We start from the raw sequence: 106,845 nt of genomic DNA, 5'->3' as shown, positions 1-106,845 counted from the left end.
AGCCGAACGGCTGCGAATACGGCAGGAGAAAGCCAGACCGCTGCTTCAAATCTATGAAGCGTGGCTCAAGGCAAAGCTCGAAACGCTGTCGTCGAAGTCCGATACGGCCAAGGCGATCAACTATACGCTGAACCAGTGGAGCGCACTGACGTTGTACTGCGAAGACGGTACGCTAGAGATTGATAACAACATCGCCGAGAACGCGCTGCGTTGTGTAAGCCTGGGTCGGAAAAATTTTTTATTCGCCGGTTCAGACAGCGGCGGCGAACGGGCAGCCGCGATGTACGCATTGATTGGCACTTGCAGACTGAATAACGTCGATCCGCGTGCCTACCTCGACTACGTGCTAACCCATATCGCCGGTCATAAAATCAATCGCATCGACGAACTCCTGCCTTGGCGTGTGGCCGACAAGCTGCACACACCAGGCAGTCCGCCAGATCCCTCTACCTGATTGGCAATTCCAGTCACCATCTTGCCTTACGCGCACGCGAATGGACGAACGGCCCAGCTGAGCCGCTTACGAATCTATTCCACGGTCAGCGCCAATACTTATCGTCGCGGAGGGTTGAGTAGGCGCCGCGATCCTGATAGGCAAGATGATCGCGTTGATAAAGTGGATGCCCGCCTCTAGCGAAAACGTCTTAATTTTTTGGCGGAAGCGCCGTTATTCAGATGTTAGGGTAGCTTCTCAGCTCATTATGCAATCGTCATTGAAACGTCTTCTGTCGCCAATTGTCAATCGGACCACGTCTGAGAATGCTATAACGAATGCAGATCGCATGGCGCTATGCGCACATGTGATGGACAACATCCGTGAAACCCTGCGGCAATTCCGGGGTGATGCTTCCTACCTCGATTCGCCAATTTCCCCTCTGCAACGACCGGCCGATTTCCGTTGTGACCTAATGGATTTTGTTGACCCGGAGATGCGCCTGCGCGACTACATTAGTGCGGTCAGTCGAGTATCCGCTGAGTGGCGCGTAGAACTCGACAGGGAGCATCCGATTCGCGGCGCCTTTCCTGCAGCCATGAGGACTCACTTGTTCGCGGAGTATGACGTCGGTTGGGATGCCTATTGCGCGCATATGCGAAAGCAGCTCTCGTGGTTCTCGTAATCGAGGGGCATCCCGCCAACCGATCGCTATGACGGTTCCTGGATAGACCCCAGTTTCAAAAATCCCAATAGACGGAAGCAGTAAGTATGAGCGATTTGTTCAGCCTCAAAGGCCTGATTACCATTACTGTCAGCAGTCTGATTTCCATCAAGACACTGCGACTCAACGTGAAAGTGAGTCGCGACATCAACGTTCAAGGTTCCGGAAACATTGTCATCGTAAACAATGCGCTGGCACCGATCCAGAAAAGCTTCAAACTACTGTGGCAGATGTTGGTTCTGCTGATTGCATTTACCTATCCTATTCTTGGGCCGTTGTACAACTCCGTCCTTCAGACCTTTGCCCTGATCGGAGTGCCAATCGCGTTCATCTCACTTATCGTGACGATGCGCGCATACGGGGCTTATCGCATATGGGACGTGTTCTACGTCTTGGGCGCGGCGATCGCCTGTTGGCTGGCGTATAGTGCGAATCTGTATCTCGTCAATACTGCGGCAAACGCTTCGCAAATCTACCCGATGGCGAAGTCGCTTTTAGGATATGGCTTGCCAATAGCAGGCCAATGGTCTACGTGGCTGGGCGTGGTCCTCCCTCTTGCATACCGTATCCTCACGGTCGTGGGTTTTGCTGCCTTGTTTCTGTCGTTGCTCTATCTTGTCTTTGCGTACCTCACCGAACGCAATTTCGATGGCGCCGCACGTTTTTCCCTGCACTACTTGATAATGTCGACCGTTGGCTTCCTCGCTGCATGTGACGGACTGACGGCGTTGATGGTTCGCGACTTCGCGTACCTCGGGCGGCTGATCGGGACCGCTTGGCCGTTCTGATGAATTGCGCCTTCGATGCCGCGGCGCGTGTACTGCGGTGATACGTATAGACCTACGAGAAATTTGGGTGGCATGCGGGCTCATCAGGCTCGTCCATGCCACCGTCCTGCCATACGACTCGATCAGTCACCGTGAACTTGCTTCCCGTCGTCGGTCATGGCCTTTCCGTCGTAGACGTATTTCTTCGTCCTCTTTGCGACGCGCTTCTGTTCCGCCTCGGAGGCCGCATCGCCAACGAAGTCGGGCATCGTGACAATTAGCTTGCCCGATTGGGTCGAGACTTTCGGCAGATCGGAGCACGACCCGAACTCCGGGCCGACCGTGTAGCTGCCTTCCGACAGAATGACCCAGTGATACAACGCCGGGCACGCGGTCCCTCCATTATCCTGAACCAGTACCGCGCGGCGGTTCTTCATGGCGACCTGTGCGACGAAGCTCAGCGAGTTGTTACCCTGAATCTGCGGGCTAACGGGTTTGCCGTCGAGGAGAAGCACGTTGCTGTCGTTCGTGCTTAGCTTGCCGAATGGCGTCTCCGCGCTCTGGTCGCCGCCGGTGTCGCTCACCATGACCGTGCCTACCGCTGCACCGCTTTCATCGGCTTCCTGTGCGTCAGCGCCTGCATCGCGACTCTCGGCGCTAGAAGCGGATACAGTCGGCATTGACACCGGGGCGACGGAAGATGAAGCCACCGGAGGCTGGTTTGATGCGGCTGCGACCGGCGACGATTGCTGAACTGTTGAGGCTGGCGCGGGCTCGGCCGCATTGGTAGCGTTGGTGGCCTGCTTTGAGCACGCAGCCAAAACAAGCGGAATGGCTGCAATGATGCAGAGGCGGTCGGCGAACGCCCGACGTTTCCGCATGAAGTTCATTTTCCTTTCCATTGGGAGTGACGGACCGTGAGCCCGTCACGCAGTAGTTTTCCAGAGACGTCGAATTTGCTTACCACTTCGGCCGGGCACACGGCGTGCCGCGCCGGTAGCAGGCGTCGTAGTAGTCGGTGATTGCCTTGCCCCGCGCCGGGTTGGTTACGTCGTCTTCAAATACGTCCTGCACCATGGACGCCATGTACGCCTGCGCGAGAACTGGCATTGCGCCGACAAACGCCATCTCCTGCGGTTCCGTCATGCCCTGATTGCGACAGCGGATGAACCGCTCCGCAATCGGCATATTCTGGTCGAGCAGGGTACGGCATGCCGCTGCCGACTTCTTCGCGTCGTTGAATTGCTGTTGCGCCTGCTGCTGGTCGCGTTGCTGCGACGCCCGGTATTTTGCAATGTCCTTTGCGTCCTGATCGGCGACTATCTGCTGCGCCTGTTGCCGCCCCGCAGCTGCTTTCTGGGCCATCGCCGCACGATACGCCGCGTTGTCGTTCTGTTCCTGCTGTTGCGCCTGCTGCTGCATGGCTGCTTGCTGGCTTTGCGCCTGCGCGATCATTCGCTGATCATCCTGCATCGAATCCTGCCCGGCCTGCTGGGACTGGCTCTGGGCTGGCTGGGCCACGGCGTTCTGGACCGAGTGGATCACACCGAGAAGCTGGTTGAGCTGCGCGTTCGCTACTGCGGGCGCAAGGGCTGCAAGAACGATGGTTGAGATTTTCAGGATATTCATGATTTTTGGTTTCCTCGTGGTTTATTTACGGCTTGAGGTGAGGCTTTTCAGGACCCCAAGTCGACGGGGACGAATTGCCTGATGCAGATAGTCTATCGTTAACGCGGTTTATAAGCGTCGTTTAATGGCGGTTTATAAGACGTGGTTTTAGAGGCGTCTCATGGCCATGCTTGAACCCATGAGCGAGAAATCGAAAAGTCGGGATCGACGCAGCCCAGTTGCGACAGCAGTTGGAGCGCGGGTCAAGGCATGTCGGATCGAGGCCGACAAATCACAGGAGGAGTTGGCGTACGGGGCATCCCTGGACCGAACCCGCGTGAGTGCCATAGAGCGCGGAATTGCCAATCCGACTGTCGAAACCCTGGCGACGATCTGTTACGTGCTCGGCATTACGCTTTCGGACCTGTTCGAGCCAATTGCGTTGTCGCTCAAACCATCTGCCGCGCATCGGCGGGATTCGGCGCCGCAACCAAGGCGCCGGGCACTGAGGTAACGCTCATTTGCTACGGCGGATGTAACGGCTTGTCGACATGAATCGATAGCGCAGCATTGACGACAACCGAAAACGTTTCCCCTGCCGTCGCATATTTGCCGTACCGCCACACGCGTCGCGCTTTGCCGGGTTTGCGGTCCGCATAGTCAAGCCGGGCGTTACCCGTCGCGAACGCACCGGGTAGTGACTCAGCAGGGTCGAGGATGAGAAGCGCGTGCGGCTCGAACCTGCCGCCGTGCTCTAATCCCTCTACGCCGATCACAAGTGCCGCATGGTTATGCGACTCTCCGATCACGCGAAAACTCGCAATGACCAGTCGTTTTCGGGCCAGTTCGCGCTCGATGAAGGGGATGACTTCCCGGTGCGAACCGCGCTCGAACAGCTTTATCCTCAGCCCGCAATCGAGCCCGGCGATAAAGTCGGCAAGCTCCGTGAACGTCACGCCGGTCTGGAAAATGTCGGTTGCCTTGCGCCAGATGGCGGCTTCAATCTTTCTCTGCCGCGTCGCAATACGCGCCGGGTCCGCGATGAGGCCAAGGATTTTCAGGGCGCTGGCGAGAGCATGAAGGGCGCAAAGCGAATCCCACGCAGACTGCTGCGAAAAGACTGGAATCGCCGAACCGTCAGCGCCGAGATACAGCCCCGGCCGGATGAGCGGATGAAACCTCTGGACGGTGAAGCCCATCGCCTAATACTCGCTCGGGAGCAGCACTGTCGTGACGCTTCGATCCGCCTCGGTGATGATCCATATTTTTCCCTGGCGCGCGCCCACTTCGTATGAGCTGAGAATCCGCGTGCGTCCGTGCACGGCCCGATCATTGGCGGTGCGGTCCTGCTCATCCAGGCTGCCCCAGTCGCCCCGTTGATGACGGAGCACTAACCGCAAGGGAAAAATTCCGGCTCGGCACATGAGATCGAGCGCACCGGGCGTCATGACAATCTGGCCCAGCGTAAAAAGAGGTGTTTGGTCGTTTTTATACATAATCAGGTTTCCTAAATTATTTGGACGAGCGAGTTCCCCGGCAGGCATACCGGCATCAGGGGGAATCGACGCTGAAAGATGAAACGGGGAGGTGCTGCGGAGGGGTAATTCAGACAATCGGGGTGCAACGGACCGGATTGCAGAGGCGATTCAGGGCGCGTCCCTCAGGCGGCACACAAAATCGGCCAGGCGGTCGTCAGGCGAGAGGAAAAATGCCATTTTTCATGAAAAAATCGGCAAAAAAATTTCCGCACCAGCCGTCCGGCAGCGGAATGTAACACAAATCCACTTATCGGATAAAAAGGGCGCAATCAAAGCGTCTCGACTCTGCGATTTTCCGAAACTTTGGTTACCCGGTGAACTTTTGGGGCGTCTGGCGAACAGGAAAAGGGCCATCCGGCCCGTTTTCCGGTCCGTCAGCGGCTCTGGATCGCTCGGCCAAGGGGTTGGGGTGGGTGGCAGCGGGCAACGCCGCTACGGCCCGATTCCCTGAGATGGAAAGATTTGTAATATTTGGCGCGATGCAACAATTCGGGATTCGAGCCAGTCAGGGGCGAAAAATAGCCGCAATCTGCTTAATTTTTGAGCAATTTTGGCAAAAACAGGCCGTTTCAGGTGCTTTGCATTCCTAAACCTGGCTTTGAGCGGCTACGCGCCTTGCTCGGACGGGGAAAATCAGCAAATTTTCGCATTTCCCCCGGCTGACCGCAGGTGCTGCGCGCGAGACGGACACAAAAACCGTGTATGCCAGCTGCGATCCGTACTGGATTCGGCGGAGGCAGCACGCATGACTGCCCGCTGCCGGGGAGTCGCGCCGGAAAAGCCGTTACGCGGCGCGAAGCCTCTCAGGATGGCGAGTCGGAATCACGCAAAGCTTCATAGGCCTCGACAAGCAGTTTCCCATTGCGCCGGTTTAACGAAGCGTCCAGTTTTTCGGACGCCTGCTTCAAGGTATCGAGTTCGGACTGCGACGCTCGCCCGTCGGATTCGATCGCCTCCGCCTCCTTCCTGAGCCGTCGGCCCAGCTTCGCTGCGCAACGGCTGTCAAGCGTTCCTGCCTGTACGAATTCGGTGATCTGCGTTAAGAGAGATTCCAGCGTCGCCGTCGTTGTCTGCGTCGACCCGACATCGACGTTCTTCGAGGAAGATTTCTTACCCATCTGAGGTCTCCAGGTGGTTATGGCTGGTTGCAGGTTCACACGTCGAGTTCATGCATTGCAGATAAGGTGCCACACCCGTCGCGTCATCCAGATGAATTTCATGAAAGGAAATCACGCACACCGCACGCCGGTGTCTCAAACGCAACAAGCGATGGTTCTTCGCATTCGATAAAATCCTCCAGTGCAATTTACTCACACAGTAGAATCCCCGCGTGCTTTGTTTCGGGAATCATTTGCGTGATCGGCCGCGTGGCGACTTTGGGTTATCGTACGCGTACGGATGGCAGGGCCGTTGCCATATTAATGCCCCCAGTGGGCAAAACCAGTGAAATGTGGAGCGGTAGCGTTGTCTGTCTGTCGAAAATCCGGGGCAGTTGAACAAGGTACTTCGGTTGCAGGGGCTGACGCTGCGGAAAACCCGCTGCCGGTCTGTCTGCGATCATGGGCATGAGTTCACGAAAACGGCGGCCGGCCTTGCACAGCGTTGCGGTGTCGATTGCGATGACCACCAACCCGAAGACCATCCGCAGACCCCACCATATATCTCCGGCAAACGCTGAGCCTGCAACCCCGGGCCGGATCATGACCGGTACCAATGAACTGCGTGGATCACGCCGCACCATCTATGCTCGAAAACCTGCGCAGCTACTATGAACAGGAACTCGGCCTGCTGGGCGAGCAGCTGGACAGATTCGCCCAAAGGTATCCCCGGGCCGCCGTGCGGCTGGGCATCTCCGGCAATGATGCCGAAGACATGCATGTGCAGCGGCTCACGCAGGCGTTCGCGCTACTCGCCGCCCGCGCACGCGTGGAACTGGAGAATGGCGCACCAAAGTTCTCGGAAGCCCTGCTGGATGTGCTGCATCCGCACTACCTGCGTCCATTTCCCGCCAGTTCGATCGCATGCGTCGAATGTGTCGAGTCCCCAGCCGCGCCGTTAGTCTTCAGGCGCGGCACGCAACTGACAAGTCCGAACGGCGAACTGCGCTTTCGCACGGTGTACGACGTAACGGTTGCGCCCTTGCGTATCACCGATGCGCGCTTGTCTCCCGGTACGGTAGCACCAGGTCACACCAGTCTGCATCCGGGCACGACCCTCATTGTGTCGATCACGTTCGAACCATCAGACGCGGGAGTGGCGCTCAGAACCGCCATGCCGGACATGATCCGCGTTTATCTGGCCGGAGAGCCTCAAACCGTCGCAGCGATCGGCGACACATTCTTGTTGCGAACCCTGCAGGCTTTCGTCGAAGCCGATGACTCAGGGCGCTGGACGCCGCTGGATCGACTCCCGCTGGCAGCGGCAGGTTTCGGTCACGAAGAGACACTACTGCCCGTCGGCGGCGCTCCCGGTTCGTTCGTATGGCCATTGCTTGAATACGCGGCCTTCCCACAGAAATTCGATTTTGTCGACATCGACGCAAACGCGCTGCTGCGCGCCAGCCGCATGAGCCATGCTCGGCGCATCACGCTACACATTACAACGGGTTTGCATCCGGACAGCCGTACGGCGCAATCTCTCTCCGGTCTGTCGCGGCATCATTTCCGGCTTTTCTGCACACCGGTCGTCAACCTGTTCGAACAGGTGGATGTGACGGCCCGACGGCAGGAGCTTCCGGTCATGTATCCGGTCGTGCCGGTACCGCAAAAACCATCGATCCACGAAATCTACGCAATCAACGGCGTGCGGGAAGCAACGGGCAGTCAGGTGATTCCACCTTACAACGCACTCGCCCATGCAACGAAACCCGGCACCCGGGGGACCTACTGGCTGAAGCGCCGTGATGACTATCAGGCCCGTAACCGGCCCGGTCACGAAACGTCGCTGATTCTGCTACAGGGTAATGGAAAAACCGTGGAGCAGTGGCCCGAGCAAATCCAGATTGACGTGACATGCACCAACCGCGATCTGCCAGTGCAACTGGAAATCGGCTCCCCGACTGGGGACCTGCGCAACGAGAAGGGCGCCATCGCAAATCGGGTCACGCTGCTGTCGCGGCCCACGCATACGTTCCGTCCAGAGAACACTGAAGACGCCCGCATGCGTATTGTTGCGTTGACGACGCCGAACCCGACCCAGCTCGGTCGCGAAGGGTGGGCGCAACTCAGACGGATTCTGCGGCAATGCACGCCGCCCGATGTACAGGCGCAACACGTTGATGCGGTGTCGTTTGTGGGCAAAAGAAGGTTGCAGCAGATGTTTCCCGGCAAGCCGAATTCGTCAATCGTATCGGGGCTGGAAATCACGCTCTCACTCGACGAGCACGCGTTCGCCGAGCACAGCATGGCTGCCTTCATCGGCGTCATCGACCGATATTTCGCGCGCTATGTGCCAGCGACGAGCTTCACGCAACTCGTCGTACTGTCGAAGTCGAACGGCTCGGTAATCCGGCGTTGCGCGTTTCGTGCCGGAAAGCTGCCCCTGCTTTAAGGGGCAAATTACTTCTACGGCAGGTAAGAATTGGTCAGTAAGTGAATGCGTCCGCTTGTATACTTTGCCACACGATTTCGTTAGTGTTAGCCACGATGCTTGCTTCCAGAGCTTGCATCCGGTCCTCCTCTCGCGGAGATAGCAATTATCCGCTGAGACTCAAACCGCTGCCCTCCGCCTGGAGTGTGGCGGTCTTTTTATCCTCGTTGAGTCTGGATGGGCGATCGTCACGATGGGACGCTTGCCGTCACCGTAAGCCGAATCAGATCAGGCTCGATATCAGATGGCAGCCGCACGTCGCCCGGTGCCCGTGCCGGGCAATCGGAATACCGTTATCCATCATCGTCGGATCGCCTTCCTCAATGACGTTCGGAGACACCTCGGGATGGCGAGGGCAGGAGACCCGGTCTCCCTTGCGCGCGACATAGCGCCCCTCGAAGCGCATGCTCGTTGATCCGGTTTCGACCTTGCCACCATGGTCGGTGTCGTCACCGACGCGAATGAGATTGATCATAATAAAATATTTGAGCCATCAATCGTCAGCCTCCTGACCCGCTTCCGGATGCGCGTACTTTACTTGCATATGGTTAGGTCTTCGCACTTGATCCACTTCGAGATCGCTCCATGTTCCTTTGAAAGATATTTGACAAAATACCAAAGGCCGTTTGAGTCGTCGAATTCTATGAGTTGAACCTTGTCTCCCTTAAGCAGATACATTTTTGTCCTGGCGGAATCTTGGTGATCGGCGTATAACCATGCCTTATCAGTCGTCACCGAAGTTGTCACCGGCTGGCGCTGTGTGTAGCTCGCTTGATTGGTAACCAGTAGCGTCTCAGACAGTTTGCCATCCTTATAAATCGAGCGTGTTATCTGATCGCACCCCACGCAACCATCGCGCAGAGCGAGCTGGAAGGTCCCATCCTTAAGCTCGTAAACATCTTCATATTGCTTTGAGTCAAGTTTATATGAGCTAATCAGATGATTTCTGGCAATCTGGTAATTGCATATATCTCGATCCGAGAACTTAAGCACGGAAAATTTGAACGTTGTCGGATCGAACGAGAAAAATTTCGAGCATTCGTTAGCACCTTCGCTTGTTGCCACGATCTGCTGGTTGCCATTCTTATAAATATCTACGACAGAGACATGCTCGTAGCCGTCGTCGATGGCCTTCTTCAATTCACCTGTAGGCACAACGCTTCTGCAATTGGATTTTTCGTTGCAAAAGCGTATGGCTCCGGTTGCATCGACCAAGAGAGAAGCCTCCCCGGCTTCGGCATGAGAAACCGCGATCGCCGTCACGACAACCGCAAGGACTAGACTGCGGTTCAGTAGCCAATTCGTACCCGTTAATCTCAAGCTAACCCCCATTCTTTCTTGATTCTATCGAAGAGAGCTTGGCGCTCTTTCAAGCCGTTGTCTCCGCCATTAACAGCAAGGGTAACCATCGTAACGTTATTTTTTTCGTGATCGATGAGAACGTTGATGTCACCATTCGCGTCATATTTTTTCTGGATACCTCCTTTGTGACGCCAGAACCAGCAAGACGCATCGATTGCATTCTCCATGTTCGAAGCGACCAGATCGGGATTTGAAACGAAATCTATTCCTCTATAGTCAGAGTATGCCTTATACGTGTTTTTCCACGTCAACTGAATCAAGCCTTTGCCCTTGTACTTAGGCCCGTCACCCATGACTGTATTGCCGTTTTTAATGGCATCCTTGTGCACCCCAGGATTGTAGCCCTCCCCGGAAGCAAACTCGATGGTCGTTTCGAATCTTGCAGACTCATGAAAACACTGCGCAAGAAAATGCGCCTTTTGATAGCACGTGATGATGCCATATTTGGTCATTTTTTCATTGAGCAGCGAAACAAATCTGTATTTGTCGAATTTGTAGATGCCGGGATATTTTTCCGGAAAATGAAGTACGAAAGATGCCGTCCCGCCTTTTCCTGTGAACCAATCTCCGGATTTACCCAGTACCTTCTCCAGCAAGTCGACCGTAATTGCGCAGCAATCGGACTCCGAGAAATTCCCCACCAGCCCAACCGGATGGAAGTGCCACGGCGTCGGTTCTTTCGGGAAACCTTCAATCCCCGCGGCCTGTTCCCACCATTGCAGCTTGCCGATCCGCTCGATCTCGGCCTGCCACAACCACAGGAGCTTCTTCATCAACGGTGAGAGTGCTTCCCACTTGCCCAGACCGCCGCCCCATTCGCTCTCGTTGCGCGCCACCAGATGTGAGATCGCTTCGGCCATCCACGGCGTTTCCTGCGCGTGCTTCAGTTCCTGCGCCGTCACCTTGCCGTCGTGATTCGCGTCAATCGCCTTCTCCAGCTTCACGATCAGCTCCCCAGCGTTCACGCTCATCGCGCTGGGTTCGAATTCTGACTTGTCCTCGCCGGGGAGATACTGGTCCGTTGCGTGGATGTACCGCTTGAGCATGTCGACCGGCTTGAAGCCGCTGTTGTCGACCAGTTCAAATCCCGGCCAGTCCCATGGCCCGCACATCCGCGTGAGAGGGTGGTTATCCTCGCATACCCAGCCCTGCCGGGTTGAGCCGTCTTTTGCGCCGATCGTGATGTTCCACCAGTGATGGCCCTTGTCATCAACGGCAATGTTTTCAGCGCCGAGCCTGTCGAGGTCCACGCGCCGGAAAACATCCCGAAAATCCGCACCCGGCCCCTTCGCCCTGGAAAAGCTCACCGGGAAATTTGCCCATCCTTTCACGACCTCGGTCGTCGTCGTATTCGCGAGTCTGGCCTCCACCCATACTGGAGAGCCGACGCTTGTCAGCGTCGGACTGTGGGCATGGTGTGCGCCATGGGCGCTATGGCTACTCTGGGCCGCAGCCGTCACCGTCTTCGGCTGAACCTTGACCCAGCGCGAACCCTGCGTGTTACCAACCGGCACCAGCTTCAGGCCGCCCTGACTTTGCGGCAGCGTCTGGTCCGGATCGGGGATGTCCGTGACGAGCAGCGCACCCGGAGAAATCTCAAGGAAAGTCTTTGCGGCCGGTAGGTCTTTTGCGCGCGCCCGGCTTTTATCGATGAAGGCCTTCAGTTCCGGTCCCGCGAATACTTCGAGATGCAGCAGCGAACGCGTCGGCTTCGCCGGTAGGATTTTCGCGTCCGTGTAGCGCAGATAGTGCCCCGGCTCGCCCACCACGTCACCGGCCTTGACCGGGTAGGGGGTCTTGAGGACGACCACGGTGTCGAGTGGCCTGGGATCGACGACAGGATCAAGTTCCTTCACATACACCCAGCCCCATCTGGCGTGTTCACTGGCAGGCTTGCCCACCTCCGGCCCGACCGGCTGCCCACTTTTGAGCGCGCTGATTTTCCACCAGCCGGGATTCTTCTGGTCCGACTCCGAAACCGTCAGCTCAGAGCCCGTGGGCAAAATGCCGATGATCTTGCCGTTCGCCGTCGCACGAATGCGAATGCCCTTCACAGGCGGTGGAAGTGGTGTGTCGTCAACCGGTTGCGGCGCAGGCAGATCCTTCTTCACGATAAAACCCGCATCGATGAATTCGCCAAGCGGGTCAGAAGCCGCCGTTCCCGTCGGCAGGGCCGGTGAGGCTTTGGGCTTCGGTACGTCCTGTGGGTCCTTTGCCCTGTCGCCGACGCGGTAGTAGCGGTCGCCTTCCCAGTACGGCATCGGCTCCATGTTCAGTCTGGCCGTATCTCCTGTTGAGTTCGCCGCCTGCTTCATGGCTGCCTGATAGCTGCTCCAGTCTGTCAGATGCATGTACAGGCTGAAAAAGGTCAGCGTTTCGTCGGGGGACGGCTTGGACGATGCGTTCGTGCTCGCGGCAGCAGATGTAGACGGTGCCGGGTGCGCCGCGGGCGCGGATTGTGCGCCGGAAGCGGCATGGGAGTCCGGGGCAGGCTGGCTGGACGCAGCCGGTTTCGGCGGGACCGGCGGCAGTTGCAGCTTGTGACGGACCAGCACAAAGCCCGTCGAATAGAGGGCGTGGCGGCCATCCTGATACGCCTGTTCGGGATACTTGCTGTCCATGCGGTATGCAACCACTTCACCGTCCGCAATGGCCCGCACGCCCTCATCCTGCTTGAGCATCTGGGCGCTGTTCCCGTCGAAGTGCACCCCACCATGCCACATCCCGCTTGCGCCAAGTGGATAGAAGCCGTCTTCCGCCTGCGCCAGCGCCTTCATGTACGTCATCGGGTCGGTGGCATCCGCCTTGCTGTCCACCGGAGAGAACGGGAATGCCCATTTCAGCGGGATATAGGCCGGGGCTGAAGTCGATGATGCGGTGGGCGCTGTCGTGGCGGGTTGCTGCGAAGGATGTGCGGGATGCTGCGTGCTCATGGGGTCCAGACTCTCCTGTTGTTCCTGCTGCGCGTAATATAGGGAATCGTTCAGAAACCTGACGGCTGGCTGCCTAGCCGGAGAACAGCGAGCCGCGCCCGCCGTCCGTCGAAACCGGACTCGACTTCAGCGGATTGAGGGCCGTCCCGCTTCCGCCGCCTGGCTTCTCCCAGTCCGCGCACTTCTCCAGAATCTGCCCCGTCGTCACGTTCTCGATCAGCCCCGACTTGATGCTGATGTACGAGCCGCCCGCGCCAATCCAGACTTCCTTTGACGCCGTGATGACCACCCGGCCACCCGAGCTTTCAACCGTCACATCCTGAAGCCCCGCCATCGTCACCGGCCCGTTCTGCGCCTGGATGGCGACTGGCCCCTTTGCCGCAAATACCTTGATCCCGAGGTTCTGCGCGAACAGGCTGATCCTGTCCATCACGCTCGCCAGCAGCGATTTCCCCGCGCCGATGTTGACGGTGTCGCCCGCAACCACATTCACGTGCTTGTTCGCGGCAATGTGCGCCGACTGCTGGGTTGACGTCGCAATGCCCTCCGGGCTCGACAGCAGCATCACCGGTTTCGCGAAACCGTTCGCGTTGCCCGTGCCACCGCCTGCCGTGCGCCCGCCGTTGGCTGTTGTGCCTGCAACCGATTGCTGGGTTGCGTCGGTGAACGCCTTGAGCGCGTCGTGCCCATCCTGCAGGCTCTCGGCCTGGTTCGTTTCGCTCGCCTTCGACACGGTGTCGAGCACGGCCTCCGCGCCCGCAAGCTGCGCCGTCGCCGCGGTCACGTTCATCGGCTGCGCGCTCGCGGGCTGCGTCGAGACATACAGACCCTGTTCGGCACGCACCGCACCGTAAGCGCCGGACTTCAGATCGAAACCACGTCCGAGGAACGCGCCGCGCGTGTTGTCGGAATGGTCGATGAGATACCCCAGGTGGAGGTGGGACCCGTAACTGGTTGTATACAAATGGACTCTGTTCTGCCCGCTGGCGTCGTCCAGCACCAGCTGGTTGAAGCCGTCGCCGCCGTATTCGCGCGAGCGGAAACCGGAGAGCAGCCCGTTCGTATTCCACACCGGCATCGTCTCGCCGCCGTGCAGCCTCGATATGATTACGGGCATGTCACAATCCCCGTTCACGAATGCGATGAGGACCTGATCGCCCTTGCGCAGCGGAAAGTAGCCGCCGCGCTTCGCGCCCGCGTCCGGCATCGCGGCGCGAATCCACGCCGACGCCTTCTCGTTGCGGTCCTTGCGGCTGTATGTCATCCACACCTTCACGCGGTTTCCATCGTCGGTCGTGATTTCATCATTTTCAGCCGTACCGACGATCCCTGTCTGGACGTGCATTTCGGGCTTGAGGTGCTCGAACGGGCTGCGGAACGGCACGCGGCGGCGTTGCGCCTCGATCTCCACCTGAATGAAACCGACACTGCCGTCCGGGTGGCTTACGCCCGCGCCGCTCCCGGTGCTCTTTGCCTGCTCGACCTCCGCGCGCAGACTTTTCGGGAAGCGCGCGAGCGTATCGATGCCCGGCACGTTGTTCTGGATCAGCCAGTCGCTGGCGATGATCGAGAGTTCCCGGTCGTGCTCGGGCAGGGTGTCGAATTCGGGATGGCCGCTGAGCGTGAACCAGTATCCGGGCAATGCGTAGCGGGGACTGCCCACTGCGAAATAACGCTTTGCACGCGACGCCCATTGCTCCGTGCGGATGCGCGCCTGCTGCTCGCCCAGGTCGCGCTCGCCCCAGCTCTGCGAACCGGTGTAGAGATAGTCTTCGCCCTGCGCGGGCAGCTCGTCCGTGTTCAGCGCAGGCGTGCTGACCTGCCTGTCCAGATCGGGCCGCTTGTAGTCGGCGGTGGCCGTCGTGAGTGTGGCGCTTTGTGCCTCCTGCTGCTCGCTCAGCTGCGTCAGCCCGTCAAACTCCTCGCCGGTCCCGGCGCGACTGAATTTCAGTTCCTGCTGGGGCAACTGCGGCCCAAAGTACAGGTCGTCGAAAATGACCACCGTGTGCGACTTGCCGTCCTTCGCGAAGTCGAAGCGCGGAAATACACCGATTTCCTCCATGCTCCGCTGGACATAGTTCCAGTCCGACTCCCACTGCACACGATTCGAATACGTGCGGGTCGATGAGCGCAGATCAAACGTGTAGTGGCCGTGCGCCTGAGGATGCTTGTCAAGCACATCGGACATTGCCTGCTGGGCGGTGACTTCCTGCCAGTCGCGCCGGTCACTGCCGAGCTTGAGAAAACTCAGGAAAGACGAAAACTGGAGCTGAAAATAGGCGATGCCGCCATCGCTGCCGATTCTTCTTGCCCGCTGCACATAGCCGTGGATTGGCAGATAGTTACCATCCGTCTGTCTGATCCAGAGCGTGATGGGCTGCAGCATCAGGGCATTGAGCTTGATCTGCGTATCGCGGGTTGACGCTGCATCGACGGTCACCTCGAAATTGCGCCCGAGCCGGGCGTTGATCCTGACGTACAACGGAACCAGCCAGTCGTCACCAAGTGGCGTGTCGAGTCTGGCGAGACGGTCGGCTTGGGCGTAACCGATGCTCAACGCCTTGTCCAGTGCCTGGGAAGCCATGCGTTACCCCGTTCGAGCTTGAATCACGTGCCCGGCCGCAGCAAATACCCAATGGCTGGAACCGCGCGTTTTATTCGATGAAAAAGGAAATTTTGACCGGAAAATTTTCCAATCGGTAAAAAAGTCAAGCCAGAAAAATCCCGCCTGATAGCGCGGAAATAATATCAAAATCAATGCCGCATGACTCCAGGATGATCGTGATTTTCAACAGGCATATCATCGGCATAGCCGTTTTATGCACGCAGCATTTATTCCGGGTTCAACCGTCCTGTGCGAACCGGGATATCGACGAATCCATTTTGCGTCTTGTCGTGAGCAGCGGGCTATTTCAAGTCATGATCTCTATAGATAATCCACACGTCAGAGTGACGGCGAATTTTCGCAATCGGGTTCCGACACAATCGGCGAATCGTCGCCGTCGCTTCTTACGTATCTGAGGAATCGTTCCTGTGCAGCGTCGAGAAAATGGGACGGAACCGTCCGAAATTGCTCATCGCGCAGCAGGAGGACCTTCTGGATTGCCGCCATGCCGCCGGGCACCGTGTCAAATCTCCCTTCTGCCTTCGCTCGTGTGTAGCATTCGCCCAGTTCCCTTTCCGCTTCCCGGAACATTTCGAGTCCGTAGCGGCCTTCGGTCGCGAAGTGAACGAAATAGGTACAATAGATTGCCTCGAACAGCTGCGCAAAACCCGTTGGGCTGCCGTTTCCGCTTGCTAGTTGACGGCAGGCCATGTGATGTTCGATTGATCTGCGCCGCGCCACTGATGGCGCGATCGGCAAAAGCATCTCGCGAGTCATCGGTCGCCGGAACTTCTGTGACCGCCGCTTTGTCATGGGGAATACCGGAACGGAAAGGAGGGAGATATTGTATCCACCGTTTTTGGCTAATGTGATCAGCGGGCTCAGCGATGCGCTTACTGATAAGCCAGCCTGAGCGCCGGATATGCATGGGACACGCTCAGGAATTATATAATCTACATCGCGGGAAACAATTCTGCGCCTCCATTTTTCGATAAAATCCGTCTCTGGGAGTCGGATGAGAGCGCCGACTATTGAAGAACTCACGAGACCGCAGCTTTTCGAGGGCCGTACGTGGAGAATAACAAAGACAGACGCCAGCCAGACACCGGCACCTAAGCCATAAGTAGCCTACTTCGGAACAAGCGCCCTTTGGTACGTCACAAAGTGACTCCCCGCGGCGCATGAATGCAGGCGTATTGCGGCAGCAGATCGCCGTCTTCGACGGCATCATCTTCGCCATTCTCACCAAGGCGCTATCGCATGTTGGCTAGACAGGCCGACTAGCCGTCTCCGAGAGAGATACACTTTGCAGACTCGGTGTCGCTGCATTCGGCACGATGCATCGACCTAGATTGCACCAATACGCGTGCCAGCAAGTTTGCGTAAAGCGTGCTGGCTATCGGAGAGTGCCGCAAATCTTTCAGGCGGCAAGCAACTTCGGAGATGGCGGATGGACAGAGTTTCTCCAAGTCGGCGAAGCGAAATGATGCGACGGGTACACTCTAAAGATACAGAGGTAGAGTTACGCGTGAGAAAATTCATCTATTCGCTAGGTTTTCGCTATCGCTTACATGCGAAAGATTTGCCGGGTAGCCCAGATATTGTATTTCGGCGAAGTAAAAAGGTGATTTTTGTCCATGGTTGCTTTTGGCACGCGCACGGATGCAAGAAAGGGCAGCTGCCAAAATCTAAACTGGACTTCTGGCAGCCGAAACTACAGACCAACGTGGAGCGTGATGTGAGAGTGATTCGAGAGCTCAAACTCGCTGGCTGGCGCGTTTTAGTGATATGGCAGTGCGAGGTCGGAGATTTGTCGGCGCTTCGATCAAAGATCGAGGCATTCCTGCTGTAGGCGAAATGACGCGGCTCCGACCACTTGCGTTAGTTTTCTATGAGGTGACGCAGAATAGGGAGAATTTCATCACGTATCTGAAGAGCCTCTGACCTATTAATCGGTTGATAAGCATTATGCGCGGCACTATTGAGCATCTTCTTGTGATGTTGCATTCTTGTTAGGCTGTGCTTCAAATACTGGTCTTTGCCCGCCCCGAAGATGTCCGGATTCTTGGCTAGATAAGTGAGTGCCTCATCCAAACTCGGAAGAATACTCGAATTTCCCGTCGGTGCGTTAGTTTTTTTGTCCTTTTCGCGTTCCTTTTTAATAGTTTCACTAAAGGCGTCAAAAGCACTGTGGCGAATCAAATAGGTAACGACAGTCGTCTCAAACAATATTCTCATCAACACAAGACCGGAATAAACGAAATTTCCAAGCACTAATTGCTTGGCTTCGTGCACCAGTGCAAGATGCTTATCATTGCAGTGCTTTTCGTCGATGTCGGCGGGTAAAATTGTTGCAATTTGATGGTGATCGACTTTCTCGACCACCTTTCTCTTAATGGTGGGCTTTGGGTTACTGACCGGCAATTCTTTTTTTGCTGGTCGACCTTTCGGTGGCGACGGAGGCGGATTCAGTGAGATATGTTGCTTTTTCTTCTTTTTTGCGTCCGTCGCGTTGCTTCGCCAGTTTTCCGCAAAACGACGCATATCATCAAGGGCAGTTTGATAGGCTCGATTATTAAGGTCGACATCTTCTTTCGTTGTGGTCCATGGGAGTTTTGCTGGGTCGCCTACAAAATTAACTTCACCAACGAAACCGTAGAACTCACTGTGAAATTTTGCAAACCAGCCAGTTTTCGCAGATCGATCGTGACTCACCACCGCGCGATCATTACAAAAGATTGTCCAGCCAAATTCATCGGTAATTTGACTGTTGGTTTCCTTGTCGTAGTCTGGCTCGGCGACGAAACGATGTTTCGAATGTTGGCCTGCGTGAAGGAATATAGAAATCCCGTCCTCTGTTTTATATAATTTTCTGTCGGGGGCGTACGGGCCATTTTCACGAATCTCAATCGCGTGGGATTCGACCACCTTCCGATTGACGAGAATCCTCAGGCCTTTTTCGATGAAGCGGCTGTAGATTCGTCCGATCTCACTTCCGAATTTCTCGATCTCGTTTTTGTCAGCAAATCGTCGAGCAGTCTCTGTTGATAGCCCGCCGATCTTTATGATAGTGCTTGCTTTGCCCGTGGTCGGAGCCTCAACGGCAGGAAGTGCCCAGCCGACTGCTTGGAGATATCTTTCCGTATCCAGACTAAGTTCCGAACGTTGGGTGCCCGTGTCGGTGACGATGTTACTCGTACGACCGATCTTAAACAGCGCCCGATTCAACCCAACTCCGAAAACCCCAATGCCAAGCTGATGGGTCGAGCGTTCGCCAAACCGAAGGACTGACGTCTTGAGGTCTGCGATGGAAATCCCGCCGCAATTGTCCTGGATAGAAAATGCGTCGGCACCGAACTGTATTTTTATCTCATAGCCTTTGTACGAGATGGGAAGTTCGGGGCCCTTACTGCTATCTTTTTTTTTAGCAAAAATTGAATTTCTTGCTGCGTCTACTGCGTTGTCTATCAAATCGAATACACATGCATCAATTGATATATCTCGAGTCAGACTCTCCACAATTACTTGCTTGCTGGGCGTTGTGTCGATCTCGAACGCCGTAGATTTTTTTGTTGCCATGCTCAGCTCCCCGGATTACTGGTTTATGCGGCCCTGCGTTTCAATTGATCTCTCGTTATTTCATCGTGACCTAGATTCTTAAATATAGCCGACAAAACCCCAAAGGAGACACTCGGAGAGACGCTGTTCCCAATCATTCGAAAACTATGCCATACAGTAGGGTGAAAAATGAACCAATCCGGGAAAGCTTGCATTCGCGCTGCTTCTCGGACGGTAATAACACGCGGTTCCGACGGATGAAGCGGACGCACAGCTTGAAACGCACCCTTTTCCGAACCGGTACCAGCACGAATGGTCGGACATTGCCCATTCCAACTGAGGCGGTACGACTTGCTGATCGGGTCGCTGGTTCCGTTTGGTATTGACCGATACCGATTTTGCACAGTTGGCGTATGGCATGTTTGAAACATCCCCGACACCGTTCCCGATGACAGGTGCTCTATTGCAGATGACCAACCTAGACCGTCCGGAGGTAGCTCGCGGAGACTCCGCGCATATTCCGATGTCGCGATGGAGTTAATTTTGTAATTCGCCCAGCCGAAATCACTCTTATCCCGAGGATTGCGAGGTACCGGAGACGGAAGATCGCTAATCGCATCTCGGACGGTAGCCCTTATTTCGACCGCCACTTGGTCAAAAAGACGTTGCTCAAGTGCTAACTCGTTCGGGTCGTACCCAACTACAAGTGTTCTACGACGATTTGTTGCTGCTCCAAAATCAGCGGCATTTACTACGAATGGACCCAAAACGGTGTATCTATGCGACACGGTACCGATTGCGGCCTCTAGAACCCCGATATTGTCTTCGTCCAACAACCCCTCCACGTTCTCCATTACGAAGAATTTGGGCTGCAACAGATTGACGTGGCGGTAAAAATGATGAATAAGCGTATTTCTCGGGTCGTCTTTGCTCCGCTTGCCAATTCGGCTGAATCCTTGGCAAGGCGGACCGCCTATTATCCCGTCCGGCCGCTTATCGCCTATGAGCAGACTCCAGTCAGCTCGATTAATGTCTGAAACATCAGCCTGTACAGGCTTCGAGGAGGGGAAATTCTTTCCAAAACTGGATTGCAGCGTTGGCTCAATATCGATCGCTACGAGAGATCGAAATCCTGCCAATTCTGCCCCAAGCGAAAAGCCGCCGCAGCCGCAAAACAAATCTATAACGGAAGGCTTCGTGTTATTCATTCGTTGTCTATTAGAAAATATTCTCGCCGCATAGAGGAAGCTGCGCTCCGCCCGCCTGTAGCGGTCGCAGGCTAACAGAAAAAATACAATCTGTCGACTTCTAACGGCGACAGATACCGCACCGTTCTCGGCGCTGCATCGGTAATTTCCTATTGCGGTCAGGCATCGCAATTTGGTTTCTCAACTTCCGAGCTTGAGTATTGTTGGATGGGGAACCGATACGCCTTAGCAATAGGCGCCATCAAACGCGGGGCAAGCTGTGGATGCGCCACGCCGTCGATTATGCTTCGGCTGAACGTCTCCGGCTCATTTGGGCATACCGTATTGAGCTAGCCATCCATGGGCTGGCAGATGGCTCATCAGGATCAACCGTCAATTTGAGCTATGCTATAATTGATCTATATATTCAAATGATCCACATAAAACCATGCGCAAACTCTACTACGGGCGTATCTCGACCACGGACGGCCAGTCCGCAGCGAGCCAGTACGACGACGCCAAAGCTCACGGGGTGCTGGACAAGGACGTTTTTATTGACGAGGGCGTGAGCGGCTACCACGTCGCTCCTGACGCGCGGGAACAGTGGCGCAAAGCCGAACACGATCTGCGGCACGGCGGCGTGCTCATCGTGCGCTGGCTCGACCGCATCAGCCGCCGCTACGACGAGCTACACCGGACCATGCGTCGACTCATGGACCTCGGTGTTCGCGTCGAATGCACGCTTAACGGCATGGTGTTTGACGGAAAGGCCAAAGATCCCATCGAGAAAGCGACGCGCGATGCCGTGCTGGCGTTCATGGCGGCGCAAGGGGAAGCGGATTACCGCAACCGTGCGGAGATGCAGCGTCGCGGCGTGGCGATCGCGAAGGCGGAAGGGAAATACAGGGGGCGCGCGCGATCCCACGACTACGCAGCAATCAAGGCATGGCGGGCCGAGCATGGCGCGACCATCAGCAAAACCGCAGAAGAGTTCGGCGTCGGTACAGCGACCGTCAAGCGGGCGTGCGCCGAGTAAGTACGATCTGACCGGTAATCAATCGTGGAAATCGGAGCCACTGGTAGTCAACAAGCGCGGTCGCAGTTGTCTACCGCGTTCCCGCACGCCATCGGCGCGGTCGCGTATCGGACGTTTGATTACCATTCTTATGCGAGCGATTACTGTGTACAAGTCGATTTTGCAATAAGGGTTATCACGGTGCTTGAAATTTCCGAGTCTTGTCCTGATATCAACGAGCAGCGCGGTTTGGTGTCGCATACTTCGGTTAAAAGCCCTTCCTTGAGGGTCTGCAGCCGACTTACCGCCCTCAGCACTCTAATATTGGTTTTCTTTCTTACCTGGACAAGCGAATATGAATAATAGCTATCAAGTGCAGGGTGACCTCGCATCGGAGAAGAGCAGCGAGGCCTATCCGACCATGGTCCTTTGCGAAGACTGTGTGGCAAACCACGAGGTTCTCGTGGATGAAGGGCCGAGCAACGAAGACTGCGAAGACTGCGGCAATTCGAGCGACGAGTAACCTTAGCTACAAGGCAACCATGGGTGAAGCCGCGCGTCGTAAAGCCGAAATTCAGGCCTTGAAGAACCGTCGTGGAACTTGGCTCGATTCTTTGAACGACGAAGAACGGACCGTAGTTAAAGTTGCTGGCGACCTTTACGACAAATTCGTGAACCGATACAACTTCACGGAGGGCTGCTATCTCCTGTCTTTCTTCCTGCGAGAATATTTACGACGAGAGCACAGCATTCACGTTGACGTCGTGGTCGGTTGGGTGAACGACGGGACATGGGACGGCGCGTCGTCCCATGCTTGGGTCGAGTTCTGTGGCCGCAAGGTCGATATTTCGCTGCATAAGACGTCGCACCCCGATGTGCAGCCTCCTGGTGACCTTATTCTTCTCGATTATGTGGAAAAGAAAGGCCTGGCTAGTTACTCCTACTGGAAGGAGTTGCAGGCCCAACACGCGACAACTCTGACGGAGATGCGCAAGTCGGATTCGGAATTTGATCGGGTCGTAGCACGTAAGGACGCGGAACACCAGCGCATGTGCGATTTTGCCGCAATGACGGATGGTGCTGCAAAATATCTGAGTAGTGCTCCGCGCCAGTTGAACTACGACGCGCTGGCCAAGATGCTCGCGTAGGTACATATATCGACTTAGCGGTTGCAGCCTGCTGACGTTGCCGCCGACACTAAGAAGGACGTTCTGAATAATGGCAACGACGATCTATTTTGACGAATCGGGGTACACGGGAAACGACCTGCTTCTTGATCAACAACCGTTCTTTTCATACGCTTCCCTCGTTGCAGAGAGAGACGAAGCACGAGCCTCCGTGGAAAAAATCCGCAGCGCTTGCAAGTATCAAGGCGATGAGCTTTCCTTCGGAAAGCTCGCCAGCTTTTCAGCGGGACGCCGGGCCATCCTCGATCTGTTTAACGCTTTTGAAGGGCGGATCGCAATTACCGCGCATCATAAGAAATACGCGTTGGCATGCAAATTCTTCGAGTATATTTTTGAGCCTTGCTTATCCGAAAACAACAACCTTCTTTACGAGTTCGGATTTCATAAATTTGTCGCACAGGTTTTGTATATGGCGATGGCAGCTCAACATCGAGCGGCAGAAGAAATTGCGATCGACTTCGACAAGCTGATTCGACTTCGCTCACCAGAATTGCTGCCGACACTATTCGAATGTCAGCTTGACAGAACAGCGGTGCCAATTCGTCTCATCTCGGAATTTGCGAGGCTCAATGCGTCGACACTTCGTGAAGAACTGTCGATACTCGAAAGCGACGCTGTCGGGCAATGGGTGCTCGAGTTGTCCGGGACTAGCCTGTATAGTCTGTTGTGCCACTGGGCTCCGCATTGCGATTCGATTATCGCTGTCTGTGACGAATCACAGCCGTTACAACACTCGCAATATACGTTCGATAGCATGATCGGGCGTACCGACAAGCTGAACGTCGAATTGCAGGGTGTAACGCACAGATTCAATTTCAATCTCGCAGCTCCCATCGCGTTTGCTAAATCTCATGAGGAACCGGGTGTGCAATTGGCAGACGTGCTGGCGGGCGCTTGTAATGCCGCGCTGAAGTCCGGAAGGGCGTCGAAGGGCTTTGAGCGCAAGCTGTACGACTCAATCGCTCCGCTGATCATTGGGCAGAGTGTATTTCCGCCTCCGCCCGAACATGCCATGTCTACGGGCCAGTACCTTGCAGGAATGTCGTTGCTTGAAGAGCTGATTCGGCGCGCCCGCGAGGGAATTGACCTGTTAGCGAATTTGCCCGCGTTTGTTTCACGCATCGCTCTTCATGGTGCGGCGAGACTCGCTTGACGCGCTTTCAAGACTGTGACTAAATACGCGCTCGTCTAAGAATCGCAACCAATTCGAGGCATGCCTCGTCCCGGCCAGTCAGGTTGCTGCCGCCGTCGCACTGGAAGATGTTTAAGCGGAAAGGGCAGCAAAGTCCGGACGCGCCTACCTGACTCACCAAGGGACCGGCGCAACGTGAGGGAGACGCCCATGAAAGGCCAAACCTTGACGCCGGCACTTTTGCACCTACGCTTGAGTGCGTTCGGGATGGTTTTAACCACTCTCGCGCCGCACTTTGGCCCAATAGTTGCGTTGTTGATTGCCGTTCCGGTGTCAATTCTGCTATCTAAGGTGTAAAAGGGCTTTGCCGCGGTCCGCCAACGTGCGGACCGCACCTTTCCCATGCAGGTGGCGTCTGCCACATCCAGCCTTTAACTCAGGGGGCCAGTCGGGGGAGGGGCAACTGTATCCGTCATACTCCGATTTCTCGTTTGGTGGCGTTGAGCGGCTCAGTTCGACATTCCTCTTCGACCCGGTTGCATCTTTTCTCCTGCTATATCGTCACGAGTAGTCGTGACCGGCCAAATCACGCTGCTGCGATTGACATGAATCCCCTTAGGGGCATCATCCACAGGCGCGCATAAATCGTCGTCGCCGGTGTCCACTTTTGATTCGGAGGTCGAGGCCATCTCCGACAGATTCGTCTGAGTCTCCGCCGACCTTGAACGCGTCGTACGCCGCAGGTTGAGCGACCGAAAATGCCAGCCCCATCATGAATGGTTTTGCCGATTCGCTAAAGATGTTTCTGTACAAGTTAGAGCGTGCCAGTTTCGCTGGAGTTCGGCTAAGAGCGCTGATGTCCGGTTTCGTTCGAGTAATTTTCCGGTAACTCGGCGGTAACGGGTCCGCCTATCGGGCAGCCGAAAAAGAAAAGGACTTACGACGCGATATCGTAAGTCCTTGTTCCTGCTGCTTTTTTCGTGGTCGGAGCGATAGGATTCGAACCTACGACCCTCTGATCCCAAATCAGATGCGCTACCAGGCTGCGCTACGCTCCGAGGAGCCGCGGATTGTAGCGTCTTCCTACCCGCGGCGTCAAATCCGTTTGCTCGCTGTTTTTGCTGGCGATGCTTTTGCGACGATCCCGGCACGCCATCCGCCCCTCAAAATTCCGCGTCGCGTCTTGGCCTGGCCACCCCGGGCCACCCCTTGGCCACCCAAAACTCCCTTCCAGGAACGCGCAGAAATACTGTATAAATATACAGGACTACGGCGCCACCCGATGCGCCCGCCCAACTCCCTTCGCCATGCCCCTTCATTGCCGGGCAGGGCGAACTATTCCCGATCGACAGGGCAACCCGGCAACGGAGCGCACGCATGGCCGCCGCGATTCAGCTCACCGCGCATCTGCCGTCGCGGCTGCAAAGCCGCGTCTGGCAGGGCGATCAGCTCGCGTACGCGAGCGAGCGCACGGTGTCGAGCGGTCACGCAGCGCTCGACGCCCTGTTGCCCGGCGCCGGCTGGCCCGCGGGCAGCCTGACCGAGCTGCTGGTCGAGCAGGGCGGCATCGGCGAGATGCGGCTCGTCGCGCCCGCGCTGCGCGCGCTGACGGCGCAGGCGGGCCGTCATGTGCTGCTGGTCGCACCGCCGTGGCAGCCGTACGCCTGCGCGCTCAAGGCGTGGGGCATCGCGCTCGACCGCGTGATCTGGGTGCGCGCGAGCGAGCACGAGGCGCCCTGGGCCGCCGAGCAGGCGCTCAAGCAGGACGGCATCGGCGCCGTGATGCTCTGGCAGCCGAAGGCGCGCGCCGACACCCTGCGGCGTCTGCAGGTCGCCGCGCAGGATTCGCAGGCGCTCGCGTTTCTCATGCGGCCGCCTGCGGCGCGCAACCAGTCGTCGCCGGCGCCGCTGCGCATGGTCTGCACGCCGGTGCCGCCGCCCGAGGCGGACGCGAGTCTGAACCGGCGCGCCTGGATGCAGCTCGCCGCCGTGTCCGTCGATATCTTCAAACGCCGCGGGCCGCCGCCCGCCCAGCCACTCGTCATTACTTTGCCGTTGCAGGCGTCGCTGTTGCCCCAGCCGGGCGAGGCGTCGGCGCTGCCGTGGCCCGGGGCCAATCATCATGCTGTGGATCGCCGTCACCTTGCCGTTGTTGCCGCTGGAGGCCGTCAAACCGATCCTGCCGCCCGCGCCGCCGCCGCCGCCGCCGCCGCCGCCGCCGCCGCCACCGTCGTCACTGTCGTCACTGCCGCCGCAGGACAGGCGGGCTGAGCACGCCGATCCCGCCCATCCGCACGATGAAGCCGCCGCGCCGCCCGAGCGCTGCCATGCGCTCGCCGATCACGCGCGCATCCTGATCGCCGATCTCGACGCGTTCCGTCTCGGCGTGCAGCCCGGCGCCACGCGCGCGCATGCGCTGGCGCTCGCGCCGGGCCTCGTGCTGCTCGAAGCCGACGCGGCGCGCGAGCAGCGCGCGTTCGAGGCGCTCGCGCTCGCGTTGCTCGCCTACACGCCGAAGGTGTCGTTCGCGCAGTCGCATACCTTGTTGCTCGAAGTCGGCTCGGGGCTGCGGCTGTTCGGCGGCGTGCGCGCGCTGCTCGCGAAGGTGTCGGCCACGGTCGCGAGCTGCGGGCACGCCGCGCGCATCGCCTGCGCGCCCACGGCGTGGGGTGCGTGGACGCTGGCGCAGGCGCGCGCCACGCGGGTCTCGTCGCGGCGCTGGCACGTACTCAAGGAAACGACGCTCGCGCGCGCGCTCGACGCGCTGCCGGTCGGTCTCGCGCCGTTCGCCGCGCAGCACGAACAGGCGCTCACGCAGATCGGCTGCGCGACGCTCGGCGATCTGCGGCGGCTGCCGCGCGACGGCATCGTGCGGCGTTTCGGCGACGGCGTGCTCGCGTGGCTCGCGCAGGCGCGCGGCGAGGCGCCCGATCCGCGTGTCTGGTTCGCCGCGCCGCCGTCGTTTCATGCGTCGCTCGAATTGCAGGCGCGCGTGGAAAGCGCCGAGGCGCTGCTGTTCGCCGCGCGCCGTCTCGTGATGCAGCTGGCGGGCTGGCTCGCCGCGCAGCACGGCGCGTTGAGCGGCTTCGAATTGCGCCTCGAACACGAGCTCGCGTCGCGCCACGCGCCGCGCACGTCGAGCCTCGCGCTTGCGTGGGCCGCGCCGTCGCGCGATCCCGAGCATCTGCTCTGGCTGCTGCGCGAGAAGCTCAACCAGACCGAGCTGATCGCGCCGGTCATCGGGCTCGCGCTGGTTGCCGACCAGGTCAGCGAATATGCCGCGCCCACCGACACGCTGTTCCCGATGCCCGAGGCGTCGGAGGCGTCGATCACGCAACTGTTCGAGCGCATCGGCGCGCGCGTGGGCGAGCAGAACGTGCTGCAACTTTTCGTCGAGGACGATCACCGGCCCGAGCACGCCATGTCGGCGCGCACGTGGCGGGCGAGCGCGCGCCGCGCGGCGCCGCGCAAGCCGCGCGAGGGCCGCAAGGGCGCGCGCGCGCCGAGCGGCGAGCCGCCGGAAAGCACGCCGGCGCAGAGTGCGTTCGATCTGCCCGAGGTGCCGCTGCCGTCGCAGCCGCGTCCGGCGTGGCTGCTCGAAAAACCGCTCAAGCTCGCGATGCGCGGCGACCGGCCGGTGTATCGGCGTCCGCTCAAGACGCTCACGCGCACCGAGCGCATCGAGGCCGGCTGGTGGGACGGCGAGGGCGTCGAGCGCGACTACTACGTCGCCGCCGACGATCAGGGCCGCATGTTCTGGCTGTATCGCGAGCGCATCGGCGGCCAGTGGTATCTGCAAGGCCTGTTCGGCTAGCGGTTTTTATCGAGCATCATGTCGATCAGCGGAGCGGGCGATTCGTTGCCCGCGCAACCATCATCGTCGTCTTCGTCGCTGCCCGCGCAGTTGCCGGCGCAGTTGCCTGAGTACGCGGAGCTGCACTGCCTGACCAACTTCTCGTTCCTGCGCGGCGCGTCGCGTCCGAGCGAGCTGGTCGAGCAGGCGATCCGTCACGGCTATCGCGCGCTCGCCATCACCGACGAGTGCTCGTTCGCGGGCATCGTGCGCGCCTGGAGCGCGCTCAACGACTACGACGAGGCGCGCCGCAAGGCGCACGCCGAGGCGCGCACGCCCGGCCCGTTCGTGCCGTCGCTGCACTTGCTGACGGGCAGCGAACTGAATCTCGTCGATGAAGACGGCGCGCCGTTCTGCACGCTCGTGGCGATCGCGATGAACCGCGAGGGCTACGGCAATCTCTGCGAGCTGATCACGCTCGCGCGTTCGCGGGCGCCGAAGGGCCAGTACCGCGTGACGCCGTCCGACTTCACTGATCCGCAAACCCATGCCGGCGATCCCGCCCAGGATTTCACGCACCTGAAGCATCTGCGCGACTGCGTGCTGCTGCTCGTGCCGCAGCGCACGGCCACGCTCGCGCAGACCTTGCGCGCCGCGCACTGGCTCGCGGGTTTCGCGGCCGAGCGCGCGTGGCTCGCGCTCGAACTCTGGCAAACCGGCAGCGATGACGCGCAGATCGAAGTCCTGCGCCACGTCTCGCAGGAAAGCGGTCTGCCGCTCGTGGCGACGGGCGGCGTGCTGATGCACGCGCGCTCGCGCAAGCCCTTGCAGGACACGCTGAGCGCGATCCGCATCGGCAAGCCGTTGACGGCGTGCGGCCGCGCGCTGGAAGTCAACGCGGAGCGCCATCTGCGTTCGCGCGTGCGGCTCGGCGCGATCTATCCGCGCGAGGCGCTCGACGCGACGCTCGACGTCGCGCGCCGCTGCACTTTCAGTCTCGGCGAGCTGGCCTACGAGTATCCCGAGGAACTCGTGCCGCCGGGCGAAACGCCGGGCTCGTGGCTGCGCAAGCTCGTCATGAAGGGCGTGGCCGAGCGTTGGCCCGACGGCCTGAACAAGAAGCGCAGCGACCAGATCGAGCAGGAACTCGCGCTCATCACCGAGCTGCAGTACGAGAAATATTTCCTCACTGTGCACGACATCGTGCGCTTCGCGCGCGAGCAGAAGATCCTGTGTCAGGGCCGCGGCTCGGCGGCGAATTCGGTGGTCTGCTACTGCCTCATGATCACGGAGATCGACCCCGTGCGCATGAACATGCTGGTCGCGCGCTTTCTGTCCCGCGCGCGCAACGAGCCGCCCGACATCGACGTCGATTTCGAGCACCAGCGCCGCGAGGAAGTCATCCAGTACATCTATCGCAAATACGGCACGCGCCGCGCCGCGCTGGCCGCGACGCTGATCACCTATCGCTCGCGCAGCGCCTTGCGCGACGTGGGCAAGGCGCTCGGGCTCGACACCATGCTGGTCGAAAAACTCTCGGGCGCGCATCAGTGGTGGGACGGTCCCGATTCGATCGCGCATCATCTCGAGGAAGCGGGCTTCTCGCCCGATTCGCACGTCACGCAGCAGCTCATTCGCCTCACGCGCGAGCTGCGCGGTTTTCCGCGGCATCTCTCGCAGCACGTGGGCGGTTTCGTGATCGCGCGCGACAAGCTCTCGCGGCTCGTGCCGATCGAAAACGCGGCCATGAAGGACCGCTACGTGATCGAGTGGGACAAGGACGACATCGACGCGTTGCGCCTGTTGAAAGTCGATGTGCTCGCGCTCGGCATGCTTTCGGCGATCCGGCGTTCGCTCGAATGCGTCGCGCTGCGGCGCGGCTTGCCGCAGTTCCGCGTGCAGGACATCGGCGTCGAAGATCGCGCCGTGTACGAGATGTGCACGCACGCCGATACGGTCGGCGTCTTCCAGATCGAATCGCGCGCCCAGCAGAGCATGTTGCCGCGTCTGCGGCCGCAGACGTATTACGACCTCGTGATTCAGGTGGCGATCGTGCGGCCGGGGCCGATTCAGGGCGACATGGTGCATCCGTATCTGAAGCGCCGGCACGGCGAGGAGGCGGTGGAATACGCGAAGGAGGAACTGCGTCCGGTGCTCGAACGCACGCTCGGCGTGCCGATTTTCCAGGAGCAGGTCATGCACCTCGCGATGGTCGCTGCCGACTACACCGGCGAAGAGGCCGACAAGCTGCGCCGCGCGATGGCGGCGTGGCGGCGCGATGGCGATCTGCGACCGTATCAGGCCGATCTGACGCAGCGCATGCTGCGCAAGGGCTACTCGCCGGAGTTCGCGGAACGCATCTGCAAGCAGATCGAGGGTTTCGGCGATTACGGCTTTCCGGAGAGTCACGCGGCGAGCTTTGCGCTGCTCGTCTACACGAGTTCATGGCTCAAGCGTTACGAGCCCGCGGCGTTTCTCGCGGGCTTGCTGAACAGTCAGCCGCTCGGATTTTATTCGCCGTCGCAACTCGTGCAGGACGCGAAGCGGCATGGCGTGAAGGTGCGCTCGCCCGATATCGGCTTGAGCGACTGGGAGTCGGTGCTGGAAGTGCGCGGCGCGCCGGGCGTGCGTCTTGCCGCCGATGCCGATGGCGAGGCCGCGCGTTGTGCCGACGTCGCGCGTTATCGCGCGTTGTTGCGCGCCGCGACGTTCAACGATGAGGTGCATGGAAACGCGGCGAGCTTTGTCGCGCAGAAAAAAACGCGTCGCCGGCCACTCATGCGCGGCTATCGCGGCGTCGTGCGCGCGCGCGTCCTGCTCGCGCCGCGTCATTACGGCCGCCACGGCCCGGCGGTGCGGCTCGGCTTCAGTCTCATCAAGGGCTTCTCCGAGGACGCCGCGCGCCGCGTGATGGCCGCCCGCGCCGAGGCGCCGTTCACCGATGTCGACGACCTCGCGCGCCGCGCCGGGCTTACGCGCCGCGAGCTGGAAGCGCTGGCGGCGTCCAATGCGCTCGCGAGCATCGCCGGGCATCGGCGCGAGGCGTGGTGGGCCGTGACCGCACAGCATGCGGTGCCGGCCTTGCTGCGCGACGCGCCCGTGGCCGAGGCGCGGCTCGACTTGCCGCGCGCCTCGGAAGGCGCGGAGATCGTCGCCGATTACGCCAGCCTGCGTCTCACGCTCAATCGCCATCCGCTCGAACTGCTGCGCGAAGGGCTCGCGAAACAGCGTTTTCGCAGCGCGGCGCAACTCGCGCGTTGCCGCCACGGCATGCTCGCGCGCGTGTGCGGCATCGTCACGGTGCGGCAGCGGCCGGGCACGGCGAACGGCACGATCTTCGTGTCGCTGGAGGACGAAACCGGCTCGGTCAACGTGATCGTGCACGCCGCGCTCGTGGAGTCGCAGCGCAAGGAATTGCTGGGGGCGTCGCTACTGGCGGTGGCGGGCGTCGTGCAGCGCGAGGGCGAGGTGGTGCACCTGGTCGCGCATCGGCTCGAAGATCACAGCCGTCTGCTCGGGCGGCTCGCGACGGAAAGCCGCGATTTCCACTGAGCGTTGTTTGCCGACAGGAGAAAAAAGGAGAGGGCGATGCGCGCTTCGCAGCCTGGCTGTGCTGCGCGTATCGCCGCTGTGGTCAGTTTTTGTCCGCGTGCTCGCGCTCGAACGCATCGAGCACTGCACCGATGCCCGCGTCGAACGGCGTGCGCCGCCCGATGCCGAGCGCTTCGAGGCGGCCCGAATCGAGATGACAGTCACGCGGACGCGGCGTCGCGTCCGTGGGTTGCGTCTGCGCGATCAACTGCGCCTCGATCCCGAGCGCGCGCGCGATGCGTTGCGCGATGTCGTACTTGGTCATCGGCTCGTCGCCGGACCATTGCGCGATGCCGCGCACGGCCTCGCCATCCGCACAGCGCGTGAGCAGTTCGCGGATCACGACGGCCACGTCGGGCGTGAAGGTCGGATAGCGCGTGGCCCACGCGTCCATCGGCGCCGGTTTGGCCGCGGCGTGCGCAGTCGCTGCCGCCGCGCGGATCGCCGGTACGAGGCTCGTGACCGCCGACTCGTTCCAGTCGACGATCGGCCCGTACAGCAGCGGCAGACGCAGCACGAGCGCATCGTCGCTCGCGTCGAGCAGCGCGCGCTCGCCTTCGAGCTTGCTGTGGCCGTAGGCGTTGAGCGGATTCGGCGCGGCATCCGGCAAATAAGGCGGCTGCGTGCCGTCGAACACGTAATCGGTGGAGATCGACAGCACCCACGCGCCGCGCGCTTTCGCCGCCGTGGCGATGCTGCGCACCGCGTCGACGTTGAGCGCGCGCGCAGCGGCGGGATCGTGCTCGCAGACATCGGGGCGTCGCTCGGCGGCGGCGATCACGATGGCATCGGGCGCTTCACGCGCGACGAAGGCCGCGACGGCTTGCGCATCGCGCACGTCGAGCGCGACCTGGCGCGGCCCCACGCGGCTGTGCGCGGTCTGCACGACCTGCCAGCCGGTTTCGGCGTCGAGTTCGCGCACGAGCGCGCGTCCGAGCAGGCCGGACGCGCCGATGACGGCGACCTTGAACATGGCGCGCCCGGCCTCAGGCGGCCGTGCCCTTGACCGTGTAGCCGGCTTCGTCGATGGCGGCCTTGAGCACGTCGGCGCTCTGGGTCGATTCGACGCTCACGCGGCCCGCGGCCAGGTCGATCTGGACCTGGGCGGCGGCGTCCTGCTCGTGGATCGCGCGCGTGACGGCGCCGACGCAGTGCTGGCAGCTCATGCCTTCGACGTTGAACTGGATCATGATGTTTTCCTTTGCTGAGTGAACGGAACGGAGGAGACGAAAGACATATGCGGCCTGTGCCGGATTATGCCAGTGGGGGCCAGGCGCTCATCGGCGGGACTGCCGGCGAGCGCTGGACCTTCCCATCGTGGGAAGGTGTAGCATCGATACATCGATGACAATTCGGCAGGAGAGCAGCATGAACATTGGCGAAGCGGCGCGCGCCTCGGGCGTCACCGCGAAAATGATCCGCTACTACGAGAGCGTGGACCTGCTCGCGCCCAAGGCGCGCACGGAATCGGGCTACCGCGTGTACGGCATGGAGGAGGTGCACGCGTTGCGCTTCATCCGGCAGGCGCGGCGTCTGGGTTTTCTCGTCGACGATATCCGCCGCCTGCTGGCGCTCTGGCACGACCGCTCGCGCGCGAGCGCCGAGGTCAAGGCCATCGCAATGGAGCACGTGGCCGAACTCGACCAGCGCATCGCCGAACTCACGCAGATGCGCGACACGCTGCGCCATCTGGCCGCGCACTGCCACGGCGACGATCGGCCCGACTGCCCGATCATCGAGCGCCTCGCCGATCCTGAGCCGGTGGAGCAGACTGGCGCGGCTTGAGCGCCGCAACCGAGGGTGCAACCCTCGCAGACAAATTGTCGCAACCGACTCGCCCGGGGAGCTTTTTGCACCATATCGGTGCTAAAAGTGCCGTCCGACTCCGCCCTGAGCCGATCCATGCAAGAAATGTGTCGATAAATCATTAAGTTGCCAAATGCGCGCGGCGCATCATTCCAGATTGGAATGCACCGCATTCGAGCAATTCACTGGTAAAGTCAGGTGCAACCGCTATAATACGGGTTATCCCTTACGAGGGTAATCCCTGATGCAAATCCACCGGGGATACGACCGATCCTTGGAGAACACCATCATGTTTGCGTACCTTCTTGAAAAGCTGAGCACCTGGTTTGAAACTGCCGAACGTCGTCGCCGCGAAGCGTATCTCGCTTCCTCGTCGGACATCGTGCAACTCGAACAGCGTATCCGCTCGCTCGAATCGAACGGCTACTCGCTGTAAGCAGCCGCAGGCAATCTGCGCTGTCGCAAGCCCCGCCTTGGCGGGGCTTTGTCATTTCTGCGGTCCGGCGTTCTGGTGCTCCGGCGCTCCGTGTCTGAAACGCTTCGATGAAGGCAGTCTCAGCCTTCCCACCGCGGTAAGGTAAAGTCTTTTTTGCGACAAGCCGACAACACAGTGGAGTCGCTTTCTTCTACCGGGGGACGTTCATGGCGCCAGTCAACTTTTTTCACCATTCCGTGTGTGCGCTTGCGCTCGTGACGCTTGGCGCATTGACCAGCGCCGGCGCGCAGGCGGGACAGCCGCTGATCCTCGATACGCAGCATGGGATCAGTGACGGCCAGAAGGGCATCGTGTTGCAGAATGCGCCGCTCGGCCAGTCGCAGATGGTGCCGATGCAGCAGCTACCGTCGCCGGATGCCAATAATCAGCAGCCGATCATCGTCGCGCCGTATGTGGAAGTGCCGGGTGGCGGGGGCGGGCGGCCGCCGCGTCCGCGGCCCGCGCAGCAGCAGTACGCGCCTGCGCAATAAAGCGCAACAGGGCGCAACAAGGTGCGGTAAGTAGCGGGATGAATCGAGTGGGCATGCCGCGAACGGGCATGCCGCGTGAAATCGTCTGGCGTTAGTCGCCAGGCATCAATCGCCGCGCGATTCGAGCTTGAATTGCGCGCCGTCGTCCTCGCCGAGCGTCTTGACGAGCCAGGGCATTGTTTCCTTGAGCGCGGCGACCAGCGTGTACGGCGGGTTGACGATGAACATGCCGCTGCCGAACAGACCAAAACCATCGTGCGGCGGACGCTTCACCGACAGCGAGACGTGCAGCCAGTTCTTGTCCTGCAGACGCTTGAGCTGCTCGGGAAAGCGCTGCGATTCGGGACGCGTGACCTGCGGATACCAGACCGCGTAGGTGCCGGTCGCGAAGCGCTGCAGTCCATCCTCGACGCACTTGATCGTGCGCGAATAATCGCGCTTGTCCTCGTACGACGGATCGATCAGCACCAGCGCGCGGCGCGGCGGCGGCGGCAGAAGTGGCTTGATGCCGTCGAAACCGTCGCCCGCGTAGATCATCACGCGGCGGCCGGCGTCGTGAAAACGATGGCGCAGCACGTCGATTTCCGTGCTGTGCAGCTCGAACAGACGCATGCGGTCCTGCTCGCGCATCAGACGCCACGCGAGATAGGGCGAACCCGGATAGAAGCGCAGATTGCCGTCGGGATTGAGCGCCGCGACTTCGTCGACGTAATCCGAAAGCATCGGCGGCAGGTCGCTGCGACCCCAGAGTTTGCCGATACCCGTGTCGAATTCGGCATTCTTGGTGGCGTAGCCCTCGCGCAGCGCATAGGCGCCCGCGCCCGCGTGGGTGTCGATGTACCAGTAGGCCTTGTCCTTCTTGCCGAGGTACTGCAGCAGTTGCACGACGATGGCGTGCTTGAGGACGTCGGCGTGATTGCCGGCGTGGAAGGCGTGGCGGTAGCTCAGCATGTTGGGGCGGACGCGAGGAAGGTGGCGACCGGCGCGCGCACTTGCGCGCCAATGGCGGTGAAACGATAAACGGCGGCGCTCAGGTTCTTTCGAGAGCTTCTTTCGAGCAAGCTCTTTCGGGACGCGCCGCTGGCGATGCGCGCCGGCGGCGTTTCACGTGCTTCGGGAACGAGGCATGCCGGCGAGGCCGCGTATTGTACAGCGTCGTGCAGCGCGGCCTGGCCCAAAGGCTGAGTTGCCGCCTTACTCGTAATGCTCGCCGACGATCGCCTCGATCTTCGCCTTCACTTCGGGCGTGATCTTTTCGGCCACATCGCGCGCCTTCATATTCTCGCCGATCTGCTCGACGCGCGACGCGCCCGTGATGACCGTGCTCACGTGCGGGTTCTTCAGGATCCACGCGAGTGCGAGCTGGCCGACCGTGCAATCGAGTTCCTTCGCGAAGTCGGCGAGCTTGCCGACGATGGCGTTCTTGTCCGCGTCGGTGACTTCCTTGCGCAGCCAGTCGTAGCCTTGCAGTTGCGCCCGGCTGTCCGACGGCACGCCGCTGCGATACTTGCCGGTCAGCAGCCCCGAGGCGAGCGGGCTCCACGTGGTGAGGCCAAGGCCGATGTCTTCGTACAGGCGGCGATATTCGTCTTCCACGCGGCGGCGATGGAACAGGTTGTACTGCGGCTGTTCCATGACCGGCTTGTGAAGATGATGCCGTTCGGCAATTTCCCACGCGGCGCGGATTTCCTCCGCGCTCCATTCCGACGTGCCCCAGTACAAGGCCTTGCCGCGCGTGATCATGTCGCTCATCGCCCAGACGGTTTCTTCAACCGGCGTGTTCGGGTCGGGGCGGTGGCAGAACACGAGGTCGACGTAATCGAGCTGCAGCCGCTTGAGCGATTCGTCGATGGCATTCAGCAGATATTTGCGATTGAGCGTGTGGTACTGATTGGGCGCTTCGTTCAAGCCCCAGAAGAACTTGGTGGAGACCACGTAGCTGACGCGCGGCCAGGCGAGTTCCTTGAGCGCCTGGCCCATGATTTCCTCGGACTTGCCGCCTGCGTAGACCTCGGCGTTGTCGAAGAAGTTGACGCCCGCATCGCGCGCCGCGGCGAGCGACTCGCGCGCGAGATTGCGATCGACCTGATTGCCGTACGTGACCCACGAGCCGATAGACAGTTCGCTAACCTGCAGGCCCGAGCGGCCCAGTCGCCGATAGTTCATGAACGCCTCCTTGTTGAGCTCGCCAAATTAGCACGATCGCGCGGGCCGCGCTGCGCGCGCGCGGCGTTGTGCAAGCGGTTGAACAGCCGGACCGCATGGATGGCCGAACCGCCGCCGTGCCTGCGCGCGACGATGCGCTGCGGCAAGCCTGCGCCGCCTTGTCCAGATCGACGCTTGCGACACGCGGCTTCATGCACAATAGCGCGGTTGGCCGCGGCGCAACATCCGGCCGGATGGCGTAGGACAAATGCAGGAAAACGCTTAAGCCATTCGACAGGTTTGACGGTATGCGCGCGTCGAGGTCTCATCTCTTCTACGTCGTTGTCCCATTCCTGGAGGTGCTCGATGTCGTCTCTCACTCTGAATTCGAAGCTCGATGGCAAGGTCGCGGTCGTTACCGGCGCGGCCAGCGGTATTGGCAAGCAGATCGCACTCACGCTCGCCCAGGCGGGCGCGGCCGTCGCCATCGCCGACCTTAACCAGAGCGGCGCCGACGCCGTCGCCGAAGAGATCAAGGGCGCGGGCGGCAAGGCGATCGGCGTGGCCATGGACGTCACCAACGAAGACGCCGTCAATCAGGGCATCGACCGCGTGGCCGCCGAATTCGGCTCGATCGACATTCTCGTTTCGAACGCCGGCATTCAGATCGTCAATCCCATCGAGAATTACGCGTTCTCCGACTGGAAGAAGATGCAGGCGATTCACGTCGACGGCGCGTTCCTCACGACCAAAGCCGCGCTCCAGCATATGTACAAGGACGACCGCGGCGGCGTGGTGATCTACATGGGCTCGGTGCACTCGCACGAAGCGTCGCCGCTCAAGTCGGCCTACGTGGCGGCCAAGCATGCGCTGCTCGGTCTCGCGCGCGTGCTCGCGAAGGAAGGCGGCAAGCACAACGTGCGCTCGCATGTGGTCTGTCCGGGCTTCGTGCGCACGCCGCTGGTCGAAAAGCAGATTCCCGAGCAGGCCAGGGAACTCGGCATTTCGGAAGAGGAAGTGGTCAAGCGCGTCATGCTTGGCGGCACCGTCGACGGCATCTTCACGACCGTCGAGGACGTCGCACAAACGGTGCTGTTCCTCTCGGCATTCCCCACGGCGGCCTTCACGGGTCAGTCGTTCGTGGTGAGCCACGGCTGGTTCATGCAGTAACGCGGAGGGCCGGTCATGGCGCAACGCAAGAAAGGGCAGGCGCAGTCGAGCGCCGTCGACGACGCGACCGGCGTACGCGCCGCCACGGGCGCACAGGTTGGCGAACCGGCAGGCGTACAGGCGGGCGCTGAAACCGCTCCCCGTCCCGGCGCGCACCCGCGCGTCTCGCGCTGCGCGAGCGACTCCGATCAATGGGAGACGGTCGCGCTCACGCTGCAAGGCGGCGGTGCGCTCGGCGCGTATCAGGCGGGCGTGTACGAAGGGCTGTTCGAGGCGGGCATCGCGCCCAACTGGATCGCGGGCATTTCCATCGGCGCGCTCAATACGGCGCTGATCGCAGGCAATGCGCCCGAGCATCGCGTGGCGCGTCTGCGCGAGTTCTGGGAGACGATCTGCCAGCCCGCGTGGAGTCCGCCGCTGCCGGCCTTCATCGAGCACGCGCTGTTCAATTCCGGTGACGCCGTGCGCAAGAGCTTCACGGCCTTGCAGGCGGCGGGCGCGGTGATCGAAGGGCAGAAGGGCTTCTTCACGCCGCGCTTTCCGCCGCCGCTGCCCACCGCGGCGGGCGAGCCGGGCAAGGCGAGCTATTACGACACCACGCCGCTCAAGGCCACGCTCGAACGGCTCTGCGATTTCGACCGCATCAATTCGCGCGAGATACGCGTCTCGGTGGGCGCGGTGAACGTGGGCACGGGCAACTTCGTCTACTTCGACAATTCGACCACCACGCTGCGCCCCGAGCATTTCATCGCGTCGGGCGCGTTGCCGCCGGGTTTCGCGGCGGTGGAAATCGACGGCGAGTATTACTGGGACGGCGGTCTGATGTCGAACACGCCGCTCTACGAGGTGATTCAGACCACGCCGCGGCGCGACACGCTCGCGTTTCAGGTCGATTTATGGAGCGCGCGCGGTCCGGTGCCCGACAACATCACCGACGTGCAGGGCCGCATGAAGGACATCCAGTATTCGAGCCGCACGCGGATGGTCACCGACATGCTGCAACGCTCGCAGCGTTTCCGGCACGTGCTGCGCGAGGTGCTGGAGCGCGTCGCGCCCGAGCATCGGCAGGACAGGTGGATCGAGCTGGCGGACGAACTCTCGTGCTCGAAGAAGTACAACGTGATCCACCTGATCTACCGGCACAAGGAGTACGAAGGCCACTTCAAGGACTTCCAGTTCGGCATTTCGACGATGCGCGAGCACTGGACGAGCGGCTTGCAGGACATCCGCGCGTCGCTCGGGCAACCGGGGTGGCTCGACAAACCCGATAACGATTCGGGCTTCGTCACGCACGATATCCATCGCGATATGCACGGGCACGGTTGAACGCGCGATTTGCGCTCAGGCAGGCGCAGTAGTCTGCGCCCAAACAAAAGGCGTCCGTTCTTGCGAACGGACGCCTTTTTCGTCTCACTTCGACGCGCCGTCCGAAAACGGCGCATCGAGGCGAATCGCTTATTTCGGCACGCTTACTTCAGCACGGCGGCGACGGCGGTCGCGACGGCGTCGAGGTTGCGCGTGTTCAGCGCGGCCACGCAGATGCGGCCGGTGCTCACGGCGTAGATGCCGAACTCTTCGCGCAGGCGGTCGACTTGCGCCGCCGTCAGGCCCGAGTACGAGAACATGCCGCGCTGCACGTTGATGAAGTTGAAGTCGCGGTCGACGCCGGCCGCCGTCAGGCGTTCGACGAGGCCCGTGCGCATCGCGCGGATGCGGTTGCGCATTTCGCCGAGTTCGGCTTCCCACATGGCGCGCAGGTCGGCCGAGCCGAGCACGGCGGCGACCACCGAACCGCCGTGCGTCGGCGGGTTCGAGTAGTTCGTGCGGATCACGCGCTTGAGTTGCGACAGCACGCGCGTCGATTCTTCCTTGCTGCTCGTGATGATCGACAGCGCGCCGACGCGCTCGCCGTACAGCGAGAACGACTTCGAGAACGACGACGACACGAACACGTTCAGTTCCGAAGCGGCGAACAGGCGCACGACTTCGCCGTCTTCGGCGATGCCGTCACCGAAACCCTGGTAGGCGATGTCGAGGAAGGGCACGAGCTCGCGCGCCTTCACGACTTCGATCACCTGCTTCCACTGGTCGATCGTGAGGTCGACGCCGGTCGGGTTGTGGCAGCACGCGTGCAGCACGACGACCGTGCCCGCGGCGTAGCCGTTGAGCGCGCTCAGCATGCCTTCGAAGTTCACGCCGTTGGTCTGCGCGTCGTAGTACGGGTAGGCGATGACTTCGAAGCCGGCGCTTTCGAACAGCGCGCGGTGGTTTTCCCAGCTCGGGTCGCTGATCGCAACCTTGGCGTTCGGGTTCACGCGCTTCAGGAAGTCGGCGCCGATCTTCAGCGCGCCCGTGCCGCCCAGCGCCTGCGCCGTGACGACGCGGCCCGCGGCCAGCAGCGGCGAGTCGTCGCCGAGCAGCAGCTTCTGCACGGCCGCGTCATAGGCGGCGATACCTTCGATCGGCAGATAGCCGCGCGGCAGGCCGGCTTCCACGCGGGCCATTTCCGCATCGCGCACCGCGCGCAGCAGCGGAATCTTGCCGTCCTCGTTGGTGTACACGCCCACACCGAGGTTCACCTTGGTCGCGCGCGTATCGGCGTTATAGGCTTCGTTCAGACCCAGGATCGGGTCGCGGGGGGCGAGTTCGACAGCGGAAAAGAGGGACATGATGGTTCGGCAAAAGTGAAGGGAGAAGCTCGGTGGACCACACGCTGCCGATATTCGCCGGTACTTCGGCAGATTCGGGACTTCTTTGGCGCGCTCCTCGCGAGCGACGAGCGCCGGGCAGCCGGCCACGCAACTCGCTATTGTAACGAATCCGCCGGCCGTATTTCCGCCGACTGCGACGCCAGCGGGGCCATTTGGTCTGCACCTGATGTCGCAGCCGCCGCGCCCGCGCGTGAATTTCCGCCGCAGCGTGCGGCGCGGCCCTTGCAGCGGCGCCTGCGACGCCCCATCTGTTCCTTCTGTCAGCTCTCCGCTTGCCTTTTGCCGACGGCGAAAACGGTTCCGGAACGCACGCCGCAGCCGCGCCGTCGCGCCCCGCAAGACCCGGCAGGCGCCCCCAAGGCTCGCCCCCCGGCAAGATCGGGCGAGACGCTAGAATAGTTGTTTGCTCCGCGCACAGGATGTCACCCATGTCCGACCATTCCGTGGCCGACGCGCCCGCGCTCGACGAGTCGAAATTCGTCCAGTACGAAGGCTCGCCGTTCCAGCTTTATCAGCCCTACCTGCCGGCCGGCGACCAGCCGACGGCCATCGAGACGCTCTGCGAAGGCGTGGGCGACGGCCTCTCGTTCCAGACGCTGCTCGGCGTGACGGGCTCGGGCAAGACCTACACGATGGCGAACACCATCGCGCGCCTCGGCCGTCCGGCCATCGTGTTCGCGCCGAACAAGACGCTCGCCGCGCAGCTCTACGCCGAGTTCCGCGAGTTCTTTCCGCGCAACGCCGTCGAGTACTTCGTCTCGTACTACGACTACTACCAGCCGGAAGCCTATGTGCCGCAGCGCGATCTCTTCATCGAGAAGGATTCGTCGATCAACGAGCACATCGAGCAGATGCGGCTGTCGGCGACCAAGAGCCTGATGGAGCGCCGCGACGTGGTGATCGTCGCGACCGTGTCGGCGATCTACGGTATCGGCAATCCGTCCGAGTATCACCAGATGATTCTCACGCTGCGCCAGGGCGACAAGCTCGGCCAGCGCGACGTCATCGCGCGCCTGATCGCCATGCAGTACAGCCGCAACGAGCAGGATTTCCAGCGCGGCACCTTCCGCGTGCGCGGCGACACCATCGACATCTTCCCCGCCGAGCACGCCGAAATGGCCGTGCGCGTCGAGCTTTTCGACGACGAAGTGGAAACGCTGCAACTGTTCGATCCGCTCACGGGCCGCGTGCGCCAGAAGATTCCGCGCTTCACGGTGTATCCGTCGTCGCACTATGTGACGCCGCGCGAGACTGTGCTGCGCGCCGTCGAGACCATCAAGACCGAGTTGCGCGACCGGCTGGAGTTCTTCCACACCGAAGGCAAGCTCGTGGAGGCGCAGCGCCTCGAACAGCGCACGCGCTTCGACCTCGAAATGCTTCAGGAACTGGGCTTTTGCAAGGGCATCGAGAACTATTCGCGGCACTTTTCGGGCGCGATGCCCGGCGAGCCGCCGCCGACGCTGGTCGACTATCTGCCGCCCGACGCGATGATGTTCCTCGACGAATCGCACGTGCTGATCGGCCAGCTCAACGGCATGTACAACGGCGACCGCGCGCGCAAGGAAAATCTCGTCGATTACGGTTTCCGTCTGCCCTCGGCGCTCGATAACCGGCCGCTCAAGTTCAACGAGTTCGAGCGCAAGATGCGCCAGGTGATCTTCGTGTCGGCAACGCCCGCCGACTACGAGAAGCGCGTCACGGGCCAGATCGCCGAGCAGGTGGTGCGGCCCACGGGCCTCGTCGATCCGGTGATCGAGGTGCGGCCGGCGTCCACCCAGGTCGACGACGTGCTCGGCGAGATCAACGAGCGCGTGGCGGTGGGCGAGCGCGTGCTGGTCACCACGCTGACCAAGCGCATGGCCGAGCAGCTCACGGAGTTCCTCGCCGATCACGGCGTGAAGGTGCGCTATCTGCATAGCGACATCGACACGGTCGAGCGCGTGGAAATCATCCGCGATCTGCGTCTGGGGACGTTCGACGTGCTGGTCGGCATCAACCTGCTGCGCGAGGGCCTCGATATTCCCGAGGTCTCGCTGGTGGCGATTCTCGATTCGGACAAGGAAGGTTTCCTGCGCGCCGAACGCTCGCTGATCCAGACGATCGGGCGCGCGGCGCGTAACGTGAACGGCAAGGCGATTCTCTACGGCGACCGCATCACCGACTCGATGCGCAAGGCGATCGACGAAACCGAACGCCGCCGCGCGAAGCAGATGGCCTTCAACGAGGAGCACGGCATCGTGCCGCGCGGCGTGGTCAAGCGCATCAAGGACATCATCGACGGCGTCTACAACGTGGACGAAGCGCGCGCCGAGCTGCGCGAGGAGCAGGAGCGCGCGAAGTTCGAGGATATGTCCGAGAAGCAGCTCGCCAAGGAAATCAAGAAGCTCGAAAAGCAGATGATGGACTACGCGAAGAACCTCGAATTCGAAAAGGCGGCGCAGACGCGCGATCAACTGGCCGTGCTGCGCCAGCGCGTGTTCGGCGCGAATGTGGGCGACCATCCGGCCTGATCGTGGCGCCTGGCGACGGGCGCGAGGGAAAACCGGCGAACGCGCGCGGGGTTTTTGATCGCGCGCTTTCTTTTTGGCTTGCGCCGGTTTCAGTGTTTTCCTCGCTTAATCCTGCAATTGGCTTTCGGATCGCCGTATCGCGAAAATAGATTCGGATCCAGTCGTAAGGCGCCGTTAAGCTTACGTGTGTAACGGTGCTAAAACCCTGTTGCGATGGGGCTTTCTGGCTTCCACAAATTGTTCCGCACTGGCTTCGGTGTTAAACTCCGCCATTATTGAGAATTGTTCGCATTAACATTTTCAGGTTGATGCGCGTTGTCGGTTCGGTGGTATCACTCATAAAAAAATCAGGAGTTTCGATGCGGATCCAATCTTTCGTGCGCGGCACCGTCGTCATGGCGGCCGCAGCGGCGGCGTTCTCGGCCCAGGCGGCCGAATACCCGATCGGCAAGCAGGCCATCCAGGGCGGCATGGAAATCGGCGCGGTCTATCTGCAGCCGATCACCATGGAACCGGAAGGCATGATGCGCAAGGCGTCGGACTCGGACATCCACCTCGAGTCGGACATCCACGCGGTCAAGAACAACCCGACCGGTTTTGCCGAAGGCGACTGGATGCCGTATCTGCAGGTCCATTACGAACTCTCGAAGCCGGGTTCGAGCTACGTGCAAAAGGGCGACCTGATGCCGATGGTCGCCAACGACGGCCCGCATTACGGCGACAACGTGAAGCTCGCCGGTCCCGGCAAGTACCACCTGAAGCTGATCGTCGAAGCGCCGATGCAGACGGGCCACATGGCGTTCGGCCGTCACGTCGACAAGGAAACCGGCGTGGGCCCGTGGTTCAAGCCCATCACGATCGAATACGATTTCCCGTTCGCGGGCATCGGCAAGAAGGGCGGTTACTAAATCCGCATGCGGCCCGCGCGCGCCAGTCGCCGCGCGGGCCGCGTCGCGAAGCATTCAGCAGGACCCCGAGTCGCGCGCAGTCGCTGCGCGCAGGACACGAAGGAGCAGGTAAGACTCATGACCGGAATTCGCAAGTTTGCGGCGCTCGCGCTCAGCGCGTCTTTTGCAGCGTCGCTGGCGGGCGTGGCCACGGTGGCGCACGCCGAGGATCTGCCGACGTTCAAGCTCGAAATGACCGACGGCAAGCTGAACCCCGCGCGCATCGAAGTGCCGGCGGGCAAGCGCATCAAGATCGAGGTGCGTAACACGGGCAAGGGCGCGGCCGAATTCGAGAGCGTTCAGTTGCGCAAGGAAAAAGTGCTGGCGCCGGGCGCGGATTCGTTCGTCGTGATCGCGCCGCTCGATCCGGGCGAGTACAAGTTTTTCGACGATTTCCATCAGCAGGCGCAGGGTGTGATCGTCGCGAAGTGATGCGATTCGATCGGCCAGAAGCCGTCATCGTCATGAAGTGAAGAACGCGGCCGGCGCGTGTGCCGGCGGCAGGAGCCAAGGAATGGGTCAGGTATTGTTCATCGTCTGGCGCGAGAGCGTGGAAGCGCTGCTCGTGGTCGGCATTCTGTATGCGTGGCTGAAGAACGGCGACGCCGACGCGCGCCGTGGTCTGCCGTATCTCTGGGCCGGCGTGGGTCTGGGCATTCTCGCGGCGATCGCGCTGGGCGCGGCGCTCGTGGGCTTCACCGAAGTGCTCTCGGGCGACGCCCAGGACTACTTCCAGACCGGCATGGTGCTGGTCGCCTGCGTGCTGATCGTGCAGATGGTGCTGTGGATGAAGCAGCACGGCCGCACGCTCAAGCGCGAGATGGAAGAGTCGCTCGAGAAGAGCACGCGCGATGCGAACTGGTGGGGCATCACGGTGCTGGTCGCGCTGGCCATCGCGCGCGAAGGCAGCGAGACGGTGATCTTCCTCTACGGTCTCGGTTTCGGTCAGTCGGGCCACGTCGACGCGAGCCAGTACGTCGCCGTGCTGCTCGGCCTCGGCCTTGCGTTCCTCACGTTCTATATTCTGCAGCTGGGCGGCAAGTACTTCTCGTGGCGCTATTTCTTCCGCGTCACCGAGATCATGCTGCTGTTCCTCGGTGCGGGCCTGTTTCAGACGGGCGTCGACAAGCTGATCGACAAGGAAATCCTGCCGACCATCGTCGACCAGGTGTGGAATTCGTCGGCGATCCTCGACGATTCGAGCACTTTCGGTTCGCTCGTCGCGACGCTCACGGGTTATCGTGCGCATCCGGCGCTGATGAACCTGATCGCTTACGCGGTGTACTGGCTGGTGGTAGGGTTCCTCGCGCGCCGCGCGAGCGGACGTCACGCCGCCATGACCAAAAGGACAGCAGCATGAGGGAAGCAGTATGAGTTGTGCATCGGCCCCGCCGCTGCAAAAGCGGGGCAAGCTGGCCCAGGCGGGCCAATGGATGCAACGGCACGGTGCGGCTATCCGCGCCGTGCAGTGGGTCGTCGTTGCGGTCTATGCGTTCCTGATTCTCGTGCCCGCGGTCATGCCGCTGCCCGACGATACGGCGCACCTGTGGAACAACCTCACGCTCGCGGCGCAGTTCGTGTTCTGGGGCATCTGGTGGCCGTTCGTGCTGCTCTCGATGGTGATGCTCGGGCGCGTCTGGTGCGGCGTGCTCTGCCCCGAAGGCGCGCTCACCGAGTTCGCCAGCAAGTTCGGGCGCGGCTGGGCGATTCCGCGCTGGATGCGCTGGGGCGGCTGGCCGTTCGTGGCCTTCGGCCTGACCACCATCTACGGACAGATGGTGAGCGTCTACCAGTACCCGAAGGCGGTGTTGCTGGTGCTGGGCGGATCGACGCTCGGCGCGATGATCATCGGATTCCTGTACGGACGCGAGAAACGCGTCTGGTGCAAATACCTCTGCCCCGTGAACGGGGTTTTTGCGCTTCTGGCGCGCCTCGCGCCGTTCCGCTTCAAGGTCGACGAAGACGCGTGGCGCAACTCGTACACGCACGGCGAGCACGGCGGACATCGCGTGATTCCCGTGAACTGCGCGCCGCTCGTGCCCCTGCGCAACATGAAGGGCGCCGCGCAGTGCCACATGTGCGGACGCTGCAGCGGCCACCGCGACGCCATCGCGCTGACGTGGCGCTCGCCGGCGGAAGAAGTGGTCGAACTCGGCGACAGCCAGGCCAGCGGCTGGGACACGGCGCTGATTCTGTACGGCCTGCTCGGCATCGCGATCGGCGCGTTCCACTGGACCGGTTCGCCGTGGTTCATCGACATCAAGCAGTGGCTCGCGGGCTGGCTGATCGACCGCGACATCACCTGGCCGCTCGACACCAACGCGCCGTGGTTCCTGCTCACGCACTATCCGGCGCAGAACGACGTGTTCTCGTGGCTCGACGGCACCATGATCGTCGGCTACATCATGACGACGGGGCTGATCTACGGCACGGTCCTGTTCGCGATTCTCGCGGCGTCGAGCGCGGTGCTCGGCCGCTTCGAGATGCGCCGTCTGCATCACCTCGCGCAGTCGCTGATTCCGCTCGCGGGCGCGGGCGTGTTCCTCGGCCTCTCGGCCACGACGCTTTCGCTGCTGCGCGCCGAGCACGTGCCGCTCGACTGGGCGACCGAGGTGCGCATCGGCATTCTCGTCATCACGAATCTGTGGAGCGCGTGGCTCGCGTGGCGCGTGACGGGCCGTTACAGCGCGCGTTTCTGGCAGCGCGGACTCGCTTTCGTGGGCTTCGCGCTCGCGCTGGCGGTGGTCGACAGCGCGTGGTGGCTGATGTTCTGGGGCTGGACGCGTTGATCGTGGCGCGCGTTCACTAAGCGCTTCATCGCGCGCGGCCGCTATATGCGGGATCAGCGTGTCGCCGCGCGCCGTCGGATGTTAATCTCGAAAACCGGGTTGGCCTTTGCCACCCGGTTTTTGACTTTTCGGAGAGACGTATGCGAACGCGAGCAGTTCTGACCGAAGAAGATGTGACGAAGGTAGCCGACGCGGCTGCCGCGCACGCCCGTGCGAACGAGTGGAACGTGACGATCGCGATCGTCGACGATGGCGGGCATTTGCTGTTCTTGCGCCGCCTCGACGGCGCGCCGCCGATCAGCGCCGAGATGGCGCCCGGCAAGGCGCGCACGGCGGCGCTCGGACGCCGCGAAAGCCGGCTCTACGAAGAGGCGATCCGCCAGGGCCGCACCGCGTTCCTGAGCGCGCCGCTCACGGCGATGCTGGAGGGCGGGGTGCCGATCGTCGTGAATGGCGACGTGATCGGCGCGGTGGGCGTGTCGGGCGTGAAGTCCGATCAGGACGCGGAGATCGCGCGCGCCGGCATTGCGGCGCTCGGGATCGAGTGAGATTGCCGGGTCTTGCCCGGATTCGCTTAGGGCTGCCGATCGATGTTTCCGGCAGTCGTCTCGACGATTGCCCTGAGTAACCGAGCAAACCGCCAGGGTTTACGCGCGGCGAAGCGGAGCTGTGGTTATAATCGCGGCTCACGCATCGCCGCTGTACCGAGCAACACAGTCGAACAAGCAGGCGAGCGCTGGCTCGCCATCCCCAGGCGGCATAAAAAAATACCCCATAGAAATGACAAACGCCGCGGACCATGCCGCGGCGCTCGCCTCGGGCGGGCACGCTTTGCGCGCCGCTCCGTCATCACAGGTGAGAACAAAAAAATGGCTTGGCTTGCTGTGACGGCTGGCTTGAAGGATGTCTGCACGAAGGGGTCTAGATCTCGCGTGCAAGCCGTCGTTGCTGGCTACTGCCCAACGCCTCTCGATGGAGGCGGTCCCCACAATACTCGGTACTACAACAAATCTGCCTGCCTCACTTGGTGAGAATCAGCTTGCCCAAACGCGTGGCGCGCAGCTGATACGTCTCGCCGTTGTGCAGGATGCTCACATGGCTTCGGCCTTGCAGCAGGGCCGTGCTGTCGAGCGTTCGCTCGCTGCTGGCCGGTGCTGCCGTGCTGGCGGTGTCGGCACTCTTGCGCGCGGCAGCGGCGGTGACGGGTTTCGCGGGTCGCGAGCCGGTCAGCGCGGAACCGTTACGGCGCAGGCTGAGTGTCGATGAGCGATTGAATTCAGTCATGAACGTGACGTCTTGTGTGTGTCTCGATTCGATGGATGAATTCTAAATGATAATCGTTCCCATTTTCAACTGCGATAAATTCATCGGATTCGTGTGCCGATAGTTTTATGCGTGGCGCGTGAAATAAGGCTTGAAAAACAAGGTCGACGCGCGCCCGGCAACCTCCGCGCGCGCGTCGTGCATCGGCAAAATTCTCAATGCAGCGGCGCGTCCTGCTCGCCGGGCATCCCCTGCACGTACTGTCGGATCAGCCGCACGGTGTCGATATCCGACTCGCGATACGCCGACTTCACGATCTCCGAGGTCTGGCGATCGTCCTCGTTTTCGGCGGCCGGCAGGGTGGTGCGGTACTCGAAGCGCAGGAACAGCTGCGCCTCCTCCGGTTCCTCGATCGTCATCGTGAGCGAGCCGCCGACGTGTTCGGCGGTCGGCAGGATGTCGTAGCGCACGCTCTCGTTGAGCGTGAACGTCACGCGGTCGCGCACCGTGGCCTGGCCGTAATGCAGCTCGCGCTCCATCGTGTTGGCTTCCTGCGCGAGGATCGTGCAGCCGTCGAGGCCGATCACGAACAGCTGCGGCTGCTCGGCGCGCAGCACGAGGCCTTCCCAGAGCTGGTCGCGTGTCATCGGCAGGACGAGCGGGTTCTGCGGGTCGTTGATCTGGATAAGGTGTTCGAAATTCAAGGCAACGTCCTGTGTGTCTATGTCCGTGCGCCGGGCGCGCCGCCTTCAGGCGACGACGAGCCCCGAGCGGATCGTGATCGTATTCGTGAGCACTTTATGCACCGGGCACGCGTTCGCGATCTGCAGGAGGCGCTCGCGCTGCTCCTCCGTGAGATGGCCTTCGAGCGCGATCTGGCGGTCGATCATGGTGCCCGCGCTGCCGGTTTCCATCGACAGTTTCACGCGCACGCCTTCGAGCGGCCATTCCTTGCGCTGCGCGTACATCTTCAGCGTGATCGACGTGCAGGCGCCCAGGCTCGACAGCAGCAGCGAAAAGGGCGAGGGCCCGCGGTCGCCGCCGCCGAGCGAGGCCGGTTCGTCGGCGATCCAGGTGTGGGTGCCGTCGTCGAACTGGACTTGATAGTTGGTCGAGCCGATGTGTGCGGTGACTACGGAATCGGTCATGCGCTTCTCGCTAACGGAACGGTTGAACGGAGAACGGCCGCGGCGCCCGCGATACGGCGGGCGACGGGCGGCCAGTGAAACCTCATTGTGACAAAAAGCGCGTGAGCCTGCGGGTTAGCGTCGGTGGCCGGGGTCGGCGACCGACGTAACCGGCAACCGGCTGGCCGGCCTCAGTGCGAGATGCGTCCCATGCGGCCGGCCTGGTAGTCGAGCACGGCCTGGCGGATCTCGTCTTCGGTGTTCATCACGAACGGGCCGTAGCGCACCACCGGCTCGTTGAGCGGCAGTCCGCCGATCAGCAGCACTTCGACCGGCTCCGTGGCGTCGGCGGGCGCGGCGATCGTCACGGTCTCGCCGTCGCCGGCGAAGGCCACCATATGCTGCGCGTCGATCGGCTCAGCGTGGTCGCCGTACAGCGCCTTGCCCGCGAGACCGTAGGCGAACACGTTCCAGGCGTGCGGCACCGGCTGCTCGACGCGCGCGCCGGGCGCGAGCGTGAAGTGCAGATAGAGGATCGGCGTGCGCGTTTCGATCGCGGCTTGCGCGCCGAGCGATTCACCCGCGATCACCTTGACCGTGGCCTTGCCGTCCGCCGAGCGCCCTTGCGGAATGCTCGCGTGCGGCATTTCCTGATAGCGCGGCGCGATCATCTTGTCGCGCGCAGGCAGGTTCACCCACAGCTGCAGGCCGTGCATGCGGCCGCCCGTGCGCGTGAACTCGGGGTCGGGCATCTCGCTGTGGATCACGCCCGCACCGGCCGTCATCCACTGGACGTCGCCCGGATTCAGCGTGCCCGACTGCCCCGACGAATCCTTGTGGCCGAAGCGGCCCGCGAGCATGTACGTGACCGTCTCGAAGCCGCGATGCGGATGGTCGGGCGCGCCTTTGGCGGCGCCGGGCGCGTAGTCGGTGGGCCCCATTTCGTCGAGCAGCAGAAACGGGTCGAAATCCATCAACTGACGGGTGGGGAACGGGCGGTGGACGATGAATCCCCCGCCCTCGGTGGTGCGAACCGCGGGAAAGACGCGTTCGATCGAGCGGATGGCCGGCATGGATATCACCTCGGAAAAATGGGAATTGCGCGATATGCGAAACAAACCGCTATTATAGGTAGCCGATTTGGCCTGTTTGACCGCCTGATCGCAATGGATTGTCCCATCGCTGGAACGACGACATGAAAATCGATTCGCACAACCTGAACGACCTGATGTATTTCTCGCAGGTGGTGGAGCACGGCGGATTCTCGGCGGCCGAACGGGTGCTCGGCATATCGAAGTCGCGCCTGTCGCGGCGCGTGAGCGAGCTGGAGTCGTCGCTCGGCGTGCGTCTGTTGCAGCGCTCCACGCGCAAGCTCGCGCTGACGGAGGCGGGCGAACTGTTCTATCAGCACTGCCGCGCCATGCTCGCCGAAGCGCAGGCCGCCGTGAACGTGGTGCAGTCGCTGCGTTCCTCGCCGCGCGGCACGGTGCGCGTGAGCGTGCCGGTCACGCTGTCGCAGACCATCTTTTCGCAGATCATTCCCGAATTCATGCATCGCTACCCGGAGGTGCGGGTGGTGATGCGCGTGACGAATCGCGTGATCGATCTGTTCGAGGATTCGGTCGATATCGCCTTGCGCGTGCGCTCGGAACCGCCGCAGAACGCCAACATCGTGGTGCGTCCGCTGTGGCGCACGGAGCAGATGCTGGTGGGCGCACCGAGCCTGCTCGCGCAGAACGCGCCGCCGCTCACGCCCGACGATCTGTCCCGCTTCGAGACGCTCGACACGCCCACCAGCGACGGCCGTCACGTGTTTCATCTGATCGCGCCGGACGGCACGCGCCACGCGCACGAACACGAGCCGCGCCTCATCAGCGCCGACCTCACGACGATCCGCGAAGCCGCGTTGCAGGGCCTCGGCATCGCTGCGATGCCGGAGATGATGTACGGCGCCGCGCTGCGCTCGGGCAAGCTCTCGCCGGTGATGCCGGGCTGGACGCTGCCGGTGCCGCAGCTTTATGCGGTGTTTCTCTCGCGTCAGGGCATGGTGCCCGCAGTGCGCGCGTTCGTCGATTACCTCGTCGAAGTGCTCGACGCCGACAAGAGTCTTCAGCAGGAATGTCCGCTTCGCAGCGAGATCGCCGCGCTCGCCGCGCAGAATCAGGCGGGGCAGGCCATTCAGGGACCCAGCAGTTCGCTCTCGACCGGCGGCCTGCCGCGCACGAAGTCGCCGAGCAATATCGAAACGGCTTGAGGCGCGCGACGCCTTAAGGCGATCGAAGCTTTGCGAACTTCCGCGCCCGTGTCACGTCTTTGCCTTTTGGCATTTAAGCGCGGCCGGCAATCGTTACTTTCAATGGGCGAAGTCTTGAAGGCGTGCGGCGAGAGGCATATATTGAAGCCGTCTCGCCAAGCACCGGTCTTGAGCGGGATTCGATGGCCGCTATCATAGTGGGCCTTCAGGGCTGAACGCGCAGTCCGTGTCGACCACGGCAGTCGCATGTGCCGATGTGAACCGATCGAATGTCGGGGAGTGTCGCCACCGCCCGAATGCGCCGCGTGCGCACGAAAAAAGGCCTTCATCTGACGATGAAGGCCTTTTACTTTTGAGCCCTGAAAACAAGGCCCGAAAACAAAAACGCGCGGCTAACTGCGCCGCGCGTTCCGGGTTTCGTTCCGTCTTGCGACGATGCGAAGATCAACGCATCAGTGATGCGCCGGATCGGTCACGAAACCGAGCTTCGTCAGACCGCCGCTCTGCGCGGCCGACATCACCTGCGCAACCTTTTCGTATTGCACCTTGCGATCGGCGTTCAGATGCAGTTCGGGCTGCGGTTGCTGCTGCGCGGCGGCCGCAATCTTCGCCGTGAGCTGGTCGTCGCTCACGACGTTGCCGTCCCACAGCACCGTGCCGTCCGCTTCGATCGATACGTTGATCTGCGTGGGCTTCGTGTCTTCCTTCACGCTGCTCGCGTGCGGGAGGTCGATCTTCACGGCGTGACGGATCACGGGGATCGTCACCATGAAAACGATCAGGAGAACCAGCATGACGTCGACGAGCGGCGTCATGTTGATCTCGTTCATCAGGCCATCGTCGTCGTCGCTGGCAAAGGGGCTCATCGCCATGTTTGCTGCCTCCGCGAATTAGTGGCTGCGTGCGGCGACGCGCAGGTTGCCGTTCTTCGCCGTGGTCGACGACAGGCGCGCGCCCGTCACGAAGAAAGCGTGCAGGCCGTGAGCGAAGCGGTTGAGCTTCGTGACGATCGTCTTGTTGGCGCGCGTGAGCGCGTTGTAGCCGAGCACCGCCGGAATCGCCACGAACAGGCCGAACGCCGTCATGATCAGCGCTTCGCCGACCGGACCCGCGACCGCGTCGATCGAGGTCTGGCCCGTCGCGCCGATCGTCAGCAGGGCGTGATAGATGCCCCACACCGTACCGAACAGGCCGACGAACGGCGCCGTGCTGCCGATCGAGGCGAGGATCGCGAGGCCGCTTTGCATCTTCGCGACCGACTCGTCCATCGTGTCCTTCAGGCAGCGCGTGACCCAGTCCGACACGTCCATGCGGTCATGCAGATGCGGTTGCGTCTGGTGATGGTGATCGGCGGCTTCCTGGCCCGAGAGCGCCAGCGCGAGGAACGGGTTGTCCTCCGGCGTGCCGGTGCCGAGCTTCTTCACGCCGTCGGCGAGGTCGTCCGAGTGCCAGAACTGCTGCTCGGCGTTCTTCGTGAGGCGCTTGAGGCGCGCGACGTTCCAGCCCTTGATGACGATCACGCACCACGACAGCACCGACATGATCAACAGCGCGAGCGCGATGCCGCGTGTGACGAAATCCCCTTGCGCCCAAACGTGGGCGATACCGTAGCTCTGCATGCTTTTTTCCTTGATTCGATGCGTTAAACGTTGTGATTCTCATTCAGACGGATGGCGCGGCCGATACACCGGGCGCCGTCAATCGTCGAGGGTGAAACCGAAAGGCTGCGTGTAGGCGGCGCGCACGGGCTGGCCGTCCTCCAGGTACGGCTTGCACGAGCTGTCGCGCATGGCGCCCATCGCGGCGTCGTCGAGACGGCTGTAGCCGCTGCTCTTCTTCAGTTCGATATTCTCGATCTTTCCGGTCAAGCCCACCACGAAGTGGACATAGGCCGTGCCGGTTTCGCCCCGGCGGCGCGAGAGCGTCGGGTAGTCGGGCTTGACGATGTTGCACTCCAGGTGCGACACGTTCTTCGGCGCCGTCAGGGCCATGGTCGGCTTGCCGACCGCGGGCGCGGCCTGAGCGGCCGGAGCCGGCGGCGTCGGCGCGGGTGGCGCAGGCTGCGACGGAGCGGGCGTTTCCACGACGTGCTGCGAGGGCGCGTCGGCGACCGGCAGCGGCGGAGTGGGCGTGGGCTTCGGCTTGGGCTGGACCTTGGGCTTTTCGCGCTTGACCGGCACCGGTTTGGGCGGCGGCGGGGTGGGCGTGGACTGGATCGCGGCGGGTGCGGCAACCGGTTCGGGCTTGATCAGCTCGGCGGTGATCGTTTGCGATTCGAGCGCGACCGGCGTGACGGCGTCGCGTTTCATGAGCACGACGGCGATGAGCGCGGCGTGAAGCGCGATGACGATCGCGCTCGCGGTCACGACCCGGCGGTTCGTGCGGACGGCGGGATACGAAAGCGCGCTGGCGGTGGTTTGGGTAGCCTGCATATTAGCGTTGCCGCCCGGATGACGACGGCGCGCAGGCTGGGCAACGCGTCGCTACAGGCAGCTTTATGGGCGAAAAATCAACAGCGAGATGCACACGGTGGTCACGAATCCGATCAGCAATTCCATAGCGGGCATCCTCCGGGAAAAAGGAAACAGGCGCTAGCTGGCTGGTCAAGAAACTGGCTTGCTGTCGGCGGTAAGCGCTCGATGATCGAGCGATGAAGCAAGGCGCGCGCGAGCTGCGGGCGCGCGCCCGTCAAGCTGTTCAGGCTGCCTTGCGCTCGTAGAACGTCATCGGCACCACGTGCGGAACGACGGCCACCTGCGGGCGGGTCACGCCGCAGCGGCTTGCACAGACGCCGCTTTGCGCCATCACGTCGCGCACGGATTCTTCGCACTTGCCGCAGCAGGTCGCGACGCCAAGCTCGAATTGCAGCTCGTCGAAAGAGTCCATGCCTTCGGCAATCGAGGCACGAATCGTCCGGTCGGAGACGGACTTGCACACGCAAACAATCATGATGGAGCGCAATAGAAAGAGTTAATGCGAATTATTATCATTATGTTTGGATCGTTTGGCAAGCATGCGCAGGGAATTTTTGTAACGAAACTCAGGGCTTAGCAGAGAAATGGCTGCTCAGGATCAAGGGTGCGATCTGCCCGGCGGCCGGCGAATCGGGGTGCGATGCGTGTCAAGCGACAGACGGATGGCGGGAAAGCCGTGCCTGGTGGGCGTCGCGGCGCGAGGGGTTAAAGCGTCGCGATGAGGGACCCATCAGCGCGAGCGATGATTGTTCGTCCGGAAAAGGGGCGCGATCTGCGCGAAAATTTTTTGGACGGACGCAGCGCGGGCGGCGAAATGCCGGCATCGACCCTGTCGTTGATAGGGAGATTGAGGTTGGCCGAGGCGGCCAAGGCGATTCAGGCCGCGTCGGGTTCCAGTTCGCGCGTGCGGCGCGACGGAATGCTCACGCATTCCACCTGCGACTCGATGCCGAGCAGCGCGGCCGCGAGCTTGCGCAGGTGCGTGCCGTCGTTCGTCGAGCAAAACCGTGCGGTGGGACTCGCGGACTCGTTCGCGTGCGCGTCGGCGCGCAGACCGTGCTGGTCGAGCACGCGGTCGAGCTGGCGCGCGATGGCCACGCTCGTATCGACGAGCGTCATGCGTTCGCCGACGATCGAGCGAATAGCCGCGTCGAGAAAGGGGTAGTGCGTGCAGCCGAGCACGAGCGTGTCCGCGCCCGCGTCGAGCATGGGCTCGACGTAGCCGCGCAACAGTTGCAGCAGTTCGGGCGAGTCGACGTCGCAGCACTCGACCGCTTCCACCAGGCCATAGCCCGGCTGGCTCAGCACGCGCAGGTCGGCGGCATGGCGCTCGACCAGCGCCTGGAAGCGCGCGCTGCGCAAGGTGACCGGCGTGGCCAGCACGCCGGCGACGCGCGAACGCGACAACTGCGCGGCAGGCTTGATGCCCGGCTCCACGCCCACGAGCGGAATCGGCAGGCGCGCGCGCACGAATTCGATGGACTGCGCCGTGGCGGTGTTGCAGGCCACCACGAGCGCCTTGGCTCCCTGCGCGACCAGCCATTCGCCGATCGCGAGCGTGCGGTCGGCGATGAAGTCGTCGTCGCGCTGGCCGTAGGGCGCATAGCGCGAATCGGCCACGTAGACGAGCCGTTCGGCGGGCAGCAGCGCGCGCACGGCGCGCAGCACCGAGAGGCCGCCCAGACCGGAATCGAAGATGCCGATGGGCGCGGCGCGAGTGGAAGCCGGAAGGTTCAAGTGCGTCGGGAAACCGGAAAAGAAACAGGGCTCGCGGACGGCGTGACTGGACAACGTAGCCGCGCCGCGCTCGGGGGCCGCACCCGCAATCGCTGCGGATGCGCCGCGTGAGCCCAAGCGATCAGGATTCTACCGAACCCATCATCGTTTGCTGGTAGTTCTGCAGGCCGACCTTGTCGATCAGGTCGATTTGCGTTTCGAGCCAGTCGATGTGCTCTTCGGTGTCGTCGAGAATCTTCGTGAAGATTTCACGCGAAATGAAATCGCGAACCGATTCGCAATAAGCAATCGCTTCCTTACACGTCGACTGCGAAATCTGTTCGAGTTTCAGATCGCATTCGAGGATTTCCTTGGTCTCTTCGCCGATCAGCAGCTTGTGCAGATCCTGGAGATTGGGCAGGCCGTCGAGCATGAAAATGCGCTCGATAAGCCAGTCGGCGTGCTTCATTTCGCCGATCGATTCGTCGTATTCATGCTTGCCGAGTTTTTCGAGACCCCAGTGCTTGTACATGCGCGCATGCAGAAAATACTGGTTGATCGCGGTGAGCTCATTCTTGAGTTGCGCGTTCAAATACTCGATGACTTTTTTATCGCCTTGCATGATCTTTCCTTCCTTGTGGGGCGTGGGTTTTCAAACACTGGTTCGAACAATAAACGCTCAATACGCAAATGCCAAGGCCGAATCCCGGCTGAAATCAAACACTTGCTTGTGCTGAGAATTAATCTCGTTACGTTTTGCGTCGTCCAAAACAAAAACCGGGGCGTAAGCCCCGGTTTTCAGTTTTCGGTGTGAAACCGAATCATACACATCATGCGGTCGCGACGGGGATTTTCCCGATCTTCGCCTGCCATTCCGCCGGGCCGGTCTTATGCACCGAGGTACCCGACGAATCGACGGCGACCGTCACCGGCATGTCGAGCACGTCGAATTCATAAATAGCTTCCATGCCGAGGTCCTCGAACGCAACGACCTTCGAGCCGCGGATCGCCTTCGACACGAGGTAGGCGGCGCCGCCCACGGCCATCAGGTACGCGGCCTTGTGCTTCTGGATCGCCTCGATCGCGACCGGACCGCGCTCGGCCTTGCCCACCATCGAGATGAGGCCCGTCTGCGAGAGCATCAGTTCGGTGAACTTGTCCATGCGCGTGGCCGTCGTGGGACCTGCCGGGCCGACGACTTCGTCGCGCACCGGATCGACCGGGCCGACGTAGTAGATCACGCGGTTCTTGAAATCGACCGGCAGCTTTTCGCCCTTGGCGAGCATGTCGGCGATGCGCTTGTGCGCCGCGTCGCGGCCCGTGAGCATCTTGCCCGACAGCAGCAGCGTCTGGCCCGGCTTCCACGACGCGACTTCTTCCGGCGTAAGCGTGTTCAGGTCGACGCGCTTGCTGGTTTCCGTGTTCGGCTCCCAGTTGACCTTCGGCCAGGCGTCGAGCGAGGGCGCTTCCAGCTTGGCCGGACCCGAGCCGTCGAGCACGAAGTGCGCGTGGCGCGTGGCCGCGCAGTTCGGGATCATCGCGACCGGCTTCGAGGCCGCGTGCGTCGGCGCGGCGTGAATCTTCACGTCGAGCACGGTGGCGAGACCGCCCAGACCCTGCGCGCCGATGCCGAGCGCGTTGACCTTCTCGTGCAGTTCGACGCGCAGTTCTTCGATCCAGTCCTTCGGACCGCGCTTGATGATGTCCTGAATGTCGATGGACTCCATCAGCGATTCCTTCGCCATCAGCATCGCCTTTTCAGCGGTGCCGCCGATGCCGATGCCGAGCATGCCCGGCGGGCACCAGCCCGCGCCCATCGTCGGCACGGTCTTGAGCACCCAGTCGACGATCGAGTCGGACGGGTTGAGCATGACGAACTTCGACTTGTTTTCCGAGCCGCCGCCCTTGGCCGCGACCTGCACGTCGACCTTGTCGCCCGGCACGATCTCGTAGTGGATCACGGCCGGCGTGTTGTCCTTCGTGTTCTTGCGGCCGCCTTCGGGCGGCGACACGATCGATGCGCGCAGGACGTTGTCCGGGTTCAGGTAACCGCGGCGCACGCCTTCGTTGATCATGTCGGTGACGCCCATCGTCGCGCCATCCCAGCGCACGTCCATGCCGACCTTCACGAAGATCGTGACGATGCCGGTGTCCTGGCAGATCGGACGGCGGCCTTCGGCGCACATGCGGCTGTTGGTGAGGATCTGCGCGATCGCGTCCTTCGCTGCCGGGCTCTCTTCGAGCTCGTAGGCGCGGCCGAGCGCTTCGATGTAATCCTGCGGATGGTAGTAGCTGATGTACTGGAGCGAATCCGCGATGCTCTGGATCAGGTCTTCCTGCTTGATGACGGTCATGGCTAGCTTCTGTGGGGACAGGGGTGTTTCGAATTGTGGCCTGGCGCGCCGGTATTACTCCGGCGTCGCCGTGTCGCGCACGACACGCTCCGGCACCGGATGGCGCGCGGCGAGGTCGTGGTAATGCTCGGGATGCGTGTGCGTCGTGATGCGGTCGATCCACGCCATCACGAGCGCCGAGAGCAGGAAGGCGATGTGGATCGCCACCTGCCAGATCACGGTGCGCTCGGAAACGGCGTCGGGATTGATGAAGGTTTTCAGCAGATGAATCGACGAAATGCTGATGAGCGCCATCGCGAGCTTCACCTTGAGCACGCCGGCGTTCACATGATCGAGCCATTCGGGTTCGTCGGGGTGGCCTTCGAGGCCCATGCGCGAGACGAAGGTCTCGTAGCCGCCGACAATCACCATGATGAGCAGATTCGAGATCATCACCACGTCGATCAGGCCCAGCACGGCGAGCATGATGCTGGTTTCGTCGAGCGACATCGCGTGCGTGACGAGATGCCAGACTTCCTTGATGAACAGCACGCAATAGACCGTCTGCCCGACGATCAGGCCGAGGTACAGCGGCACCTGCAGCCAGCGGCTCATGAAGATGATGCTGGGCAGCAAACGCATGCGGCGGCGGGACGGCGGCTGGGGACGAGCGGCGGACATGTGCGTTGTGGGTCGCGATGATCGTGGGAACCGGACGAATCACCCGCAGCAGGCCGCAGCGGGCGATTCTGACGATTCGGGCAGGGCCGCGACGGCGTGCGCCGCGCGCGCTGGCACGTTTTTCACGTTTGCGCGCTGCGCCGCAATGCCGCAGGGGCCGGGCGGGCGCTATTGTAACGCGTCGGCGGCGCGCATCGCCGGGATGCGGGCAGACAAACTTTCAGAATTCTTACGTCAGAACAGGGCCGCAGCGCGCTGAAGCCCGTCGGGCGCGGCCCGCACGAGACTTCACGCGCCTTCACGACGCCACGGGCGGCAGCCGTTTCGTCTTGACGCTCGCGAGCGCGATGCCCGCGACCACGCAGGCGAGCGCGACGCCGTGCGCGGGCGTCGGCCGCTCGCCGAGGAAGACCATGCCGTAGACGGCGGCGGCCACCGGCAGCACGGCCGTGAACACGCCCGCGATGCTGCCCGGCACGTGACGGATGCCCATCATCCAGAGCACGAATGAGAACACGCTCGCCGACAGCCCGTACCAGACCACGAGGCCCCAGACGCCCGCGGGCACGCTCGCGTAGTCGAACGAGAACGCGCCGGCCAGCCCCACGGGCAGCATCAGCAGAAAGCCGAACAGATGCGTGTACGCGCAGATTTCGAGCGGCGCGAGCGTTTGCGTGAGACGGCGCGAGAGGATCACGTAGAGCGATTCGCAGCACACCGCGCCGAGCACCATCAGATTGCCCGCGAGCGAGCCGGGATTGTGCGAGCCGGCGTCCGTGTGCGCGAGATTGACCACGGCGATGCCCGCGATCGCGAGCGCGATGGACGCGAAGGCGCGCGCGTCGGGACGCTCGCGCAGGAACAGCCAGGCGAACAGCGCGACCACGGCCGGGATCGTGCTCGTGATGACGCCCGCGGCCACCGCGCTGGTGCGATGCACGCCGCCGAGCATCAGCAGCGTAAACCCGAATGTACCGAAGAGGGCCTGAAGGAACAGATTGATCCATTCGTCGCGCTTCACGCGGCGCATGCGCGAGAGACGCAGCAGGGGCCAGAGCACCGCGAGCGCGATCACGAAGCGCAGCAGCGCGAACAGCGGGACCGGCAAAAATGCGACGATCGACTTGCCGATGCCGACGTTGCTGCCCACCAGCAGCATGGCGGCGACGAGGAAAAATGAATAGCGGTTCAAGCTGGAATCCGGGCGCTGAGATCAGTTAGCATTCTAAATGCCCGCTTAATGCCTCGCCAGGGTGACCGGCGAAGGCGCTCGAGCGCCGCGGGGCGTGCCGCCTTGGGGCAAACCCCTGCGCCGCACGCGAGCGCACGTAAGTAGCGGGTAAGTTGTCGCGCTTAACCTTTGAGCGCATGGGTCTTGCCGCACGGGTTTTGCCGCATGGGTCTTGCGCGCGGACCCGTGCAGACCGCCAGGCGCCAGGCACATGTGCTTCGCACCATCGAGCGGCAAAGTAAACAACGCGCCGTCGCGCGCCCGCGCAAATCCGGGCGGCAGCGCGGCGGCACACGGAGACGGCGCGCGCGGGCATCCACGATGCCGCGCGCGTCCACGAGTTTGACGTTTCATCTTCACCAAGGGGTTGTCGATGTCTGCGATTGAATCGGTTCTTCAGGAACATCGTGTGTTTGCGCCGACCGCGCAAACGGTGGCGGACGCTACGGTGTCCGGCATGGAAGCCTACAAGGCGCTGTGCGCCGAGGCCGACCGCGATTACGAGGGTTTCTGGGCGCGCCTCGCGCGCGAAACGCTGACCTGGCAAAAGCCCTTCACGAAGGTGCTCGACGAGTCGAAGGCGCCGTTCTACACCTGGTTCGAGGACGGCGAGCTCAACGCCTCGTACAACAGCCTCGACCGTCACGTGGAAGCGGGCAACGGCGAGCGCGTCGCCATCGTCTTCGAAGCCGACGACGGCACCGTCACCAACATCACGTATCAAGATCTGCTCTCGCGCGTCTCGCGCTTCGCGAACGCGCTCAAAAAGCGCGGCGTGAAGAAGGGCGACCGCGTGGTCATCTACATGCCGATGTCGGTCGAAGGCGTGGTGGCCATGCAGGCCTGCGCGCGCATCGGTGCGACGCACTCGGTGGTGTTCGGCGGCTTCTCGTCGAAGTCGCTCAACGAACGCATGGTCGACGTGGGCGCGGTCGCGCTCATCACCGCCGACGAGCAGATGCGCGGCGGCAAGGCGCTGCCGCTGAAGAATATCGCCGACGAAGCCATCGCGATGGGCGGCTGCGAAGCGGTGCAGACCGTGATCGTCTACCAGCGCACGGGCGGCAAGGTCGCGTGGCACGAAGGCCGCGACCTCTGGATGCACGAAGTCTCCGCGGCCGAGAGCGACGTCTGCGCGCCGGAACCCGTCGGCGCGGAACACCCGCTTTTCATCCTCTATACGTCGGGCTCGACGGGCAAGCCCAAGGGCGTGCAGCACAGCACCGGCGGCTATCTGCTGTGGGCCGCGCAGTCGATGAAGTGGACCTTCGACTGGAAGCCGAGCGACGTGTTCTGGTGTACCGCCGACATCGGCTGGATCACGGGCCACAGCTATATCGCCTACGGCCCGCTCACGATCGGCGCGACCCAGGTCGTGTTCGAAGGCGTGCCCACCTACCCGAACGCGGGCCGCTTCTGGGACATGATCGCGCGCCACAAGGTCAGCGTGTTCTACACGGCGCCCACGGCCATCCGCTCGCTGATCAAGGCCGCGGAAGCCGACGCCAGGGTGCATCCGAAGAGCTATGACCTGTCGTCGCTGCGCATCCTCGGCACGGTCGGCGAGCCGATCAATCCGGAAGCGTGGATGTGGTACTACGAGAACGTGGGCGGCAAGCGCTGCCCGATCGTCGACACCTGGTGGCAGACCGAAACCGGCGGCCACATGATCACGCCGCTGCCGGGCGCCACGCCGCTCGTGCCGGGTTCGTGCACGCTGCCGCTGCCGGGCATCATGGCCGCGATCGTCGACGAAACCGGCCAGGACGTGCCGAACGGGCAGGGCGGCATTCTGGTCGTCAAGCGCCCCTGGCCGTCGATGATCCGCAACGTCTGGGGCCAGCCCGAGCGCTACAAGTCGGGCTATTTCCCGGAGGAACTGGGCGGCCGCCTGTACCTCGCCGGCGACGGCAGCGTGCGCGACAAGGAAACCGGCTACTTCACGATCATGGGCCGCATCGACGACGTGCTGAACGTTTCGGGCCACCGTCTGGGCACGATGGAAATCGAGTCGGCGCTGGTGGCGAATCCGCTCGTGGCCGAAGCCGCCGTGGTGGGCCGCCCGGACGACACGACCGGCGAAGCCGTGGTGGCGTTCGTGGTGCTCAAGGCCGACCGTCCGCAAGGCGACGCCGCCGTGAAGCTCGCGAACGAGCTGCGCGCGTGGGTGGGCAAGGAGATCGGGCCGATCGCCAAGCCCAAGGACATCCGCTTCGGCGAAAACCTGCCGAAGACGCGCTCGGGCAAGATCATGCGCCGCCTGCTGCGCTCGCTCGCGAAGGGCGAGGCGATCACGCAGGACGTGTCCACGCTGGAGAATCCCGCGATTCTCGACCAGCTCGGCGAGTCGTTGTAATCCCGGCCGGAGCGCGCGGCGGCCTGCGTCACAGGGCCGCCGCGCGCCTCCCGAGGTTGCCCCCAATTGCCGGTCATGCGCCTTTTTGCTACACAGGCGCATGGCCGCGCCACACACCACCCCTCCGAACCCCGTCAATCCCTTGCCTGAACCGCCCGCGGTGAGCGAGGCGATGGCGCACGCGCATCGGCGCTACTGGCGCTTCAATCTCGCGCTGATCGCCGTGCTCATGACGATCGGCTTCGCGGTCTCGTTCGTCGCGCCGCTGTTCGCGCACGCGCTCGACGGCCTGCGCTTCGCCGGCTTCAGCCTGCCGTTCTACCTCGGCGCGCAAGGGGCGATATTGATCTACGTGGCGCTCGTGGTCGTGTATATCGTGCTGATGCAGCGCGCCGACCGCGTGCTTCAAGCCGCGCGCGAAGCCGACATGGCGATCCGTCAGGCCAGCCAGGCGCCGCAACGATGAAGCTCGCGCATCGGCTCATCCGCTCCTACGCGCTCTATACGCTCGGCTTTCTCGCCTTCGTCTTCGTGATGGGGCGCATCGAGCGCGCGACGGGCCCGGGCATGTGGATCGGCTACGTGTTCCTGTTCGTGCCGATCGCCGTCTACGCCGTGATCGGGCTGCTGTCGCGCACCTCGGATCTGGTCGAATACTACGTCGCGGGACGACGCGTGCCCTCGGTCTTCAACGGCATGGCGACGGCGGCCGACTGGCTCTCGGCGGCGTCGTTCATCGGCCTCGCGGGCTCGCTCTACGCGACCGGCTACGACGGCCTCGCGTACCTGATGGGCTGGACCGGCGGCTACTGCCTCGTCGCCTTCCTGCTCGCGCCGTACGTGCGCAAGCTCGCGCGCTACACCATCGCCGATTTCCTCGGCACGCGTTTTTCGAGCAACCTGGTGCGCGCACTCGCCGTGCTCGCGACGATCCTGTGCTCGTTCGTCTATCTCGTCGCGCAGATCCAGGGCGTGGGCCTGATCGCGGTGCGCTTCATCGGCGTGGACTTCGCCATCGGCATCTTCTGCGGACTCGCGGGCATCCTCGTGTGCTCGTTTCTCGGCGGCATGCGCGCGGTTACCTGGACGCAGGTCGCGCAATACATCATCCTGATCGCGGCGATCCTGATTCCCGTCTCGCTGATCGCGCATCGCGACGGTCTCGGCTGGGTGCCGCAACTCGACTATGGCAACGTGATGCAGCGCGTGGAAGCGCTCGAACGCGATGTGCGCGCGTCGAGCGCCGAGGCCAACGTGCGCGACGAATACGAGCGGCGCGCGGCGCTGTGGCAGTCGCGGCTCGATGCGCTGCCGGGTTCGTACGTCGAGGAGAAAACGCGTCTCGTCGCGGCGCTGGTCGATCTGCGCCGCCATAACGGCCCGCTGCGCGACATCGATTCGCTCGAACGCGAAGTCGCCCGTTTCCCGCGCGACGTCGAGGCGGCGCGCGCGGCGTGGACGCGCGAGCGCGACGATCTGCTTGCACTCGCGACGCCGCCCGTGCCGATGCACGAAGCGTTTCCCGCGGAAAGCGACGAGGCGCGGCGCGTGCATCAGCGCAATTTTCTTTCGCTGCTGCTGTGTCTTTCGCTGGGGACCGCGAGCTTGCCGCACATTCTCACGCGCTATAACACGACGACTTCGGTGGCGTCGGCGCGGCGCTCGGTGGGCTGGACGCTGTTCTTCGTCGCGCTGTTTTATCTGACCGTGCCGGTGCTGGCGGTGCTGATGAAGTACGAGATTCTTTCGCATCTCGTGGGGCAACATTTTTCGGATCTGCCGCATTGGGTGATGCAGTGGCGGCGCGTGGAGCCGTCGATGATCAGCGTGAGCGACGTGAACGGCGACGGCATCGTGCATTGGGGCGACATTCGAATGCAGGCCGATATGGTCGTGCTCGCGGCGCCGGAGATCGCGGGGCTGCCGTATGTGATGTCGGGGCTGATAGCGTCGGGCGCGCTCGCGGCGGCGCTGTCGACCGCGGATGGTTTGCTGCTCACGATTTCCAACGTGCTCTCGCACGATGTGTATTACCACATGGTCGATCCGAATGCGTCGAGTCAACGACGCGTGACGATGTCGAAGATTCTGCTGCTGGGCGTCGCGTTGTTTGCTTCGTGGGTCGCTTCGTTGAATGCGGGGAATATTCTGTTTCTCGTGGGCGCGGCGTTTTCGCTGGCGGCGTCGAGTCTGTTTCCGGTGCTCGTGCTCGGCGTGTTCTGGAAGCGCACGACGCGCCTCGGCGCCGTGGCGGGGATGATCGCGGGGCTTGTCGTGTGCGTATATTACATCGTGTCGACGTATCCGTTTTTCACGCAACTTACCGGGTTCGAAGGGGCGCGTTGGTTTGGTATCGATGCGATTTCTTCTGGTGTGTTTGGGGTGCCGGCGGGGTTTCTGGTGGCGATCGTTGTGAGTCTTTTCGATCGGAAACCGGATGAGTATATGGTCGCGTTGGTGGATTATATTCGGCATCCTTAATAATGAGTGCGCGCCGAAAGGGTGGCGCAGCGTTTCAGCTTCAGGTCGTGCCGGCTTGCATGGGATGCAGGTCGCCGCAAAGCGTTTCAAGCGCGCGTCGCTTGCCCGCCACCTCCGCTTCATGCAGCAGCAGACCGACGAACTGCGAGCACACTAACCCGAAGCGCTCGGAGACCAGCCGCCGCGGTCCAAAGAGCGAATGCAGCCGGTAGCGCACCTTGTAATCGTAGGTCGCTTGCGCGAGCAAGGTTTCCACCGCATCGGGATTGCCAGCGAGCGCCGGATGTCGGGCGACGATCGAGCGTTCAAGACTGTAGGCGTCGCGAACGTCTGCCCATTGGCGAAATGTCACCCCTTTCCTGGGCATTGCGTCCGCGATGAGCCCGCCACTCAGCACGACGGCGACATGCGTGAATCGCGGTCGGGCGAATCGCGCGACGGATTGAATGGCAAGATTCGCGACGCTGCCGCAAGTCAGGCTGCGTGGGCGCAGTAGCAGGACGTCGCCGGGCTTGACGGGTGTGAGGCGCACGCTGGTGTGGTGGGTCATCGAGGGATTCCGGCTTTTTCATTCTCGTGCGTGGATGCACCGTCGATCCGCCGTGGATCCGCCGTGGATCCGCCGTGGATCGATTCAAGGCCCCGAAAAACAAAAACCCCGCAAGTCCTTGAACTTACGGGGTTTTGAGAATCTGTCCTGGCGGAGAGAGGGGGATTCGAACCCCCGATAGGCTATTAACCTATACACGCTTTCCAGGCGTGCGACTTAAACCGCTCATCCATCTCTCCGGCGGGACGCGAATTATAGCAGAGTCTGGGCGCCGGGGGGAGGGCGTTGCTGGAGCGTCGAAATTTGGCCTTTGCCAAACCCTCGCCAAACCCCATAAACAATCGCCGCCTTCCGGCCGCCGCCCACTACAAAGCAACGAAGAATTGCATCGCTCCGCGCCCTGCCTTCATTCCGTATCGCTTTTTTGCTCCGATTGCACGCTCCACCTCAGCCAGCCACCGCAAAACGAAGCACCAAAACGGCGGAGCCCGCATCATGATTCAGATCGTGCGCGCGGGCGTCGGCTGCAACTACACGTCGCTGACGCTCGCCGTCGTCGGCATCCGTCACAAGTTCTAAAGCTGAGCCCACACACGCGCGGAAGAGGCGCTCTGCAGACACCCAGCGCTTCGTCGATAATGCATCGTCGATTCTTTGAGGAGTCCGCGCGTGAAGGTCAGTGAAGCCGTCAACAGTCGCAAGTCGGTGCGTCAGTTCTTGCCCGATCCCGTCGATCCCCAACTGATGCGCACGGTGCTCGCCACCGCGTCGCGCGCGCCGTCGGGCGGCAATCTGCAACCGTGGCACATCCACGTGGTGGGCGGCGAGCGGCTCGCGGCGTTCAAGTCGATCATGGCCGCGCGCATCGCCGAGGCGCCCGAGGGCGAGCGCGGCGAATACGATGTGTATCCGCGCGAACTCACGCCGCCGTATCGCGACCGGCGCTATCAGGTCGGCGAGGATCTGTATCGCAGCATCGGCATTGCGCGCGACGACCGGCCGGGCAGGCTGCGCCAGTTCGCGCGCAATTTCGCGTTCTTCGACGCGCCGCTCGCGCTCTTTTGCAGCGTCGACCGGCAGATGGGACCGCCGCAATGGTCCGATCTCGGCATGTTCCTGCAAACGGTCATGCTGCTGTTGCGCGAAGCCGGCTTGCATAGCTGCCCGCAAGAATGCTGGGCGCGCTATGCACAGACGGTCGGCGAATTTCTGGTGCTGCCGGACGAGCGCATGCTGTTCAGCGGCATGGCGATCGGCTATGAGGATGTCGCGGCGCCGATCAATCAGTGGCGTTCGGCGCGCGTGCCACTCGAAGCGTTTGCGCAATTCGACGGCATCTGACGATCTCGCCGCCGCGAACCGCGTTTTAAGCTATTTGAAAGCTGGTTGCGTCACATCGTGACGCATTGCTTCACAGCGCCGCGCGAATGCGCGCGGCGACGGCTTCCAGTTCTGCCTTGTCGGCCATGTCGCGCGCGTGCATGCGCAGTTCCTCGCCGTTGCGGCGCGGAATCAGATGGAAATGCACATGCGGCACGGTCTGGCCGGCAGCCGCGCCGTTGAACTGCGCGATCATCAGGCCGTCGGGCGTGAGTGCCTTGCGCAGCGCCGCGGCCAGCGTGTGCACCATCGCCATCGCCGCGCTCAGCGCTTCGGGCGACAGTTCGTAAATCTCTTCCGCGCCTTCCTTCGGCAACACCAGCACGTGGCCTTCCGACTGCGGCATCACGTCCATGATCGCGACGGCGGCGTCGTTTTCGGCCAGCTTGATGGAAGGAATTTCGCCGCGCAGCAGCTTCGCGAAGATGTTGTTGGTGTCGTATGCCATGGGTTGTCCTCGGGTTATTGCCTGGGTTTTCCTGCGTGATTGCTGGAGGCTTTCAGGCGGCTGTCGCAGCCGCAGCGGTCGATTATCGCCTGGCCGGGTGACGAAAGCGGTGTGTCGGTGTCCCTGCACTTTTTTTGAAGCGGGTGCATCATAGGGGTTCTCGCAGCGAGCGCGACGACGAAGTCTTGATAGCAACCTCTTGCATGTGGCCGGAGCGAGGCGCAGGGCGCCAGTGCCGGTCTTGACGGAGCACGTATGGCAACGACCGATCTCGAAGCAGCCCAACCCGCCCGCGAGGCCACCGGTTCGGGGGCCTGGCGATTTGCATCCCAACTCCTCGCGCGCGCCGACGTCAAGATGAACGGCACGCGCCCCTGGGACATGCGCATCCACGACAACCAGGTGCCCGAGCGGGTGCTGGCGCTCGGCAATCTGGGCCTCGGCGAAGCCTATATGGATGGCCAGTGGGATTGCGAACAACTCGACGAGTTCTTCGCACATGTGTTGCGGGCGCATCTGGATGATCAGATCGATCCCGCGCGCCTCGTCTTCCACGCGCTCCGGGCGCGCCTCATGAACCGCCAGACCGTGCGTCGCGTATGGAAGGTCGGTCAGCAGCACTACGATATCGGCAATGCGTTTTACGAGGCCATGCTCGACAAGCGCATGACCTACACCTGCGGTTACTGGTCGGGCGGCGCGAAAACGCTCGAAGAAGCGCAGGAAGCGAAGCTCGACATGATTTGCCGCAAGCTTGGCTTGCAGCCGGGCATGCGTCTGCTCGACATCGGCTGCGGCTGGGGCAGTCTCATGAAGTTCGCCGCCGAGCACTACGGCGTTGCATGCGTGGGCGTGACCATTTCGAAGGAGCAGGCCGCGCTGGGCGCCGCGCGCTGCGAAGGGCTGCCGGTCGAGTTTCGCCTGCAGGACTATCGTCTGCTCGACGAGAAGTTCGATCGCATCGCCAGCGTGGGCATGTTCGAGCACGTCGGGCCGAAAAACTACCGCACGTATATGGAAGTCGCGCATCGTTGTCTCGACAGCGAAGGCCTCTTCCTGCTGCACACGATCGGCAAGAACCGGCGCGACACCACGCCCGATCCGTGGATCGACAAATACATTTTCCCGAACGGCGAATTGCCGACCATCGGCCAGGTCGCCGATGCATCGGGCGGTTTGTTCGTCACCGAAGATCTGCATAATTTCGGCGCCGATTACGACCGCACGCTAATGGCATGGCACGCGAATTTCGAAGCCGCGTGGCCGCGTTTCGAAGCCGAAATGGGCCAGCGTTTCTATCGCATGTGGCGTTACTACCTGCTGTCGTGCGCGGGTGCGTTCCGTGCGCGCGATATTCAGCTCTGGCAATTCGTGCTGTCGAAAAATGGTCGGGTGGGCGGTTACGTGCGGCCTGAAATGCCGTCGGCGGAATAATCGAATGAAAAAAGGCCTTGAAACAAGGCCTTTTTTAATGCCGTCGCCTGATAAGTCATAACCGCGTGCGCGTTCATGGAATGCGCGACGCGGTTTTTTATTGCTCGCGCGTTTAGCGCATGACGGCCGCGACCGTTGCGATGCCGAGTATCGTCATCAGCACGGAAGCGCAGACGTGAATGACGATCTCGCCCGCCGCCCAGCCAAAGCGGCCGTTTTGCAGATGCGAAACCACTTCGGCGGAGAAGGTCGAAAAGGTCGAGAGGCCGCCCATGCAGCCGGTGATGACGAACAGACGCCATTGCGGCGAGACCTCGGGCAAACGCATGAACGCGGCGACCGCCACGCCAATGACGTAACCGGCGATCACATTGGACGCCAGCGTGCCGAGCGGCAACGAAGGAAACAGCGCGTTCAGCCGCAGGCCGAGCACCCAGCGCAGCAGCGAACCGAGCGCGCCGCCAATACCGACGGCGAGTATGGACAGATACATGTCAGGGGTCGTGGTGAGCGCAATGAAAGGCGCACACGGCTGGCGGCGAACGGTCTGTGCCGGCTGCCGGCGCGCTCCGGCCTGGACCCCGAAAGTGTAGCATCGCGCCGCAGGGCAGCAGGCGCTGCGCGGCGCGATGTGCGACTTGATGCGATGCTGCGCTTACACCATCACGCGAGTCCGCCGTTGGCGCGCAGCGTCTGGCCGTCGACCCAACCGCTGTCCGGCCCGGCGAGGAACGACACGACCGAGGCGATGTCCTCCGGCTGGCCGAGGCGTTCGAGCGGCGGCAGGCTCGCGAAATGGCGGATCTGCTCCTCGGTCTTGCCTTCAAGGAAGAGGGCGGTGGCAACCGGTCCCGGCGCGACGGCGTTGACCGTGATGCCGCGCCCGCGCAATTCCTTCGCGAACACGCGCGTGAGCGCTTCGACCGCATTCTTGGTGGCGTTGTAAATGCCGTATCCCGGCAGATTCAGCGCGAGCGCCGTCGTCGAAAAGTTGATGATGCGCCCGCCGTTCGCGAGTTTCGTGGCGGCTTCGCGCATCGTGTTCAGCGTGCCGCGCACGTTGATGTCGAACATCTCGTCGTAGAGCGCGTCGGTCGAATCGGCGAGCGTGACCACCTTCATCACGCCCGCATTGTTGACGAGCACCGTGGGTTGGCCGAGTTGCGCGATGGTCGTGTCGAACAGCGCGCGCACTTCGTCGGCCTTCGCGATATTGGCTTTCACGGCGATGGCGCGACCGCCCGCCGCCGTGATGGTGGCGACCAGCGCTTCGGCCTCGCGCGCGCTCGACGCATAGTTGACGACGACCGCGTGGCCGTCGCGCGCCAGCCGCTCGGCCACGGCGGCGCCGATGCCGCGCGACGCGCCGGTCACGATCGCCACGCCGCGCGTGCCGCTGTTTGAGGTCGTGGTTGCGTTGCTCATGCTCGATCTCCTTTCGATGGATGTCCGCCGCAGCGGGAATGGAGTCGATCATGCGGGAATTCGCGCCGCCGGTCATTGCGCGGCGGCGGGTTTCATCATTCCATTTCGATTAACAATCGATCGAGGGCGGACGCAGGTTAGCGAACGTATTTCATATCGTCACGTGCGCCTGCGAAGACGCTCAATACGCGATGCAGACCGATTTCGTCTCGGTGTACGCATCGATGATCGCGCGGCCATGTTCGCGTCCGATCCCCGACGACTTGAACCCGCCGAACGGCAGCGCGGGATCGACCATGTTGTGCGTATTCACCCAAAAGGTGCCCGCCTGCACGGCATCGACCACGCGCATCGCGCGATCGAGCTGATTGGTCCACACGCTCGCGCCCAACCCGTATTCCGAGGCGTTGGCGGCGTCGATCGCTTCTTCCACGTCGTCGTAGGGCATCGCCACGAGCACCGGGCCGAAGACCTCTTCGCGCACGACGGTCAGCGCACGATTGCCGGCGTTCGCGATCACGGTCGGTTCGACGAAAAAGCCCGCGCGCTGAGCGTCGCCGCCGCCTGCGAGAATCTCGCCGCCTTCCGCGCGGCCCTGCGCGATCATGGCCGCCACCTTGTCGCGATGACGCGCCGAAACCATCGGCCCCATCTGCGTGGCCGCCTCGAAGCCGGAGCCGAGCACCGTGTTGCGCGCGACGTCCGCAATGCCGCCGACGATCTCGTCGAAGCGCGCGCGGCACGTAGAGCCGCGAGCCCGCCGTGCAGACCTGGCCGTGATTGAAGAAGATCGCGCCCGCCGCGCCTTCGATCGCGCGCTGCGTATCGCAGTCGTCGAGCACGATCACGGGGCTCTTGCCGCCGAGTTCGAGCGAAACGCGCTTCAGATCGCTCGCGCATTGCTTGCCGATGATGCGGCCCACTTCGGTCGAGCCGGTGAACGTGACCTTGTCGACGTGCGGATGGCGCACGAGTGCTGCGCCCGCCGTCTCGCCCTGGCCGGTGACGACGTTGAACACGCCCGGCGGAAAGCCCGCTTCGTGCGCGAGTTCGGCGAGACGGATCGCGGTGAGCGGCGTTTCCTCCGCGGGTTTGAGCACGACGGTGCAGCCGCACGCGAGCGCGGGCGCGATCTTCCACACGGCCATCAGCAGCGGAAAATTCCACGGCACGATGGCGGCGACCACGCCCGCGGGCACGCGACGCGTGGAGGCGTTGTAGCGCACGCCCGGCGGAAACGCGAGCGAGAGATCGACCGTGCTGCCTTCGATCTTGGTCGCCCAGCCCGCCATGTAACGCAGCCATTGCACGCTGCCGCCCACTTCCAGCATTTTCGAAAAGCCCAGCAATTTGCCTTGATTGAGCGTTTCGAGCGCGGCGAGTTCGTCGCCGTTCTGCTCGATGAGATCGGCGAGCTTGAGCAACAGACGCTCGCGTGCGGCGGGCGGCAGGCGTCGCCACGTATCGGCTTCGAAGGCGCGGCGCGCGGCGCTCACGGCTGCGTCGATGTCGGCGTCGCCGGCGTCGGGAACCTGCGCGATTTCATGGCCGGTGGCCGGATTGAACACGGCGAAATGGCGGCCGTTGCCGCTCTCGACAAAGCGTCCGTCGACGAACATCTGCGTGCGGATCGTGTGTGTGAAATCCTGGCGGTCCATCTTGTCTCCTTGATTCGATGATGGGTTCAGCGAAGTTCGATTGCGCCGCGCGTGGCGAGCGCGGACGACGCGACGTATTGCGTCCCGGCGACGCGGCGATGGGCGAGTGCATACGCACAGGCGAGATTGAGCGCGCCGCCGAGCAAGTAAAGCGCGTAGAAGCCCTGGCCGAAGCCCCAGGACGTCGTGGCGAGCGCTGCGCCCGCGAGCATGCCGCCGTGATGAACCACGCCCGGACAACCCGCGTGCGCGGCGCGCTGCATGCGTGACGCGCGGATGAGCGCGGGCAGCGTGAGCGCATCGAGCAGCGCGAAGGCGGGCGCGGCGAAAACGGTCCAGGCGGAAAACGCCGCGAGCGTGAGCGCGGCGAGTAACGCGCCGCGCACGACAAAGAGTGCGAGCAGCGTGTGCCGATGATCGGCGCGATCCGCGATCAAACCGAGCGTCGCGACGAGGCAGAGCGAAATAGCGGCGTGCGAAAGCGAGAACGGTCCGGAGCCGCAGATCGAAAAGAATTGAAAGCGGGCGAGCACGCCGCTCGACAAACCGGCAAGCAACGCGGCGGCCAGCATGGCTGCGTTGCTGCGCAACGCGCTATTCACCTCGCTGCGTCTAATTTTATGATTGGGAATCCTTGGTAAATTTTTAAATTGCGAGAAATTCACCATCGGAGTAAGCAGTGAAACGCCAAACAAAATCAATATCGCCGCTTGACCGATCGATATGGAATTCGCCTGCGCCGAAGCCGCGCTTATCGCGAGCATCGTTGTCGCGAGCGCGGTGGCGATGGGCGTAATGGACGTAATGGACGTAATGGGCCGCGTTGCGAATCGCCGCGCCAGCATAGCGGGCAAGCACGCCATCGCCGCAAGCGCAAGCCCGCTGGCGGCGAGCGCGCCGGTTTGCGTGCCCGCGCGCATCGCCGTCGCCATCACGCCCGCCGCCAACGCGGCCGCGCCGCCCGTCACGGCGCACCACGCGCGCGCAGCGGCGAGCGTGTCGCGAACGTTCATGCCCGGGAGGCGGCGCGCGCGTGGCTGCATGGTCCGCTTACTTCTTGCTGCCGCAGCAGGTGGGGGCGCTGTCCGGCGCGCCGTCCTGCACGCTATGCGGATCGCGTCCGCCTGGCAGATCCATCGCCGGATTACCGTCGAAGAAGTTATTCGGCTTGAGCATGAATCCCGCGTATTCCACCGGCATCACCGGGAAATCCTCGGGCTTGCAAACGTGCGTATGACCGAAGCTGTGCCACAGCACGATGTCCTCGTTTTCGACGTTGCGATTCGCCTCGATATAACGCGGCAGACCGTCGCCGCCCGCATGCTGATTCGGATAGTCGCCGCTCGCATAGCGTTGCGTGGTGTCGTACGGCGTGACCCATACGTGACGCGTCGCGAAGCCGCCGCGCTGGCGTACCTTCGAGTTCGGATCGGCGAGCATTAGCGGCGAGTCGTTGACGATCAGCTTGTAGCCAGGATTCGCACCCACGCGGTTTTTCACGTTCGGATTCACGACTTTCCAGAAGCGGCCGGTCTGACCGCTCGCATTGCGCGCCGCTTCCTGCTCGGTTTTCAGCACGCGCTTCGTGGTGTCGAATACATTGCCGTACGGATTGCCTTCGCCCATCGGACGCGGCACGAATTCATGCTCGGTCACGGCGTTCTTTTCGCCGTCGACCATCATGTGCAGGCGCGCGTTGAAGAAGTGCTGATGCGTCGGGCCGCCGAGATTTTCGGTGACCATGCCGCCCCACGGATACGAGCCGCCGTCGGCAACTGCCGAGGTCTGGATAATGCCCGTGAGTTTGCATTCGAGCTGAATCGTGCCGTCCTGATAGAAGTACCAGTAAAAACCGTAATCGTAATTGCCGACCGTTGCGAAGAACGAAATCACGAGGCGGCGCGAGCGGCGCATTTCGAATACGCCGGTGCGGAATTCATAATGCTTCCAGAGCGTGCCGTAATCTTCTTCGTGCAGACAGACAGCGTTTTTCATCGTGAAGCTATTGCCGAAATCGTCGGCGGACGGAATGTCGAAATAGCGGATCGTGCCCAGACAATCGCAACCGAGTTCGAGCTGATTCGCGAGTTTGCCGAGGCCGTATTCGCCCGCGTCGAACGCGCTTTTCCAGTAGTGATTCGTGGTGGGATCGGAGTAGGGCACGCACATCTCCGTCACGCTCGCGCGATAGATGATGGGGCGCGGCGCATGCTTGCCGTCGTCCCATGTGATCTGATTCAGCACGAGACCTTCGCGCGGCGTGAAGCCCACGCGGAAGCTCCAGTTTTGCCATTTCACCTGCCAGCCGTCGATGGTGAAACTCGGACCTTCGGGCTGGCTGATCGACAGCGGTTTGACCGTGTCGCGCGGCTCGCCGAGACTCGGCGTGTCGTAGTTATGCTTTGCGCGCGGAATTGGAATGATGCGGCCGTCGTCGACGAGTTCGATGACTTTCTGTTCGAGCAGATCGACTACCGCGACCACGCCTTCGATCGGATGCGCATAGCCGTTGTCGCTCACGTGCTCGCGGTAGTAACTCACGCAGCGCACGAGGCGACGGCCGCCTTCGTTGGGGCGATCGAACGCGCCTGCCGAAAACGGGTCCACCTGCACGCGTTCGAGATCGTCTTCGGTGAGGCCGCGCTTGAGCACGGCTGCGCGCCACGCCGGATCTTCCTTAACGATGCGCTCGGCATTGATGAAGTCTTCGATCATCACGGGCGGCTGACCGAACGGCGCGCTTTGCAGTGCGAGCGGCGTGCGCGATTCCACTTTCTTCTCACGCAGATCGACGACGAATTCGATCGTTTGCGCGCGTGTGCGATCGATGGCGATCACAAACGCGCGGCGCGGAAAATAATCGCCTTGCTGCCAGGCCAGCACTTCCGCTTTGGGCGGATCGCGCAATTCGGTCACGGGAAAGCGGCCAAATTCGTCGAGCTGTTCGGCGGCTTTCACGATGTCACAGGCGAGCTGCATTTCGGCGAGGCTCAGCGGGTCGAGCGGATGCGAATTCGAGGTCGTGTTCATAAGCATTTCGTAAGGATGTCGTTGAGCCGGAACAGCGCCGCCTGCATCGCGAGAAACCCTGTATGAAGTGCTGAATGCAGGGTGATTCGAGTGGCGATGCCGTGAGCGATGTCGTGCATCCATCGTAGAAACGCCGTATTTTTTTCGCGCTTGCAGAACGCGCCAAAGGGGCGATAGAGTGCGCCATACGCAGAGCGAACGAAGCTGTCAGGCGAACGGAGCGAGACATGAAAAGAGTGCCGGTGAACAGCGGTTATCCGATGATTCGCGGCGCCGTGATGGGTCCCATCGTGCGCGCGCTCGACGCCGCGGGCGCCAATTGCGACGCGCTGCTCGACGAGTTCGGCTTGAGCCGCCGACAGTTGTCGGACCCTTATGAAATCCTGCCGCTGGGGCGTTATGTCGAGGTGTTCGAACGCGCCGCGCAGGTGCTCGACGAGCCGTGGCTCGGGCTGCGTCTGGGCAACGAATTGCAGCTCACGGAACTCGGTCCGGCCGGGCTCGTGTTCATGTCGTCGCCGACGCTCGGCTCCGCAATCCGTAGATTCACCGATGCGTTGGCCTCATGGCAAAGCGCCACGCTCGTCGACCTCGTGAGCGACAATGAATGGCCGATGTGGAGCTATCGCATCGCGCATGCGAACATCTGGCCACGTCGTCAGGATGCCGAATACAGCGTGAGCGCGATGTGCCACATGATTCGCCTCGTGCGCGGCGCGCAATGGACGCCGGTCGAGATCCATTTCGAGCACGCCGCGCCCGCCGATATCAAACCCTATATGCGGATTTTCCGCGTGCCGGTGCGTTTTCAGCAGCCTGCGAGCGGTGTGGTCCTGCATCCGCACGATCTCGACGCGCCGCTCAAAAGCGCCGACACCCAGCTTGCGCGCCTGATGGAGCGTCACGCCACCGACCTCATTTCGCGCGATACCGTGCCCCATAATCTCGTCGATCAGGTTCGCGATCTCGTCACGCGGCGACTCGCGCGCGAGAAACTCGTGGTGGCCGATATCGCACGCGACCTCGGACTTTCGAACCGCTCCTTGCAGCGCCATCTCGCGGAGGCGGGCACCTCCGTGCGCGAGATCATTCGCGACGAGCGCCAACGCAGCGTGGCCGTGCTGCGCGATCAGGAAGGCATGACGAACGCAGCGGTCGCGCGCGCCGTTGGTTATGCCGACGCCACCGTGCTCTGGCGCGCCACGCGCAACTGGGCGCGGCCGGAAAAATAGCGACCGTCCGCGAATCGCCGCGCGCTTACAAATAGAAAGCTATGCCGGCGCGAGCGGCGTTCGACCGCTCCGTTCATTGATTCGTCATCCGAATCAAATTCGGAATTTTTGCCTCGTTAAGTAAAAACCCGCAGGGGTGTTGGCGCACTTTATCGAAAATTTGGCGCGGAAAGCCAGGTCGCCGGATTTTTTAGCTGCCTACCATGCGCTCCAATCGATTCACGAAATGGCATCGCGAATGCCGTCCGCGAGATTCGATTCCCCGAGCGCCAGGGCACGCGGTTCCCATCGTGTCGAATGGCGAATGACAGTCCAGACACCAGCAGAGGCAACGATGAACGAACCGTTTTCAACCGCCGGCCTCGTCGGCGATGACGCCGCAGACGCCTCGGCGCCGCAGCGCAGCCGCCTCGGCCTGTGGCAGATCGTGTTTCTCGTGATTTCGGCGGCCGCGCCACTGACCGGCATGCTCGGCGCGGTGCCACCGGCCATCAGCCTCGGCAATGGCGCGGGCATTCCGGGCGCGTTCGTGATCGCGGGCGTGGTGCTGCTCGTGTTCAGCGTGGGCTTCGCCTCGATGAGCCGCCACATCGTGCGCGCCGGTGCGTTTTACGCCTACATCACGGCGGGTTTCGGGCGACCGCTCGGCATGGCGGGCGCGCTCGTCGCGCTGCTGTCGTACACCTGCATCCAGATCGCGCTCTACGGCCTGTTTGGATTTTTCTGCACGGTGGTACTCGGCCCGATGCTGCATAGCGCGCTGCCGTGGTACGCGTATTCGCTCGCTTGTCTTGCCATCGTGCAGATCACGGGATTGCGCGGCATCGATCTCAACAGCCGCCTGCTCGGCGTGCTGATGTGCCTCGAAATGGGCATTCTGCTCGTGCTCTCGCTCGCCATCGTGACGCATCACGGCGGCCCCGATGGACTCACGCTCGAACCGTTCGCGCCGAAGCACGTTTTCAGCGGTCATATGGGCATTGCGGTGATGTTCGCGCTCGCGTCGTTCATCGGTTTCGAGGCGACGGCCATCTACGGCAAGGAGTGTCGCGATCCGAAAATCACGGTGCCGCGCGCGACCTATGTGTCGGTGTCGTTGATTCTGGTGTTCTTCGCGTTCGTTACGTGGGCCATCGTGTGCGCATACGGCTTGAAAGACGTGGCCGATGTCGCGACGAAACAGCCTGGCGATTTTTGGTTCATGCAGTCGGCGAAATATCTCGGCGGCACGATGACGACCGCGATGAGCCTGTTGCTGCTCTCCAGTATTTTCGCGAGCCTGCTGTCGTTTCATAACACGATCGTGCGCTACATTCACGCGCTGTCGGTCGAAGGTCTGCTGCCCGCGAAACTCGATCGCCTGCATCCGAAGTACGGTTCGCCGTATCTCGCGAGCTATCTGCAAACGCTCTCGGTACTGGCGCCGATCGGCATCTTCGTGATGGTGGGCGCGGACCCGTTCAATATCGTCTTTAGCTGCACGTCGGCGTTGGGCACGATCGGCATCGTGATGTTGCAGGCGGTGACGAGTTTCGCGGTGGTCGCGTATTTTCGCGCGACGAAAAAGGACACGCGCTTCTGGCACGCACTCGCGGCGCCGGTGCTGGGCGGCATCGGGCTGTTGTGGATCGGCTTCGTGCTGATCGGCAATCTGGACGCGCTCTCGGGCTCCGATAGCGCCATCGTGCGCGCGTTTCCGTGGATCGTGCTCACGGTCGCCGTGCTCGGCATCGTGCTGGGCTTCGCGCTCAAGCGCGCGCGGCCCGACATCTACGCGCGCTTCGGGCAGTAGCAGGCAGGGCGAGGGCGCGTTCCCCGCGCCTCGCTGAAGGCTTCATTCAGCACTACCTCCAGCAGTCAACTCTGGCAGCAGCTACGCGGGCGGCGCGTGCGAACGACGCGCGCCGTGGCCCGGTCGCGTCCGGCGCATGACGGCCCGCGCGATCTCTCACTTCAAAAAGACAACGACATGGCAGATCTTTTCGTCAAGCGCGCGGCGCTGGCGCTGGCTTCGTGCACCCTCGCGATCGGCGCACACGCGCAATCTTCCGTCACGCTGTACGGCACCGTGGATGCGGGCATCGTCTATTCGACGAACCAGCAAACCACGCACGCCGATGGCAGCACCGACGGCCACTCGAACTGGCAACTGGGCGGCGGCAATCTCGTGCCGTCGCGCTGGGGTCTCACAGGCAGTGAAGACATCGGCGGCGGCACGACGGTGAATTTCACGCTGGAAAACAGCCTGCTTACGCAGAACGGCGCAATGCTGCAAAGCGGCACGCTGTTCAACCGCAATGCGTGGGTGGGCGTCGCGAACGCGAACTACGGCACGCTCACGCTGGGGCGTCAGTACGATCCGTTCTCCGATTACCTGGGTGCGTATGCATCGAGCAATAACTGGGCAACGCTTTACGGTTCGCATTTCGGCGATGTCGATAACCTCAACGAAGCGTTCAATTTCAATAACTCGATCAAATATCTGAGCCCGAGTTTCGGCGGCCTGACCGTGGACGGCTTGTTCAGTCTCGGCGGCATCGCCGGTGACTTCTCGCGCAATCGCGGCTGGTCGCTCGCGGCCAATTACACGCACGGTCCGCTGTCGCTGTCGGCGGGCTATCTGCAATTGCACAATCCCTTGCAGGCGGCATTGGGCGGGGAGAGCGGCTATATCGGCGATTTCAGTTGCGCGAATGCCGACGCCTCGTATTGCGAATTGCAGAATGCGCAGAAGATCGATATCTGGGGCGCGGGCGGTTCGTACGTCGTCGGTCCGGTGACGGTGGCGCTGAGCTATACGCACACGCGGCTGTCGCAAAGTCAGTACTTCGCCAGCGCCGCGCAACCGCAAGGCGCGAATATCTCATTCGATATCGCGGAGTTGAATACGATGTGGCAATACTCGCCTGCGCTGCAATTCGGCTTTGCGTATATTTTCAACGACGCCCATCCGGGCGACAGTTCGTCGACGCGCGTGCATCAGATCAATCTCGGCGCAGTCTACAACCTCTCCAAGCGGACCGCGCTCTATGCGGTGGCGATCGGCCAGAAGTCGTCGGGGGCGGGCATCGGGATCGACGCATCGACTGGCGCATCGCGCAATCTCGCGCAGATTCCGAACCTCGTGAATTCGGACACCGACAAGCAACTCGCAGTGATCGCCGGGATTCGCCACAACTTCTGAGCGAGGGCGCGCACGGGCGCGTTGCGTTGCACCGCGCAAAAAAAGCGCGGGGCAGGCCGGACAAGCGGGGCAAGCGGGGCGGCGCCTGGCCGCTTCGCGCGCCCGGCGGGCGGATCGGCGCTAAAATGAACCGGTCCGCTTTCCGCGTGAGCCCTCGCATGAAAGTTGCCCTGTTCATCCCGTGTTTCATCGACGCGTTCTACCCCGAGGTGGGGATCGCCACGCTCGAATTGCTGGAGCGGTTCGGCTGCGAGGTCGACTATCCGCTGGAGCAGACCTGCTGCGGCCAGCCGATGGCCAACAGCGGCGCTCAGGCCGACGCCGCGGGCGCGGAACGCGTGTTCGTGCGCGCCTTCGCGGGCTACGATCATATCGTCGGGCCGTCGGCGAGCTGCGTGAACCACGTGCGCGACCATCTCACCGCCATCGAGCAGACCGACGAAGTGCGCCGCGTGCGCGCCAACACTTACGAGCTGGTCGAATTCTTGCACGACGTGCTCGGCGCACGCGATTTTCCGTGGGCCGAATTCCCCTGGCGTGTGGGCTTGCACAATAGCTGCAGCGCGCTGCGTCATCTGCACGAAGCGTCGATGTCCGAAATCGCCGGCGCGCCGTTTTCGAAACCGCTCGCACTGCTGCAACACATCAAGGGCATCGAGTTCGTGCAGCCTAAACGCCCCGACGAATGCTGCGGTTTTGGCGGCACGTTCGCGGTGACCGAAGAAGCGGTCTCGGTACGCATGGGCCAGGACAAGATCGTCGATCACGTGAGCGCGGGCGCACAGTACATCGTCTCGGGCGACATGTCGTGCCTCATGCACCAGCAGGGCTGCGCGGAGCGTATGAAGGCCGACGTGCGTTTCATCCACATCGCCCAGGTGCTCAACGGAGCGCGCGCATGAGTGCCGGTTCCCCCACGAGGACGAATCCGAATCCGAGCGTGAGCCCGCTCGAACCGCCGCGTCAAGCCAACGCGAACTCTGGAAAGCGCGTCGAGCACGCGAAACTCGCGGGCTCGTTTCTCGCGCATCCCGAACATGTCGACTTTCACGACAAACGACTCTGGGATCTGCGCACGAAACGCGACGCCCAGGCGCACGCAATTCCCGAATGGGAAACGTTGCGCACGCTCGCTTCGCAGATCAAGGCGCACACGCTTTCGCACCTGGCCGATTATCTCGACCAGTTCACGCGCGTGGCCGAAGCGAATGGCGTAAAAGTCCATTTCGCCGATACGGCGGGCGAGCATAACGAAACGGTCTTCCGCATTCTCAGCGAACGCGGCATTACGGCGCTCGTGAAAAGCAAGTCGATGCTCACCGACGAATGCGAGATGCGCCCTTATCTGGAGCAGCGCGGCATTGCGGTGATGGAAACCGATCTCGGCGAGCGTATCCAGCAACTCGATCAACAGCCGCCGAGCCATATCGTCGTGCCGGCCGTGCACAAATTGCGCGACGACGTGGCCCAGGTCTTCGGCCGTACGATCGGCACCGATCCGCACAACAACGATATTCATTATCTGGCCGAAAGTCAGCGCATGAATACGCGTCCGTGGTTCGTGCGCGATCGCACGGCGGGCATGACGGGCTGCAATTTCGCGGTGGCGGAAACCGGCACGGTGGTGGTGTGCACGAATGAAGGCAACGCCGATCTCTCGGCCAATGTGCCGCCCATTCATATTGTGTCGATGGGCATCGAGAAACTGATTCCGCGTCTGTCCGATCTCGGTGTGTTTATCCGCATGCTTTCGCGCAGCGCGCTCGGCTCGCCGATCACGCAATACACCTCGCATTTCCGTGCGCCGCGCGAAGGCGCCGAACTGCATTTCGTGCTTGTCGATAATGGCCGCAGCGCGCGGCTCGCGATGCCCGACTTCTGGTATTCGCTCAAATGCATTCGCTGTGGCGCGTGTATGAATACGTGTCCGGTTTATCGGCGCAGCGGTGGGCTGTCTTATGGCAGCACCTACGCGGGACCGATCGGCGCGATCATCAATCCCACCTTCGATCTGAAGCGATTCAGCGCGCTGCCGTTCGCGTCCACACTCAACGGCAGTTGCACCAATGTGTGCCCGGTGAAAATCAATATTCACGAACAGATTTATCAATGGCGCGAAGTGATCGCCGCTCAACATGCGGTGCCGTTCGTGAAGCAGGAAGTGCTCAAAATGGCGGGCAAACTACTCGCGAGCCCGAAGCTCTATCGCACGGCCGTGAGTTCGCTCGATGGCGCGCTGCGACGCCTGCCGAATTTCGTGCTGTATAACCCGCTGAATATCTGGGGACGTCAACGCACGCTGCCGCAGGCGCCATCCACGACGTTTCATGCGTGGTATCGCAAACACCGTGGCAAGGGAGGCGGCGATGGCCAGTCGTGAGACCTTTCTGGCGCGCGTGCGCGCGGCGCAACCGGCCGCCGAACCGCTGCCCGAAGTGCCGGGCTTCGATGCGCCGCCGGGCGATGTGCGCGAGCGTTTCGTCGCAAGTCTGGCGCTGATGGGCGGAAAGACCGCACAAGTTGCATCGGGCGGCGAGGTGCTCGCGCAGATTCAGGCGCGCTTCGGCGCGAACGTGTCCATCGTGTCCAGCGCGCCGGAAGTGCCCGGCACGCGCGCGATCGATGCACATACGCCGCCTGCCTCGCTCGAAGACGTGCAGGTGGGCGTGGTGCGGGCGCGCTTCGGCGTGGCGGAAACGGGTTCGGTGTGGCTGAGCGAGCGCGAATACGGCGTGAACGCGCTCGGCTATCTCGTGCAGCATCTTTATGTGCTGCTCGATCCCGCTGCGGTCGTGGCGGGTTTGCAGGGCGCGTATTGGCGCGACGACTTCCGTCACGCGCGTTACGCGGTGCTGGTCACGGGCCCGTCCGCGACCGCCGATATCGAGGGCGTGCTCATTCAGGGCGCGCAAGGGGTGAGATCGCTGACCGTCGTGTGGTTGCCCGCGCCGTGACGGTGCCGCGCGCGCTCGACACGCACGACATCGAGGCGATCTCGCAAGCCGGGCAGTCACGCGAGCGACGATGGTCATCCACATTCTTCTACTGAGCGGTTTTCTGCTGGCGAGTATCGCGCTGGTGCAAGCCGTGAGTCTGCGATTCGCGCTGTCCGAATCCGTGCTGCTCGCGGCGTGGGGTTTCGCGCTGGGCGGCATCTATATGGCGAGCGGCGATCTGTGGCCGCAACTCGCGTCGAGCTTCGTCACGCCCGCGCTCGAGCCGCGCCTGCCGCCCGAAGCCTATCTCTGGATCTTCCTGCCGCTGCTGCTGTTCCAGGCCGCGCTCAGCGTGAACGTGCGCGAGATGCTCGGCGACGCCGCGCCCATCCTGCTGCTCGCGGTCGTCGCCGTGTTCGTGGCGACGGCGATGGTCGGCGGCGGCATCGGCCTCACGGGACTCGGGCCGGTCACCGACGGCCTGTTGCTCGGCGCGATGGTCGCCACCACCGATCCCTCGGCGGTGCTCGCCGTGTTCCGCGAAGTGGGCGCGCCCGCGCGCCTCGTGCGCCTCGTGGAAGGCGAGAGCCTGCTCAACGACGCGGCCGCGATCGCCATCGCGAGCGTGCTGATTGCCGCCATCACCGGTGACGCCGCCGCGGCAACGGCGAGCGCCGCGCTGCGCACGCTCGCCGTCGAACTCGTTGGCGGCCTCGCGGTGGGCGCGCTGGCCGGACGCGCCGTCGCGTATCTGCTGCCGAATCTGGGCGGCGAGGGCAAGGCCGAAATCTCGCTGAGCTTCGCACTGCCGTATCCGCTCTATCTGCTCGCCGATCAGGTGCTGCACGTGTCGGGGGTGGTGGCGGTGGTGGCGGCCGGCCTCGTTATCAGCGGGCTGGGGCGCACGCGTCTGTCGCCGCGTAACTGGGAGCATCTGCAACTGATCTGGGAACAGGTCGCGGCGATGGCGGGCGCGGCGATCTTTTTGCTCGCGGCCATGCAGATTCCCGCCACCTTGAGCGCGGCGCACTGGGGCGATCTGCTCGCGCTCGTGGTGGTTGTGATCGCGGCGCTGCTCGCGCGCCTCGTGGTGGCGTTCGGCATGCTGCCGCTGTTGAGCAAGCTGAAACTCACCGAGCCCGTGAGCGCTGCCTACAAACTCGTGATCGCATGGGGCGGATTGCGCGGCGCGGTCACGCTCGTGCTCGCGCTCGGTCTCGCACAGAATGAAGCGCTGCCCGAGAGCACGCGCCGCTTCGTGGCGATCCTCGCGACCGGTTTCGTGCTGGTGAGCCTGATCGTCAACGGCTCGTCGCTGAAACTGCTGATCAAGCGGCTCAAACTCGATCTGCTCTCGCCGCAAGAGACCGCATTGCAGCAGCAAGCGGTGCAGCTTTCGTCGATCCGCGTCTCCGAGGAAGTGCATGCGGCGGCCCGCACGTTCCGCATTTCCGATGTGATCGCCGACGAAGCGTGCAGCACGTTCCGCCGCAGCATCGACCTCTGCACGACGGCTTTCGATATCGAAGTGGCGCTGTCCGAGCGCGAGCGTCTGGCGATCGGGCTCGTCACGCTGGCGTCGAAAGAGCGCGATCTGATTCCGCGCTATGGCAGCGGCATCATCACGGTCCGCAATCTGGATGCGATGATGCAGAACACCGACGCCATGATCGAGGAGTCGCGCGTGTCGGGCCGCATCGGCTATCAGCGCGCGGCAGCACGCATTCTCGAAGATACGCCGGGCCTGCGTCTCGCGCGTTTCGTCGCGCGCTGGGTGCATATCACGCAGCCCTATTCGGATGCGCTCGCGGACCGTTTCGAACTCTTGATGTGCCGGCGCGTCGTGCTGCACGAGTTGTACGCGTTCTCGGAAACGAGCCTGACGCCGCTGCTCGGCGCGCGGCTCGCGAAGCTGCTGGGCACCATCCTGAAGGGGCGCATCGAAGCGGTGGAGCGTGGGCTCGATGAAGTGCGCGCCTGCTTTGGACATGGCGCCGACGTGCTGGAGCGCCGCATGATGTTGCTGTACGCGCTGCGCGAAGGCCGCGCGCGCGTGGTGGCGATGTACGAGGACCGCTCGATCTCGAAGGAGATCTACGATTCGATTCGCCGCGAGCTGGACGTGGCGTGGAAGCTCGCGGTGCCGCGCGCGCATCCGGGCGTGCTGCTGCCTTCGGAGGCGGCGCTCGCGCACGAGGACGCCACGCCGATTTCGATCGACGAAGCCGGTGCGTCGCGCGACGCGGCGGCGGCACGCAGCGAGTCCGTCGAGCAGGCGCCGCGCGAGGAAAGCGCGCATGAAGGCACGAATGAAAGCGCGCATGAAAGCGCCCCCGAACAGCGAGCCGCGCCATGACCGAACTCGGCTACGCGGCGCTCGTCTTCGTGCTGCTGCTTGGCGGCACCGGCCTGGGGGTGTTGCTCAAGCCTCTGCTGCCCGAGGAACATCGCAAGCACGAGACCGTGCAGCTCGTGCAACTCGTTGTCGGCATGCTCGTGACGTTTGCGGCGCTGGTGCTGAGTCTGCTCACCGCATCGGCGAAAACGAGCTACGACACCGCCACCGACGACATGCGCGCCTACGCGGCGGACCTGATCCAGCTCGACTCGCGTCTGCGCGATTATGGCGACGGCGCGGACGCCGCGCGCAACGCGCTGCGTGTCTACACCGCGGCGGCGATCGCGTCGACGTGGCCGCAGGAGAGCGCGCCGCCGGGCGATTATTATCCGCGCGTGCCAGGCGCGCGCGACGGCGAGCTGGAGAGCACGCAACTCGGCGCGATGCTCAACACGGTCGGTCATCAGATCGCGCTGTTCGATCCGCATGACCGCTATCAGGCGGCGCTCGCGACGCGCCTCGTCGATCTGTTCGGACGCGTGCGCGACACGCGCTGGCGACTGATCGAGGAGGCGCACGGCACGATCTCACGGCCGTTCTTCGCCATGCTCACGCTTTGGCTCATGCTGATCTTTCTGAGCTTCGGACTGGTCGCGCCACATAACTCGCTGGCCGCCGTGATGATCGTGCTGGGTGCGGTGTCGATCTCGTCGTCGGTGTATGTGATCGTCGATCTCGATACGCCGTTCACGGGGCAGATCATTATCGCCAGCGATGCCATGCGCGACGCGCTCCGGCACATGAACGTGCCGCGCGATCCCGGCGTGCTGCTGCCGCGTGCGCAGTAACGTCCCTGGTAACGCGCGCAGCGACGTGCGGCATTGCGCTAGACTCGCGCATCGCATCGGATCGATGTGATCGGGAAACCGGCAAACAGGAACAGGAGTTCACCGATGCTGCGCAAGACACTCAACGCATCGCGATTGCAGGACGAGGTGAAGCGCCGCCTTCAGCGCTTGCAGGAAGTGGTGGAGGACGGCGTGAAGATCGTCGTGCCGCGTCCGCAAATTCAGGCCGTCGACCGCACGGGCTGCAACTGGACGATGAAGCACTTCGGCAATGCGGCGGGCTTTGAAGCGAGCATCGCGGGCGTGCTCGCGCAGGTGCAGAAAGCGTACAACCTCGCGGAAGGCGACGAAGCAGCGGACGCCACCGAAGGGGAGGAAACGCCGCGCCGTGCAGCGGCCGATCCATTCGGCGGCGCGGGCACATCGAATGCACCCCTCAATCCGTTCGGCGACACGACGCGCGCCGCGAAGGCGAATCCGTTCGGCGATGCCACGCCCGCGAAGTCGGGCGGCGATCCGTTCGGCGCGCCGCCGGCTCCCGATGACGAAGCGAACGAGCCGCCGCGCAAGCGCCCGGCGAACCCGTTCGGCGACTGAGGCCGCCTAGCTTTCCGGCGTGGCCGTCTTGCGCGGACGGCGCGGGCGCGCCGGGGTCTTCTTCGGCGCCTTCTTGCTGGGCGCGGCGGCTTGCGCAGACGCGGATTCGGCCGGCTCGGCCGCTGATTCCGGCGCGCCGTCGTGCGTAACGTCGTGCACGGCCTCGGCGGTTTCTACAGCCTCAACAGCCTCAACAGCAGGCTTCGCGGCCTTCTTGCGCGCCGTGCTCTTGCGCGAAGCGGTCTTGCGGGCGCGACGGGGCGCTTCGGGCTCGGCTTCGGCCTGAGCTTGCGGCGCGTCAGCCGTATCGACGTCGAAAGGCGGCACTTCGAACAGCGGCATCGCCGCGTCGTGACGGCGCGTGTCGGCGAACAGGTCGCCGTGCTGCGTGTCGGCTTCGAACACCTGCACGTCTTCGCGCTCGCTCGCTTCGAATGCCACCGCGGCGTCGTTCGATTCATTCGCATGATTCGACTCGCGCGCCTCGTCGCCCTGAGCCTGCGCGTTGCGGCCATTGCGGCGACCCTTGCGGCGCGAGCGCGATTCGTCGTTGCGCGGTGCGGGCGTTTCCTCGGCAGCGGGCGTCGTAGCGGCCGTGGTGGCGCTCGTGAACGCCGCAGGCGTGCCCGCCACCGCCGGCGGGCTCGTGCGCGTCACGTAAGTGCCGGACTTCTCGTCGCGGCCCACTTCGAGCAGGCCGCGCGCCTGCGCTTCCTCCAGCAGATTGCCGAACGCGCGAAAGCCGTAGCGCGCCTCGTTGAAGTCCGGACGGCGGCGCTTGATCGCGCTCTTGAGCACCGAGGCCCAGATCTTGCCGCTGTCGCCGCGCTCGTAACCGAGCGCATCGAGCGTTTCCACGGTGAGCGCGATGGCCTTGGCCTTGCGCTCCTCGCCGCGCTCCTCGGCGCTCTCCGGCTTTGCCTGACGCTCGTCGCCGCCCTGGCGCTTCGCGTTCGCGCCGCCGTCGCGGCCCTTGCCGCGCGACTGCTGTTCGCGCACGAGTTCGCGCACCAGATCGTCGTAAAAAATGAATTCGTCGCAATTGGCGACCAGCAGGTCGGACGTGGAGTGCCGCACGCCCACGCCAATCACTTTCTTCGCGTTCTCCCGCAGCTTCGAGACGAGCGGCGAGAAGTCGGAGTCGCCGCTCACGATCACGAACGTGTCGACGTGCGATTTCGTATAGCAGAGATCGAGCGCGTCCACGACGAGGCGGATATCGGCGGAATTCTTGCCCGACTGGCGCACGTGCGGGATTTCGATCAGCTCGAAACTCGCTTCGTGCATCGAGGCCTTGAAGCCCTTGTAGCGTTCCCAGTCGCAATAGGCCTTCTTCACGACGATGCTGCCCTTGAGCAGCAGGCGCTCGAGCACCGGCTTGATATCGAAGCGGTCGATCTTCGCGTCGCGCACGCCGAGCGCGACGTTCTCGAAGTCGCAGAACACCGCCATGCTGACGTTTTCCTGAGGGGAGGCCATGTGATTCGTTTGTTCCATCTACGGTACGAACGTACATGATAGCCCCTCGCGGCCAGGCGGGCTGAAAACCGGCAACCGGCCACCCGCGATCAAGACGATTTCGATCTCGATCGCCCGCCGATCCGCGCTCGACGAAACCCCTCGCAGTTCATATGTGAAACGCCGCGCGCGCGATGGAGTCCGTTGCGCGCGCAAGCATGCTGCGTTTCTGTGGTTTTTGCACGAACGTGCCTGAAAGGCCGGTTTTTTCATGGTTTGGTCACACACGCTACCTAAGCTTGCGCGGCCCATTCACTCAGCGTCGGATGGGTACCAAAAAAATCGATAACGACTCGACACAACAGAGGACTCCCATGGCTGTTTGCTTCAAGGGCAAATTCGGCGCGTTTTGCGCGACCGTCTTCGCCGCGCTATTCGTTGCGCTTTTCGTGAGCGCGTGTGGCTCGTCGGTGAATTCCACCGTCGCGGGCACGACCCAGCAGATTCGTCACGTGTTCGTGATCACGCTCGAAAACGAGAACTACACGACGACGTTCAGCTCGACCACCAAGGCGCCGTATCTGGCGAATACGCTGACTTCGCAGGGCGCGCTCGTGCAGCAGTATTACGGTACGGGCCACGTCAGCCTCGACAACTATATTTCGATGATCAGCGGTCAGTCGCCGACGCTGCAGACCGATAACGACTGCACGACCTACGAGGACTTCAGCCTCACGGGCATGACCTCGGACGGTCAGGCTATCGGCACGGGCTGCGTGTATCCGGCCAGCGTGAAGACCATCGCCGACCAGCTCACGGCCGCGAACCTCACGTGGAAAGGCTACGAAGGCGACATGGGCAACGACCCGGCGCGCGAGGCGGCGACCTGCGGCCACCCGACGCTGAACACCACCGACCTGACGAACACCCAGGAAGCCCCGAACGCCACCACGCCGCTGGGCGACTCGTACGCCACGCGTCACAACCCGTTCATGTATTTCCACTCGATCATCGACTCGCCGGACTGCGAGAAGAACGTGGTGAATCTGAACAACCTGACGACCGACCTCAAGACGGTCGCGACCACGGCGAACTTCAACCTGATCACGCCGAGCACCTGTGACGACGGCCACGACTCGCCGTGCGCGAACGGCGCGACGGGCGGTCTCGTGTCCGCCGATGCGTTCCTGCAAAAGTGGGTGCCCATCATCATGGCGTCGCCGGCGTATCAGCAGGACGGTCTGCTGATCATCAACTTCGACGAAAGCAGCTATGCCTCGGTGAGCATGCCGAGTTCGAGCGAGGTGGACTTCACCTTCGCGGGCGACACCTGCTGCAGCCAGCAGGAAGGCCCGAATCTCGGCACCTTCCCGCAGTCGGCGACGATGGGCACGGTGCCCGCCGCGTACCTGACGAAGCTCGGCATGACCGTGCCGTCCGGCGTGACCGGCAACATCAATCTCGTGCTCACGAAGACGAGCTACGGCGGCGACCGCACGGGCGCCGTCATGCTCTCGAAGTTCATCAAGCCGGGTACGGTGTCGACGGTGCAGTACAACCATTATTCGATGCTCAAGAGCATCGAGGACATCTTCGGTCTGACCCACCTCGGTTATGCGGGGCAGTCGGGGCTGGTCGGTTTCGGCAAGGACATCTTCACGAGCCTCTAAGCCGATGACCGTTTTCCACGCACGTCAGGCGGCGCGTCGCGCCGTCGCGACTGCGCTGGCCGCCGGCGCAACCGCGCTGGCGGCTTTGGCCGCATCGGGTATCGGTGCGGCGCATGCGCAGTCTTCGTCACCCGGTTCGCCCGCGCAATCCCAGCCCGCGCTCAGCGACGTTGCCTCGCTCGGCAAGCTCATCTTCAACGACCCGTCGCTGTCCGCGTCGGGCCGCATGTCGTGCGCGAGCTGCCACAGTCCCGCGCATGCCTACGGTCCGCCCAACGGCCTCGCCGCGCAACCCGGCGGCGCCGATCTGCATGCGCAGGGCACGCGCGCGGTGCCCACGCTCGGCTACGTGCTCAACCGCACGCCGGTGTGGACGCACGTGCAGGCCGCGAGCGTCTTCGAGCGTCTGACCGATGCCGACAGCCCGCCCGCCGGCGGCTTCGCGTGGGACGGCCGCTACAACACGCTGCACGATCAGGCGCTGTTCCCGCTGTTCAATCCGAACGAGATGGCCAATCGCGATAGCGCGCAAGTGGCCGCGAAGCTGGAGCGCGCGCCGTACGCCGCGCGGTTCAAGCAACTGTTCGGCGAGACGATTTTCGTCTCGAAGGATGCGGCCGTGCATCAGGCGATGCAGGCGGTCGAGCGCTTCGAACTCGAAGAGCCGGGCTTCCATTCGTACACCAGCAAGTTCGATGCGGTGCTCGAGCGCAAAGCCGAATTCACCGCGAGCGAAATGCGCGGCAAGAAGCTGTTCGACGATCCGAACGGCGGCAATTGCGCGTCGTGCCATATCGATCAGGTCGGCGCGAACGGCGCGCATCCGCTCTTTACCGATTACCAGTTCGAGGCGCTTGGCGTGCCGCGTAATCCGGAACTGCGCGCGAACCGCGATCCGAAGTATTTCGACAAAGGTTTGTGCGGTCCGGTGCGCACCGACGTGTCGAGCAACAAGAATTACTGCGGTCTGTTTAAAACGCCCACGCTGCGCAACGTGGCTACGCGCGAAGTGTTTTTCCATAACGGGCGTTTTCATACGCTGCGCGACGCACTGCGTTTCTACGTGGAACGCGATACGAATCCGGAGAAGTGGTATCCGAAGGATCGCCACGGCCATGTCGTGAAGTTCGACGATCTGCCCGCAGCGGAGCGCGTGAATGTCGATACTGTCGATGAGCCGTTGACGCGCAAGCCGGGCGGCAAGCCCGCCTGGAATGCGCGCGATATCGACGATGTGATTGCGTTCCTCAAAACGCTCGACGACGGTTACCTGCCGACCAATCCGCCTACGGCGGGCGCGAGATTCGTGAAGATCAGCACGACGAGCGCGCCAATCAAGCGCCAATCAAACGGCAATGAAGCGGCAATGAAGCGGCAATGAAGCGGCAATGAAGCGGCAATGAATCGTCAATAAAATTCGCGGCGCGCGTAATTAAAAGAGCGCGCCGCGATTTAATCAAACAACGGTTTTAAACTGCGGGCGCACTATACCCGAGCAACGCGCTCGCGGCGGCCGCTTCGTCGCGCAGCGCGCGTCCGATCGGACCATCGGGCGTGGCGTCGAAGCCGCCCGTCGCGCCGAGCGCCGTGAGCACCGCGCAGAGCTTGCCGGTGTGATCGAACAGCGGTGCCGATACCGCGCTGATCCCCTTGAGATTCGTATCCTTCACGCTCGCGCAGCGCGCGCGTTGCACGGCGCTGCGCAACGCGCCGATCGGATCGCGCGCGTCGAATTGCGCGAGCTGGCCGAGCAGATCGGCGTCGGCGTGCGCGAGTTCTTCCTGCGCCTGTGCGAGCACGCGCGTATCGTCGAGCAGGCCCAGAAACACGCGTCCCGTCGACGACCAGAGCAGCGACATCACCGAGCCCACACGCACGTTCACCGTGACGGGCAGGCCCGGTTCCTCGAAGCGGATGATCGTCGGCCCCTTGTTGCCCATCACCGCGACGAACGACGTCACTTCGAGCGATTCGCGCAGCCGCACGAGTGCAGGCTCGGCGATGCGCACGGGATCGGCCTGACGCATCGCGGCCACGCCGATCATCATCGCCTCGGGACCGAGCTGATATTGCTGCGTGGCGCTGTCCTGCGCGACCAGTCCTTCTTCGATCAGACTCACCAGATAGCGATGCACCTTCGCGGGACTTTCGCTCACGAAGGCGGCGAGTCCCGAGAGACTCGCGCGGCCGCCGAGGCGCGCGAGACCCTTGAGCACGGCCATGCCGGTCTGCGCGGACTGCACGCGCTGGCGGCGCTCGCGAGTCACCGGCGTGACGGGCGCGTCGGCGTTTTCAGGGGCGGATGAGGCGGGCGCGGCGCGTGACGATTTGCGTCGTGCGGCGGCGGGCGCGGCATGCCTGGCGTTCGTGGCGGTCGTGGCGGAAGCCGCGGGCGTGGACGTTGCGGTTTTTTTCATACGGCGATTCTAGTGTCAGGGCCGCTCCGCGCGGATGACGGCGTGGGCCGAGGTTAACCCCTATCTCGCAATTACGCAATGCGTACTAGAGTTACGCAAAACGAAATCGACGTAACGTCGACGCACCCAGCAGGAGGCAGGACGATGAGCGAGACACCTTCACAAACGTCCGGGCGATGCCCGTTTCCCCACGCGGCGCAGGCGGCTCCGAATACGCAGGACGCCGCGCGCTGTCCGATGCATGCGAATCATGCGGTGAGCACCCACGCCGCCGCATTCGACCCTTTCAGCGACGGCTATCAGCAGGACCCGCCCGAATACGTGCGCTGGGCGCGCGAGCAGGAGCCGGTGTTCTACAGCCCGCAACTCGGCTATTGGGTCGTCACGCGCTACGACGACATCAAGGCGATCTTCCGCGACAACCTCACGTTCTCGCCGTCCATCGCGCTCGAAAAGATCACGCCCACAGGGCCGGAAGCGAATGCAGTGCTGGCGTCGTATGGCTACGCGATGAACCGCACGCTCGTGAACGAGGACGAACCGGCGCACATGCCGCGTCGCCGCGCGCTGATGGAGCCGTTCACGCCCGAGCATCTGAAGCATCACGAGCCGATGGTGCGCCGTCTCACGCGCGAGTACGTCGATCGTTTCATCGACTCGGGCCGCGCCGATCTCGTCGATCAGATGCTCTGGGAAGTGCCGCTCACGGTGGCGCTGCATTTTCTCGGCGTGCCCGAGGAGGACATGGATCTGCTGCGCCAGTATTCGATCGCGCATACGGTCAATACGTGGGGACGTCCGCGTCCCGAGGAGCAGGTCGCGGTCGCGCACGCGGTGGGCAACTTCTGGCAGTTCGCGGGCAAGGTGCTCGACAAGATGCGCCAGCAGCCCGACGGTCCTGGCTGGATGCAATACGGCATTCGCAAACAGCAGGAACAGCCGGACGTCGTCACCGACTCGTATCTGCATTCGATGATGATGGCGGGTATCGTGGCCGCCCACGAAACCACCGCGAACGCCACGGCCAATGCGATGAAGCTGCTGTTGCAGCATCCGCGCGCGTGGCGCGAGATCTGCGAGGACCCGAGCCTGATTCCGAACGCGGTGGAGGAGTGTTTGCGCCACAACGGTTCGGTGGCTGCGTGGCGTCGGCTCGTCACGAAAGACGTGCGGATTGGCGGCATCGAGATTGCGGCGGGCGCGAAGTTGTTGATCGTGACGTCGTCGGCGAATCACGACGAACGTCATTTCGCCGACGCCGATCTGTTCGATATTCGCCGCGACAACGCCAGCGATCACGTGACCTTCGGCTATGGCTCGCATCAGTGCATGGGCAAGAATCTCGCGCGCATGGAGATGCAGATTTTCCTCGAGGAGTTCACGCGCCGCCTGCCGCATATGCGGCTCGCCGAGCAGCAATTCTCTTATGTGCCGAACACGTCGTTCCGGGGTCCGGAGCATGTCTGGGTCGAGTGGGACCCGAAGCAGAATCCCGAACGCGCGAACCGCGCGCTGCTGGATGCCGAGGTGCCGGTGCGTATCGGCGAGCCGTCGGCGCATGCGTTGAGCCGCCCGGTGGTGGTCGAGCGCGTGGAGCGCGTGGCGCAGGACATCGTGCGCCTGCGTCTGGTCGCGCCCGATGGCGGCGTGCTGCCGCGCTGGGCGCCGGGCGCGCATATCGACGTCGAATGCGGCGAGAGCGGCGTCTCGCGTCAGTACTCGCTGTGCGGCGATCCGGCCGACACGCACGCGTTCGAGATCGCGGTGCTGCGCGAAACTGAAAGTCGCGGCGGTTCCGTGTGGGTGCACGACACGCTGCGCGAAGGCATGCGTCTGAAGATTCGCGGCCCGCGCAATCATTTCCGGCTCGATGAAGAAGGACGCCGCGCGATTTTCATCGCGGGCGGCATCGGCATCACGCCGGTCAGTGCGATGGCGCGCCGCGCGCGCGAACTCGGCATCGACTACGAACTGCATTACAGCGGCCGTGCGCGCGCAAATATGGCGCTGATCGACGAACTCACGCAGTTGCATGGCGAGCGGCTTTGCGTGCATGTGTCGGAGGAAGGCACGCGCAACGACTTCGGCGCGCTGCGCGTGGATGCGCTGACGCGCGTCTATGCGTGCGGTCCGGCGCGCATGCTGGAAGCGCTCGAAGCCGCGAGCGCGGCGTGGCCCGAAGACGCGTTGCGCGTGGAGCATTTCGCGGCGAGCGTGGGCAAGCTCGATCCGGCTGACGAACATGCCTTCGAGGTCGAACTCAAGGATTCGGGACTCGTGCTGCCGGTTGCCGCCGATCAGACCGTGCTGGACGCACTGCGCCGCGCGAATATCGACGTGCAGAGCGACTGCGAAGAAGGCCTGTGCGGATCGTGCGAAGTGCGCGTGCTGGCGGGCGAGATCGATCATCGCGATGTCGTGCTTACGCGCGCCGAACGCGACACGCAGACGCGCATGATGGCTTGCTGTTCGCGTGCGAAAGGACAGCGCATCGTGCTCGAACTCTAGCGTCGCCGAAGACTGCCGCGCGAGCGAGACCGCATCAAGACACCATCAAGACTAAAAAGATATCGTTTGGAGACACAAGGATGAGCAAGACCGTGGAGGTGACGGGCGTCGTCGACGCGAGCCGGTTCGGCCCGTATCAATTGCTGGTGGTGGCGCTGTGCGCGCTGTGCCTCGTGATGGACGGCTTCGACGTCCAGGCAATGGGCTACGTTGCGCCGGTCGTGATCCGCGAATGGGGCATTGCGAGGGAAACGCTTGCGCCGGTGTTCGGTGCGGGGTTGTTCGGCATGCTCATCGGTTCGCTCACGTTCAGTGCGCTCGCCGACAAGATCGGCCGCCGTCCCGTGCTGATCGGCGCGACGCTGTTTTTCTCGGCGTGCATGATCGCCACCGGTTTTGCGCAGACGATCGAGCAACTGATCGTCTGGCGTTTTCTCGCCGGTCTCGGTCTCGGCTGCATCATGCCGAACGCGATGGCGCTCGCGGGCGAATACAGCCCGCGCCGGATCCGCGTCACGCTGATGATGATCGTGTCCTGCGGTTTCACGCTCGGCGGCGTGGTGGGCGGCCTCATCACCGCTGTGCTGATTCCGGCGTTTGGCTGGCGCGCGGTGTTCTTCGTCGGCGGCGCCATTCCGCTTGCGATGGGCGTGCTGATGTGGCTCGCGTTGCCGGAATCGATCCAGTTCCTGCTGTTTCGCCAGCAGGGCAGCGCACGCGGCGCGGCGCGCGTGCGCCGGCAACTTGCGCGTATCGCGCCCACGCTCGCGTTGCCTGATGACGTCGTGCTCACGAGTGCCGAAACGCGCTCGCGCGGCCTGCCGTTCGTCGAGCTGTTCAAGGAAGGCCGCGCACGCGTGACGGTGCTGCTGTGGATCGTGAACTTCGCGAATCTGCTCGATATGTATTTCCTCTCGAACTGGCTGCCGACCGTGATCCGCGACGCCGGCTATTCGACCCAGACCGCCGTGCTCGCGGGCACCGCGCTGTGGGGTGGCGGCGTGATCGGCACGCTGCTGCTCGGGCGCATCATCGACATGGCTGGGTTTACGCGCGTGCTGGCCAGCACGTTCCTGATCGCCATCGTGTCGACGGCGGCCATCGGCAATCCGGCGGTGATGGTTTCGGTGGTCGCGATGTTCGTGGCGATTTTCCTCACGGGTTTCTCGATCATCGGCGGGCAGCCCGCGCTCAACGCGCTCGCCGCGACCTACTATCCGACGTCGCTGCGCTCGACAGGCATCGGCTGGAGCCTCGGCGTGGGACGCATCGGGTCCGTGGTCGGCCCGGTGCTCGGCGGCGCGCTGCTGCATCTGAACTGGTCGTCGTCGGCGCTGTTCGTGGCGGCGGCCGTGCCGGCGTGCATCTCGCTCCTCGGCATCATGGCGATCCATCGCGCGAACGCCGCACAAACGCGCACCGAAATACGGGTTTCTCCGTAGCCACTCCGGGCGAATGCCGACTTCCGGCCTGACGAATGCCGGCTTCTTCGAAAACGAATTGTTGGTCGTGCGCTGCTCCACCAAACTGGTGCCTGTCGCGACGCGGTGCGAGATAACGCCGCGCGCAGAAAACAAGGCATAGAGAGGAGGTGACGGTGGAGAGGCGAGCGGCGCGCAAGATCAGCGACATCGCGCGGCACTGGGCGCAAACAACGCCCGATGCCACGGCGATACGCGAAGAGGGCCGGGAAACCGGCTTCGGCCAGCTCTGGCAGAACGTGGAGGCGGCGCAACGCTTCCTGCGCGAACAGGGGGTGGGCACGGGCGACCGCGTGATGGTGGTCGCCGAAAACTGTTCCGCCGTGATCGCGCTGCTGTTCGCGCTCTCGGAGATCGGTGCGTGGCCGGCCATCGTCAACGCGCGGCTGTCCGAGCGCGAAATCGAAACCATCCGCGCGCACTGCGGGCCGCGTCTCGTGCTGTTCACGCACGCCGCGTCGCCCGACGCGCTGCGTCATGGCGTGCGTCATCGCGCGAAGGAAATTGCGCCCGAAGGCCTCGGCCCGCTCATGATGGCCGACGCCGATCCCGCAGCCACGCGCGAGCCCGAGGCGCTCGCGCATGAAGTCGCGCTGCTGATCTACACCTCGGGCACGACGGGCCAGCCCAAGGGCGTGATGGCCACGCATCGCGGGCTGCTGCATTTCGCGCGCGTGTCCGCGACCTCGCGTGAGATGAGTCCCGCCGACTGTGCCTATGCGGTCATGCCGATGTCGCACATCTTCGGCCTCGCCACGCTGCTGCTCGCCACCTTCGAGGCGGGCGCGAGCCTGCATCTGGCCGCGCGCTTTTCTGCGGAAGAAGTCGTGCGTGCGCTCACGGCCGCCGAAATCTCCATCCTTCAAGGCGTGCCGACGATGTTCACGCGCATCGTCGCTTACGTGCGCGAACACGGCGGCGCCGTGAACGCGCCGCGTCTGCGCTATCTTTACACGGGCGGCGGACCGCTCGACCCCACGCTGAAACAGCAGGTCGAAACGCTGTTCGGCATGCCGCTGCATCACGGCTACGGCATGACGGAATATGCGGGCTCGCTGTTCATCACACGCATGGACCGGCCGCGCAAGGACGTGTCGTCGGGGCAGATCGTCGAGGGCGCGGAACTGCGCGTGGTGGGCCCCGATGGCCACGAAGTCGCGCGCGGCGAAGCGGGTGAACTGTGGGTGCGCGGACCGGGCGTGATGCGCGGCTACTATCGCGAACCGCGTTTGACCGAAGAAGCGATCGACGCCGACGGCTGGCTCAAGACCGGCGACCTCGGCCGACTCGAAGCCGACGGCGCGCTCTTTATCGTCGGCAGATCGAAGGATCTCATCATCCGCTCGGGCTTCAACGTGTATCCGATCGAAGTCGAATCGGTGATCAACACCTATGACGCGGTGCGTTTGTGCGCGGTCGTGGGCCGCACCGACGCCGAGGGCAACGAAGAGGTCGTGGCCTTCGTCGAGCCGAAAGAGGGCGCGACGCTCGATATCGACGCGCTGCAACGCTATATCGGCGAGCGGCTTTCGCCATACAAGCGGCCCGCGCAGATCGTGCCCATCGACATGATTCCCACCACGGCGAGCGGCAAGCTGCAGAAGCAGCCCTTGCGCGAGCTTGCGGCGCGGCGTCGCTGAACGCGCGCCTGTTCTGTCCAATCCATTCAAGTACGCCCACTCAGGACCGACAATAATGATTCGCGACCAGGAAACGATGAACGTTCTGCTCGATAACGTCGCGCGCTTCGTGCGCGAGCGTCTCGTGCCGAACGAGGAACGCGTGGCGGAAACCGATGAAATTCCCGCCGATATCGTCAACGACATGAAAACGATGGGCCTGTTCGGCCTGACGATTCCGGAAGTCTACGGCGGCCTCGACCTGACGATGGAAGAGGAAGTGCTGGTGATGTTCGAGCTCGGCAAGACCTCGCCCGCGTTCCGCTCGATCATCGGTACGACGGTGGGTATCGGCTCGCAGGGTATCGTGATCGACGGCACCGAGGAGCAGAAGGCCACGTGGCTGCCGAAGCTCGCCACCGGCGAAGTGATCGCGAGTTTCGCGCTCACCGAACCGGGCTCGGGTTCGGATGCGGCGTCGCTCAAGACGCGCGCCGAACGCCGCGGCGATTATTACGTGGTGAACGGCACCAAGCGTTTCATCACGAACGCGCCGCAAGCGGGCATGTTCACGCTGATGGCGCGCACCAATCCCGACGAACCGCGCGCGGGCGGCATTACGGCGTTTATCGTCGATGCAAAAACGCCGGGCATCAGCTTCGGCCGCCGCGATCGCAAGATGGGCCAGAAGGGTGCACATACTTGCGACGTGATTTTCGAAGACGTGAAAGTGCCCGCGCAAAACATCATCGGCGGCAAGGAAGGCGTGGGCTTCAAGACGGCGATGAAAGTGCTCGACAAGGGCCGCATTCATATTGCCGCGATCTGCGTGGCGGTGGCGCAGCGCATGCTCGACGACGCGCTGCGCTATGCGATGGAGCGCGAGCAGTTCGGTCAGGCGATCGGCGAATTCCAGCTTGTGCAGGCCATGCTGGCCGATAGCCAGGCCGAGCTTTACGCCGCGCGCTGCATGGTGCTCGACGCCGCGCGCCGTCGCGACGAAGGCAAGAACGTGAGTACCGAGGCGGCCTGCGCGAAACTCTTCGCGTCGGAAATGTGTGGGCGCGTGGCCGATCGCGCGGTGCAGATTTTTGGCGGTGCGGGTTATATGGCGGAATACGGCATCGAGCGTTTCTATCGCGACGTGCGCCTGTTCCGTATTTATGAAGGCACGAGCCAGATTCAGCAGATCGTCATCGCGCGCAATATGATGCGCGAGGCGGGTGCGCGTTAATAGATTGAATCGCTTTGATTTGAATGAAAAGAAACGGCGGCGCAATTTCAATGCGCCGCCGTTCTTTTTTTTAAAGCGTGAATTATTCGAGCCGGCCGATGCCATCGGCCACGAGCAGATCGACGAGTTTGCGTGCGAACAGCGGCAACGCATCGCGATCGTTCACACAGATTTGCAGTTTGCGCACGGCCCATTCGTCGGTGAGGGGCACGATCTTGAGCGCCATGGTTTGCGCATGGCGGCGCGCGCTGCCTTCGGGCAAGACGCCAATGCCGATATTCGCTTCGATCATGCGGCAAGCGGCTTCGAAATTGCCCACTTGAATGCGCCAGCGAATGGTGCGCTGCAAATCCGACGAGGCGCGCTTCAAAAACGCGAAGATCGCGCTTTCGTCGGGCGGACCCACGAAATCGTAATCGAGCGTGCTCGCAAATGCCGTTTCGCTGGCCTGCGCGAGCGGATGCGAAAGCGCGGTCACGAGCACGAGCCGATCGCGCCGATACGGCATCGCCTGCAATCCCTCGGTGCGGATTTCGCCCGCCACGATGCCGATATCGATGGTGCCGTCCTGCACCGCGCGCACGATATCCGGGCTCAAACGTTCGTGAATATCCACGTAGACATCGGGATGATTGATCAGGTAAGTGCGCAGCACCGCGGGCAGAAACTCGCTCATTGCCGTGGTGTTGGCGAAAACGCGCACGTGGCCTTTCACGCCCTGCGAATACTCCTGCAGATCGCCGCTCAATTGTTCGAGTTGCTTGAGCACGCGCCGCGCATGCGCGAGCAGCGTTTCGCCGGGCGCGGTGAGCGTCACGCCCTGACTCGTGCGCGACAGCAGCTTGACGCCGACCTGTTCTTCGAGATTCTTGATGCGCGTGCTGGCCGCCGGCAGCGACAGATGCGCGCGTTCTGCGCCGCGCGTGAGGCTGCTGGCTTCCGCGACGTGCGTAAAGAGCTTCAGGTCGACTAGATCGAAATGCATTGCTCCGCCTGGGTGGTGACTGTGCGTGCGCCGTTCGGTCTACGGTATGCCAATGCGTGAAGCATGGGCGCGCATCGACGCACATTGGCGATTATTGCGCCGCATTGCAACATGCGCCATTAGCGAAATCACGGGTTAATCGTGGACGAAACGGGCGTTCGGCATATCCAAATTGTGCGTGCGTGCGCCTTGCGTCAAGCTGGCAAGCAGACGGTGAATCAGACTGTGACACGGTGTGCGGCCAGTGACGCCGGGCCCGCGCCGGCTACGGCAATCAGTCGAATAACGCGCCGCGCAAGGCGGCCTGGAGGAAGACGAAAGATGACGACGCAACGGATGCTGGACGGCAAAGTGGTGGTGGTGACGGGCTCGGGCGGCGGCATCGGCCGCGATATCGCGCTGGCCATGGCGCGTCAAGGCGCGAAAGTCGTGGTCAACGACGTGGGCGCGTCGCTCGCGGGCGAGGGCCATAACGACGGTCCCGCGCAGGCCGTGGTCAACGAGATCGCCGCGTTCGACGGACAGGCGACGGCGAACACCGATAGCGTCGCCGACCCGCAAGGCGCCGCGCACATCGTGCAAAACGCGCTCGACGTGTTTGGCCGCATCGACTGCGTGGTGAACAACGCGGGCATCCTGCGCGACCGCTTCTTCCACAAGATGAGCGAAGAAGAATTCGACGCCGTCGTGAAGGTGCATCTGTACGGCTCGTACTATGTGTCGCGCGCGGCCGCCGATCACTTCAAGGAACAGCGCAGCGGCGCGTTCGTGCATATGACGTCGACGTCGGGCCTGATCGGCAATCTCGCGCAGGCCAATTACAGTGCGGCGAAACTCGGGATTGCGGGGCTGTCGAAATCGATCGCGCTCGATTTGCAGAAGTTCGGCGTGCGCTCGAACTGCATCGCGCCGTTTGCGTGGAGCCGCATGATCAATTCGATCAAGATCGATTCGGCCGAGCAGGAAGCGCGCGTCGAAAAGATCAAGCAGATGACGCCCGCCAAGATCGCGCCGCTCGCCGTGTTTCTCGCGAGCGAAGAGGCCGCCGATGTCACGGGGCAGATCTTCGCGGTGCGCAACAACGAAATCTTCCTGATGAGCCAGCCGCGTCCGGTGCGCTCGGTGCATCGCGGCGAAGGCTGGACGCCGCAGAGCATCGCCGAGCACGCCATGCCCGCGCTGCGCAAATCGTTCCATACGCTCGACGTTTCCGCCGACGTGTTCAGCTGGGATCCGATCTGATGACGCGCGCCGCGCGCGTGATCGACGCGGACCAGCTCGATCTCGCGCAGTACGTGCGCCCCGGCGATACGGTGGCGTGGGGCCAATGCGGCGCGGAGCCGCTGGCCCTCACGACGCGCTTGATGGCGCAGCGTCACGCGATTGCGCGTCAGGCGAAGTCGGGCGGACGTTTTCGCGTCTTCGTGGGCGCGACGTGGTCCGACGCACTCGATCCCGCCTGCGCCGATGTCGTCGATTTTGCGGGCTATGGCGGCGCGGGCGCGAATCGCGCGCTCGAACGCGCGGGGCTGCTCGACATTCTGCCGTGCCACTACTCGCAGTTTCGCGAGACGCTCACGCGCGGTCCGAACCGCGTCGACGTGCTGCTGTTGCAGGTCGCGCCCGCCGACGAAGCGGGGCGTTACAGCCTCTCGGTTGCGCACGAATATCTGGTGCCGCTGATCGACAGCGCGCGCGTGGTGATCGCGGAAGTCAATGCGGCCGCGCCGTGGACGCATGGCGAGCGCGTGTTGGTCTCGCACGACTTCGACGCGCTGATCCACACCGAACGCATGCCGCTCGAAGCGCCGCTCACGCTTGCGGGCGACGTCGAAGCGCGCATCGCCACGCACGTTGCGGGGCTGATCGAAGATGGTTCGACGCTGCAATTGGGGCTCGGCGCGCTGCCCGAAACGATCGCTGCGCGTCTGCATGATCGCCGCGATCTGGGCGTGCATACCGGCGCATTCGGCGACGCGCTTGCCGATCTCACGGAAGCGGGCGTCGTGACGAACGCACGCAAGACGCGCGACGCGGGCGTGAGTGTCGCGGGCACGCTGATGGGCACACGCCGCGCGTATCGCTTCGCGCATCGCAATACGCAGGTGCAGTTTCGTTCGACCGCCTATACGCACGACATCGACGTGCTCGGCAGTCTCGACCGTTTCGTCGCGATCAATTCGGCGCTCGAAGTCGACCTGACCGGGCAGGTGAATGCCGAAGTCGCGGCGGGGCGCTACGTGGGCGCGGTCGGTGGCGCGCTCGATTTCATGCGCGGCGCGGCGCGTTCGCGTGGCGGCATGGCGATCGTCGCGCTCGCGTCGAGCACGCGGCACGGCAGCCGGATCGTTGCGCGGCTCAATGGTCCCGTGAGCACGCCGCGTAGCGACGCTGCGATCATCGTGACCGAACATGGCGTGGCCGATCTGCGCGGACTCACGCTCGCGCAGCGTGTCGCGCGCATGCTGGAGATTGCGCCGCCCGAACAGCGCGAGGCGCTGGCCGCCGCGCATCACGCGCAGCGCGAGACCGTCGCGGCCTGATACGCGAATTCACGCAACACGAAGTCGGCAACCGAATCGAATAAAAAGGAATCCGAAATGAGACGAGCAGCAATCGTAGCGCCGGTCCGTACTCCCGTCGGCACCTTCGGCGGCAGTCTGCGCCCCATGAGCGTGGAGGCGCTGGCCGCCACGGTGCTGCGCGAGACCATCGCGCGTAGCGGCATCGACGCCGCGCGTATCGAAGACGTCGTGTTCGCGCAGTCCTATGCGAACAGCGAGACGCCGTGCATCGGCCGCTGGGCCGCGCTCGAAGCGGGACTGCCGGTGGAAGTGCCCGGCATGCAGCTCGACCGTCGTTGCGGCGGAGGCCTGCAGGCGGTCGTCACGGCCGCGATGATGGTGCAGAGCGGCGCCGCCGATGTGGTCGTGGCGGGCGGAGTCGAGAGCATGAGCAACATCGAGTACTACACCACCGATATGCGCTGGGGCGCGCGCGCCGGTTCAGTGCGCATGCACGACCGGCTCGAACGCGGCCGCGAGCGCTCGCAGCCCGAGGCGCGCTTCGGCTACATCTCGGGAATGATCGAGACGGCGGAAAACCTCGCGAAGGAATACGGCATCACGCGCGAAGAAGCCGACGCGTACGCGGTGCGCAGTCATCAGCGCGCGGCGGCGGCCTGGGAATCCGGGCGCTTCGCCGATGAAGTCGTCACGGTTTCGGTGCCGCAACGCAAGGGCGATGCCGTGCAGTTCGCGCGCGACGAAGGCATCCGCGCCGACGCGAGCGAGGCGTCGCTTTCGAAGCTCAAGCCGCTCATCAAGGGCGGCACCGTCACGGCGGGCAACGCGAGTCAGCAGAACGACGCGGCCGCCGCGTGCCTGATCGTCGCCGAAGATCAACTCGACAAACTCGGGCTCACGCCGCTCGGTTATCTGACCGGCTGGGCCGCGTCGGGCTGCGAGCCCGCGACGATGGGCATCGGCCCGGTGCCTGCCGTGAAAAAACTGCTGCAAAAGACGGGGCTCACGTTCGATCAGCTCGATCTCGTCGAATTGAACGAAGCGTTTGCGTGCCAGGTGCTCGCGGTGCTCAAGGGCTGGGGCTGGCACGACGAATCGCGTCTGAACGTGAACGGTTCGGGTATTTCGCTCGGTCATCCGATCGGCGCGACTGGCGTGCGCATGCTCACCACGCTGCTCTACGAATTGCAGCGCCGTAAAGGCCGTTACGGACTCGAAACGATGTGCGTGGGCGGCGGGCAGGGCATCGCAGCGATCTTCGAACGCGCGGTCTGACGCAGACGGGCGCGGCACGATCAACAGGAGGAGACAACCATGCTGCATCGGCTCAATGCGCAGCTTGAGCGCCTGCACACGCATCCGTTCTATGCGGGGCGTTTGCCGCGCGAAGTGACGAGCACGGCGGAATTCGCGCAACGCGTGCCGCTGATGTCGCGCGCGCAACTCGTCGCCGAAATGGCGAAGCCTGGCTACGGCGCGTTCGCGCCCGCGCCCTCCGCGCCGCCCGTGCGCGTGCATCTCACGCCGATGGGCGCGTCGCTCGTGCCCATTCTGCACAGCACCGCCGATCTGCGCACCATCGAAGCGGCCTGCGGGCAGCATCTCGACGCGTGCGGCATCGGTCCCGGCGACGTCTGCATGGTCACGTTCGGCTATCACCTGTTTGTCGCGGGCCTGTTCTATCAAAGCCAGATGGAGGCGCGCGGCGTGGCGTGCATTCCGCACGGCCCCGGCGAAACGGAGCGCGCCGCACAGGTCGCGCGTCAATGCGGCGTGACGGTGCTTGCGGGCAATCCTTCGCATGCGCTGAAGCTGATCGAAGCGGGCTGCCCGATTCCGCGCGTGTTCTTCGCGGGCGGCGAGGCGTTCAGCGGCAACGCGGAACTGTATGCGCGCGTGCGGGCCGCGATGCCCCATACGCTGCTGATCGACAGTTATTCGTTGTCCGAATGTTTGCCGGTCGCGCGGACTTTTCCCGGTAGCGAATCGCCGGGCGTCCACGTATTCGACGAACTGCTTTACGCCGAAGTGATCGATCCCGATAGCGGCGAAGTGCTGCCCGACGGCGAGCGCGGCGAACTCGTGCTCACGCATCTGAAGAAGGAATTGCAGCCGCTCGTGCGCTATCGCACCGGCGATCTGACCGTGCTCGAACGCACGCCGCCCGTGCACGGACGCACGGTGGCGCTGCCGCGCGTGGTGTTCGGTCGAGTCGATTCGATGGTGAAGGTCAAGGGCGTGAAGGTCTATCCGTCCGAACTGAAAACGGTGCTGCTCGGCGTGCCGGGCGCAACGGGCGCGTATCGGCTCGTGCTCAGTCGCAAGGCGCACGGCGGCGATCATCTCACGCTGCTCGTGGAAGGCGCACCCACCGATCTGCACACCGTCGCCGAGCGCTTCAAGCGCCAGACGCTCATTCATGCCGACGCGATCGAGACTGTCGAGAAGCTCGACGGCGCCGCGCTGGTCGAAGACAACAGGAGAGAGACAGCATGAACGCAAAGACAGCAGCGTCGCCGTGGCGCTACGTGGTGGGCGGCCATAGTTACGCCGACTTTTCGACGTCGGTCTCGCCCGCCGTCGAGCGCGCGGTGGCCGAGCGTCGCGCACCGCCCACGGTGCTTCTGAACGTGTTCAACAGCGACAGCATCACGGTCGGTGTGAACGAGGATCCGAACCAGGTGCTCGACCTGCCGTTCTGCCGCGAGAACAACGTGCTGGTGCGTCGTCGTGTGAGCAGCGGCGGAGCGATTTATGCGGGTAGCGGCTCGGCGTTTCTCGCGCTGTATCTGCCGGTCGATCTGCCCGGCGTGCCGTCGACGGCCGCGCAGGCGTTTCCCACGGTGCTCGGTCACGTGGCCGAGGCGTTGCGCGAAGTGTTCGGCCTCGCGGCCGCTTATCGTCCGCTCAACGACGTCGAAATCGACGGCCGCAAGCTCGTCGCCACGTCGCTGAAAATCGAAAGCGGCGTGCTCACGTTCCGCATCCTGCTCAACGTGAAGGCCATCGATACGGCTATCGCGGCGCGTGCGATGCCGATGGCGCCCGAGAAAGTGAAGGACAAAAAGCACAAGGATCTTGGCTCGCGCTACACGTATCTGGAGCAGGAGTTGGGCCGTGCGGTGAGCGAAGCCGAATTGCGTGCGTGGGTCGAGGCGTGCGTGCGGCGCATCTTCGGCGACATCGCGCTCGAAGCGGGCGAACTCAATGCCGATGAACGCGCGTTCGCGCAGCAATACGAAAGCGAACTGATCGACGACGGCTGGTTCCATCAAAAGAGCGAAGCCACGCGCTACGGCCCGCACGCGCGCGAAGGCGACCGCGTGGTGCGCGGCCGCGAGAAAGCGCCGGCAGGACTGATCTGGTTGAGCCTGCTCGTGCGCGGCGGCGTGGTGCAGCGTGCGATCGTGAACGGCGACTGGCATCCGCGGCCGCTGCGATCGGTGGACTGGCTCGAAGACGGATTCGCGGGTCTCGCCGCCACGCGTGACGCCTGCGGCCAGCATATCGAAGCCTTTCTCGCGCGCGAGGATGTGGAGTTCGCGGGCGTCGAACCCGTGCATCTGCTGACGGCGCTCGACAAGGCGCTGGCCGAACTGGCGGGATCGGCCGCTTCGTCCGGCGACCGCGTGCGCGAAGATTCGGCGGGAGCGACCGCATGAACGCGCCTGAAGACAACAACACGCTGCTGATCACGCAACACGATGGCGTGGTCACGCTTTCTTTTAATCGCCCCGAAGCGAAGAACGCGCTGAACACGGAAATGCGCACGGCGTTGCACGACGCCGTGGTGCGCATTCGCGCTGACCGTTCGATACGCGCCGTGGTGCTGCGCGGCGAGGGCGGCGACTTCTGTTCGGGCGGCGACGTGCGCGGCATGAACGTGACGAGCGCGCAAGCGGGCCGCGAGCGCATCGACGACCTGCATGGCTGGATCAGCATGCTGATCGATCTCGATCGTCCGGTGATCGCCGCCGTCGACGGTGTCTGCTACGGCGCGGGCTTCAGTCTCGCGCTGGCCGCCGACTTCGTGATCGCCAGCGAGCGCGCGCGTTTTTGCATGCCGTTCATGAAAGTGGGCCTCGTGCCCGATTGCGGCGCGTTCTACACGCTGCCGCGCGTGGTCGGTCTCGCGCGCGCCAAAGACCTCGTATTTACCGCGCGCGAGATGCGCGCGCCGGAGGCGAAGGAAGCGGGCGCGGTGCTCGAGATCGTCGAGGCGGCGCAGTTGCACGCGCGCGCCGCGCAGATCGCGGCTTGTCTCGCCAACGCCTCGCCGGTCGCGTTTGGACTGGCGAAGCGCGCGCTCAATCAATCGCTCGGCAGCGACTTGCGCGCGATGCTCGACATCGAAGCCGCCGCGCAGGGCATTGCGTTTACCACGGAGTTTCATCGCGAGGCCGTGCGTCGTTTTCGCGAGAAAGAAGCGCCGCTGTTTCAGTGGCCCGTAAGTCAATAAGCTGGTCTGAAAACGTGAGCGAACGCTCGCTTTCCAAAATCTCGCCATTCACTTTCATCGCACCGTTATGACGATCGACTATCACACGCTGCGCAACTGGCCGTTTCAGGACGTCGAACAGACTTATACCGCGCGCGACGCGATGTTCTACAGCCTCGCGGTGGGCTACGGCGCGAATCCCGTCGATGTCGACGATCTTGCTTTCGTCTACGAAAAAGAATTGCGCGTGCCGCCGACGTTCGCCGTCGTGCTCGGCTTTCCGGGCTTCTGGGCGCGCGACCCCAAAAGCGGCATCGACTGGGTGCGCCTGCTGCACGGCGAACAGGGCATCGAGATTCACAAGCCGCTGCCGCGCGAAGCCACGGTGATTGGCCGCTCGCGTATCACGCGCGTGGTCGATAAAGGCGAAGGCAAAGGCGCGCTGCTCGAAATCGAACGCAGCCTCACGGACAAGGCCACGGGCGAGCGCTACGCGACGCTGCGTCAGCTCACGTTCTGCCGTGGCGATGGCGGGTTTAGCGCCAACGGCGGTCCGAGCGACGAGGCGCCGTCGGCGCCGCCCGCGGTGCCCGATCGCGAGGCCGATTATGTCTGCGAATTGCCGACGCGTCCCGAAACCGCGCTGCTCTATCGTTTGTGCGGCGACGACAACGCCTTGCACGCCGACCCGCAAATCGCGCACGCAGCGGGTTTCGAGCGGCCAATCCTGCACGGACTCGCCACGTGGGCCGTGGCGGCGCACGCGCTGCTCAAGACGCTGTGTGCGAGCGATCCCGCGCGTCTCGTGCGCTTTCACGCGCGCTTCACCGCGCCGGTTTATCCGGGTGAAACGATCCGCACCGAAATCTGGCGCGACGGCAATGCCGTGAGCTTTCGCGCGCGCGTGGTCGAGCGCAATATCATCGTGTTGAACAACGGCACCGCGTCGCTGCGCTGAGGTTCGGCACTACGCGTCGTTCGGCGCACATTCACTGTCAATCGAATTCGAAGGAATCGCAGTCATGGCCCGTCAACCCAAACCGCTGGTGCGTTCCGATATTGCATACAGCACGCCCGATCGTATCGTCGTGCGCGGCAAGAGCCTGCCCGACGACGTGCTCGGCCATATGAATCTCGGCGATTTCGCCTTTCTGCAACTCACCGGCCAGGCGGCGACGCCGCAGCAATCGGCGATGTTCAACGCCATCGTCATCACGCTGGTCGAGCACGGCATGACGCCGAGCGCGATCGCCGCGCGCATGACCTATGCGGGCGCGCCCGAGTCGTTGCAGGCCGCTGTGGCGGCCGGTTTGTGCGGGCTCGGTTCGGTGTTCGTCGGCAGCATGGAGGGCGCGTGCCGGATGTTGTCCGAAATCTTGCCCTATGGGACGCAATGCGACGACCTCGAAAAACTCGCCGTCGATACCGTGGCCGCCTGGCGCGCGCGCGGCACGCCGATTCCGGGCCTC

General features: G+C 62.9%; 93 protein-coding genes, 2 tRNA genes and 2 pseudogenes (1 of these 97 running past the window's edge). 53 read left to right on the top strand and 44 right to left on the bottom strand.

What is annotated here, in order from left to right; genetic code table 11:
- From BMY06_RS27525 to BMY06_RS27515, 3 genes are all read left to right on the top strand, one after another.
- A partial coding sequence (locus tag BMY06_RS27525) for an IS66 family transposase (RefSeq protein WP_143064439.1) occupies window positions 1–454 on the top strand: 454 nt, incomplete at its 5' end.
- 349 nt (window positions 455–803) lie between these two features.
- Complete coding sequence (locus BMY06_RS27520) at window positions 804–1,118, top strand: hypothetical protein (protein WP_074986471.1); 315 nt, start codon at window positions 804–806, stop codon at window positions 1,116–1,118.
- Window positions 1,119–1,204: 86 nt separating this feature from the next.
- The gene (locus BMY06_RS27515) at window positions 1,205–1,945 is read left to right on the top strand and encodes a hypothetical protein (protein ID WP_074986469.1); all 741 of its coding nucleotides are present in this window, start codon (window positions 1,205–1,207) and stop codon (window positions 1,943–1,945) included.
- Between the two features lie 122 nt (window positions 1,946–2,067).
- Here the strand turns inward: BMY06_RS27515 and BMY06_RS38995 are convergent, their stop codons facing one another.
- Complete coding sequence (locus tag BMY06_RS38995) at window positions 2,068–2,814, bottom strand: hypothetical protein (protein ID WP_124263060.1); 747 nt, start codon at window positions 2,812–2,814, stop codon at window positions 2,068–2,070.
- A gap of 70 nt (window positions 2,815–2,884) precedes the next feature.
- Complete coding sequence (locus BMY06_RS27505; protein WP_074986466.1) at window positions 2,885–3,553, bottom strand: hypothetical protein; 669 nt, start codon at window positions 3,551–3,553, stop codon at window positions 2,885–2,887.
- Window positions 3,554–3,713: 160 nt separating this feature from the next.
- Between BMY06_RS27505 and BMY06_RS27500 the strand changes: the two genes are divergently transcribed.
- Window positions 3,714–4,046 (top strand): helix-turn-helix transcriptional regulator, encoded by a 333-nt coding sequence (locus tag BMY06_RS27500; protein WP_313903778.1) that lies wholly within the window; start codon window positions 3,714–3,716, stop codon window positions 4,044–4,046.
- A 10-nt stretch (window positions 4,047–4,056) separates the two neighbouring features.
- On the opposite strand, the gene BMY06_RS27495 is transcribed toward BMY06_RS27500, so the two are convergent.
- The 3 genes from BMY06_RS27495 to BMY06_RS27485 form a co-directional block, all read right to left on the bottom strand.
- Window positions 4,057–4,731 carry a hypothetical protein gene (locus BMY06_RS27495; RefSeq protein WP_074986464.1) on the bottom strand — a complete coding sequence of 225 codons (675 nt, stop codon included), beginning with the start codon at window positions 4,729–4,731 and terminating at the stop codon, window positions 4,057–4,059.
- Window positions 4,732–4,734: 3 nt separating this feature from the next.
- Entirely contained in the window at window positions 4,735–5,028 is a 294-nt protein-coding gene (locus tag BMY06_RS27490; RefSeq protein WP_074986463.1) for a hypothetical protein, read from the bottom strand.
- An 845-nt stretch (window positions 5,029–5,873) separates the two neighbouring features.
- On the bottom strand, window positions 5,874–6,188 hold the full coding sequence (locus BMY06_RS27485) for a hypothetical protein (RefSeq protein WP_074986461.1): 315 nt from the start codon (window positions 6,186–6,188) through the stop codon (window positions 5,874–5,876).
- 625 nt (window positions 6,189–6,813) lie between these two features.
- Here BMY06_RS27485 and tssF point away from each other — a divergent pair.
- The gene (gene tssF / locus BMY06_RS27480; protein ID WP_074986460.1) at window positions 6,814–8,619 is read left to right on the top strand and encodes a type VI secretion system baseplate subunit TssF; all 1,806 of its coding nucleotides are present in this window, start codon (window positions 6,814–6,816) and stop codon (window positions 8,617–8,619) included.
- A 262-nt stretch (window positions 8,620–8,881) separates the two neighbouring features.
- Here the strand turns inward: tssF and BMY06_RS27475 are convergent, their stop codons facing one another.
- The 5 genes from BMY06_RS27475 to BMY06_RS27455 all read right to left on the bottom strand — a co-directional run bounded on the left by BMY06_RS27475 (window position 8,882) and on the right by BMY06_RS27455 (window position 16,335).
- A complete protein-coding gene (locus BMY06_RS27475) occupies window positions 8,882–9,133 on the bottom strand; it encodes a PAAR domain-containing protein (RefSeq protein WP_074986458.1) in 252 nt (83 codons plus the stop codon).
- A 59-nt stretch (window positions 9,134–9,192) separates the two neighbouring features.
- Window positions 9,193–9,921 carry a hypothetical protein gene (locus BMY06_RS27470; protein WP_124263059.1) on the bottom strand — a complete coding sequence of 243 codons (729 nt, stop codon included), beginning with the start codon at window positions 9,919–9,921 and terminating at the stop codon, window positions 9,193–9,195.
- 53 nt (window positions 9,922–9,974) lie between these two features.
- Entirely contained in the window at window positions 9,975–12,953 is a 2,979-nt protein-coding gene (locus BMY06_RS27465) for a glycoside hydrolase family 19 protein (protein WP_080180564.1), read from the bottom strand.
- A 73-nt stretch (window positions 12,954–13,026) separates the two neighbouring features.
- On the bottom strand, window positions 13,027–15,537 hold the full coding sequence (locus BMY06_RS27460; protein WP_074986453.1) for a type VI secretion system Vgr family protein: 2,511 nt from the start codon (window positions 15,535–15,537) through the stop codon (window positions 13,027–13,029).
- Window positions 15,538–15,897: 360 nt separating this feature from the next.
- Window positions 15,898–16,335, bottom strand: coding sequence for a hypothetical protein (locus tag BMY06_RS27455; RefSeq protein ID WP_124263058.1), 438 nt, complete (start codon window positions 16,333–16,335; stop codon window positions 15,898–15,900).
- Window positions 16,336–17,008: 673 nt separating this feature from the next.
- On the opposite strand from BMY06_RS27455, the gene BMY06_RS27450 reads away from it, so the two are divergent.
- Complete coding sequence (locus tag BMY06_RS27450; RefSeq protein ID WP_074986449.1) at window positions 17,009–17,410, top strand: very short patch repair endonuclease; 402 nt, start codon at window positions 17,009–17,011, stop codon at window positions 17,408–17,410.
- Window positions 17,411–17,439: 29 nt separating this feature from the next.
- Here the strand turns inward: BMY06_RS27450 and BMY06_RS27445 are convergent, their stop codons facing one another.
- Together BMY06_RS27445 and BMY06_RS27440 are read right to left on the bottom strand one after the other, a co-directional pair.
- Entirely contained in the window at window positions 17,440–19,137 is a 1,698-nt protein-coding gene (locus tag BMY06_RS27445) for an ATP-binding protein (RefSeq protein WP_074986446.1), read from the bottom strand.
- A 23-nt stretch (window positions 19,138–19,160) separates the two neighbouring features.
- A complete protein-coding gene (locus BMY06_RS27440; RefSeq protein ID WP_074986444.1) occupies window positions 19,161–20,324 on the bottom strand; it encodes a DNA cytosine methyltransferase in 1,164 nt (387 codons plus the stop codon).
- A 427-nt stretch (window positions 20,325–20,751) separates the two neighbouring features.
- On the opposite strand from BMY06_RS27440, the gene BMY06_RS27435 reads away from it, so the two are divergent.
- From BMY06_RS27435 to BMY06_RS27425, 3 genes are all read left to right on the top strand, one after another.
- A complete protein-coding gene (locus BMY06_RS27435) occupies window positions 20,752–21,339 on the top strand; it encodes a recombinase family protein (protein ID WP_074986442.1) in 588 nt (195 codons plus the stop codon).
- Between the two features lie 521 nt (window positions 21,340–21,860).
- On the top strand, window positions 21,861–22,466 hold the full coding sequence (locus tag BMY06_RS27430; protein WP_074986440.1) for a Rho GTPase-activating protein: 606 nt from the start codon (window positions 21,861–21,863) through the stop codon (window positions 22,464–22,466).
- 70 nt (window positions 22,467–22,536) lie between these two features.
- Entirely contained in the window at window positions 22,537–23,658 is a 1,122-nt protein-coding gene (locus tag BMY06_RS27425) for a DUF3800 domain-containing protein (RefSeq protein WP_074986439.1), read from the top strand.
- 960 nt (window positions 23,659–24,618) lie between these two features.
- Here BMY06_RS27425 and BMY06_RS27420 read toward each other — a convergent pair.
- Window positions 24,619–24,695 (bottom strand) — tRNA-Pro (locus BMY06_RS27420).
- Between the two features lie 319 nt (window positions 24,696–25,014).
- Between BMY06_RS27420 and imuA the strand changes: the two genes are divergently transcribed.
- Genes imuA through BMY06_RS27410 form a run of 3 tightly spaced genes read left to right on the top strand, consistent with a single transcriptional unit; the run spans window position 25,015 to window position 30,982 of the window.
- Complete coding sequence (imuA, locus tag BMY06_RS38205; protein WP_124263057.1) at window positions 25,015–25,908, top strand: translesion DNA synthesis-associated protein ImuA; 894 nt, start codon at window positions 25,015–25,017, stop codon at window positions 25,906–25,908.
- Complete coding sequence (locus tag BMY06_RS27415) at window positions 25,790–27,451, top strand: Y-family DNA polymerase (protein ID WP_341809592.1); 1,662 nt, start codon at window positions 25,790–25,792, stop codon at window positions 27,449–27,451. The genes imuA and BMY06_RS27415 overlap by 119 nt, the downstream gene beginning before the upstream one ends.
- An 18-nt stretch (window positions 27,452–27,469) precedes the next feature.
- Window positions 27,470–30,982, top strand: a complete 3,513-nt coding sequence (locus BMY06_RS27410) for an error-prone DNA polymerase (RefSeq protein WP_074986435.1) — start codon at window positions 27,470–27,472, stop codon at window positions 30,980–30,982.
- 82 nt (window positions 30,983–31,064) lie between these two features.
- Here BMY06_RS27410 and BMY06_RS27405 read toward each other — a convergent pair whose 3' ends face one another.
- The gene (locus BMY06_RS27405) at window positions 31,065–31,994 is read right to left on the bottom strand and encodes a dTDP-4-dehydrorhamnose reductase family protein (protein WP_074986433.1); all 930 of its coding nucleotides are present in this window, start codon (window positions 31,992–31,994) and stop codon (window positions 31,065–31,067) included.
- A 13-nt stretch (window positions 31,995–32,007) separates the two neighbouring features.
- Window positions 32,008–32,214, bottom strand: a complete 207-nt coding sequence (locus BMY06_RS27400) for a heavy-metal-associated domain-containing protein (protein ID WP_065061361.1) — start codon at window positions 32,212–32,214, stop codon at window positions 32,008–32,010.
- Window positions 32,215–32,389: 175 nt separating this feature from the next.
- Here BMY06_RS27400 and cueR point away from each other — a divergent pair, with 175 nt between their 5' ends.
- The 3 genes from cueR (at window position 32,390) to BMY06_RS27385 (ending at window position 33,793) form a co-directional block, all read left to right on the top strand.
- Window positions 32,390–32,806 carry a Cu(I)-responsive transcriptional regulator gene (gene cueR, locus BMY06_RS27395; RefSeq protein WP_065061362.1) on the top strand — a complete coding sequence of 139 codons (417 nt, stop codon included), beginning with the start codon at window positions 32,390–32,392 and terminating at the stop codon, window positions 32,804–32,806.
- A gap of 310 nt (window positions 32,807–33,116) precedes the next feature.
- On the top strand, window positions 33,117–33,263 hold the full coding sequence (locus tag BMY06_RS27390) for a DUF3563 family protein (RefSeq protein WP_074986432.1): 147 nt from the start codon (window positions 33,117–33,119) through the stop codon (window positions 33,261–33,263).
- A 206-nt stretch (window positions 33,264–33,469) separates the two neighbouring features.
- Entirely contained in the window at window positions 33,470–33,793 is a 324-nt protein-coding gene (locus tag BMY06_RS27385; protein WP_074986430.1) for a hypothetical protein, read from the top strand.
- A gap of 105 nt (window positions 33,794–33,898) precedes the next feature.
- Here the strand turns inward: BMY06_RS27385 and BMY06_RS27380 are convergent, their stop codons facing one another.
- From BMY06_RS27380 to BMY06_RS38990, 3 genes are all read right to left on the bottom strand, one after another.
- On the bottom strand, window positions 33,899–34,744 hold the full coding sequence (locus BMY06_RS27380) for a 23S rRNA (adenine(2030)-N(6))-methyltransferase RlmJ (protein WP_074986428.1): 846 nt from the start codon (window positions 34,742–34,744) through the stop codon (window positions 33,899–33,901).
- A 243-nt stretch (window positions 34,745–34,987) separates the two neighbouring features.
- Window positions 34,988–35,959, bottom strand: coding sequence for a potassium channel beta subunit family protein (locus BMY06_RS27375; protein ID WP_074986426.1), 972 nt, complete (start codon window positions 35,957–35,959; stop codon window positions 34,988–34,990).
- Window positions 35,956–36,318, bottom strand: a complete 363-nt coding sequence (locus tag BMY06_RS38990) for a hypothetical protein (RefSeq protein WP_124263056.1) — start codon at window positions 36,316–36,318, stop codon at window positions 35,956–35,958. The genes BMY06_RS27375 and BMY06_RS38990 overlap by 4 nt, the downstream gene beginning before the upstream one ends.
- Between BMY06_RS38990 and BMY06_RS27370 the strand changes: the two genes are divergently transcribed.
- Together BMY06_RS27370 and BMY06_RS27365 are read left to right on the top strand one after the other, a co-directional pair.
- Window positions 36,305–37,108 (top strand): 3-hydroxybutyrate dehydrogenase, encoded by an 804-nt coding sequence (locus BMY06_RS27370; protein ID WP_065061366.1) that lies wholly within the window; start codon window positions 36,305–36,307, stop codon window positions 37,106–37,108. The two genes, BMY06_RS38990 and BMY06_RS27370, sit on opposite strands and share 14 nt — an antisense overlap.
- A 15-nt stretch (window positions 37,109–37,123) precedes the next feature.
- Window positions 37,124–38,434 (top strand): DUF3734 domain-containing protein, encoded by a 1,311-nt coding sequence (locus BMY06_RS27365; protein ID WP_074986423.1) that lies wholly within the window; start codon window positions 37,124–37,126, stop codon window positions 38,432–38,434.
- 143 nt (window positions 38,435–38,577) lie between these two features.
- Here BMY06_RS27365 and BMY06_RS27360 read toward each other — a convergent pair whose 3' ends face one another.
- Complete coding sequence (locus BMY06_RS27360) at window positions 38,578–39,777, bottom strand: amino acid aminotransferase (RefSeq protein ID WP_065061368.1); 1,200 nt, start codon at window positions 39,775–39,777, stop codon at window positions 38,578–38,580.
- A gap of 470 nt (window positions 39,778–40,247) precedes the next feature.
- Here BMY06_RS27360 and uvrB point away from each other — a divergent pair, with 470 nt between their 5' ends.
- The 6 genes from uvrB to BMY06_RS27330 all read left to right on the top strand — a co-directional run bounded on the left by uvrB (window position 40,248) and on the right by BMY06_RS27330 (window position 46,613).
- Window positions 40,248–42,329, top strand: coding sequence for an excinuclease ABC subunit UvrB (gene uvrB / locus BMY06_RS27355; RefSeq protein ID WP_074986421.1), 2,082 nt, complete (start codon window positions 40,248–40,250; stop codon window positions 42,327–42,329).
- Window positions 42,330–42,688: 359 nt separating this feature from the next.
- On the top strand, window positions 42,689–43,237 hold the full coding sequence (locus BMY06_RS27350) for an iron transporter (protein WP_065061370.1): 549 nt from the start codon (window positions 42,689–42,691) through the stop codon (window positions 43,235–43,237).
- Between the two features lie 117 nt (window positions 43,238–43,354).
- A complete protein-coding gene (locus BMY06_RS27345) occupies window positions 43,355–43,708 on the top strand; it encodes a cupredoxin domain-containing protein (protein ID WP_065061371.1) in 354 nt (117 codons plus the stop codon).
- A gap of 82 nt (window positions 43,709–43,790) precedes the next feature.
- Window positions 43,791–44,636 (top strand): FTR1 family iron permease, encoded by an 846-nt coding sequence (locus BMY06_RS27340; RefSeq protein WP_065061414.1) that lies wholly within the window; start codon window positions 43,791–43,793, stop codon window positions 44,634–44,636.
- Window positions 44,637–44,646: 10 nt separating this feature from the next.
- The gene (locus BMY06_RS27335) at window positions 44,647–46,065 is read left to right on the top strand and encodes a 4Fe-4S binding protein (protein WP_074986419.1); all 1,419 of its coding nucleotides are present in this window, start codon (window positions 44,647–44,649) and stop codon (window positions 46,063–46,065) included.
- 140 nt (window positions 46,066–46,205) lie between these two features.
- Window positions 46,206–46,613: a GlcG/HbpS family heme-binding protein gene (locus BMY06_RS27330; protein WP_074986417.1), complete on the top strand. Its 408-nt coding sequence runs from the start codon at window positions 46,206–46,208 to the stop codon at window positions 46,611–46,613.
- Between the two features lie 472 nt (window positions 46,614–47,085).
- Here BMY06_RS27330 and hemP read toward each other — a convergent pair whose 3' ends face one another.
- From hemP to BMY06_RS27310, 4 genes are all read right to left on the bottom strand, one after another.
- Complete coding sequence (gene hemP / locus BMY06_RS27325; protein ID WP_074986415.1) at window positions 47,086–47,349, bottom strand: hemin uptake protein HemP; 264 nt, start codon at window positions 47,347–47,349, stop codon at window positions 47,086–47,088.
- Between the two features lie 194 nt (window positions 47,350–47,543).
- On the bottom strand, window positions 47,544–48,032 hold the full coding sequence (locus BMY06_RS27320) for an SRPBCC family protein (RefSeq protein WP_065061375.1): 489 nt from the start codon (window positions 48,030–48,032) through the stop codon (window positions 47,544–47,546).
- A gap of 45 nt (window positions 48,033–48,077) precedes the next feature.
- A complete protein-coding gene (locus BMY06_RS27315; protein WP_074986413.1) occupies window positions 48,078–48,476 on the bottom strand; it encodes an OsmC family protein in 399 nt (132 codons plus the stop codon).
- Between the two features lie 170 nt (window positions 48,477–48,646).
- Window positions 48,647–49,528 (bottom strand): pirin family protein, encoded by an 882-nt coding sequence (locus tag BMY06_RS27310; protein ID WP_065061377.1) that lies wholly within the window; start codon window positions 49,526–49,528, stop codon window positions 48,647–48,649.
- 122 nt (window positions 49,529–49,650) lie between these two features.
- Between BMY06_RS27310 and BMY06_RS27305 the strand changes: the two genes are divergently transcribed.
- Window positions 49,651–50,709 (top strand): LysR family transcriptional regulator, encoded by a 1,059-nt coding sequence (locus BMY06_RS27305; protein ID WP_065061378.1) that lies wholly within the window; start codon window positions 49,651–49,653, stop codon window positions 50,707–50,709.
- 452 nt (window positions 50,710–51,161) lie between these two features.
- Here BMY06_RS27305 and BMY06_RS27300 read toward each other — a convergent pair whose 3' ends face one another.
- The 9 genes from BMY06_RS27300 to BMY06_RS27260 all read right to left on the bottom strand — a co-directional run bounded on the left by BMY06_RS27300 (window position 51,162) and on the right by BMY06_RS27260 (window position 59,105).
- Window positions 51,162–51,581, bottom strand: a complete 420-nt coding sequence (locus BMY06_RS27300; RefSeq protein WP_074986411.1) for an ExbD/TolR family protein — start codon at window positions 51,579–51,581, stop codon at window positions 51,162–51,164.
- An 18-nt stretch (window positions 51,582–51,599) separates the two neighbouring features.
- Window positions 51,600–52,328, bottom strand: a complete 729-nt coding sequence (locus tag BMY06_RS27295; RefSeq protein ID WP_074986410.1) for a MotA/TolQ/ExbB proton channel family protein — start codon at window positions 52,326–52,328, stop codon at window positions 51,600–51,602.
- Between the two features lie 78 nt (window positions 52,329–52,406).
- Window positions 52,407–53,141, bottom strand: coding sequence for an energy transducer TonB (locus BMY06_RS27290; protein ID WP_065061381.1), 735 nt, complete (start codon window positions 53,139–53,141; stop codon window positions 52,407–52,409).
- A 265-nt stretch (window positions 53,142–53,406) separates the two neighbouring features.
- The gene (locus tag BMY06_RS27285) at window positions 53,407–53,658 is read right to left on the bottom strand and encodes a (2Fe-2S)-binding protein (protein ID WP_065061382.1); all 252 of its coding nucleotides are present in this window, start codon (window positions 53,656–53,658) and stop codon (window positions 53,407–53,409) included.
- 401 nt (window positions 53,659–54,059) lie between these two features.
- Window positions 54,060–54,920: a glutamate racemase gene (murI, locus tag BMY06_RS27280; protein WP_074986408.1), complete on the bottom strand. Its 861-nt coding sequence runs from the start codon at window positions 54,918–54,920 to the stop codon at window positions 54,060–54,062.
- 121 nt (window positions 54,921–55,041) lie between these two features.
- A complete protein-coding gene (gene bfr / locus BMY06_RS27275; protein ID WP_074986406.1) occupies window positions 55,042–55,521 on the bottom strand; it encodes a bacterioferritin in 480 nt (159 codons plus the stop codon).
- 208 nt (window positions 55,522–55,729) lie between these two features.
- The gene (locus BMY06_RS27270; RefSeq protein WP_065061385.1) at window positions 55,730–57,253 is read right to left on the bottom strand and encodes a fumarate hydratase; all 1,524 of its coding nucleotides are present in this window, start codon (window positions 57,251–57,253) and stop codon (window positions 55,730–55,732) included.
- Between the two features lie 54 nt (window positions 57,254–57,307).
- Entirely contained in the window at window positions 57,308–57,913 is a 606-nt protein-coding gene (locus BMY06_RS27265; RefSeq protein ID WP_074986405.1) for a TIGR00645 family protein, read from the bottom strand.
- Between the two features lie 298 nt (window positions 57,914–58,211).
- Window positions 58,212–59,105 carry a DMT family transporter gene (locus BMY06_RS27260; RefSeq protein WP_074986403.1) on the bottom strand — a complete coding sequence of 298 codons (894 nt, stop codon included), beginning with the start codon at window positions 59,103–59,105 and terminating at the stop codon, window positions 58,212–58,214.
- A 412-nt stretch (window positions 59,106–59,517) separates the two neighbouring features.
- Here BMY06_RS27260 and acs point away from each other — a divergent pair, with 412 nt between their 5' ends.
- The 3 genes from acs (at window position 59,518) to BMY06_RS27245 (ending at window position 63,981) form a co-directional block, all read left to right on the top strand.
- A complete protein-coding gene (acs, locus tag BMY06_RS27255) occupies window positions 59,518–61,500 on the top strand; it encodes an acetate--CoA ligase (protein WP_074986402.1) in 1,983 nt (660 codons plus the stop codon).
- Between the two features lie 100 nt (window positions 61,501–61,600).
- A complete protein-coding gene (locus BMY06_RS27250) occupies window positions 61,601–61,966 on the top strand; it encodes a DUF4212 domain-containing protein (protein ID WP_065061389.1) in 366 nt (121 codons plus the stop codon).
- On the top strand, window positions 61,963–63,981 hold the full coding sequence (locus tag BMY06_RS27245) for a sodium:solute symporter family protein (RefSeq protein WP_065061390.1): 2,019 nt from the start codon (window positions 61,963–61,965) through the stop codon (window positions 63,979–63,981). Before BMY06_RS27250 ends, BMY06_RS27245 begins: the two co-directional genes overlap by 4 nt.
- Window positions 63,982–64,021: 40 nt before the next feature.
- Here the strand turns inward: BMY06_RS27245 and BMY06_RS38985 are convergent, their stop codons facing one another.
- Entirely contained in the window at window positions 64,022–64,531 is a 510-nt protein-coding gene (locus BMY06_RS38985) for a hypothetical protein (protein ID WP_124260856.1), read from the bottom strand.
- A gap of 148 nt (window positions 64,532–64,679) precedes the next feature.
- A tRNA-Ser gene (locus BMY06_RS27235) sits at window positions 64,680–64,770 on the bottom strand.
- Between the two features lie 64 nt (window positions 64,771–64,834).
- Between BMY06_RS27235 and BMY06_RS38980 the strand changes: the two genes are divergently transcribed.
- Window positions 64,835–65,110: a hypothetical protein gene (locus BMY06_RS38980; RefSeq protein ID WP_124260842.1), complete on the top strand. Its 276-nt coding sequence runs from the start codon at window positions 64,835–64,837 to the stop codon at window positions 65,108–65,110.
- A gap of 90 nt (window positions 65,111–65,200) precedes the next feature.
- Window positions 65,201–65,872 carry a nitroreductase gene (locus BMY06_RS27230; protein ID WP_074986400.1) on the top strand — a complete coding sequence of 224 codons (672 nt, stop codon included), beginning with the start codon at window positions 65,201–65,203 and terminating at the stop codon, window positions 65,870–65,872.
- Window positions 65,873–65,942: 70 nt separating this feature from the next.
- On the opposite strand, the gene BMY06_RS27225 is transcribed toward BMY06_RS27230, so the two are convergent.
- Entirely contained in the window at window positions 65,943–66,359 is a 417-nt protein-coding gene (locus BMY06_RS27225) for an HIT family protein (protein WP_065061134.1), read from the bottom strand.
- 255 nt (window positions 66,360–66,614) lie between these two features.
- Here BMY06_RS27225 and cfa point away from each other — a divergent pair, with 255 nt between their 5' ends.
- Window positions 66,615–67,793 carry a cyclopropane fatty acyl phospholipid synthase gene (cfa, locus tag BMY06_RS27220; RefSeq protein ID WP_074986399.1) on the top strand — a complete coding sequence of 393 codons (1,179 nt, stop codon included), beginning with the start codon at window positions 66,615–66,617 and terminating at the stop codon, window positions 67,791–67,793.
- A gap of 112 nt (window positions 67,794–67,905) precedes the next feature.
- On the opposite strand, the gene crcB is transcribed toward cfa, so the two are convergent.
- The 6 genes and pseudogenes from crcB to BMY06_RS27195 form a co-directional block, all read right to left on the bottom strand.
- Window positions 67,906–68,286, bottom strand: coding sequence for a fluoride efflux transporter CrcB (gene crcB / locus BMY06_RS27215; RefSeq protein ID WP_065061136.1), 381 nt, complete (start codon window positions 68,284–68,286; stop codon window positions 67,906–67,908).
- A 170-nt stretch (window positions 68,287–68,456) separates the two neighbouring features.
- Window positions 68,457–69,218: an SDR family oxidoreductase gene (locus tag BMY06_RS27210; RefSeq protein ID WP_065061137.1), complete on the bottom strand. Its 762-nt coding sequence runs from the start codon at window positions 69,216–69,218 to the stop codon at window positions 68,457–68,459.
- Between the two features lie 181 nt (window positions 69,219–69,399).
- Window positions 69,400–70,837 (bottom strand): annotated as a pseudogene (gene styD / locus BMY06_RS27205) (phenylacetaldehyde dehydrogenase StyD).
- Window positions 70,838–70,902: 65 nt separating this feature from the next.
- On the bottom strand, window positions 70,903–71,478 hold the full coding sequence (locus BMY06_RS38975; RefSeq protein WP_124263055.1) for a hypothetical protein: 576 nt from the start codon (window positions 71,476–71,478) through the stop codon (window positions 70,903–70,905).
- 43 nt (window positions 71,479–71,521) lie between these two features.
- The gene (locus BMY06_RS38970; protein ID WP_124263054.1) at window positions 71,522–71,734 is read right to left on the bottom strand and encodes a hypothetical protein; all 213 of its coding nucleotides are present in this window, start codon (window positions 71,732–71,734) and stop codon (window positions 71,522–71,524) included.
- A gap of 192 nt (window positions 71,735–71,926) precedes the next feature.
- Window positions 71,927–73,906, bottom strand: a complete 1,980-nt coding sequence (locus BMY06_RS27195) for a primary-amine oxidase (protein WP_074986395.1) — start codon at window positions 73,904–73,906, stop codon at window positions 71,927–71,929.
- 227 nt (window positions 73,907–74,133) lie between these two features.
- On the opposite strand from BMY06_RS27195, the gene BMY06_RS27190 reads away from it, so the two are divergent.
- The 9 genes and pseudogenes from BMY06_RS27190 to BMY06_RS38200 all read left to right on the top strand — a co-directional run.
- Window positions 74,134–75,138, top strand: a complete 1,005-nt coding sequence (locus BMY06_RS27190) for an AraC family transcriptional regulator (RefSeq protein ID WP_065061141.1) — start codon at window positions 74,134–74,136, stop codon at window positions 75,136–75,138.
- A gap of 334 nt (window positions 75,139–75,472) precedes the next feature.
- Window positions 75,473–76,930 (top strand): APC family permease, encoded by a 1,458-nt coding sequence (locus BMY06_RS27185; RefSeq protein ID WP_074986393.1) that lies wholly within the window; start codon window positions 75,473–75,475, stop codon window positions 76,928–76,930.
- Window positions 76,931–77,107: 177 nt separating this feature from the next.
- Window positions 77,108–78,322 (top strand): porin, encoded by a 1,215-nt coding sequence (locus BMY06_RS27180; protein WP_080180563.1) that lies wholly within the window; start codon window positions 77,108–77,110, stop codon window positions 78,320–78,322.
- A 158-nt stretch (window positions 78,323–78,480) separates the two neighbouring features.
- Window positions 78,481–79,224 carry a (Fe-S)-binding protein gene (locus tag BMY06_RS27175; protein WP_074986392.1) on the top strand — a complete coding sequence of 248 codons (744 nt, stop codon included), beginning with the start codon at window positions 78,481–78,483 and terminating at the stop codon, window positions 79,222–79,224.
- Window positions 79,221–80,702, top strand: a complete 1,482-nt coding sequence (locus BMY06_RS27170) for a lactate utilization protein B (protein ID WP_080180562.1) — start codon at window positions 79,221–79,223, stop codon at window positions 80,700–80,702. The genes BMY06_RS27175 and BMY06_RS27170 overlap by 4 nt, the downstream gene beginning before the upstream one ends.
- Window positions 80,689–81,276, top strand: a complete 588-nt coding sequence (locus tag BMY06_RS27165; RefSeq protein ID WP_074986389.1) for a LutC/YkgG family protein — start codon at window positions 80,689–80,691, stop codon at window positions 81,274–81,276. Before BMY06_RS27170 ends, BMY06_RS27165 begins: the two co-directional genes overlap by 14 nt.
- A 70-nt stretch (window positions 81,277–81,346) precedes the next feature.
- Window positions 81,347–83,614: a cation:proton antiporter gene (locus tag BMY06_RS27160; protein WP_074986387.1), complete on the top strand. Its 2,268-nt coding sequence runs from the start codon at window positions 81,347–81,349 to the stop codon at window positions 83,612–83,614.
- The gene (locus BMY06_RS27155) at window positions 83,611–84,444 is read left to right on the top strand and encodes a bestrophin-like domain (protein WP_074986386.1); all 834 of its coding nucleotides are present in this window, start codon (window positions 83,611–83,613) and stop codon (window positions 84,442–84,444) included. Before BMY06_RS27160 ends, BMY06_RS27155 begins: the two co-directional genes overlap by 4 nt.
- 105 nt (window positions 84,445–84,549) lie before the next feature.
- A pseudogene (locus BMY06_RS38200) lies at window positions 84,550–84,783 on the top strand (hypothetical protein); the annotation flags it as partial.
- A gap of 264 nt (window positions 84,784–85,047) precedes the next feature.
- Here the strand turns inward: BMY06_RS38200 and BMY06_RS27145 are convergent.
- Complete coding sequence (locus BMY06_RS27145) at window positions 85,048–86,520, bottom strand: NYN domain-containing protein (protein ID WP_074986382.1); 1,473 nt, start codon at window positions 86,518–86,520, stop codon at window positions 85,048–85,050.
- Between the two features lie 353 nt (window positions 86,521–86,873).
- Between BMY06_RS27145 and BMY06_RS27140 the strand changes: the two genes are divergently transcribed.
- Together BMY06_RS27140 and BMY06_RS27135 are read left to right on the top strand one after the other, a co-directional pair.
- The gene (locus BMY06_RS27140; protein ID WP_074986381.1) at window positions 86,874–88,169 is read left to right on the top strand and encodes an alkaline phosphatase family protein; all 1,296 of its coding nucleotides are present in this window, start codon (window positions 86,874–86,876) and stop codon (window positions 88,167–88,169) included.
- 4 nt (window positions 88,170–88,173) lie between these two features.
- Entirely contained in the window at window positions 88,174–89,550 is a 1,377-nt protein-coding gene (locus tag BMY06_RS27135; RefSeq protein ID WP_080180561.1) for a cytochrome-c peroxidase, read from the top strand.
- Between the two features lie 88 nt (window positions 89,551–89,638).
- Here BMY06_RS27135 and BMY06_RS27130 read toward each other — a convergent pair whose 3' ends face one another.
- Window positions 89,639–90,586 carry an IclR family transcriptional regulator gene (locus BMY06_RS27130; RefSeq protein ID WP_080180560.1) on the bottom strand — a complete coding sequence of 316 codons (948 nt, stop codon included), beginning with the start codon at window positions 90,584–90,586 and terminating at the stop codon, window positions 89,639–89,641.
- Window positions 90,587–90,730: 144 nt separating this feature from the next.
- Between BMY06_RS27130 and BMY06_RS27125 the strand changes: the two genes are divergently transcribed.
- The 4 genes from BMY06_RS27125 (at window position 90,731) to BMY06_RS27110 (ending at window position 97,428) form a co-directional block, all read left to right on the top strand.
- On the top strand, window positions 90,731–93,094 hold the full coding sequence (locus BMY06_RS27125; protein WP_074986379.1) for a cytochrome P450/oxidoreductase: 2,364 nt from the start codon (window positions 90,731–90,733) through the stop codon (window positions 93,092–93,094).
- Between the two features lie 80 nt (window positions 93,095–93,174).
- Complete coding sequence (locus tag BMY06_RS27120; protein ID WP_065061149.1) at window positions 93,175–94,536, top strand: MFS transporter; 1,362 nt, start codon at window positions 93,175–93,177, stop codon at window positions 94,534–94,536.
- A gap of 149 nt (window positions 94,537–94,685) precedes the next feature.
- Window positions 94,686–96,215, top strand: a complete 1,530-nt coding sequence (locus BMY06_RS27115) for a class I adenylate-forming enzyme family protein (RefSeq protein WP_080180559.1) — start codon at window positions 94,686–94,688, stop codon at window positions 96,213–96,215.
- Window positions 96,216–96,270: 55 nt separating this feature from the next.
- Complete coding sequence (locus BMY06_RS27110; protein ID WP_065061150.1) at window positions 96,271–97,428, top strand: acyl-CoA dehydrogenase family protein; 1,158 nt, start codon at window positions 96,271–96,273, stop codon at window positions 97,426–97,428.
- An 82-nt stretch (window positions 97,429–97,510) separates the two neighbouring features.
- Here BMY06_RS27110 and BMY06_RS27105 read toward each other — a convergent pair whose 3' ends face one another.
- The gene (locus BMY06_RS27105; protein WP_065061151.1) at window positions 97,511–98,413 is read right to left on the bottom strand and encodes a LysR substrate-binding domain-containing protein; all 903 of its coding nucleotides are present in this window, start codon (window positions 98,411–98,413) and stop codon (window positions 97,511–97,513) included.
- A gap of 336 nt (window positions 98,414–98,749) precedes the next feature.
- On the opposite strand from BMY06_RS27105, the gene BMY06_RS27100 reads away from it, so the two are divergent.
- The 8 genes from BMY06_RS27100 to BMY06_RS27065 form a co-directional block, all read left to right on the top strand.
- Window positions 98,750–99,655: an SDR family NAD(P)-dependent oxidoreductase gene (locus BMY06_RS27100; protein WP_065061237.1), complete on the top strand. Its 906-nt coding sequence runs from the start codon at window positions 98,750–98,752 to the stop codon at window positions 99,653–99,655.
- Window positions 99,655–100,956, top strand: a complete 1,302-nt coding sequence (locus BMY06_RS27095) for an acetyl-CoA hydrolase/transferase family protein (RefSeq protein ID WP_074986377.1) — start codon at window positions 99,655–99,657, stop codon at window positions 100,954–100,956. The genes BMY06_RS27100 and BMY06_RS27095 overlap by 1 nt, the downstream gene beginning before the upstream one ends.
- A gap of 57 nt (window positions 100,957–101,013) precedes the next feature.
- Window positions 101,014–102,213, top strand: coding sequence for an acetyl-CoA C-acetyltransferase (locus BMY06_RS27090; RefSeq protein ID WP_065061153.1), 1,200 nt, complete (start codon window positions 101,014–101,016; stop codon window positions 102,211–102,213).
- Between the two features lie 39 nt (window positions 102,214–102,252).
- Window positions 102,253–103,434, top strand: coding sequence for a phenylacetate--CoA ligase family protein (locus tag BMY06_RS27085; RefSeq protein ID WP_074986375.1), 1,182 nt, complete (start codon window positions 102,253–102,255; stop codon window positions 103,432–103,434).
- On the top strand, window positions 103,431–104,600 hold the full coding sequence (locus BMY06_RS27080) for a lipoate--protein ligase family protein (RefSeq protein ID WP_065061155.1): 1,170 nt from the start codon (window positions 103,431–103,433) through the stop codon (window positions 104,598–104,600). The genes BMY06_RS27085 and BMY06_RS27080 overlap by 4 nt, the downstream gene beginning before the upstream one ends.
- Window positions 104,597–105,397 (top strand): enoyl-CoA hydratase/isomerase family protein, encoded by an 801-nt coding sequence (locus BMY06_RS27075; protein ID WP_074986373.1) that lies wholly within the window; start codon window positions 104,597–104,599, stop codon window positions 105,395–105,397. The genes BMY06_RS27080 and BMY06_RS27075 overlap by 4 nt, the downstream gene beginning before the upstream one ends.
- Before the next feature lie 67 nt (window positions 105,398–105,464).
- Window positions 105,465–106,334 carry a MaoC/PaaZ C-terminal domain-containing protein gene (locus BMY06_RS27070; RefSeq protein WP_065061157.1) on the top strand — a complete coding sequence of 290 codons (870 nt, stop codon included), beginning with the start codon at window positions 105,465–105,467 and terminating at the stop codon, window positions 106,332–106,334.
- Window positions 106,335–106,398: 64 nt separating this feature from the next.
- Window positions 106,399–106,845, top strand: partial view of a citryl-CoA lyase gene (locus BMY06_RS27065; protein ID WP_065061158.1) — the 5' portion only. It continues 342 nt past the right edge of the window; the window shows 447 of its 789 coding nt (coding positions 1–447); it begins with the start codon at window positions 106,399–106,401; its stop codon lies beyond the right edge, outside the window.

The organism is Paraburkholderia tropica, assembly GCF_900109265.1.
GTDB lineage: Bacteria > Pseudomonadota > Gammaproteobacteria > Burkholderiales > Burkholderiaceae > Paraburkholderia > Paraburkholderia tropica.
This window is presented reverse-complemented; position numbering and strand designations above follow the sequence as displayed.

Coding starts and splice junctions, on each gene's coding strand:
- BMY06_RS27520 (WP_074986471.1), top strand. CDS start 804: ATGGACAACATCCGTGAAACCCTGCGGCAATTCCGGGGTGATGCTTCC.
- BMY06_RS27515 (WP_074986469.1), top strand. CDS start 1,205: ATGAGCGATTTGTTCAGCCTCAAAGGCCTGATTACCATTACTGTCAGC.
- BMY06_RS38995 (WP_124263060.1), bottom strand. CDS start 2,814: ATGAACTTCATGCGGAAACGTCGGGCGTTCGCCGACCGCCTCTGCATC.
- BMY06_RS27505 (WP_074986466.1), bottom strand. CDS start 3,553: ATGAATATCCTGAAAATCTCAACCATCGTTCTTGCAGCCCTTGCGCCC.
- BMY06_RS27500 (WP_313903778.1), top strand. CDS start 3,714: ATGGCCATGCTTGAACCCATGAGCGAGAAATCGAAAAGTCGGGATCGA.
- BMY06_RS27495 (WP_074986464.1), bottom strand. CDS start 4,731: ATGGGCTTCACCGTCCAGAGGTTTCATCCGCTCATCCGGCCGGGGCTG.
- BMY06_RS27490 (WP_074986463.1), bottom strand. CDS start 5,028: ATGTATAAAAACGACCAAACACCTCTTTTTACGCTGGGCCAGATTGTC.
- BMY06_RS27485 (WP_074986461.1), bottom strand. CDS start 6,188: ATGGGTAAGAAATCTTCCTCGAAGAACGTCGATGTCGGGTCGACGCAG.
- tssF (WP_074986460.1), top strand. CDS start 6,814: ATGCTCGAAAACCTGCGCAGCTACTATGAACAGGAACTCGGCCTGCTG.
- BMY06_RS27475 (WP_074986458.1), bottom strand. CDS start 9,133: ATGATCAATCTCATTCGCGTCGGTGACGACACCGACCATGGTGGCAAG.
- BMY06_RS27465 (WP_080180564.1), bottom strand. CDS start 12,953: ATGAGCACGCAGCATCCCGCACATCCTTCGCAGCAACCCGCCACGACA.
- BMY06_RS27460 (WP_074986453.1), bottom strand. CDS start 15,537: ATGGCTTCCCAGGCACTGGACAAGGCGTTGAGCATCGGTTACGCCCAA.
- BMY06_RS27455 (WP_124263058.1), bottom strand. CDS start 16,335: ATGACTCGCGAGATGCTTTTGCCGATCGCGCCATCAGTGGCGCGGCGC.
- BMY06_RS27450 (WP_074986449.1), top strand. CDS start 17,009: ATGGACAGAGTTTCTCCAAGTCGGCGAAGCGAAATGATGCGACGGGTA.
- BMY06_RS27445 (WP_074986446.1), bottom strand. CDS start 19,137: ATGGCAACAAAAAAATCTACGGCGTTCGAGATCGACACAACGCCCAGC.
- BMY06_RS27440 (WP_074986444.1), bottom strand. CDS start 20,324: ATGAATAACACGAAGCCTTCCGTTATAGATTTGTTTTGCGGCTGCGGC.
- BMY06_RS27435 (WP_074986442.1), top strand. CDS start 20,752: ATGCGCAAACTCTACTACGGGCGTATCTCGACCACGGACGGCCAGTCC.
- BMY06_RS27430 (WP_074986440.1), top strand. CDS start 21,861: ATGGGTGAAGCCGCGCGTCGTAAAGCCGAAATTCAGGCCTTGAAGAAC.
- BMY06_RS27425 (WP_074986439.1), top strand. CDS start 22,537: ATGGCAACGACGATCTATTTTGACGAATCGGGGTACACGGGAAACGAC.
- imuA (WP_124263057.1), top strand. CDS start 25,015: ATGGCCGCCGCGATTCAGCTCACCGCGCATCTGCCGTCGCGGCTGCAA.
- BMY06_RS27410 (WP_074986435.1), top strand. CDS start 27,470: ATGTCGATCAGCGGAGCGGGCGATTCGTTGCCCGCGCAACCATCATCG.
- BMY06_RS27405 (WP_074986433.1), bottom strand. CDS start 31,994: ATGTTCAAGGTCGCCGTCATCGGCGCGTCCGGCCTGCTCGGACGCGCG.
- cueR (WP_065061362.1), top strand. CDS start 32,390: ATGAACATTGGCGAAGCGGCGCGCGCCTCGGGCGTCACCGCGAAAATG.
- BMY06_RS27390 (WP_074986432.1), top strand. CDS start 33,117: ATGTTTGCGTACCTTCTTGAAAAGCTGAGCACCTGGTTTGAAACTGCC.
- BMY06_RS27385 (WP_074986430.1), top strand. CDS start 33,470: ATGGCGCCAGTCAACTTTTTTCACCATTCCGTGTGTGCGCTTGCGCTC.
- BMY06_RS27380 (WP_074986428.1), bottom strand. CDS start 34,744: ATGCTGAGCTACCGCCACGCCTTCCACGCCGGCAATCACGCCGACGTC.
- BMY06_RS27375 (WP_074986426.1), bottom strand. CDS start 35,959: ATGAACTATCGGCGACTGGGCCGCTCGGGCCTGCAGGTTAGCGAACTG.
- BMY06_RS27370 (WP_065061366.1), top strand. CDS start 36,305: ATGTCGTCTCTCACTCTGAATTCGAAGCTCGATGGCAAGGTCGCGGTC.
- BMY06_RS27365 (WP_074986423.1), top strand. CDS start 37,124: ATGGCGCAACGCAAGAAAGGGCAGGCGCAGTCGAGCGCCGTCGACGAC.
- BMY06_RS27360 (WP_065061368.1), bottom strand. CDS start 39,777: ATGTCCCTCTTTTCCGCTGTCGAACTCGCCCCCCGCGACCCGATCCTG.
- uvrB (WP_074986421.1), top strand. CDS start 40,248: ATGTCCGACCATTCCGTGGCCGACGCGCCCGCGCTCGACGAGTCGAAA.
- BMY06_RS27350 (WP_065061370.1), top strand. CDS start 42,689: ATGCGGATCCAATCTTTCGTGCGCGGCACCGTCGTCATGGCGGCCGCA.
- BMY06_RS27345 (WP_065061371.1), top strand. CDS start 43,355: ATGACCGGAATTCGCAAGTTTGCGGCGCTCGCGCTCAGCGCGTCTTTT.
- BMY06_RS27340 (WP_065061414.1), top strand. CDS start 43,791: ATGGGTCAGGTATTGTTCATCGTCTGGCGCGAGAGCGTGGAAGCGCTG.
- BMY06_RS27335 (WP_074986419.1), top strand. CDS start 44,647: ATGAGTTGTGCATCGGCCCCGCCGCTGCAAAAGCGGGGCAAGCTGGCC.
- BMY06_RS27330 (WP_074986417.1), top strand. CDS start 46,206: ATGCGAACGCGAGCAGTTCTGACCGAAGAAGATGTGACGAAGGTAGCC.
- hemP (WP_074986415.1), bottom strand. CDS start 47,349: ATGACTGAATTCAATCGCTCATCGACACTCAGCCTGCGCCGTAACGGT.
- BMY06_RS27315 (WP_074986413.1), bottom strand. CDS start 48,476: ATGACCGATTCCGTAGTCACCGCACACATCGGCTCGACCAACTATCAA.
- BMY06_RS27310 (WP_065061377.1), bottom strand. CDS start 49,528: ATGCCGGCCATCCGCTCGATCGAACGCGTCTTTCCCGCGGTTCGCACC.
- BMY06_RS27305 (WP_065061378.1), top strand. CDS start 49,651: ATGAAAATCGATTCGCACAACCTGAACGACCTGATGTATTTCTCGCAG.
- BMY06_RS27300 (WP_074986411.1), bottom strand. CDS start 51,581: ATGGCGATGAGCCCCTTTGCCAGCGACGACGACGATGGCCTGATGAAC.
- BMY06_RS27295 (WP_074986410.1), bottom strand. CDS start 52,328: ATGCAGAGCTACGGTATCGCCCACGTTTGGGCGCAAGGGGATTTCGTC.
- BMY06_RS27290 (WP_065061381.1), bottom strand. CDS start 53,141: ATGCAGGCTACCCAAACCACCGCCAGCGCGCTTTCGTATCCCGCCGTC.
- BMY06_RS27285 (WP_065061382.1), bottom strand. CDS start 53,658: ATGATTGTTTGCGTGTGCAAGTCCGTCTCCGACCGGACGATTCGTGCC.
- bfr (WP_074986406.1), bottom strand. CDS start 55,521: ATGCAAGGCGATAAAAAAGTCATCGAGTATTTGAACGCGCAACTCAAG.
- BMY06_RS27270 (WP_065061385.1), bottom strand. CDS start 57,253: ATGACCGTCATCAAGCAGGAAGACCTGATCCAGAGCATCGCGGATTCG.
- BMY06_RS27265 (WP_074986405.1), bottom strand. CDS start 57,913: ATGTCCGCCGCTCGTCCCCAGCCGCCGTCCCGCCGCCGCATGCGTTTG.
- acs (WP_074986402.1), top strand. CDS start 59,518: ATGTCTGCGATTGAATCGGTTCTTCAGGAACATCGTGTGTTTGCGCCG.
- BMY06_RS27250 (WP_065061389.1), top strand. CDS start 61,601: ATGGCCGCGCCACACACCACCCCTCCGAACCCCGTCAATCCCTTGCCT.
- BMY06_RS27245 (WP_065061390.1), top strand. CDS start 61,963: ATGAAGCTCGCGCATCGGCTCATCCGCTCCTACGCGCTCTATACGCTC.
- BMY06_RS38985 (WP_124260856.1), bottom strand. CDS start 64,531: ATGACCCACCACACCAGCGTGCGCCTCACACCCGTCAAGCCCGGCGAC.
- BMY06_RS27225 (WP_065061134.1), bottom strand. CDS start 66,359: ATGGCATACGACACCAACAACATCTTCGCGAAGCTGCTGCGCGGCGAA.
- cfa (WP_074986399.1), top strand. CDS start 66,615: ATGGCAACGACCGATCTCGAAGCAGCCCAACCCGCCCGCGAGGCCACC.
- crcB (WP_065061136.1), bottom strand. CDS start 68,286: ATGTATCTGTCCATACTCGCCGTCGGTATTGGCGGCGCGCTCGGTTCG.
- BMY06_RS27210 (WP_065061137.1), bottom strand. CDS start 69,218: ATGAGCAACGCAACCACGACCTCAAACAGCGGCACGCGCGGCGTGGCG.
- BMY06_RS27195 (WP_074986395.1), bottom strand. CDS start 73,906: ATGAACACGACCTCGAATTCGCATCCGCTCGACCCGCTGAGCCTCGCC.
- BMY06_RS27190 (WP_065061141.1), top strand. CDS start 74,134: ATGAAAAGAGTGCCGGTGAACAGCGGTTATCCGATGATTCGCGGCGCC.
- BMY06_RS27185 (WP_074986393.1), top strand. CDS start 75,473: ATGAACGAACCGTTTTCAACCGCCGGCCTCGTCGGCGATGACGCCGCA.
- BMY06_RS27180 (WP_080180563.1), top strand. CDS start 77,108: ATGGCAGATCTTTTCGTCAAGCGCGCGGCGCTGGCGCTGGCTTCGTGC.
- BMY06_RS27175 (WP_074986392.1), top strand. CDS start 78,481: ATGAAAGTTGCCCTGTTCATCCCGTGTTTCATCGACGCGTTCTACCCC.
- BMY06_RS27170 (WP_080180562.1), top strand. CDS start 79,221: ATGAGTGCCGGTTCCCCCACGAGGACGAATCCGAATCCGAGCGTGAGC.
- BMY06_RS27165 (WP_074986389.1), top strand. CDS start 80,689: ATGGCCAGTCGTGAGACCTTTCTGGCGCGCGTGCGCGCGGCGCAACCG.
- BMY06_RS27160 (WP_074986387.1), top strand. CDS start 81,347: ATGGTCATCCACATTCTTCTACTGAGCGGTTTTCTGCTGGCGAGTATC.
- BMY06_RS27155 (WP_074986386.1), top strand. CDS start 83,611: ATGACCGAACTCGGCTACGCGGCGCTCGTCTTCGTGCTGCTGCTTGGC.
- BMY06_RS27145 (WP_074986382.1), bottom strand. CDS start 86,520: ATGGCCTCCCCTCAGGAAAACGTCAGCATGGCGGTGTTCTGCGACTTC.
- BMY06_RS27140 (WP_074986381.1), top strand. CDS start 86,874: ATGGCTGTTTGCTTCAAGGGCAAATTCGGCGCGTTTTGCGCGACCGTC.
- BMY06_RS27135 (WP_080180561.1), top strand. CDS start 88,174: ATGACCGTTTTCCACGCACGTCAGGCGGCGCGTCGCGCCGTCGCGACT.
- BMY06_RS27130 (WP_080180560.1), bottom strand. CDS start 90,586: ATGAAAAAAACCGCAACGTCCACGCCCGCGGCTTCCGCCACGACCGCC.
- BMY06_RS27125 (WP_074986379.1), top strand. CDS start 90,731: ATGAGCGAGACACCTTCACAAACGTCCGGGCGATGCCCGTTTCCCCAC.
- BMY06_RS27120 (WP_065061149.1), top strand. CDS start 93,175: ATGAGCAAGACCGTGGAGGTGACGGGCGTCGTCGACGCGAGCCGGTTC.
- BMY06_RS27110 (WP_065061150.1), top strand. CDS start 96,271: ATGATTCGCGACCAGGAAACGATGAACGTTCTGCTCGATAACGTCGCG.
- BMY06_RS27105 (WP_065061151.1), bottom strand. CDS start 98,413: ATGCATTTCGATCTAGTCGACCTGAAGCTCTTTACGCACGTCGCGGAA.
- BMY06_RS27100 (WP_065061237.1), top strand. CDS start 98,750: ATGCTGGACGGCAAAGTGGTGGTGGTGACGGGCTCGGGCGGCGGCATC.
- BMY06_RS27095 (WP_074986377.1), top strand. CDS start 99,655: ATGACGCGCGCCGCGCGCGTGATCGACGCGGACCAGCTCGATCTCGCG.
- BMY06_RS27090 (WP_065061153.1), top strand. CDS start 101,014: ATGAGACGAGCAGCAATCGTAGCGCCGGTCCGTACTCCCGTCGGCACC.
- BMY06_RS27085 (WP_074986375.1), top strand. CDS start 102,253: ATGCTGCATCGGCTCAATGCGCAGCTTGAGCGCCTGCACACGCATCCG.
- BMY06_RS27080 (WP_065061155.1), top strand. CDS start 103,431: ATGAACGCAAAGACAGCAGCGTCGCCGTGGCGCTACGTGGTGGGCGGC.
- BMY06_RS27075 (WP_074986373.1), top strand. CDS start 104,597: ATGAACGCGCCTGAAGACAACAACACGCTGCTGATCACGCAACACGAT.
- BMY06_RS27070 (WP_065061157.1), top strand. CDS start 105,465: ATGACGATCGACTATCACACGCTGCGCAACTGGCCGTTTCAGGACGTC.